At 47.0% G+C, this 115,343-nt stretch carries 107 protein-coding genes and 1 tRNA gene (1 of these 108 running past the window's edge); 73 read left to right on the top strand and 35 right to left on the bottom strand.

The genetic code is table 11. The annotated features are described in order from the left end of the window. Window positions 1-402 precede the first annotated feature (402 nt). The gene (gene ctlX, locus EOO49_RS11775) at window positions 403-1,341 is read left to right on the top strand and encodes a citrulline utilization hydrolase CtlX (RefSeq protein ID WP_290845868.1); all 939 of its coding nucleotides are present in this window, start codon (window positions 403-405) and stop codon (window positions 1,339-1,341) included. 1,240 nt (window positions 1,342-2,581) lie between these two features. Here the strand turns inward: ctlX and EOO49_RS11780 are convergent. Beyond that, on the bottom strand, window positions 2,582-3,655 hold the full coding sequence (locus tag EOO49_RS11780) for an OmpA family protein (protein WP_290845870.1): 1,074 nt from the start codon (window positions 3,653-3,655) through the stop codon (window positions 2,582-2,584). 115 nt (window positions 3,656-3,770) lie between these two features. After that, complete coding sequence (locus tag EOO49_RS11785; RefSeq protein ID WP_290845872.1) at window positions 3,771-4,673, bottom strand: DUF6607 family protein; 903 nt, start codon at window positions 4,671-4,673, stop codon at window positions 3,771-3,773. Between the two features lie 151 nt (window positions 4,674-4,824). Here EOO49_RS11785 and EOO49_RS11790 point away from each other — a divergent pair, with 151 nt between their 5' ends. From EOO49_RS11790 to EOO49_RS11800, 3 genes are all read left to right on the top strand, one after another. Further along, a complete protein-coding gene (locus tag EOO49_RS11790) occupies window positions 4,825-6,948 on the top strand; it encodes a TonB-dependent receptor plug domain-containing protein (protein ID WP_290845874.1) in 2,124 nt (707 codons plus the stop codon). After that, window positions 6,945-8,375 (top strand): HmuY family protein, encoded by a 1,431-nt coding sequence (locus EOO49_RS11795; protein WP_290845876.1) that lies wholly within the window; start codon window positions 6,945-6,947, stop codon window positions 8,373-8,375. Before EOO49_RS11790 ends, EOO49_RS11795 begins: the two co-directional genes overlap by 4 nt. A 205-nt stretch (window positions 8,376-8,580) precedes the next feature. Beyond that, on the top strand, window positions 8,581-9,825 hold the full coding sequence (locus EOO49_RS11800) for a T9SS type A sorting domain-containing protein (RefSeq protein ID WP_290845878.1): 1,245 nt from the start codon (window positions 8,581-8,583) through the stop codon (window positions 9,823-9,825). A 530-nt stretch (window positions 9,826-10,355) separates the two neighbouring features. Here the strand turns inward: EOO49_RS11800 and EOO49_RS11805 are convergent. Then, on the bottom strand, window positions 10,356-11,366 hold the full coding sequence (locus EOO49_RS11805; RefSeq protein WP_290845880.1) for a hypothetical protein: 1,011 nt from the start codon (window positions 11,364-11,366) through the stop codon (window positions 10,356-10,358). Beyond that, the gene (locus EOO49_RS11810) at window positions 11,366-11,995 is read right to left on the bottom strand and encodes a MarC family NAAT transporter (RefSeq protein ID WP_290845882.1); all 630 of its coding nucleotides are present in this window, start codon (window positions 11,993-11,995) and stop codon (window positions 11,366-11,368) included. Before EOO49_RS11810 ends, EOO49_RS11805 begins: the two co-directional genes overlap by 1 nt. A gap of 155 nt (window positions 11,996-12,150) precedes the next feature. Between EOO49_RS11810 and EOO49_RS11815 the strand changes: the two genes are divergently transcribed. Further along, window positions 12,151-12,516, top strand: coding sequence for a CoA-binding protein (locus tag EOO49_RS11815; RefSeq protein WP_290846174.1), 366 nt, complete (start codon window positions 12,151-12,153; stop codon window positions 12,514-12,516). A gap of 309 nt (window positions 12,517-12,825) precedes the next feature. Here the strand turns inward: EOO49_RS11815 and EOO49_RS11820 are convergent, their stop codons facing one another. The 3 genes from EOO49_RS11820 to EOO49_RS11830 all read right to left on the bottom strand — a co-directional run bounded on the left by EOO49_RS11820 (window position 12,826) and on the right by EOO49_RS11830 (window position 16,055). Then, window positions 12,826-13,854: a TlpA disulfide reductase family protein gene (locus tag EOO49_RS11820; RefSeq protein ID WP_290845884.1), complete on the bottom strand. Its 1,029-nt coding sequence runs from the start codon at window positions 13,852-13,854 to the stop codon at window positions 12,826-12,828. Next, window positions 13,854-15,359, bottom strand: coding sequence for a sodium:solute symporter (locus EOO49_RS11825; protein ID WP_290845886.1), 1,506 nt, complete (start codon window positions 15,357-15,359; stop codon window positions 13,854-13,856). The genes EOO49_RS11820 and EOO49_RS11825 overlap by 1 nt, the downstream gene beginning before the upstream one ends. Window positions 15,360-15,611: 252 nt before the next feature. Beyond that, a complete protein-coding gene (locus EOO49_RS11830) occupies window positions 15,612-16,055 on the bottom strand; it encodes a hypothetical protein (protein WP_290845888.1) in 444 nt (147 codons plus the stop codon). Window positions 16,056-16,277: 222 nt separating this feature from the next. Between EOO49_RS11830 and recR the strand changes: the two genes are divergently transcribed. The 29 genes from recR to EOO49_RS11975 all read left to right on the top strand — a co-directional run bounded on the left by recR (window position 16,278) and on the right by EOO49_RS11975 (window position 48,355). Further along, window positions 16,278-16,898, top strand: a complete 621-nt coding sequence (recR, locus tag EOO49_RS11835) for a recombination mediator RecR (RefSeq protein ID WP_290845890.1) — start codon at window positions 16,278-16,280, stop codon at window positions 16,896-16,898. A gap of 73 nt (window positions 16,899-16,971) precedes the next feature. Beyond that, entirely contained in the window at window positions 16,972-17,757 is a 786-nt protein-coding gene (locus tag EOO49_RS11840; RefSeq protein WP_290845892.1) for a polysaccharide biosynthesis/export family protein, read from the top strand. 9 nt (window positions 17,758-17,766) lie between these two features. Then, entirely contained in the window at window positions 17,767-20,277 is a 2,511-nt protein-coding gene (locus EOO49_RS11845) for an exopolysaccharide transport family protein (RefSeq protein WP_290845894.1), read from the top strand. Window positions 20,278-20,283: 6 nt separating this feature from the next. Then, the gene (locus EOO49_RS11850) at window positions 20,284-21,264 is read left to right on the top strand and encodes an SDR family oxidoreductase (protein WP_290845896.1); all 981 of its coding nucleotides are present in this window, start codon (window positions 20,284-20,286) and stop codon (window positions 21,262-21,264) included. 60 nt (window positions 21,265-21,324) lie between these two features. Beyond that, window positions 21,325-22,710 carry a UDP-glucose 6-dehydrogenase gene (locus tag EOO49_RS11855; RefSeq protein ID WP_290845898.1) on the top strand — a complete coding sequence of 462 codons (1,386 nt, stop codon included), beginning with the start codon at window positions 21,325-21,327 and terminating at the stop codon, window positions 22,708-22,710. Window position 22,711: 1 nt separating this feature from the next. Next, the gene (locus EOO49_RS11860; RefSeq protein ID WP_290845900.1) at window positions 22,712-23,989 is read left to right on the top strand and encodes a nucleotide sugar dehydrogenase; all 1,278 of its coding nucleotides are present in this window, start codon (window positions 22,712-22,714) and stop codon (window positions 23,987-23,989) included. A 73-nt stretch (window positions 23,990-24,062) separates the two neighbouring features. Next, complete coding sequence (gene rfbB / locus EOO49_RS11865) at window positions 24,063-25,109, top strand: dTDP-glucose 4,6-dehydratase (RefSeq protein ID WP_290845902.1); 1,047 nt, start codon at window positions 24,063-24,065, stop codon at window positions 25,107-25,109. 1 nt (window position 25,110) lies between these two features. Beyond that, a complete protein-coding gene (locus tag EOO49_RS11870; protein ID WP_290845904.1) occupies window positions 25,111-26,622 on the top strand; it encodes an oligosaccharide flippase family protein in 1,512 nt (503 codons plus the stop codon). Further along, window positions 26,615-27,901: a hypothetical protein gene (locus EOO49_RS11875; RefSeq protein WP_290845906.1), complete on the top strand. Its 1,287-nt coding sequence runs from the start codon at window positions 26,615-26,617 to the stop codon at window positions 27,899-27,901. Before EOO49_RS11870 ends, EOO49_RS11875 begins: the two co-directional genes overlap by 8 nt. Next, entirely contained in the window at window positions 27,898-28,899 is a 1,002-nt protein-coding gene (locus tag EOO49_RS11880; protein WP_290845908.1) for a polysaccharide pyruvyl transferase family protein, read from the top strand. Before EOO49_RS11875 ends, EOO49_RS11880 begins: the two co-directional genes overlap by 4 nt. Next, entirely contained in the window at window positions 28,896-29,441 is a 546-nt protein-coding gene (locus tag EOO49_RS11885) for an acyltransferase (RefSeq protein ID WP_290845910.1), read from the top strand. The genes EOO49_RS11880 and EOO49_RS11885 overlap by 4 nt, the downstream gene beginning before the upstream one ends. Window positions 29,442-29,443: 2 nt before the next feature. Continuing rightward, window positions 29,444-30,565: a non-hydrolyzing UDP-N-acetylglucosamine 2-epimerase gene (wecB, locus tag EOO49_RS11890; RefSeq protein ID WP_290845912.1), complete on the top strand. Its 1,122-nt coding sequence runs from the start codon at window positions 29,444-29,446 to the stop codon at window positions 30,563-30,565. Next, the gene (locus EOO49_RS11895) at window positions 30,562-31,287 is read left to right on the top strand and encodes a capsular polysaccharide synthesis protein (RefSeq protein WP_290845914.1); all 726 of its coding nucleotides are present in this window, start codon (window positions 30,562-30,564) and stop codon (window positions 31,285-31,287) included. The genes wecB and EOO49_RS11895 overlap by 4 nt, the downstream gene beginning before the upstream one ends. Beyond that, complete coding sequence (locus EOO49_RS11900) at window positions 31,284-32,417, top strand: glycosyltransferase family 4 protein (RefSeq protein ID WP_290845916.1); 1,134 nt, start codon at window positions 31,284-31,286, stop codon at window positions 32,415-32,417. The genes EOO49_RS11895 and EOO49_RS11900 overlap by 4 nt, the downstream gene beginning before the upstream one ends. 68 nt (window positions 32,418-32,485) lie before the next feature. After that, window positions 32,486-33,592: an EpsG family protein gene (locus tag EOO49_RS11905; protein ID WP_290845918.1), complete on the top strand. Its 1,107-nt coding sequence runs from the start codon at window positions 32,486-32,488 to the stop codon at window positions 33,590-33,592. Then, window positions 33,589-34,476 carry a glycosyltransferase family 2 protein gene (locus EOO49_RS11910; protein WP_290845944.1) on the top strand — a complete coding sequence of 296 codons (888 nt, stop codon included), beginning with the start codon at window positions 33,589-33,591 and terminating at the stop codon, window positions 34,474-34,476. The genes EOO49_RS11905 and EOO49_RS11910 overlap by 4 nt, the downstream gene beginning before the upstream one ends. Further along, window positions 34,473-35,558 (top strand): glycosyltransferase, encoded by a 1,086-nt coding sequence (locus tag EOO49_RS11915; protein ID WP_290845946.1) that lies wholly within the window; start codon window positions 34,473-34,475, stop codon window positions 35,556-35,558. Before EOO49_RS11910 ends, EOO49_RS11915 begins: the two co-directional genes overlap by 4 nt. Beyond that, complete coding sequence (locus EOO49_RS11920; RefSeq protein WP_290845949.1) at window positions 35,542-36,723, top strand: glycosyltransferase family 4 protein; 1,182 nt, start codon at window positions 35,542-35,544, stop codon at window positions 36,721-36,723. The genes EOO49_RS11915 and EOO49_RS11920 overlap by 17 nt, the downstream gene beginning before the upstream one ends. A 108-nt stretch (window positions 36,724-36,831) precedes the next feature. After that, entirely contained in the window at window positions 36,832-37,611 is a 780-nt protein-coding gene (locus tag EOO49_RS11925) for a TauD/TfdA family dioxygenase (protein WP_290845951.1), read from the top strand. 49 nt (window positions 37,612-37,660) lie between these two features. Continuing rightward, the gene (locus EOO49_RS11930; RefSeq protein ID WP_290845953.1) at window positions 37,661-38,362 is read left to right on the top strand and encodes a hypothetical protein; all 702 of its coding nucleotides are present in this window, start codon (window positions 37,661-37,663) and stop codon (window positions 38,360-38,362) included. After that, window positions 38,363-38,977 carry a sugar transferase gene (locus EOO49_RS11935; protein WP_290845954.1) on the top strand — a complete coding sequence of 205 codons (615 nt, stop codon included), beginning with the start codon at window positions 38,363-38,365 and terminating at the stop codon, window positions 38,975-38,977. Next, a complete protein-coding gene (locus tag EOO49_RS11940) occupies window positions 38,977-39,552 on the top strand; it encodes a sugar transferase (RefSeq protein WP_290845956.1) in 576 nt (191 codons plus the stop codon). Before EOO49_RS11935 ends, EOO49_RS11940 begins: the two co-directional genes overlap by 1 nt. After that, complete coding sequence (locus EOO49_RS11945; protein ID WP_290845958.1) at window positions 39,549-40,514, top strand: ATP-grasp domain-containing protein; 966 nt, start codon at window positions 39,549-39,551, stop codon at window positions 40,512-40,514. Before EOO49_RS11940 ends, EOO49_RS11945 begins: the two co-directional genes overlap by 4 nt. Further along, window positions 40,511-41,200 carry an HAD family hydrolase gene (locus EOO49_RS11950; protein WP_290845961.1) on the top strand — a complete coding sequence of 230 codons (690 nt, stop codon included), beginning with the start codon at window positions 40,511-40,513 and terminating at the stop codon, window positions 41,198-41,200. The genes EOO49_RS11945 and EOO49_RS11950 overlap by 4 nt, the downstream gene beginning before the upstream one ends. After that, window positions 41,163-41,960, top strand: a complete 798-nt coding sequence (locus EOO49_RS11955; protein WP_290845963.1) for an FkbM family methyltransferase — start codon at window positions 41,163-41,165, stop codon at window positions 41,958-41,960. The genes EOO49_RS11950 and EOO49_RS11955 overlap by 38 nt, the downstream gene beginning before the upstream one ends. Then, on the top strand, window positions 41,953-43,101 hold the full coding sequence (locus tag EOO49_RS11960) for a DegT/DnrJ/EryC1/StrS family aminotransferase (protein ID WP_290845965.1): 1,149 nt from the start codon (window positions 41,953-41,955) through the stop codon (window positions 43,099-43,101). Before EOO49_RS11955 ends, EOO49_RS11960 begins: the two co-directional genes overlap by 8 nt. Window positions 43,102-43,169: 68 nt before the next feature. After that, window positions 43,170-45,143, top strand: a complete 1,974-nt coding sequence (locus EOO49_RS11965) for a nucleoside-diphosphate sugar epimerase/dehydratase (protein WP_290845967.1) — start codon at window positions 43,170-43,172, stop codon at window positions 45,141-45,143. Between the two features lie 28 nt (window positions 45,144-45,171). Further along, window positions 45,172-45,939 (top strand): polysaccharide biosynthesis/export family protein, encoded by a 768-nt coding sequence (locus tag EOO49_RS11970; protein WP_290845969.1) that lies wholly within the window; start codon window positions 45,172-45,174, stop codon window positions 45,937-45,939. A gap of 1 nt (window position 45,940) precedes the next feature. Further along, window positions 45,941-48,355: a polysaccharide biosynthesis tyrosine autokinase gene (locus EOO49_RS11975; protein ID WP_290845971.1), complete on the top strand. Its 2,415-nt coding sequence runs from the start codon at window positions 45,941-45,943 to the stop codon at window positions 48,353-48,355. 5 nt (window positions 48,356-48,360) lie between these two features. On the opposite strand, the gene EOO49_RS11980 is transcribed toward EOO49_RS11975, so the two are convergent. Beyond that, the gene (locus EOO49_RS11980; protein ID WP_290845973.1) at window positions 48,361-49,101 is read right to left on the bottom strand and encodes a CpsB/CapC family capsule biosynthesis tyrosine phosphatase; all 741 of its coding nucleotides are present in this window, start codon (window positions 49,099-49,101) and stop codon (window positions 48,361-48,363) included. A gap of 113 nt (window positions 49,102-49,214) precedes the next feature. Here EOO49_RS11980 and EOO49_RS11985 point away from each other — a divergent pair, with 113 nt between their 5' ends. The 22 genes from EOO49_RS11985 (at window position 49,215) to EOO49_RS12090 (ending at window position 72,817) form a co-directional block, all read left to right on the top strand. Further along, window positions 49,215-50,084 carry an ABC transporter permease gene (locus EOO49_RS11985; RefSeq protein WP_290845975.1) on the top strand — a complete coding sequence of 290 codons (870 nt, stop codon included), beginning with the start codon at window positions 49,215-49,217 and terminating at the stop codon, window positions 50,082-50,084. Continuing rightward, window positions 50,081-51,352 carry an ABC transporter ATP-binding protein gene (locus EOO49_RS11990; RefSeq protein ID WP_290845977.1) on the top strand — a complete coding sequence of 424 codons (1,272 nt, stop codon included), beginning with the start codon at window positions 50,081-50,083 and terminating at the stop codon, window positions 51,350-51,352. The genes EOO49_RS11985 and EOO49_RS11990 overlap by 4 nt, the downstream gene beginning before the upstream one ends. Window positions 51,353-51,358: 6 nt before the next feature. Further along, window positions 51,359-52,090 carry a class I SAM-dependent methyltransferase gene (locus EOO49_RS11995; RefSeq protein WP_290845979.1) on the top strand — a complete coding sequence of 244 codons (732 nt, stop codon included), beginning with the start codon at window positions 51,359-51,361 and terminating at the stop codon, window positions 52,088-52,090. Between the two features lie 41 nt (window positions 52,091-52,131). Beyond that, window positions 52,132-52,950: a hypothetical protein gene (locus EOO49_RS12000; protein WP_290845981.1), complete on the top strand. Its 819-nt coding sequence runs from the start codon at window positions 52,132-52,134 to the stop codon at window positions 52,948-52,950. Next, on the top strand, window positions 52,951-53,874 hold the full coding sequence (locus EOO49_RS12005) for a glycosyltransferase family 2 protein (RefSeq protein ID WP_290845983.1): 924 nt from the start codon (window positions 52,951-52,953) through the stop codon (window positions 53,872-53,874). It abuts the gene before it with no gap. 104 nt (window positions 53,875-53,978) lie between these two features. After that, window positions 53,979-55,001: a glycosyltransferase gene (locus EOO49_RS12010; RefSeq protein ID WP_290845985.1), complete on the top strand. Its 1,023-nt coding sequence runs from the start codon at window positions 53,979-53,981 to the stop codon at window positions 54,999-55,001. Between the two features lie 35 nt (window positions 55,002-55,036). After that, the gene (locus tag EOO49_RS12015; protein WP_290845987.1) at window positions 55,037-56,128 is read left to right on the top strand and encodes a glycosyltransferase family 4 protein; all 1,092 of its coding nucleotides are present in this window, start codon (window positions 55,037-55,039) and stop codon (window positions 56,126-56,128) included. A 10-nt stretch (window positions 56,129-56,138) separates the two neighbouring features. After that, window positions 56,139-56,948, top strand: coding sequence for a hypothetical protein (locus tag EOO49_RS12020; protein WP_290845989.1), 810 nt, complete (start codon window positions 56,139-56,141; stop codon window positions 56,946-56,948). A 1-nt stretch (window position 56,949) separates the two neighbouring features. Beyond that, on the top strand, window positions 56,950-57,858 hold the full coding sequence (locus EOO49_RS12025) for a glycosyltransferase (RefSeq protein WP_290845991.1): 909 nt from the start codon (window positions 56,950-56,952) through the stop codon (window positions 57,856-57,858). Between the two features lie 23 nt (window positions 57,859-57,881). Continuing rightward, window positions 57,882-58,901 carry an N-acetylneuraminate synthase family protein gene (locus EOO49_RS12030; protein WP_290845994.1) on the top strand — a complete coding sequence of 340 codons (1,020 nt, stop codon included), beginning with the start codon at window positions 57,882-57,884 and terminating at the stop codon, window positions 58,899-58,901. Next, the gene (gene neuC / locus EOO49_RS12035; protein ID WP_290845996.1) at window positions 58,898-60,058 is read left to right on the top strand and encodes a UDP-N-acetylglucosamine 2-epimerase; all 1,161 of its coding nucleotides are present in this window, start codon (window positions 58,898-58,900) and stop codon (window positions 60,056-60,058) included. The genes EOO49_RS12030 and neuC overlap by 4 nt, the downstream gene beginning before the upstream one ends. Next, the gene (locus tag EOO49_RS12040) at window positions 60,058-60,753 is read left to right on the top strand and encodes an acylneuraminate cytidylyltransferase family protein (protein ID WP_290845998.1); all 696 of its coding nucleotides are present in this window, start codon (window positions 60,058-60,060) and stop codon (window positions 60,751-60,753) included. Before neuC ends, EOO49_RS12040 begins: the two co-directional genes overlap by 1 nt. A gap of 69 nt (window positions 60,754-60,822) precedes the next feature. Beyond that, window positions 60,823-62,223, top strand: coding sequence for a UDP-glycosyltransferase (locus tag EOO49_RS12045; protein ID WP_290846000.1), 1,401 nt, complete (start codon window positions 60,823-60,825; stop codon window positions 62,221-62,223). Further along, window positions 62,214-63,362 (top strand): glycosyltransferase family 4 protein, encoded by a 1,149-nt coding sequence (locus EOO49_RS12050; RefSeq protein ID WP_290846002.1) that lies wholly within the window; start codon window positions 62,214-62,216, stop codon window positions 63,360-63,362. Before EOO49_RS12045 ends, EOO49_RS12050 begins: the two co-directional genes overlap by 10 nt. Continuing rightward, window positions 63,359-64,885 (top strand): glycosyltransferase, encoded by a 1,527-nt coding sequence (locus EOO49_RS12055; protein ID WP_290846004.1) that lies wholly within the window; start codon window positions 63,359-63,361, stop codon window positions 64,883-64,885. The genes EOO49_RS12050 and EOO49_RS12055 overlap by 4 nt, the downstream gene beginning before the upstream one ends. Continuing rightward, window positions 64,885-65,895 (top strand): glycosyltransferase, encoded by a 1,011-nt coding sequence (locus EOO49_RS12060; RefSeq protein WP_366927240.1) that lies wholly within the window; start codon window positions 64,885-64,887, stop codon window positions 65,893-65,895. The genes EOO49_RS12055 and EOO49_RS12060 overlap by 1 nt, the downstream gene beginning before the upstream one ends. Next, a complete protein-coding gene (locus EOO49_RS12065; protein ID WP_290846005.1) occupies window positions 65,892-67,016 on the top strand; it encodes a glycosyltransferase family 4 protein in 1,125 nt (374 codons plus the stop codon). Before EOO49_RS12060 ends, EOO49_RS12065 begins: the two co-directional genes overlap by 4 nt. Beyond that, window positions 67,003-67,986 (top strand): hypothetical protein, encoded by a 984-nt coding sequence (locus EOO49_RS12070; RefSeq protein ID WP_290846006.1) that lies wholly within the window; start codon window positions 67,003-67,005, stop codon window positions 67,984-67,986. Before EOO49_RS12065 ends, EOO49_RS12070 begins: the two co-directional genes overlap by 14 nt. Then, on the top strand, window positions 67,983-69,050 hold the full coding sequence (locus EOO49_RS12075; RefSeq protein WP_290846008.1) for a glycosyltransferase: 1,068 nt from the start codon (window positions 67,983-67,985) through the stop codon (window positions 69,048-69,050). The genes EOO49_RS12070 and EOO49_RS12075 overlap by 4 nt, the downstream gene beginning before the upstream one ends. Continuing rightward, complete coding sequence (locus EOO49_RS12080; RefSeq protein ID WP_290846010.1) at window positions 69,047-70,393, top strand: O-antigen ligase; 1,347 nt, start codon at window positions 69,047-69,049, stop codon at window positions 70,391-70,393. The genes EOO49_RS12075 and EOO49_RS12080 overlap by 4 nt, the downstream gene beginning before the upstream one ends. Further along, window positions 70,359-71,375, top strand: a complete 1,017-nt coding sequence (locus tag EOO49_RS12085) for a glycosyltransferase family 4 protein (protein ID WP_290846012.1) — start codon at window positions 70,359-70,361, stop codon at window positions 71,373-71,375. Before EOO49_RS12080 ends, EOO49_RS12085 begins: the two co-directional genes overlap by 35 nt. A 53-nt stretch (window positions 71,376-71,428) precedes the next feature. Then, complete coding sequence (locus tag EOO49_RS12090; protein ID WP_290846014.1) at window positions 71,429-72,817, top strand: exopolysaccharide biosynthesis polyprenyl glycosylphosphotransferase; 1,389 nt, start codon at window positions 71,429-71,431, stop codon at window positions 72,815-72,817. 54 nt (window positions 72,818-72,871) lie between these two features. Here the strand turns inward: EOO49_RS12090 and EOO49_RS12095 are convergent, their stop codons facing one another. Genes EOO49_RS12095 through EOO49_RS12105 form a run of 3 tightly spaced genes read right to left on the bottom strand, consistent with a single transcriptional unit; the run spans window position 72,872 to window position 75,274 of the window. Beyond that, window positions 72,872-73,144 (bottom strand): hypothetical protein, encoded by a 273-nt coding sequence (locus EOO49_RS12095; protein WP_290846016.1) that lies wholly within the window; start codon window positions 73,142-73,144, stop codon window positions 72,872-72,874. Continuing rightward, window positions 73,141-74,262: a DUF4105 domain-containing protein gene (locus tag EOO49_RS12100; RefSeq protein ID WP_290846018.1), complete on the bottom strand. Its 1,122-nt coding sequence runs from the start codon at window positions 74,260-74,262 to the stop codon at window positions 73,141-73,143. The genes EOO49_RS12095 and EOO49_RS12100 overlap by 4 nt, the downstream gene beginning before the upstream one ends. 28 nt (window positions 74,263-74,290) lie before the next feature. Next, on the bottom strand, window positions 74,291-75,274 hold the full coding sequence (locus EOO49_RS12105) for a PorV/PorQ family protein (protein WP_366927241.1): 984 nt from the start codon (window positions 75,272-75,274) through the stop codon (window positions 74,291-74,293). A 236-nt stretch (window positions 75,275-75,510) separates the two neighbouring features. Here EOO49_RS12105 and EOO49_RS12110 point away from each other — a divergent pair, with 236 nt between their 5' ends. The 3 genes from EOO49_RS12110 to EOO49_RS12120 are packed head-to-tail and all read left to right on the top strand — an operon-like array spanning window position 75,511 to window position 78,018. Continuing rightward, entirely contained in the window at window positions 75,511-76,233 is a 723-nt protein-coding gene (locus tag EOO49_RS12110) for a CDP-alcohol phosphatidyltransferase family protein (RefSeq protein WP_290846021.1), read from the top strand. Continuing rightward, window positions 76,234-77,076: a GH25 family lysozyme gene (locus tag EOO49_RS12115; protein WP_290846023.1), complete on the top strand. Its 843-nt coding sequence runs from the start codon at window positions 76,234-76,236 to the stop codon at window positions 77,074-77,076. Further along, the gene (locus EOO49_RS12120) at window positions 77,077-78,018 is read left to right on the top strand and encodes a hypothetical protein (protein WP_290846024.1); all 942 of its coding nucleotides are present in this window, start codon (window positions 77,077-77,079) and stop codon (window positions 78,016-78,018) included. It begins immediately after the preceding gene. Window positions 78,019-78,487: 469 nt separating this feature from the next. Here the strand turns inward: EOO49_RS12120 and lptB are convergent, their stop codons facing one another. The 4 genes from lptB to EOO49_RS12140 form a co-directional block, all read right to left on the bottom strand. Continuing rightward, a complete protein-coding gene (gene lptB / locus EOO49_RS12125; RefSeq protein WP_290846026.1) occupies window positions 78,488-79,261 on the bottom strand; it encodes an LPS export ABC transporter ATP-binding protein in 774 nt (257 codons plus the stop codon). Window positions 79,262-79,356: 95 nt separating this feature from the next. After that, window positions 79,357-79,704: a carboxymuconolactone decarboxylase family protein gene (locus EOO49_RS12130; protein ID WP_290846028.1), complete on the bottom strand. Its 348-nt coding sequence runs from the start codon at window positions 79,702-79,704 to the stop codon at window positions 79,357-79,359. A 3-nt stretch (window positions 79,705-79,707) separates the two neighbouring features. Beyond that, window positions 79,708-80,511 (bottom strand): twin-arginine translocase subunit TatC, encoded by an 804-nt coding sequence (tatC, locus tag EOO49_RS12135; protein WP_290846178.1) that lies wholly within the window; start codon window positions 80,509-80,511, stop codon window positions 79,708-79,710. A gap of 32 nt (window positions 80,512-80,543) precedes the next feature. Further along, on the bottom strand, window positions 80,544-81,509 hold the full coding sequence (locus EOO49_RS12140; RefSeq protein ID WP_290846030.1) for a KpsF/GutQ family sugar-phosphate isomerase: 966 nt from the start codon (window positions 81,507-81,509) through the stop codon (window positions 80,544-80,546). Between the two features lie 91 nt (window positions 81,510-81,600). Here EOO49_RS12140 and recQ point away from each other — a divergent pair, with 91 nt between their 5' ends. Beyond that, a complete protein-coding gene (gene recQ, locus EOO49_RS12145; protein WP_290846032.1) occupies window positions 81,601-83,796 on the top strand; it encodes a DNA helicase RecQ in 2,196 nt (731 codons plus the stop codon). 503 nt (window positions 83,797-84,299) lie between these two features. On the opposite strand, the gene EOO49_RS12150 is transcribed toward recQ, so the two are convergent. Then, on the bottom strand, window positions 84,300-84,536 hold the full coding sequence (locus EOO49_RS12150; RefSeq protein ID WP_290846034.1) for a hypothetical protein: 237 nt from the start codon (window positions 84,534-84,536) through the stop codon (window positions 84,300-84,302). Between the two features lie 144 nt (window positions 84,537-84,680). Between EOO49_RS12150 and EOO49_RS12155 the strand changes: the two genes are divergently transcribed. Further along, the gene (locus tag EOO49_RS12155) at window positions 84,681-85,727 is read left to right on the top strand and encodes a DUF2891 domain-containing protein (RefSeq protein ID WP_290846036.1); all 1,047 of its coding nucleotides are present in this window, start codon (window positions 84,681-84,683) and stop codon (window positions 85,725-85,727) included. A gap of 84 nt (window positions 85,728-85,811) precedes the next feature. Beyond that, on the top strand, window positions 85,812-87,374 hold the full coding sequence (locus EOO49_RS12160; protein ID WP_290846038.1) for an NAD(P)/FAD-dependent oxidoreductase: 1,563 nt from the start codon (window positions 85,812-85,814) through the stop codon (window positions 87,372-87,374). 66 nt (window positions 87,375-87,440) lie between these two features. On the opposite strand, the gene EOO49_RS12165 is transcribed toward EOO49_RS12160, so the two are convergent. Further along, complete coding sequence (locus EOO49_RS12165) at window positions 87,441-88,424, bottom strand: hypothetical protein (protein WP_290846040.1); 984 nt, start codon at window positions 88,422-88,424, stop codon at window positions 87,441-87,443. 299 nt (window positions 88,425-88,723) lie between these two features. Here EOO49_RS12165 and idi point away from each other — a divergent pair, with 299 nt between their 5' ends. The 5 genes from idi (at window position 88,724) to EOO49_RS12190 (ending at window position 91,704) form a co-directional block, all read left to right on the top strand. After that, window positions 88,724-89,251: an isopentenyl-diphosphate Delta-isomerase gene (idi, locus tag EOO49_RS12170; RefSeq protein ID WP_290846042.1), complete on the top strand. Its 528-nt coding sequence runs from the start codon at window positions 88,724-88,726 to the stop codon at window positions 89,249-89,251. Window positions 89,252-89,308: 57 nt separating this feature from the next. Then, window positions 89,309-89,719, top strand: coding sequence for a 6-carboxytetrahydropterin synthase (locus EOO49_RS12175; protein ID WP_290846044.1), 411 nt, complete (start codon window positions 89,309-89,311; stop codon window positions 89,717-89,719). Window positions 89,720-90,283: 564 nt separating this feature from the next. After that, entirely contained in the window at window positions 90,284-91,246 is a 963-nt protein-coding gene (locus tag EOO49_RS12180; RefSeq protein ID WP_290846046.1) for a type I phosphomannose isomerase catalytic subunit, read from the top strand. A gap of 47 nt (window positions 91,247-91,293) precedes the next feature. After that, the gene (locus EOO49_RS12185) at window positions 91,294-91,560 is read left to right on the top strand and encodes a hypothetical protein (protein ID WP_290846048.1); all 267 of its coding nucleotides are present in this window, start codon (window positions 91,294-91,296) and stop codon (window positions 91,558-91,560) included. Between the two features lie 70 nt (window positions 91,561-91,630). After that, window positions 91,631-91,704: transfer RNA gene (locus tag EOO49_RS12190), tRNA-Thr, on the top strand. Between the two features lie 157 nt (window positions 91,705-91,861). Here the strand turns inward: EOO49_RS12190 and EOO49_RS12195 are convergent. The 16 genes from EOO49_RS12195 to EOO49_RS12270 form a co-directional block, all read right to left on the bottom strand. Further along, window positions 91,862-92,587 (bottom strand): DUF4369 domain-containing protein, encoded by a 726-nt coding sequence (locus EOO49_RS12195; RefSeq protein ID WP_290846050.1) that lies wholly within the window; start codon window positions 92,585-92,587, stop codon window positions 91,862-91,864. Between the two features lie 84 nt (window positions 92,588-92,671). Next, entirely contained in the window at window positions 92,672-94,513 is a 1,842-nt protein-coding gene (locus EOO49_RS12200) for a peptidase M61 (protein WP_290846052.1), read from the bottom strand. A gap of 55 nt (window positions 94,514-94,568) precedes the next feature. Continuing rightward, window positions 94,569-95,492 (bottom strand): alpha/beta fold hydrolase, encoded by a 924-nt coding sequence (locus tag EOO49_RS12205; RefSeq protein WP_290846053.1) that lies wholly within the window; start codon window positions 95,490-95,492, stop codon window positions 94,569-94,571. Window positions 95,493-95,558: 66 nt separating this feature from the next. Beyond that, window positions 95,559-95,834: a DUF2805 domain-containing protein gene (locus EOO49_RS12210; RefSeq protein ID WP_290846055.1), complete on the bottom strand. Its 276-nt coding sequence runs from the start codon at window positions 95,832-95,834 to the stop codon at window positions 95,559-95,561. Between the two features lie 91 nt (window positions 95,835-95,925). Next, a complete protein-coding gene (locus EOO49_RS12215; protein ID WP_290846057.1) occupies window positions 95,926-96,762 on the bottom strand; it encodes a sterol desaturase family protein in 837 nt (278 codons plus the stop codon). Between the two features lie 64 nt (window positions 96,763-96,826). Beyond that, a complete protein-coding gene (locus EOO49_RS12220; RefSeq protein ID WP_290846059.1) occupies window positions 96,827-97,684 on the bottom strand; it encodes a HAMP domain-containing sensor histidine kinase in 858 nt (285 codons plus the stop codon). Between the two features lie 27 nt (window positions 97,685-97,711). Beyond that, complete coding sequence (locus EOO49_RS12225; protein ID WP_290846061.1) at window positions 97,712-98,179, bottom strand: CHASE3 domain-containing protein; 468 nt, start codon at window positions 98,177-98,179, stop codon at window positions 97,712-97,714. A 272-nt stretch (window positions 98,180-98,451) separates the two neighbouring features. Continuing rightward, window positions 98,452-98,817 carry a DoxX family membrane protein gene (locus EOO49_RS12230; protein ID WP_290846063.1) on the bottom strand — a complete coding sequence of 122 codons (366 nt, stop codon included), beginning with the start codon at window positions 98,815-98,817 and terminating at the stop codon, window positions 98,452-98,454. Window positions 98,818-98,835: 18 nt separating this feature from the next. Further along, a complete protein-coding gene (locus EOO49_RS12235) occupies window positions 98,836-99,756 on the bottom strand; it encodes a DMT family transporter (RefSeq protein WP_290846065.1) in 921 nt (306 codons plus the stop codon). 57 nt (window positions 99,757-99,813) lie between these two features. Next, on the bottom strand, window positions 99,814-100,428 hold the full coding sequence (locus EOO49_RS12240) for a Zn-dependent protease (RefSeq protein ID WP_290846067.1): 615 nt from the start codon (window positions 100,426-100,428) through the stop codon (window positions 99,814-99,816). Next, the gene (locus tag EOO49_RS12245) at window positions 100,406-100,963 is read right to left on the bottom strand and encodes a pentapeptide repeat-containing protein (protein WP_290846069.1); all 558 of its coding nucleotides are present in this window, start codon (window positions 100,961-100,963) and stop codon (window positions 100,406-100,408) included. The genes EOO49_RS12240 and EOO49_RS12245 overlap by 23 nt, the downstream gene beginning before the upstream one ends. Before the next feature lie 65 nt (window positions 100,964-101,028). After that, complete coding sequence (locus tag EOO49_RS12250; protein ID WP_290846070.1) at window positions 101,029-102,030, bottom strand: LLM class flavin-dependent oxidoreductase; 1,002 nt, start codon at window positions 102,028-102,030, stop codon at window positions 101,029-101,031. Between the two features lie 80 nt (window positions 102,031-102,110). After that, on the bottom strand, window positions 102,111-102,557 hold the full coding sequence (locus tag EOO49_RS12255; RefSeq protein ID WP_290846073.1) for a GNAT family N-acetyltransferase: 447 nt from the start codon (window positions 102,555-102,557) through the stop codon (window positions 102,111-102,113). A 1-nt stretch (window position 102,558) separates the two neighbouring features. Then, window positions 102,559-102,717, bottom strand: coding sequence for a hypothetical protein (locus EOO49_RS12260; RefSeq protein ID WP_290846075.1), 159 nt, complete (start codon window positions 102,715-102,717; stop codon window positions 102,559-102,561). Between the two features lie 134 nt (window positions 102,718-102,851). Next, window positions 102,852-104,021: a DUF1501 domain-containing protein gene (locus EOO49_RS12265; protein WP_290846077.1), complete on the bottom strand. Its 1,170-nt coding sequence runs from the start codon at window positions 104,019-104,021 to the stop codon at window positions 102,852-102,854. 10 nt (window positions 104,022-104,031) lie between these two features. Beyond that, complete coding sequence (locus tag EOO49_RS12270) at window positions 104,032-105,426, bottom strand: DUF1800 domain-containing protein (RefSeq protein ID WP_290846079.1); 1,395 nt, start codon at window positions 105,424-105,426, stop codon at window positions 104,032-104,034. An 86-nt stretch (window positions 105,427-105,512) separates the two neighbouring features. Between EOO49_RS12270 and EOO49_RS12275 the strand changes: the two genes are divergently transcribed. Then, window positions 105,513-106,118 carry a murein L,D-transpeptidase catalytic domain-containing protein gene (locus tag EOO49_RS12275; protein ID WP_290846081.1) on the top strand — a complete coding sequence of 202 codons (606 nt, stop codon included), beginning with the start codon at window positions 105,513-105,515 and terminating at the stop codon, window positions 106,116-106,118. A 600-nt stretch (window positions 106,119-106,718) separates the two neighbouring features. Here the strand turns inward: EOO49_RS12275 and htpG are convergent. Then, window positions 106,719-108,599, bottom strand: coding sequence for a molecular chaperone HtpG (htpG, locus tag EOO49_RS12280; RefSeq protein WP_290846083.1), 1,881 nt, complete (start codon window positions 108,597-108,599; stop codon window positions 106,719-106,721). Between the two features lie 189 nt (window positions 108,600-108,788). Between htpG and EOO49_RS12285 the strand changes: the two genes are divergently transcribed. From EOO49_RS12285 to EOO49_RS12305, 5 genes are all read left to right on the top strand, one after another. After that, window positions 108,789-109,262, top strand: a complete 474-nt coding sequence (locus EOO49_RS12285; protein WP_290846085.1) for a lipocalin family protein — start codon at window positions 108,789-108,791, stop codon at window positions 109,260-109,262. Between the two features lie 16 nt (window positions 109,263-109,278). Further along, the gene (locus tag EOO49_RS12290; protein WP_290846087.1) at window positions 109,279-109,968 is read left to right on the top strand and encodes an OmpA family protein; all 690 of its coding nucleotides are present in this window, start codon (window positions 109,279-109,281) and stop codon (window positions 109,966-109,968) included. A gap of 144 nt (window positions 109,969-110,112) precedes the next feature. Then, complete coding sequence (locus EOO49_RS12295; protein ID WP_290846089.1) at window positions 110,113-110,775, top strand: TetR family transcriptional regulator C-terminal domain-containing protein; 663 nt, start codon at window positions 110,113-110,115, stop codon at window positions 110,773-110,775. A gap of 172 nt (window positions 110,776-110,947) precedes the next feature. Beyond that, window positions 110,948-112,270, top strand: coding sequence for an AarF/UbiB family protein (locus tag EOO49_RS12300; RefSeq protein WP_290846091.1), 1,323 nt, complete (start codon window positions 110,948-110,950; stop codon window positions 112,268-112,270). A gap of 341 nt (window positions 112,271-112,611) precedes the next feature. Continuing rightward, on the top strand, window positions 112,612-113,553 hold the full coding sequence (locus EOO49_RS12305) for an ABC transporter ATP-binding protein (RefSeq protein WP_290846093.1): 942 nt from the start codon (window positions 112,612-112,614) through the stop codon (window positions 113,551-113,553). Window positions 113,554-113,977: 424 nt separating this feature from the next. Here the strand turns inward: EOO49_RS12305 and EOO49_RS12310 are convergent, their stop codons facing one another. Further along, window positions 113,978-115,343, bottom strand: the 3' portion of a protein-coding gene (locus tag EOO49_RS12310; RefSeq protein WP_290846094.1) for a prolyl oligopeptidase family serine peptidase. Its footprint extends 1,067 nt past the window's final position; only the last 1,366 of its 2,433 coding nucleotides appear in the window; the start codon falls outside the window, past its right edge; its stop codon occupies window positions 113,978-113,980.

Consider the following 115,343-nt stretch of genomic DNA (forward strand, 5'->3'; position numbering starts at 1 on the left):
AATGACCACAACGAATCACCAAGTTTTTTTCGGCAAAACAATAGGAAGAAGTCCGAGAATCAAAGACAAAACCCGAATGTGAATCAGAATTCGAGCTGAAAAACCTTAATGACTTTAACGATCTTAATGGTTCAAAAAAATTAAGTGTGAATGGTATAATCCGTGGAAGCGACAATTTGAATGACCATAACGAATAACCAATTTTTTTTCGGCAAAACAATAGGACGAAGTCCGGGAATCAAAGACAAAACTCGAATATACAACTGAATTGAATTGAAAACCTTAATGACCTTAACGATCTTAATGGTTCAAAAAATTAAGTGTGAAAGGTATAATCCGCGGAAGCGAAAATTTTGAATAACGAATAACGAATAACGAATAACGAATGTTGAAGTTTTGATCATGAAACAAACCACCAACTCCATATTGATGATCCGTCCCGTCGCGTTCCGCATGAACGAACAAACGGCCGTAAACAATTATTATCAAAAAGTGCTCGACGGACTTTCGCCCGAAACCGCAAACGCCAAAGCGCAGGAAGAATTCGACGATTTCGCGCGAAAGCTAAAAATGGCCGGAGTGAACGTGATAGTGGTCGACGACACCAAAAAGCCCGATACGCCCGACTCGATTTTCCCGAACAACTGGATTTCGTTCCATGAGAATGGCGATGTGGTTTTGTATCCGATGTTCGCCGAAAACCGACGTGCCGAAAGACGCGAGGACGTTTTGGACATGCTCGAGGAGAAAGGTTTCCAGATCGAAAGTATAGTCGATTATACCGAAGCCGAAACCGACGACATTTTCCTCGAAGGAACGGGAAGTTTGCTGCTCGATCGCGCCAACGGCAAAGCCTATTGCGCGCTTTCACCTCGCGCGGACGAAGAACTGCTGATCGAATTTTGCGAAGACATGGACTTTGGCCCGATCATTTTCAGCGCTTACCAAACCGTGAACGGGAAACGCGAACTGATTTACCACACCAACGTGATGATGTGTCTGGGCGAGACTTTCGCCGTGATATGTGCCGATTGCATCGATGACAAACAGGAGAAAAAAGCGGTTCTCGACAGCCTGAAGCAAGACGGAAAAGAAATCATCCTGATCACCGAAGACCAAGTGAGCCAATTCGCGGGAAATATGCTGGAAGTGCGCGGAGCCGAAGACAAACGTTTTCTCGTAATGAGCGCGGCGGCTCGCGAAAGCCTGACGAAAGACCAAATCTCGAAACTTGAGAAACACGCGACGATTTTGAGTTCAAGCCTTGATACGATCGAAGCTTGCGGTGGTGGAAGTGCGCGTTGTATGATGGCAGAGATTTTTCTGCCAAAAACTTCCTGAAATCACAGTTTTTAAATCCCAAATCCCGGATTCTAAATTCCAATTTGGAACGGGAGAACTTGGCTTGAACCTTGTTTGACTCGGGTTTAAATATTTGAAAAAAACTCCGGACTTTTTTGGTTCGGAGTTTTTTTTTGGACGAATTTCAGCTTGTTTTCATAGCGACTTTGTGATTGGGATTTTGATTCCGATAATTATTTGGATGGGTTTTGGTTTTCGCCACGAGCCGAACCTACGTTTAACAAAAACTACAGATTTTCTGTACTGCCCGTATTCCGGGAAATCCGAACTTTGCTTCTATGGGGAGGGGCACGTGCATCCCTACGAAAAACGCCAATCATCTCATTACAGAAAATCTGTAAATTTTGTTAAATATTTTGTGTGTACTCCGTTTTGTGTTGGTTTCGACCTAGTAAAATCCCATAGGAAATAGGTTTTGGGAAAGTTCCAATTTTGAAATCAATTTCCGATTGCTGTTCAAGTTGCGATTTGTTCCGGTAGCTATCGGGATTGGTTTTCGCCACGAGCCGAACCTACGTTTAACAAAAACTACAGATTTTCTGTACTGCCCGTATTCCGGGAAATCCGAACTTTGCTTCTATGGGGAAAGGGCGCATGTATCCCTACGAAAAACGCATATCATTCCATTACAGAAAATATGTAAATTTTGTTAAATTTCATTTGCTATTTCGGCTTGGTTGTGGATTAGGCTAAGCGAATCTCACTTGATTGAAGTCTCGAAAAAGTTCCGAGTTCCAACTTTGAGACCGTTTTCCGAATGCTGTCAAGTTGGATTTTGGTCTCGATAGCTATCGGGTTGGAATTTGGGATTTTGGTTCCAATAGTTATCGCGATGAGGTTTAGGTTTTGAGAAAATTGGGTTTCGCCACGAGCCGAACCTACGTTTAACAAAAACTACAGATTTTCTGTAATGACCGTATTCCGGGAAATCCGAACTTTGCTTCTATGGGGAAAGGGCGCATGTATCCCTACGAAAAACGCAAATCATCCCATTACAGAAAATCTGTAAATTTTGTTAAATTTCCTTTGCTATTGCGGCTTGGTCGTGGATTCAGGATAAGTGAAATCTCGCTTGATAAAAGTCTCGAAAAAGTTCCGAGTTCCAACTTTGAGACCGTTTTCCGAATGCTGTCAAGTTGGATGTTGCTCCGGATAGCTATCGGGATGGGATTTGGGATTTGAATTTTGGGATTTGGGATTTGAAGTTTGAATCTGGAATTTACTGAAACAGCACAAACTCAACCCGACGATTCTTCGCGCGACCAACGTCGGTAGCATTATCGTCGATGGGTTGTGACTCACCAAATCCGAAAGTTTGAATGCGTTGCGATTCGACGTTTTTGGAAACGAGATAGTGCGCCACAGATTGCACGCGTTTCAACGAGATTTTCCGGTTGTAATCCTCGCTTCCGACGTTGTCCGTGTGGCCCGAAAGTCTCAGTTTTATGTCAGGATGAGACTCGAGATAAGCGATGATTTCCTCGAGTTTCGATTCGGCTTCCGGCGTTATTTTGGCGCTGTCGAACTCGAACGACACGGGCAAGGTGTAGCTTTTGTCGATCTCGAGTTTTTCTTTCGACGGAATTTCGAATGCCGTATCTTCGGTAAATGCAGTGATTTCGACCAGATCGATGTAGTAATAGCTTGTCAGATCGGTTTGTTTTTGGATCAATTTTTTCGTCGTTTCGGTATTCGTCCTGAAGTTTCCGATGCTGAAAAAACGTTCGCGTCCCGAAGCTTTGAAAGTCGCCTCGACCAAAGTCCAGTTTGATTTATCCGATAAGAAAGCACCGTTTCCGACGGCGACGATCTGCACGAATCCGGGATTGGCTTTTTTGACTTCGGACGGAGAAAGCACGCCGCCGCTTTTGAGCTTGATTTCGTTTTCGGAAAACAAAAACCCGAATCCGTCGACGGCATAATCCGAAATCTCCGAAAGACTTACCCAAAACGAAATCTTGTAAATTTTATCGGCTTCAAGCGAATGCTCGAGTTTTCCCTGAATGTATTCTCGCGCTCCAACCGACACATAGGCGTAAATTCCGGCATAATTCGCGCCCGATTTGGCTTCCTGAAATCCAAAGACGTTTTTCGGAACCAATGCTTCACCTTTTCCGCATTCGGAGAAAACATCGCTTGTACCCGAATTCGGAAGCGACCAATCGACAACGTTGTCCTTGAGTTGGCCGATGCCTTTGGGACAAAATTTGACGTTCTCGAAATCCGGATTCGACACGAGATTCTGTCCAAAGCAAATGAATGGAAAAAAAGCGAGTAGGTAGTTTTTTGTCATGGTTGAAAAGAGAACGTTTCCGACGGGAATTTAGTGTTATATCCAAAATCGGACACACAAAAAAAGCACCCAAAAAAGGTGCTTTCAATGAACTAACTTTTGTAATCAGATTGGTTTAGGATTTTTTCCAGTACTTCTCGATCAAAGCATCGGTTTCAGATTTTGGAGTCGTCGGTTTTTTGTCGAACAACGCCATGAAAAGCGATTGGCCTTCTACCTTCGGAAGCAATGTCAAATCTTTGTTCTCGGCGAAAATCGCAGCCCATTTCGAGCGCACGTTTTTCCACATGCCTTGATTGGCGACCCAATATTTACGGGCGCCGGCGCATTTCGAATCGTCAACTTTCTTGTAATGGTCGAATCCTTTTTCCTTGGCGACCAACTGATCTTGTCCGTCGGCACTTCTCTTGATTTTGACGTTGTCCTGATCGTGTATCCAACCGTCTTTCACGATTTCGTGCGTATTGGTGCGTTGCAGGATGTTGTAGTCATTTCTGATCGTGTGCTCACGGCGCGGAAGTGGCGCATCGGTAGTATTTTCCCAATAGTGGCGACCGTCGACGTGAACCCAAGTGGCCGTTCCTTCATAGCGAGGCGAATCGTCGACCTGGAAAACGCGTTGTGTCCATTGGCCTTTTACTTTGTCCTTGGCAAGCGTGACGTATTTCCACTTGTTTTCATTGTTGTATTCGTACAAACGCGTGTTCTCGAATTCCCAATCCTGTCTCCAGTGTTTGATGATCATCGTGTCGCTCACCTGAAGCAAATGCTGCATCACGATTTTATTCGGGCTGTCTTCTACGAGTTCGACCCATTCGAGGCCTTTTTCATATTTCGTCGGAGACGCTTTGTAGTCGTCGTTTTTGGCATACTTGAACGTTTCGGCGAAGTTGAATTCGACTTCATAACAGCCACACATCGATTTTATGGCCTTGATGTCTTCTTTCTTTTTTGCGTCTTGAGCGTTGATTCCCAGTGTGAATAGCAACGATAAAGAGAGTAGAATTTGAGATTTCATAAGGTTGTTTGATTTTTTAACAGTGCAAAAATAGTCTTTTTATTTAGAACAATTAAAAATAGCGTTTTATATTTGCAGCACAAAATTATTCATACTTGGTCTAAATAAAAAGATTTCAGACGGATTTTTTTGAACTACAAACGACAACCACATGCTTGCCAAAACTTTACGAGTCCTATTTTTTATTTGTTTCGGATTTTGCGCTTTCGGCCAGAACGACACCATCGTCAACGGCGACAAGCTCAAGGAAGTCGTGGTCACCGGACAATACAATCCGCAATCTGTCAAGAAAGCGGTTTATCAGGTCAAAGTGATTTCGCGCCAGGACATCGACAGGCAAGCCGGGAACAACTTGGCCGATCTGTTGAACCAGACGTTGAACATCACGGTCATGCCGAACGCATCCACAGGGAAATCAGGTGTTTCGCTTTTCGGACTGGATTCGCGTTATTTCAAGATTTTGGTCGACAACATTCCGCTTGTGAACGACGAAGGTTTGGGCGACAGAGCCGATCTGACCCAAATAAACCTCGACGACGTCCAACAGATCGAGATCGTCGAAGGCGCGATGGGCGTCGAATATGGAGCGAACGCCATTTCCGGAATCATCAACATCATCACCAAAAAAGGTTCGCGTTCCAAATGGGAAATCACGCCTTTCATACAGGAAGAAACGATCGGGAAAGAATACAACGGAATCGACAAAGGCCGACACATCCAATCGATTAGGATTGCACACAACATCAGCGACAAATGGCACGCCAATGCAACCTTCACGGCCAATGATTTCGACGGATTCCTGGACGGACAAAAAGGACGCGATTGGCTGGAAAACGACGGGCTGCGCGGCTACCAATGGCTTCCGAAGCGGCAATTGCACGCAAAAGCTTACCTCGGATTTTCGCCAAATACGAACCATCGATTTTTCTACAGATTCGAATATTTCGATGAGGAAACCAAGCGTTTCGCGTCCGTGGTCGATCCCAATTTCAATCCGGCGACCGAAACTACCGATCCGATCGCTTCGGACGATATTTTTTCCTCCGAACGATTTTTCCACCTGTTGAACGCATCTGGAAAATTCAATTCTGGACTTACTTATGACGTTTCGGCTTCTTATCAGCAGCAAAAGCGGAATGTCGAGCAATTCCAATACAGGATTCGTTCAGGCGAAAAGTTCGACATCGAGAATTTCGAGTACGAATCGCGAAAGGTTTTCTATTCGCGCGGCAGTTTGAGCAATTTCCTCGACAGCAAATACATTGATTTTCAACTCGGATATGAAGTCAACAACATCAAGGGTTTTGCATCGGCAGTGACCGGAATGTTCGACGGAAACAACGTGGAACGCGATCTTGGCAATTACGACGTTTACGCTTCGACGGAAATAAACGTGACGCCGAAATTTTCGGTTCGCCCCGGCGCACGAGCGATGTTTTCGTCCAAATTCGACACGCAAACCGCACTTTCGGTCAGCGCCAGATACGATCTGGGCAAAGGATACGAACTTCGCGGAATCGTCGGAACTTGTCCGCGCTTGCCTGATTTCGAGGAACTTTATACGTATTTCGTCGACGTCAACCACGATGTGCGAGGCAATCCGAATTTGACGCCGGAGCAAGGGTATTCGGCTTTTCTCCATCTGAACAAGAATTTCGTTTCGTCCGATAAACTCAACTTTGACACCAAATTTTCGGGTTGGTATATCGATGTTCGCGACCGCATTGAGCTCATCATCATCAATTCGACTCCGTTGCAATACCAATTTGGAAACATCGACCAATACCGCACTTTCGGAACGTCGCTCACTTCGAGCATGACTTACGGAAACCTTATGGCGAGCGGCGGCATCACGTTGAACGGCGTGTCGAAGATTCTCGACAGCAGCACGAACCAAAACGAGGACTTTCTTTATTCGCTCCAGATGAACGGAAATCTCGGTTACAACGTTCCGAAGTGGAAGACCTTGTTTTCGGCTTACATCAAGTATAACGGCCCGCAATATCTGTTCGTGCAACGTCAGGACGATGCCGGAAACACGATTCTGCAAAGAGGAAAACAGAACGATTTCGCGATGCTCGACGCGACGGTCCGCAAGAGTTTTGTCAACAACAATCTCGAGATCACGCTTGGAGCGAGAAACCTCACGAACCTTACGACAATTAACACGACGGCTACTGAAGGCGGCGCACACGACGCTCCGGCGACATCGCTTCTGCTAGGTTACGGCCGCTCTTATTTCCTTAAAATCCTATACAAATTCAACTTCGGATGATGAAAAAGCTACCTACGATTTTCAGATCATTTCCGTCCTTTCTGACGACTGCTTTCTGCATTTGTTTTCTGCTATTGGCTTGCGAATCAGAAGACCAAATGGACGCGCAACCTTTCGTTGTCGCGTTCGAAAAACCGTCGTACAACCACCGCGAGATCACGGGAACACAATTGATGCGACTGGTTTTTTCGGAAAAGCCACAAGCCGACGGTTTCGTGAAAATTAGGATCACGCCGGTGAACGCGGTTTACGGAGTCGATTTCGATACGTATCCGGCGGTAGAAGGCACAGATTTGCTGATTCCGTTCCACAAAGGAGAAACCGAGGCGACTTTCGAGTTCAACAACCTTATTTATCCGTTCAACGCTTTGGACAAAGAGGTTTTGTTCGAGATCGTCGAGATCGATTATCCGCATTTTTCGAACATCCAAGGCTACAAAACCACGAACATTTCGTTCTCGGCATCTTTGGGAGCAACGCTTGAGCCTGCAGTCGGCGGACCGAACCAAGGCAACCAGATTTTCATCGATTTGAGTCTCGAAAAGACGACATCGGTCTTGAGAGACAGTTGGGATCTTGGCTTTTACGGCGGAGAAGAATTTCGCGTAGCGATCAACGGTTCGATCTACATGGCGGCCAAAAAGCTCGATGCGACCAACATTGACGCGGTGACGGCGGCGAGTGTAGCCCAATATCAAGCTCAGGTTTCGGTGGGCACTTTCGATCCTGCGAACGCGGCTTACATCGACAATCCCAACGGACTTATCGGCGGGAATGCGATGGGTGAAGTATCTGAAATAGAGGCTGATAACCACGTTTATCTCGTCAATATGGGGTACACGGTCGGGACGACGACGCCGCTTCCCGGAAGTGTCGCCATCGCCGGAAATCCTCGCGGCTGGAAGAAAGTGAAAGTCATGCGCGAAGGAGATGGCTATCGCTTCCAATACGCCGATCTTACTTCGGCCACGCATCAGGAAGTCGTTGTCGGCAAGAATTCCGAATACAATTTCACGTTTTTCAGCTTCAACACGAATGCTGTCGTAAGCGTGGAACCGGAAAAAGACAAATGGGATTTGAGTTTCACCGTTTTCACCAACATAATCGACGGTGCGGGCTCTTACGGCTATTCTGATTTCGTGCTGAACAACCTCAAAGCCGGAGTGAAAGCTTACCGCGTGAACACTTCCACGGGCGCAAATTATGCGACTTACGCTCTTGCGGATGTGAACGAATCCAATCTTCAGGACGACCAGCGCGTGATCGGTGCCGATTGGCGCGACGTTTTCACGGGTTCGGCTTACGCGGACCGGTTTTACGTGCTCAAAGATTCCGATGGAAACTGGTACAAGATCAAAATGCTTGGCTTCTTGAACCAAAGCGGCGTTCGCGGTTATCCGAAGTTTGAGTATCGACTTCTTCAGTGAAGGCAGTTGCAGAAAGCAGTTGCAGTGGCAGATGCAGAAGCAGAAGCAGAAGCAGAAAGCAGAAGCAGAAGCAGTGGCAGTGGCAGAAAGCAGACGCAGAAGCAGTAGCAGTGGCGGAAAGCAGTTGCAGAGGCAGCAGTAGAAAGCAGAATCAGGAGCAAAATAATACGGCAAATAGTAAATAATAATCAAATAAATCTCTAAAATGAAAAGAACAATACTTCTTGCAGCAATGGCGATGTTCGGATTCGTTTCGAATGCGCAGACAGCTGGTTCGGTAGCCCAAGGTGCGGGTTACGCCAACCAGGTTTACTACAAATTTTCCTCGAACGCAAGCACGGCTTCGATTCCGGCGGCTTCCTGGGATATCGCTTTCCTTCGCACAAGCGCTTTCTCTATGGGAATTCGCGTTAACGATAGCCGCATCCAGACTTATGAAGTTGGAGCGACTTCGGTTTGGCCAACGGTCGATGTAACTCAGGAAGCGACATGGACAAGATTGTACAATAGCGATGTTGAGTGGGAAGTAGGATCGCTTGACAACGGAACAGCAACTTACGGATGGGGCGAATACAATCCAGTGACGCACCACGTCGTAGGATCGAAAGTTTTCGTCCTCAAAATCACGGCCGGAACGACATCGACTTACAAAAAAATCAAGATTGACGATTTCTTCGCCGGATACACTTTCACGTACTCAACTTGGGACGGATCGGCCTGGACTGCAGATACGACGCAAACAGTTGCGAACGCTGCATCGGCAAACCGTTTCTTCAACTATTTCAACCTGACGACAAACGCGACTGTAGAAGTTGAGCCGGTAAACACCGACTGGGATTTGCTTTTCACGCAATACGTAACCGATTATGCCGGCGGAGTCGACAACAAATACAAAGTGACTGGCGTTTTGAGCCATCCGGATGTACAAGTTGCGCAACACGAGCAACCAAGCGGACTTCCGGCGAACTTTTCACCAACTTACGGCGAGCAGATCAACGTAATCGGATTCGACTGGAAAGCCTTGAACTCGTCTTTCCAATACACGGTCGATTCGAACCAGGCGTTTTTCGTGAAACTTGCCAACGGGACGGTTTATAGATTGACTTTCAATACATTCGTCGGTTCGTCGACGGGCGTTACGACGTTCAACCAACAAGACGTGACTTCACAGCTGGACGCGGCCCAGTTCGAGAACAAAGTGTCTTTCAGCGTGTTCCCTAATCCATCGGTCGACAAAAAAATCACAGTGCTTTATGACGGAGCAAACGCATCGGCAAAAAATATGGTAAGTGTATTCAGTCTCACAGGAGCTAAAGTTTTCGAAAGAAATCTTGAGAGCAATGGTTTCGCGCAAAGCGACATCAACCTTTCGAACCTGAACGCGGGCGTTTACATCTTGAAATTCCAGTCGGGAGAGTACTCGACTACAAAGAAAATTGTGTTGCAATAAGCAGCTAAATTTGGTTTGTTTTTGAAGGCTTCGGGGATTTTTCCTCGGAGCCTTTTTTTTGAATTTTTGGATTTTCAGATTGGAAGATTTTCGGATTGAAAGATCAAAGGATTGAAACACGAAATATCTTAATGAACTTAATGCCCTGAATGGTTCAAAAAAAAGCAACAACCAATCTTAACAGTCTAAAATCGGGCAACACAAAAGGTCGGAACGACCTCTTAACTAATCTTAACTAATCTTAACTATCTTAATTGTCCAAAAAACAGTGCAAAGAAATCACCGTTTCAAAAGCCGTCCGAAAACCCGACTCAATAAAAATCCGATAGCAAAAACAAAAATCACATTGAAAAAGGTCGGTTCTGAATGATAACCCGAAGTGGAATCGTTGCTATAGAAAAGCCCGAACAACCAATTTTTGTCGTTGAATTCGCAGCTTGGGCAGAAGATTTTGTCGGCGAGATAGAAATCCAATGCAAATAGTGAGACTAGTGAAAGGATGAAAATAAGGATTTTGGCTGGGAGGTTTTTCAAAATCCATCACTTTTGAATGTCGGTCCTAGAATCTCAATTTCTTGATTTGCCGAAATGGCGATTTGCCCGGTTTCTTTATTGAAAGCGATTTGAGGTAATGGATTCAGATGATGAATTATGGAGGAATTTTGCTCGCCCGAATTGACGTCCTCGATTTTTCCGACGATTTCCCCGTTGTTCAGGGCGATGATTTTTGGATGATTGAAAGTGTCCCAAAAATAGCGGTCGTCAATCGCGAACAAATTTCCGATTCTTTCTTCAGGTTTCAGAACGTTCGCAATTACGTTAGTCCTGAAATTCCAAACAGCAAAATGGCCGGGCGGAATCGTTTGTGGCATGTCATCGTCGAACGGATCTTCGTCAGAAGCACAAACCAAAATGCGATCGCTGTCAATAAAACTCGCGGAACAGATTTCGGAAGCTACATTTGGAGAAATTCCGCCGTTATCGAGTAGACTCAAATCTTTAAAACATTTGGCTATATCAAATACACTGATTGCGTCGAACGGATGCCAGAACCAGCCTCTGCTCATCAAAAAAGTATCATCCGGGCTGACTTCCAATCTTGAATGAAAGAAATCCTGCGGTTCTCGAGCGCAATAATTTGTAGCTATTTCACCCGATTCCACGTCCTCGAAATCAAGGCGTTTGTAGGAAATCGGACAATGCGCGAGATAGGTCCTGGCCTCAAAAACAAAAAAAGCCGCAGGAAATTCATAAACGTCTGAATGATAATAGCTGCGATTGATCTCGCGCAAAATTTCCCCATTCTTGAGCAGCAAACCTTTTGTGCCAAGTCGCTGATAAAGGAAAACATAATTTCCGCAAGCCGATGTTATCGATCCGTCGCATTGAAAACCGAAATGATAGTGGTGAAGTTTACGTATCGAACCATCTAACGCGTAAGCAGTTCCGGCTGAGTTCCAGTCGACAATCATTCCCTGAAACCAATCGATCGTCTGCAAAAAATTAGCTGTTGCAGTTGTGCGCGTTATCCCGGAAATCATCACATCAAATATTCCTTGATAATACTGACAATAGCACTAACAATATACTGAATCCCGATCGCGACAACGATAAAACCGACAATGCGCGAGATCGCCACGATTCCGGAAGGTCCGAGAATTCGCGACAAATAATGCGCGCTTCTCAAAACCAAAAAAATCACTAAAGAAACCGACGCCATGGCCGCGACAGCAATCACCATTTCGAGCATTTCGTGGTGTTCCTGATAGAACGCGATCAAGAGCGACATCGAACCCGGACCGGCGAGCATCGGCATGGCCAAGGGCGTGAGCGCGATATCATTTCTTTGTTGTACTGCGCTTTCGACGCGTTTGTTGATGCCGCGTTTTTTGGACAGGCTTCCCGAAAGCAGGTTGAATCCGGAGTTCACGATTATCATTCCGCCCGCAATCCGCAAGGCTTCGAGGCTGATTCCAAAAAACGACAGCACATATTTCCCGATAAAATAGGCGATAAGCAAAATGATGAACACGTTGATTCCAACCCAAAGCGAAATTCTCGAGCGCTCGCGTTTCTCGTCGTCCTGCGTCAATCCAACAAAAATCGGTACGGTTCCGATCGGGTTCAGGACCGAAAACAAAGCAGCGAACAGGTAAATGAAAAGATCCATCGTTTTTTGTGCAAAATTAGCGTGTTGAACAGCATCTGAATGTAAATTCTGGGTCAAACCGAGGTTATGGTTTTGGGCAAAATTTATGTCGGCCTTAAGACAGGCATTGTGTTAAAGATAGTACTTTTATGAGACAACATCAGCAACACGACACCATGCAACAGAAAAAAACGCTCGTTCTCGGCGCCTCAGACAACCCCATGCGCTATTCCTATCTGGCCATCAACAGCTTGGTGCGCCGCGGCCATCCGGTAGTCGCCATCGGACTCAAGGAAACCGAAGTCGCCGGCGTGAAAGTGCTCACTACGCCAGCGCCATTTGCCGATGTCGATACGATAACGCTTTACCTGAATCCGATGCGCCAGGAACAGTATTACGACTACATTTTGTCGCTCAAACCAGATCGCGTCATCTTCAATCCGGGAACCGAAAATCCTGAATTGTACAAACTTCTCAAGCAAAATAATATCGAGATCGAGATCGCCTGTACTTTGGTGATGCTTTCCACGAGTCAGTTTTAGAAGCCGATTCCCGCTTTCCGCTATTAGCTTTTTTCAAAACGCCATTTTTGCAAGCTTTGCCAAGAGCTTCCTTCGGTCGCTTCGGCAAAACTGCAAAAAGAGGCGTTTTGCGCAAAAGGCTAACCACTGCAATCGGGGCTAGGTTTTGGTGTTCCGGGGATTTTGGCGGTGGCAGTGGCAGTAGCAGTGGCAGTGGCAGTGGCGGTAGCAGTGGCAGTGGCAGTAGCAGTGGCAGTGGCGGTAGCAGTAGCAGTGGCAGTAGCAGTAGCAGTAGCAGTAGTAGTAATAGCGGTACAGTCCGTCTTGCGTCTAAAGTCCCAAATACGCTTTCAGTTCGGCTTTGGTTGGATTTTTCGCCACGACAATGCCGTCCGGATTCACCAAATAAGTAACCGAAACGCCTCTGGTGATTGCGTAAATGGAAGTCACTTCACTTCCGCTTTCCAAATCCGACCTTACGTTTTTCCAAGGCGTTTTGAGCTTGTCACACAATTTTAGCCAAGCGGTTTTGTCCGAATCGATAGAAACCGCGACAATCTCGAAATTCGATTTCCTGTAAAATTCTCGCAACGCGGCAAATTCCTCGCGGCAGGGCGCACACCAACTCGCCCAAAAGTCGATCAGGATCCATTTTCCTGAAAGCGTTTCGGTATTGAAAAGCTTATCGTTTTGGTCGGGTAGCGAGAAATGTTTCATCCGGCGTTTTACGTCGACTACATTTCCGGGGAAAAGCCTGTCGTACATTTTTGCATAAGACTTTACTATTTCGGGAGAATTGTCAGGTTTGAGTCTGGTGAACAAACCTTGCAGGATCGTTTTGTCGGATTCGTAAAAATTGAGCACGAGCTTTTCCAGCACGTAAACACTCGACAAGTTTTCGGGGAAATTTTCGACGATGTCGACACCTTTGGCAAACAGGTTTTCTTTCGATAGCCTTCCTTTTTGGTACGACGTGTAATCGGCCAAAAAGTTTTCGTACCGCGTTTGCGAAATCCCGCCTTTTATCGAATTTGCCCGGAACGTCACGACTTCGTTGTCGTTTCCGTCTTTGGCTTTTCCAACTTTCACTTCCACCAAAATCGCGCCCGAATCCAGAAAAAAATCATCGGCCATCGGACTGTTCTCCAATTGCAAAACCGTGGTCACGGGCGATCTGGAAAGCTTGCCCTTGAACTGAAATTGCTTGTTCTTGACTTGGCAACTGTCGGTTTTGTCGTCGAAACTCAAATAAACCTTGCCTGAAAATTCACCATCGATCGAACCTTTTATCTCGAAATCATGTTGCGATCGGCAAATTCCGAAAATCAAAAGAAAGCAGGCTACGACTAAACTTCGCATCAGAACCGGGTCTCGGTCTGGGCCGGTTTGCCAATAACCAAAAGTCCGAGGAAAGTGATCAAGGCATTGATGATTATGAGCTCGTTGTCGAAAATGTATCCAAACCAGGTCAGCGAATTTTCGGCCAAAAAGAAGGTCAGAGCCGGAGACGCGACAACCACAAAAGGCACAAGTTTGTCGTGTACGGTTTTCGATTTGACAAAAAGCCCGAACGCGTACAAGCCTAAAAGCGGCCCATAAGTATAAGACGCGATCCTGAAAATCATGCTCACCACAGAACTGTCGTTGATGGCGTTGAAAACCACGATCACCAAAAACATCAAAAACGAGAATGCGACGTGAACGAAATGTCTTGTGCGCACTACTTTTGGCTCGTTTGGATTCGCTCCTTTGTCCATATTGAGAAAATCGACGCAAAACGAAGTCGTGAGCGCCGTCAAAGCCGAGTCTGTCGTGGCGAATGTCGCAGCTGTCAATCCTAGCAGGAAAACCACGGCCGGAATCGTCGTCAAATGTTTGAACGCGATTTCAGGGAACAAATAATCTGTTCTGGGTTTGCCCGAAATCAGGTCGGTGGGAACTTCGATTCCGTTTTTGCTTGCATAGATGTACAAGAGTGCTCCCACGCTAAGAAAAAACAGGTTGATGATGACGAAAATCCCGGTGAACGTAAACATGTTTTTTTGGGCTTCACCGATGTTTTTGCAACTCAGGTTTTTCTGCATCAAATCCTGGTCAAGTCCTACCATTGCTATCGTGACGAAAATTCCGCCCAAAATCTGCTTGACGAAATGGAACTTGCTCGAGAAGAAATCCTCAAAGAAGAAAATCTTCGAATAATTGCTTTGTTTGACTGTTTCGAATGCCTGGACAGCGTTCAGATCGAGGCTGTCGCAGATGAAATAGATCGTGAGGAAAACAGATGTCACTAGAAAAAACGTCTGCAAAGTATCAGTAATGATAATGGTTTTGAGTCCGCCTTTGTAGGTGTAGGCGAAAATCAGCGCCAGCGAGATCAAGACCGTGACCGCAAAAGGAATTCCGTAGTAATCGAACACGTAACGCTGCAAGACGATCACGACCAGATAAAGTCTGAAAGCCGAACCGATCGTGCGCGAAATCAGGAAAATCAACGCCGCAGTCTTGTACGAAATCGTGCCCAAACGCTTCTCTATATAGCCGTAAATCGACGTGAGATTCATGCGATAGTACAACGGTAAAAGCACCGAGGCGATGATCACGAAACCAATCGCATTGCCCAAAACGAACTGGAAATACTTGAATTCTTCTCCGTTTGGCGAACCGACTTCTCCGGGAACCGAAATAAAAGTCACGCCAGAAAGCGCCGTCCCGATCATCCCGAAAGCCACCAGATACCATTTCGAGTTCTTATTGGCTTTGAAAAACGCGTCGTTGCTGCTGTCTTTGCGGCTAACGACATAAGAAATCAGGAACAGAAGCCCGAAATAGACGAGCATTAGCGTGAGAATTGCGGCTGGAGTCATTTAACTTGAAACTTGATAAGCGGTGAAAATACGAAGAATTTGGTAGTGTCGCTTCCGGATTTTTTTGGAAGCCAAATCCGGCTGGCCCGCTTTTAGCTTTCTTGGAAACACCTGGTTTTGTAACGCGTGCCAAGAGCTTCCGCTGGTCGCTTTGGCGCACGAACAAAACCTGGCTGTTTCCTGCAAAAGGCTAACCGCTTGCATCCGGGCTAGGCGATTGTCGAAACCAAACCCAAAAATCGTATCCGAAAGCTAGGTTTCCACAACCTCATAATGGAAAGCTATCGACGAAAAAAGTTGGTCGACGACTTTCGAGAAGTCGATTTCTTCGGGCTTTTCCATTTCGGAATCCTGAAATTTGAAAGACATGTAATCGAACCAGGCCATGGCGGACAACTCGAACATGTCGCCATTTTTTTGCGTCGAAAGCAGGATGTCGTGCCTGTCAGAAGTCACCACAATCTCGATTTTCATGCGGCACGAGCCTTTTTCGTCCAGTTCCAGACAATCTTCGACGACGGTCGTTCCCACATTTTTCCCCGACTCCATACAAATCAGGTTGTCGTCAGGAATCTCGCCTTTTCTTGCAATTTGCCCCAAAAGATTTTTGAAAAACGTCAGGTTGATTTCGAGAAGTTTGTTTTGGCGCTCTAAAAACGCTGCGCGAGCCGCGACCACGTCATGGAAAGTTTTCATAGAAAGAGATTTTTGGTTGTTTTTTCGTCCGATCGATCGCCGTTGGAACGCTTTCGCAATTTCAAGAGATTTGTTTTTCGTCGATTACAGATTTTCTGTAAAAAATGTTAAAGTAAGGTGTTGGCCTTATCTCGGAGGCTCAGACCATTTTGCGCAAGGTCAAAATCGAAGACGCGCACAATCCGAAAGTGTAAAACGCCATCCAATCCTTACCTTTGCAAAATGGAATTCTCCTCAAAAATCCTCGAACGCGCGGTTAACGAAATCTCCCAACTTCCCGGAATCGGCAAGCGCACGGCTTTGCGTCTTGCTCTGCACCTGTTGCGTCAGCCCAAAGAACAGACCGATTTTCTGTCGGAAGCCTTGACTTCGATGCGCAACGACATCAAATTCTGCAAAAGCTGCCACAACATTTCCGACTCCGAAATTTGTGAAATCTGTGTGGATGCAAAACGCAATCGCGAGATAATTTGCGTGGTGGAAGACATCCGCGACGTGATGGCCATCGAAAACACCGGACAATTCAAAGGACTTTATCACGTGCTCGGCGGAAAGATTTCTCCCGTAGACGGCATCGGCCCAAGCCAGCTCAACATTGCAACGTTAGTCGAAAAAGTGAAATCTGGCAACGTGAACGAACTTATTTTTGCGTTGAGCCCAACAATGGAAGGCGATACGACGAATTTTTACATCTATCGGCAAATCAAGGATTGCGAGGTCACGACGTCGGCAATCGCGCGCGGAATCGCCGTTGGGGACGAACTCGAATATGCGGACGAAGTGACTTTGGGACGCAGTATCATCCAACGCGTGCCTTTCGAAAATTCCCTCAAGAACAATTAGAGCGGAAATCCCGCGTTTCTATGGGAGTTTAAAAATGAAAAACTATATTTGTCTGCTAAATTTCGCGAATCGAATGAAGAGGCTTTCGGCTTATCTGTTTCTGCTTATCGGACTGTTGTTCACATCCTGTATTCCTACAAAAGACCTGATTTATCTGCAAGGCGAACCCACTCAACCGGGACAGGCCGTGAATGCCGTGGTCGCAAAACCTTACAGGTTGCAAACCAACGACATCCTCAATATTTCCATCAAGGCCATCGATCCGAAATTCGTGGCACTTTTCCAGCCTTCCGCAAAGGGAGAAACTTCCCAGACCGAGCAAGGTTTGTATTTTGACGGATTCGCGATCGACGATCACGGGAATATCAGGATGCCAGTGCTCAACGAGGTCAATGTTTTGGGATACACGCTCGAGGAAGCCCGACAACTCATCGAAAAACGTCTGTTGGCGGAATATTTTACCAAAGATGCCAATTTATTCGTGAGCGTAAAGCTCGCAGGTTTCAGATACACTATAAATGGTGAAGTCGGAAATCCCGGCACCAAGACGCTTTTTCAGGAAAAAGTGAACCTTATGGAAGCCGTCGCAAACGCGGGCGACATAACGACAGTGGGCGATCGCAAAGCGGTGGCGGTGATACGCCAGACGCCTTCGGGAACGGAAATCCACACCGTAGACCTTACGCAGCGCGATGCCGTCAGTTCGCCATATTATTACCTTCAACCCAACGATTATGTTTACGTAAAACCGCTTTCACAAAAGACTTTGGGCACCGGTACCACGCTCGTGCAGTCGCTTACGACCATCGTTTCTGTGGCTTCATTACTCGTAACCGTAACCGTTTTGTTGGCAAGATAGATCGCACCCATGCTTGATAATAAAGATTTCTTGAATTTGGAAGGGCGTGAAAGCTTCGACTTTAAAGGCTTTCTCGTCAAAGTGCTCGGCTATTGGAAATGGTTCCTGCTGAGTCTGGCTGTGTGCTTTTTTATCGCGCATCAGGTAAATGTGCGAAAGGAGAAAGTCTACGGCTTGGAAACCACGGTCGCCATCAAGGAAGAAAACAACCAATTGTTTACCTCCAATACGAGTCTTGTTTTCAATTGGGGCGGTATTTCAGATGAGGTACAAGGCATTGCCTACGCCCTCAAGTCGAGAACGCACAACGAAAAGGTCGTCGATTCCCTTGACTTTTACATCGATTATCTGGAACAGAGCGAATACTACATGCAGGACGTTTACGGTGAGGTGCCGTTTGAAGTCGAGCTTGACAAGAAAAAAGGCCAGATTTTCAATACGTTGGTAAGCATCAAGTTTGTTTCTCCCACGACTTATGAGGTCTCGCTCGATTTTTCCGGAAATTCAGTTCCCGTTATCTATTATGGGGAAGAAGATCCCAAGACGGGCAAAATCCTCACATCGGTGACAATGGGATCGGTCAATGTTTCGCCGGAGCCTTTCAGGAAAAGATACAAAGTCGGACAGAAAGTCGATTTGCCGTTCCTGAACCTGAGGTTGAATCTCAAGGAAAACCCCGATGCAGTGCTCAACAAGGAGTTTTTCGTCAGGTTCAACAACTTCGACGCCGTTGTAGGTCGTTATCAAGGCATTCGCACGGAAATCGACGACAAGGCCGGCTCTGTGGTCAAACTCTCGCTCCAGGGCACGAACAAAAAGCGCTTGGTGAACTTTCTCAACGCGACGGTGAAAATCCTTATGGAGGACCAACTTCGCAGCAAAAACAAATTTGCGAGCAACACGCTTCGGTTTATCGACAGTACGTTGATAGCTATGGACACGGCGCTCCAAAAGAGCGAAGGCGCAATCAAGAAATTCTCGAGAGGCAAAAACCTTTCTGACATAGAAGGCGGTGGCGAACAATACACGTCGCAATTGCAGTCTTACGATTTACAGAAAGATGTGGCCGTGAGAAAAATACAATATCTGGCTTCGCTGAAGTCGTATTTGCTTAAAAGTGTCGATTTCTCGAAGCTTCCTGCTCCAACTGTTGCAGGAATCGATGATCCCAACATTACCGTGAACGTTTCCCTGCTCATCGCCAAATCGATCGAACGCTCGAACATGGCCTATGGCATCCACAACGAAAAGGCCTTTCGCGACCACGATCGGGAAATCGGGACATTGAAGAACGTATTGCTCGAAAACATCGTCGCGGCAAGGGCTGCAGCCGATTATGATTTGAATCTCGTACAGGCGAAAATCAACAAAATCCAAGGTACAATCGGTCAACTTCCGGAAGACAGCCAGGAATATTACAGATTGAAACGCGCTTTCGATCTGAGTGCCGGCGTCATCAACAATTTCATGTCGAAACGTCAGGAAGCCGCGATCATCATGGCCTCTAATATTTCCGATATCCATTTTATCGATTCGGCAAAAGACGTTGGCGGCGGTCTCGTAGGGCCGAACACGAGCGTGAATTACGTGCTTGCGTTTTTCCTGGGACTTATAATCCCGTTGGTTTTGGTGTTCGTGATTTTCTTCCTCGAAAACACGATCCTCAATACGGAAGACATTACAAAAAACACGAAAATCCCATTGATTGGAGTCGTCGGGATCAAGCACACGAAGTCGAATCTCGCGGTTTTCGATAAACCCAAATCGGCTTTGGCGGAGTCTTTCCGCGCCATCCGTTCGTCCTTGCAGTTCCTGTACAAGAAAAAAGGCGACATTTCCGAAAAAGGAAAAACGCTTATGTTGACCTCGTCGATTTCGGGCGAAGGAAAAACATTCTGTTCGATAAACATCGCAACGGTATTTGCGTTGAGCGAAAAGAAAACCGTGATCATCGGACTCGATTTGAGAAAGCCGAAGATTTTCGACGATTTCAAGGTCCGGAACGAAATAGGTGCGGTGAATTACCTTATCGGACAAAAGACTTTGGACGAAGTCATCCAACCGACGCACATTCCCTATCTCGACGTGATCACTTCGGGTCCGATTCCTCCGAATCCGTCCGAACTCATCATCAGCGACGCCATGCGCGAAATGCTGACCGAACTCAAGACGCGTTACGATTACGTGATTTTTGACACGCCGCCCATCGGTCTTGTTGCCGATGCGCTCGAACTTGCTCCATACGCCGATGTGACGCTTTACATCATGCGTCAGAATTACACCAAAAAGGAAATGGTTTTCTTGTTGAACAACCGTTTCAAAAGAGGCGAGTTGAACAACGTGAGCATCGTTTTCAACGGCTATCAGGACAAGGCCAAATACGGAAAAGGCTATGGTTATGGCTACGGTTATGGCTACGGTTACTCTTATGCCAATTATTCCGAAGGCTATCACGAGGACGACCGTCCGCCGACTTTGTTCCAACGCGTCAAGAAAATGTTCTCCCGCAAACAACAATAAGAGCAAATGCCTCAAACCGCTTCAAAAATCTTGATTACCGGAGGAGCCGGCTTTATCGGTTCGAACCTTTGCGAACACTTTCTGTCAAAAGGATACGAAGTTGTCTGTCTGGACAATTTCGCCACAGGACACAGGCGCAACATCGAACATTTGCTTTCCAACGACAACTTTTCCCTAATCGAAGGCGACATCCGAAACATCGAAGACTGCAAAAACGCGGTGCAAGGTTGCGATTATGTTTTGCATCAGGCGGCTTTGGGCTCGGTGCCGCGTTCGATAAACGATCCGGTTACGACCAACGAGGTCAATGTTTCGGGATTCCTGAACATGCTTGTGGCCGCGAGAGATGCGTCGGTGAAACGCTTTGTTTATGCCGCGAGTTCTTCGACTTATGGCGATTCCGAAAGTCTTCCGAAAGTCGAGGACAAAATCGGGAAACCGCTTTCTCCTTATGCCATCACCAAATATGTGAATGAATTGTATGCCGATATTTTCGCGAGAACTTACGGTTTGGAAACCATCGGCTTGCGTTATTTCAATGTCTTCGGACGAAAACAGGATCCGAACGGTGCTTATGCTGCGGTAATCCCAAAATTCGTGATGCAACTGATCGATGGCGAAAGTCCGGTAATAAACGGCAACGGAACGTATTCAAGAGATTTTACTTATATAGACAACGTCGTCCAGATGAATGAATTGGCGATGCTGACCCAAAATCCGGAGGCCGTAAATACCGTTTACAACGTGGCTTTCGGCGAAAGGACTTCTTTGAACGAACTCGTTACGCGGCTCAAGGAATTCCTTTCCGGATATGACAATAAGATTTCAGATGTGGAAATCGTTTACGGCCCGAACAGATCCGGAGACGTCCCGCATTCGCTGGCAAGCATAGACAAAGCGCGCGAACTTCTGGGCTACAAACCCGAATTCTCTTTCGCGCAAGGTCTCGAGCAAGCCGTTTCGTGGTATTGGGAAAACCTGCGATGACAAACGATAGGCGATTTGTCGAACGGCAATCGTATATTTGCAAACCGAAATTAACACCTGATGAACATTACAAAAATTTGCTGCATTGGAGCCGGATACGTCGGAGGTCCGACAATGGCCGTGATTGCACAAAACTGTCCAGATATACAAGTTACCGTCGTCGATCTGAACGAGGAAAGGATTGCCCAATGGAACGATCCCGACGTCGAAAAAATCCCAATCTACGAACCGGGTTTGAGTGAAATCGTGTCCAACACGAGAGGCAAAAACCTGTTTTTTTCAACAGAAGTCGACAAAGCCATAGACGAAGCCCAGATGATTTTTATCTCGGTAAACACGCCAACCAAAACTTACGGATCGGGCAAAGGCATGGCCGCCGACCTCAAATACATCGAGCTTTGCGCGCGCCAGATCGCCAGGGTCGCCAAAGACGACAAGATCGTCGTCGAAAAATCGACCTTGCCGGTAAGAACTGCCGAAGCCATAAAAAGCATTCTTGACCACACCGGAAACGGCGTGCAGTTCCAGATTCTTTCAAATCCTGAATTTTTGGCCGAAGGAACGGCAGTCCAGGATTTGCTCAATCCGGATCGCGTGCTTATCGGCGGAGATACTTCTGCGGAAGGCGAAGCCGCGATACAGTCGCTGGTCAACATTTACGCAAATTGGGTAAACAAAGACAAAATTCTTACCACGAACGTCTGGTCTTCCGAACTTTCGAAACTGACCGCGAACGCCTTTTTGGCACAACGCGTCTCTTCGATCAACGCCATTTCGGAATTGTGCGAAAAAACCGGTGCTGACGTAAGCGAAGTCGCCAAAGCAATAGGAATGGACAGCCGAATCGGGTCGAAATTCCTCAAATCGTCGGTGGGATTCGGAGGTTCTTGTTTCCAAAAAGACATCCTGAATCTCGTCTATATTTCCAAATCGTTCGGACTCCAGGAAGTCGCCGATTATTGGGAACAGGTCATCATCATGAACGACCACCAAAAACGCCGTTTCGCCAACAAGATCGTAGGAACTTTGTACAACACGGTCGCCGACAAGAAAATCGCGTTTTTGGGCTGGGCTTTCAAGAAAGACACGAACGACACCCGCGAATCTGCGGCGATTTACGTGGCTCGTGATCTGGTTTCGGAACAGGCGAATATCGCGGTTTTCGATCCGAAAGTCGAGTACGATCAGGTCATGGAAGATCTCGATCACCTCAATGTATCCGAAAGATCGAAAAAGCGCGTCACATCTTACGCAAGTCCTTATGAAGCCTGTGCTTCGGCTCATGCCATCGCGGTTTTGACCGAATGGGACGAATTCAGGGAATACGATTGGAACCTGATTTACGAGAACATGCAAAAACCGGCCTTCATCTTCGACGGACGCAATTTGCTCGACGGAAAGAAATTGGCCGAGATCGGTTTCGTATATAAATCCATAGGATCATAACATGGACAAAAAAATAGCTGTCATCGGTTTGGGTTATGTCGGATTGCCGCTTGCAAGGCTTTTTGCGACGAAATATCCCGTGGTCGGATTTGACATCAACAAAAATCGCATAGCTGAACTCAATTCGGGAAAAGACAGCACGCTTGAAGTCGAGGACGATCTGCTTCGTTCGGTGCTCGTGAAGTCGCCTTTGGATGGAAACGGACTTTATTGTTCGGACAACATCGACGATCTCAAGGATTGCAATTATTTCGTTGTCACGGTTCCGACTCCGGTCGACAAAAACAACCGTCCAGATTTGACGCCTTTGTACAAATCATCCGAAACGGTCGCGAAAGCCTTGAAGAAAGGCGACATCGTGATTTACGAATCGACGGTTTATCCGGGCGTGACCGAAGATGAATGTATTCCGGTTCTCGAAAAAGTCAGCGGACTCAAGTTCAACGAAGATTTCTTCGCCGGATATTCTCCCGAAAGGATCAATCCGGGCGACAAGGAACACACGGTCGAAAAAATCCTCAAGATCACATCGGGTTCCAACCCGGAAGCGGCCCAAAAAGTCGACGAACTTTATAAGTCGGTGATTTCTGCCGGAACGCATCTTGCGCCTTCGATCAAAGTGGCCGAAGCCGCGAAAGTCATAGAAAACTCACAGCGCGACATCAACATCGCTTTCGTGAACGAGCTTGCCAAGATTTTCAACATCATGGGAATCAATACCAAAGACGTGTTGCAGGCCGCGGGTACGAAGTGGAATTTCCTTCCTTTCAAACCCGGTTTGGTCGGCGGACATTGCATTGGCGTCGATCCTTACTATCTGGCGCAAAAAGCCCAGGAATTAGGTTATCATCCCGAAATTATTCTGGCCGGTCGCCGTCTCAACGATTCGATGGGCGAATACGTCGCGTCATCTGTCGTCAAATTGATGATCAAGAAGAATATCAAGGTCAACGCGGCCAAGGTTTTGCTGCTTGGATTCACATTCAAGGAAAATTGTCCAGATGTCAGGAATACCAAAATCGTCGATGTCGTCAAGGCGTTGCACGATTTCAGGTTGAACGTGACCATTTACGATCCTTGGGCGAATCCATCAGAGGTCAAACACGAATACGGACTGGAAACCACTACGGAATGTCCAACCGATAAATTCGACACCATCATTCTCGGCGTCGCCCACAACGAATTCCTGTCGCTCGATCTCAATCAGTTCAAAAAAGAGCTCGCGGTGGTTTATGACGTAAAAGGTGTGTTGCAAACAGAAGTCGACGGCTGTCTTTAATACCAAAAGTAGAGAGTTCATTCGCGAATTCGCGGTTAAAAAACAAATTGGTCGCTTTAAATGCGGTAGAAATATGAAAAAGATTCTAGTTACGGGCGGAGCAGGTTTTATCGGGTCACATGTCGTGAGACGATTTGTAAACAACTATCCGGATTATCAGATTTTCAACCTCGATGCGTTGACTTACGCGGGCAATCTCGAGAACATTTCGGACATCGACCAAAAGCCGAACTACACTTTCATAAAAGGCGATATTACCGATTCGAACTTTATGGACGCGCTTTTTGCCGAACACCAATTCGACGGCGTGTTGCATCTGGCTGCCGAATCTCACGTAGATCGCTCGATTACCGATCCGCTTGCGTTCGTGAAAACCAACATCTTCGGAACCGTGAATTTGCTCAACGCGGCAAAATCCATTTGGAAAGACAAGCAAGGAAAGCGTTTCTACCACATTTCAACCGATGAGGTTTACGGATCGCTTGGCGCCGAAGGATTTTTCACCGAAGAAACGGCCTACGACCCAAATTCTCCCTATTCGGCTTCAAAAGCCGGATCGGATCATTTCGTACGCGCTTACGGAGAAACTTACGGCTTGCCTTATGTGTTGACGAATTGCTCGAACAATTACGGCCCGAACCATTTTCCCGAGAAGCTCATTCCGCTTTTCATCCACAACATCATAAACAACAAGCCGCTTCCGGTTTACGGGGACGGAAAATATACACGTGACTGGCTTTTCGTAGAAGATCACGCTCGCGCCATCGACTTGGTTTTTCACGAAGGAAACAACCACGAAACTTACAACATCGGCGGTTTCAACGAATGGCAAAACATCGACCTCGTAAAACTTTTGTGCCAGTTGATGGACAAAAAACTGGGTAGGGAAGAAGGCGAATCCCAAAAACTGATCACTTACGTTAAAGATCGTCCGGGACACGATTTGCGCTATGCTATCGATGCCACGAAGATCAACAAGGAATTGGGTTGGAAGCCGTCGGTCACTTTCGAGCAAGGTCTCGAGATCACCATCGACTGGTATTTGGACAACCAGGAATGGCTCAACAACGTGACTTCGGGCGAATACGCCAACTACTACGAAAAGCAGTACAACCAATAAGATGAGCCAACTCAAGAAAGGAGCGGCGCTTTCGTACCTCACGATCATCCTGACCAACGTCGTCGGACTCGCGCTCACGCCTTTTATCATCCAGTATCTCGGCAACGACGAATACGGGCTTTACACGTTGATTGGCGCGCTTGTCGGCTATATTAGCGTTCTCGATTTCGGACTCAACAATACGATTGTTCGCTTCGTCGCAAAGTATCGGGCGAAAGAAGATAAAGTCGGCGAACAGAATTTCCTGGCGACAGTAATGATCATTTATGCCGCGATTTCAGTCTTGATCGTGCTGGCTGGAATCGGGATGTATCTCAACATCGAATCGGTTTTCGACACTTTGACGTCAAGCGAGTTGGAGAAAGCCAAAATCATGTTCCTGATCCTGATTTTCAATCTCGCGATCAGTTTGCCCGGCGGCGCTTTTACGGCGATCTGTTCGGCTTATGAACATTTCGTTTTTCCGCGTTCGGTATTGATTGCCAAGTATTTGATGCGGTCTGTAATGGTCGTTGCCTTGCTGATGTTTGGCGGACGCGCGATCTCGATAGTCGTACTCGACACGATTTTGAACGTCTTGGTCGTCGGACTCAATCTCTACTATGCCTTCGCGATTCTCAAAGTGCGGTTCAAACTCGTCTCGTTCGAGAAAAGTTTCGTGCTTGAGATATTCTCGTATTCGATCTGGATTTTCGTTTTCGCACTCGTCGGACAATTCCAATGGCAAAGTGGACAAGTGATTCTGGGAACGTTGACGCGTCCGGACGCAGTGGCGGTTTACGGCGTCGGAATTTTGCTGGGAACATCATACGGCGCATTTTCTACGGCGATTTCTGGGGTTTTTCTTCCGAGAGCGACCACGATGACCGTCAAGGAAGCTTCATCCGAAGAACTCACGTCAATGATGATCCGGATAGGAAGATTCTCACTTTTGGTATTGTTGATGATTTTGGGTGGATTTCTCGTCTTCGGACAGCAATTCATCGCGCTTTGGGTAGGAAACGACTACGCCGATTCGTGGACGATCGCATTGGTAATCATGGTTTCCTACACTTTGCCGCTCACGCAATCTTTCGCCAATTCGATTCTCGAGGCCCGAAGTCTCTTCGCGTTCAAAGCTTTGGTCTACATTTCGCTGATTGCGATCGGAACCGGAATAGGCGCGTTTTTGGTAACCGATTTCGGCACGCCTGGAATGGTTTTCGGAGCTGCCGGCGGATGGATTTTGGCCCAGATCGCAATGAACATTTACTACAATCGCGTCGTGAAACTGCAAATGCTGCGGTTTTTCAAGGAATTGCTTTCCGGAATTTTCCCTGTTTTCGTCTTACTTCTGGCTATCGGCTACGGAATTGACCAGATTCCGGGAAGTGGTTGGCTCAACCTCGCGATCAAATTGACGATTTTTGTCTCGGTTTATGCCGCGGCGATTTTCAAGTTCGGAATGAACCCTTACGAACGCCAGACTTTTTCCCATTTCATCCCGTTCCTAAACCGTTTCTCCAATGCTTGAACTCCACGGACTAAAATTTGAAAACGACGGAAAGCGAATCGTTTACGATTATTCTTATGACAGTTCGCTTTCGAAATATTTCAACAAAAAGGAAGCGTTTTTCGTAGAATATACGATCGATGTGAGCCAAATCCCGACGAGTCTCGCGGTCGTCCCATTTCTTGCGAATTTCGTCCCGATCTCGTGGTTTGCGGGTTTCGACGTTCACGTGGCTGAAGCCGATGCGACATTCGTGCACTCGCTTTCGGAACTCAAAAAAGAGTTTTCGATCCATTTCGCCCAACTCAGACAAGACACGAAACTCACGGCCGACACCATCGTCCCGAATGCGATAAACGCCAACGAAACGGCTTTGCTGTTCAGCGGCGGACTCGACGCGTTCGAAGCCTTGACGCGCAATATCGACCAAAACCCTTTTCTGGTCTCGGTTTGGGGCGCTGACATCGACTTGAGCGACACCAAGCGTTGGGACGAATTCCAACGTTATAATTCCGAAGAAGAAATCATCGACCAAAGCCGTGTCCAATATGTGAAAACGAACATTCGCGCTTTTTACACGCATCACGTCGACCTTTTGGCCGACATCAGTTGGTGGGGAAAAATCCAGCATGGAATGGCGTTGATAAGCGTAATTGCGCCATTGAGCCAAATTTTGGGAATCAAGACCGTGATGATCGCCTCGTCCAATACCGGCGAAGTCTCGTTCGGTTGGGGTTCGACATCGGAAACCGACGAAAAGGTCAGGTGGGCGAATATGCAAGTCATCCACGACGGATTCCTGTTCCGCCGCACGCAAAAGGTCGAAAATATCGTTTCGTTCGCCAGGAAAACCGGAATCCATCCGCAATTGCGCGTTTGTTATTCCGAACTGAGAACCGGCAGGAATTGCTGCCAATGTGCCAAATGCCAGCGCACGATGTTCGGATTCATGCTCGATGGCGCCAATCCGGACGAATTCGGTTTTAAGCTTCCGTCAAATTTCTATGAAGTGTTGTTCAGGAATTTCGAAGGCGCCGTGGCGATGACTACCGGTGTCGCTTATGAATGGCGTTGTTTGCAGGAAAAAGCGGCTTCGGCACAAAGTCCTTTTTTCATCGCCGATCCCGAATCTGAAAAAAATAATATCGCTACATTTGCGGCGCTGCCATTGGATACCATGGTCAACCACAATGTTGACGCCGAATTGCAGAAAAAGAAACTGAAGTTTATGCTCGTGCATAGATTTCCGACTTTATTCAAGTGGTATCTCAAAATAAGGCAAGCAATGGCCACCACATGAAATACGGACTGCTCAAATACGAAGAAAACAAGCGCTTCTACAACGTAGGCGACAATATTCAAAGCCTTGCCGCGAAACAGTTTTTGCCCCGCGTGGACGAACTTGTCAACCGCGAGAAACTTGGCGATTACCACAAAGGCGAAACCAAGATGATCCTCAACGGATGGTTTACGCACAACATCCACAATTGGGTTCCTAGCGAGGACATCAATCCGCTGTTCGTTTCCTTCCACATCAACAACACGGCCGCGCCTTATATGTTGAGCGAAAAAGGGATCGCTTATCTCAAGAAACACGAACCTATCGGATGCCGCGACCAATTTTCGGTAGACACTTTGAAGGCCAAAGGAATCGACGCTTATTTTACGGGCTGTCTCACCTTGACGCTCGATACTTATAAAGTCGACGATTCCGAACGAACTGACGAGATTTACATCGTTGATCCGCTTTACAGTTATCCGACCTGGGAAAAAGTGAACTACAACTGGAAAAGTTTGTTGCTTTCGTTCAAGAACGGAAAAATCTGGAAGCTCGGCCAAAGGAACAGACACATCGCGAATTTCATAGACGAAGAGTTGCTCAAAACTGCGAAATACGTCATTCAGGAACCGCCGGCCAATAAGCATTCTCACGAGCAAAAGTTCGAGATGGCCGAGGAAATCCTCAGGAAATACGCGCGCGCGAAACTCGTCATAACCTCGAGAATCCACTGCGCTTTGCCTTGTCTTGCCATGGGAACGCCCGTGATTTTCGTAAACGGATTCGACAGCTTCGTAGATTCTTGCCGATTCGACGGAATTCTCGACCTGTTCAACAGAGTGGACGTAGATGCGAAAACGGGCGAATTCACGACCAATTTCGGTCTTGAAGGAAAAATCAATCGCAGCACGACAGTCAAAAATCTCGAAAAACACCACGTTTTGGCCGAACCTTTGAAAGCAAAATGCCGCGAATTCATAGCCAAAAACGCCACCGTCCTAAAACCTGAAACCGTATGAAGAACTGGCTGCGCAGGATTTACTTCAGATTGCGATCGAACGTGACGACCGAAGATTTGGTCGGCCTTGGCATGAAAGTGGGAAAAAATTTCCGCCGCATGCACGACGTGATCCTCGATCCTTCGCATTGCTGGCACATCCAGATAGGCGATAATGTCACGATGGCACCGCGCGTGCACGTTTTGGCACACGACGCGAGTTTTCACCATCACACAGGTTATGGGAGAATCGGGAACGTCATCATAGGAAACAATGTTTTCATCGGTGCCGATACGGTAATTTTACCAAACGTGACGATAGGCGACAATTCGATAATTGGCGCTAACAGCACGGTTTCCAAAGACGTTCCGGCGAATTCGGTGGCTGCGGGAAGTCCGGCAAAAGTCATTTGCACGCTAGAAGAATATCTCGAAAAAAACAACGCGCTCATGCAGACGCGCCCGGTTTACGGGGAAGAATACACGCTCAGGAACGGCATCACCGACGAAATGAAGCGACAGATGTTCGAAGAACTCAAAAGCGGCGTCGGTTTCGTAAAATAATTATGGGGAAAAAAATACTCGTTTGTTTCGGGACGCGTCCGGAAGCGATCAAGATGGGCTCACTCGTCCACGAACTCAAGAAAACAGCTTTCGAAGTCAAGGTTTGCGTCACGGCCCAACACCGTCAGATGCTCGACCAAGTGCTCGATTTTTTTGAGATCGCGCCAGATTTTGATTTGGATCTGATGACCGATAACCAAACGCTGAACGGCTTGAGCAGTCGCATTTTTGCCGAAATGGACAAGGTTTTCACCGAATGGACGCCAGATCTGGTACTGGTTCACGGAGACACGACGACTTCGAGCATTTGCGCCTGGAGTGCGTTTCACCGCGGCATAAAAACGGGTCATGTCGAGGCCGGACTTCGCACTTATGACAAATACGCGCCTTTCCCTGAGGAAATAAACCGCCAGGTTACGGGAAGAATCGCCGATTTCCATTTCGCCCCGACCGAAACCTCGAAACAAAATCTGCTTTCGGAACACACACCTGAAAACGCGATTACCGTTACCGGAAACACAGTAATCGACTCGCTTTTGTGGACGGTCGGAAAGCTTGACAACGGTTTCTCTAACGAAAGGATTTCCGAGATCGAAAATTTGCTCGATCACACAAAAAAACTCATTTTGGTCACAGGTCACCGACGCGAGAATTTCGGGGAAGGTTTCCGGAATATCTGCAAGGCGTTGGCCGAAATCGCATCCGATCAAAACAATGAAATCCTGTTTCCCGTTCACCTGAATCCGAACGTGCAAAAACCGGTTCGCGAACTGCTTTCGAATTTGCCAAACGTGCATTTGGTCGAACCGCTCGATTATCCGTCGTTCGTTTGGGCGATGAAGAAAGCGACGTTGATCATTACCGATTCCGGCGGCGTCCAGGAAGAAGCGCCGTCGCTGGGGAAGCCCGTCTTGGTCATGAGAGAAACAACAGAACGGCCAGAAGCAGTCGAAGCCGGAACCGTGAAACTCGTCGGCACGGACGCGAAACTGATCGTCGAAACCGCAGTTGAACTTTTGCAAAATCCATCGGTTTACGAAAATATGTCCAAAGCCTACAATCCTTACGGCGACGGAAAAGCCAACGAAAGAATCGTCGAATTTCTCAAAAACAACTTCGCGTGATTCCAAAAACCATACACTACTGCTGGTTCGGACGCAATCCGCTTCCACCTTTGGCCGAAAAATGCATCGCTTCGTGGAAGAAATTCCTGCCCGAATACGAAATCGTCGAATGGAACGAGGACAATTTTCCGCTTGACGAATTCATCTTCGCCAAAGAAGCGCTCGAAAACCGCAAATTCGCGTTTGTTTCAGACGTTTGCCGATTGTATGCCATGGAAAAATTCGGAGGCATTTACATGGACACGGACGTGGAAACGCTAAAATCACTCGATGAATTTTTGCACCATTCGGCATTTTCGGGTTTCGAAAACGACGATTTTGTGCCCACCGGAATCATGGCGAGCGAGAAAAACGGCGTTTGGGTGCGCGAACTTTTGGCCTATTACGACAACAAACCGTTCGTGAATGCCGACGGTTCTATGGAGACGACCTCGAACACGTTCATAATCACGCAGATGATGAAGCAAAAAGGCTTCGGAATGACCAATACTTTCCAGGAAATTCCGGGTTATGTGGCTTTTTATCCGAACGATTATTTTTGTCCGAAAAGTTATAAGACCGGGAAAATCGAGCTCACGAAAAACTCGGCCTGCATCCATCATTTCGCCAAATCGTGGATTCCGAGAAGCGCGCGCTGGAGAAACATCGCCAAAATGAAAGTCATGAACTTGGTCGGCGACAGGCCAGTTCAATTCGTAATCGACCTAATCAAAAGAAGATGAGGTTGTTGTATTTGACAGATAATGTGTATTTGCACGGAGGTTTCGAGAAAATCCTGATCCAGAAAGTGAATTATTGGGCTGAAGTTTACGGCTACGACATCGTTTTGGGATTGACGAACCAAGAAGGAAAACCGCCGTTCGTGCCAATCAGCGAAAAGGTTCGCGTGCACGATTTCGGGTTGGAATATCCGGGAGAATCGGTTTTCAATCCGAAGAATTTTGGGTTGTTCAAACAACAGTACAAAAAACTCAAGGCGCTTATCGACGAATTCAAACCCGATGCGATCTTCGTGCTCACGCAACGCCTTTTTCACATCATAACGCCTTTCGCAGCCGGAAAAATCCCCACGTATTTCGAGTATCACACCTCATACTACGGATTCGAATTGGGCAACGCTCGCCTCAGTTTCCCGCAACGCGCCAAAAACAGCATCATCGATTTCGCCAAACAGCTGGCCGAAAACCGTTACACGAAAATCGTCTACCTGAACCAGGCGGAATTCGATCACTACAAACGCAAAAACTCGGTCATCATCCCGAATTTCTACAACGTAATCGAGAAACAGTCGGGTGAAAACCGCAAGAATATCGCCATTTCGCTCGGTCGTCTGAGTTTTCAGAAAGGTTACGACCTGCTTATCGAAACCTGGGCGAAACTCGACCAGAAAATCGAGAATTGGGAAATGCACGTTTACGGAAACGGCGAAAACCGCGAAGCTCTGGCCGAACAGTTGTCAAAACACGATTTCAAAAACCCGTTCCATTTTTTCGAGGCGACCGACGTGATTGACGAAAAGTTGTCCGAAGCGTCGATTTACGTGATGAGTTCGCGTTTCGAAACCTTTCCGATGGTTTTGCTCGAGGCCATGTCGCACGCACTTCCAATCGTTTCATTCGACTGTCCGACCGGGCCGGCGAGTATTTCTACGAACGGAAAAGACGGGATTTTGGTCAGGCCGGATGACGTTTCCGAACTCGCAAACGGTCTGCAAAAGCTCATCGAAAATCCAGATTTACGCCGCGAAATGGGAAGCGCCGGAGAAATTCTCGTAAAGCGTTTTTCCCCGCAAATCGTCATGAAACAATGGGACGACCTTATAAAAACACAGGTTTTTAAAGCAAAATCCTGAGCCGCGATTGCGAGCTTGTGCTTATCTTGCAGTCCTGACCAAACAGCCAAAACCTTAGTCGAAATCGCATGGAAGCCTTGATTCCACTTGAATATTACACGACAGTCTACTACTACATCTTGTTGGTGGTTTGTCTGTTCATGTATCTTTCGTCGGCTACGGTTGGTCTGGAGAACGACAACAATCTCAAGAACAAGAACATTTTAGGCGTCGCGATGGTGATTTTCACGATTGTCTACATAGGGCTTCGACCTGTGAGTGGTGCTTATTTCGGCGACATGCGAACGTATTCGGATGCTTTCGAAAGATACGCTGCCGGCGATATGGTAGACGTTTCGGCCGCAGCCAAGGATATGTACTTCGAATATTTCATGAAGGCGTGCTCGACCGTGATGTCGCAGGAAGCTTTCTTTTTCGTTTGCGCGGCGATTTACGTGATCCCACTTTACTTCGTTTGCCGAAAATTCTTCAGGCAATTCTGGTTCTACGGATTCGCCATGCTGATTTTCTCGTTCTCATTCTGGTCTTACGGCACGAACGGAATCCGCAACGGAATGGCGACTTCATTGTTTCTACTGGCGATTTCAAGGGAAAGCCGAATCTGGACATACGCGATTTTCGGACTTACCCTGATGATCCACAAATCGATGCTGATTCCAATTGGCGCTTTTACGGTCGCATCTTATTACACGAATACCCGAAATTACCTGATTGCGTGGGCTATTGCGATCCCGGTTTCTTTCGCTCTCGGTTCGGCACTCGAGAATTTCTTCCTCACGCTTGGCTTGTTCGACGATTCGCGATTGCAGGAATATCTGGGTGACGAAGATTCGGTCGAGGCGACTTTCAAAACGGGCTTTCGCTGGGATTTTCTTTTGTACAGCAGCGTCGGCATTTTCTGCGGATGGTATTTTCTCGTCAAAAAGAAACTTGAGGACACGTTCTACCGACATCTTTTTCACACCTATTTGATCGCCAACACGTTCTGGATTCTCGTGATCCGCGCGAACTTTTCGAACAGATTCGCCTATTTGTCGTGGTTCATGCTCGGTTTGGTCGTCATTTATCCGTTTCTCAAGAACAGGTTTTTCGACAATCAGCACATCATCGTCGGACGCATCGCATTCGCCTATTACGCCTTCACGTTTTTCATGGCCATTTACATTTATTCATGATCGATTCCAAGCCAATTACCGTTTTTACGCCAACGTTCAACCGCGCATTTTGCCTCGGGCAATTGTACGAAAGCCTTGTCGTGCAGACGAATCAGGATTTTGATTGGTTGATTGTGGACGATGGATCGACAGACGACACGAAGCAATTGGTCGAATCCTGGATTGCCACGAACAAGATTTCCATCCGATACATTTTCCAGCAGAATCAAGGCATGCACGGCGGACACAACACGGCTTACGATAACATCGAAACCGAACTCAACGTCTGTATCGATTCTGATGATTTCATGCCGCCAACCGCTATTGAGCGCATTCTGTTCCACTGGGAAAAAGTGCGCCACAAGCATCTTGCGGGTTTGATCGGACTTGACGCCTATAAAGACGGAAGCATCGTCGGAACCAAGATTCCCGAAGATGTGACCGAAGCCAATCTGTGGCAACTTTACCGCGAAAAAGGCGTCACGGGCGACAAAAAACTTGTGCTTAGAACAGCCATTGTCAAGAAATATCCAAAATATCCGTTGTTCGAGAACGAGCGTTTCGTGCCGCTTCACGCGCTTTACATGAGAATCGACCGCGATTACGATTATGCTTGCATAAACGAGGTTTTGTGTATCGTCGAGTACTTGCCAGACGGTTCTTCGCGAAACATCTACAAGCAATATCGCCGCCATCCGAACGGTTTCAGGTACTCCAGAATCCTTGAAATGCAACAACCCGCCGGACTCAAGTACCATTTTACGCGAGCGATGCACTTCGTCTCGTCCAGCCTTTTCGCCAAGCGTTTCACGATCAGCGATTCGCCCAGAAAAGGTCTCACATTTCTCGCAATCCCATTCGGACTCGCCTTACACGCCTTTTTGCTTTTCAAGACCCGAAAATGAAAGTGCTCCACCTCATAAATTCGCTCGATACGGGCGGTGCCGAAAAGCTTTTGCTCGACACTTTGCCGCTTTACCGCGAGAAAGGAATCGATGCCAATCTGTTGCTTTTGAACGGAACCGAACACCAATTCGTGCAACAATTGCAAAAGACGGATCAACCTTATTTCTCGCTTGGGAAAGGTTCGGTTTACAATCCTTTGCACGTTTTTCGCCTTGTCGGTTATCTCAAAAAATACGACATCGTGCACGTGCATTTGTTCCCGTCACAATATTGGGCGGTTTTTGCAAAAATCCTGTCGTTTTCCAAAACCAAATTGGTTTTCACCGAACACAACACGAGCAATCGCCGTCTCGAAAACCCGATTTTCCGGATCATCGACAAGATCGTTTATAGATTCTACGACAAAATCGTGTGCATTTCTCCGGAAATCCGCGATATGTTGGTAAAACACACTGGTTTGCCGCAAGAACGTTTCGTCGTGATCACAAACGGCGTCGACATAAGCGCGATCCAAAAAGCACAACCGATTTCAAAATCGGAAATCCATTCATCGCTTGTGAATTCCGATTTCATTTTGTTGCAAGTAGCGGCGTTTCGCGAACAAAAAGACCAGAAATCACTGATTCAGTCGATGCAGTTTTTGCCACAAAACACAAAATTGCTTCTGGTCGGAGACGGAAGTTTGAGAGCCGAATGCGAGATTTTGACTTCGGAACTGAAACTTGAAAATCGCATACTTTTCCTCGGGAAACGTCTCGATGTGGCGCAATTGCTGAAATCGTCCGATGCGATCGTGCTTTCGTCACATTACGAGGGCGTGTCGCTTTCGAGCATAGAAGGCATGGCGTCGGGGAAACCTTTTGTCGCGTCCGATGTTCCGGGATTGAAAGAAGTCGTGCAAGGCGCCGGAATTCTCGTGCATCCGAAAGATCCGAAAGCTTTGGCCGATGCGATCTCGAAACTCCAATCTGACGAAAAATATAGGAATTCGATTGCCGAAAGCTGTCAAAAACGCGCTTCGGAATTCGACATCAGCCATTTGATTTCCAGCCATATCACCTTGTATGAAAGCCTCGCCTAAACCAAAAATCATCCGCACAAGCACGATCCCGATCGCACTGGCCAATTTATTGCGCGGGCAATTGGCGTTTTTGAACGAGCATTTCGAAATCGTCGCCGTTTCGAGTCCGGGCGAGTATCTGGAAGTGGTTTCCGAACGCGAAAAAGTCAGGACGGAATCGGTTCAGATGTATCGGAACATCAAGCCTTTCCACGATTTGGTTTCGCTTTGGAAATTGTACCGATTGTTCAGACGCGAAAAACCGTTTCTCGTGCATTCCATCACGCCAAAAGCCGGATTGCTCTCGATGACGGCCGCTTGGATGGCGCGCGTTCCGGTCAGGGCGCATACTTTTACAGGTTTGATTTTTCCGTCAAAGTCAGGAGTGATGCGAACTTTGCTGATCGCGATGGACAAGATCCTGTGCAGCTTCGCCACCACAATTTATCCCGAAGGACAAGGCGTCAAACGCGATCTGGAGCAATTCGGGATCACAAAGAAACCTTTGAATGTAATCGGAAACGGAAACGTGAACGGCATCGACGTCGACTTTTTCTCGAACGCGCATTTTTCATCGGAAGAAAACCGGAATCTCAAAACATCGCTCGGTATTTCGGACGAAGATTTCGTGTTTGTGTTCGTCGGAAGGATCGTGCGCGACAAGGGAATCGAGGAACTGACGTCGGCTTTCGACAAATTGTCGGAACAAAACCCGAACGTGAAACTACTTTTGGTAGGCGATCGCGAACAGGATTTGGATCCGATAAGCGAACGATCTGAAAATAGCATCAGAAACAACCCGAACATAATTTCACTGGGTTGGCAAAACGATGTGCGACCGTTTTATGCCATTGCCGACGCGCTCGCGTTCCCGAGTTACCGCGAAGGTTTCCCGAACGTCGTCATGCAAGCCGGCGCGATGGATTTGCCGTCTATCGTAACGAATATCAACGGCTGCAACGAGATTGTCGAGCACGCAAATAACGGTTTGATAATTGAGCCGAAGGACGAAAAGGCATTGTTTGAAGCCATGAAAACGCTGTTGGAAAACGAGTCGGTTTTTTTGCGACTCAAGGCCAACGCAAGGCAGGCGATTGTTTCGAGATATGCCCAAAAAGCGTTGTGGGAGGCATTGCTTTTTGAGTACGAACGGCTTTCCGCTTCGCAAAAACGCGGGATTTCTTAACCAAAACGTAAAAAAATATCGGCGGTCGCGGCTTTGTCGCTAGCCATTAATCAATACATTTGTAAAGTGCGTCACCTCGACGTGCCTTAACCCGAAAAAATTAGGACGATGCTTAAAGAAATAAAGATTTCGGTAGACAATTTTGCCGCGTCGGCTCAGGAAATCAAAGAATCCTGGAACGATCCGAGCTTGAAAGTTTACGTGCTCAAAGCCGATAAAAATCCCGATAACGTACGCGATTTCTACGAAGAAAATTTCAAATACATAGGCAAACCCGTGGCTTTGGCCGAAGACGTCACACTTGGCGATCGCGACAACCAACGCAGCGGACAGATTTGGATGGAAGTGCGTTACGATCCTAGTTTTCAGGACGCTTACCGTCACTCGGCGAACGCGCAACCTTTGCACACTGACGGTTCGTACATCCCGGATTTTCCATCTTCGACGATTCTTATTTGCAAAGCCAATGCGGGTCAGGGAGGCGAAACGACTTTCATCGATTCACTCGATGTTCTCGAAGCCTTGCGAAGCGAACAACCGGAATTGCTTGATTTCCTTTTGACTACGAAAATTCCGCACGCGCGTTCGGGCGATTTCAGAAACGACGAAGTGATCCGTTTGGAAGGCAACGACGTTTTCGTGAACTGGAATTACTATTGCGTCGACAAGACGATTTCGGACGATCTTCGTGAAAAGGTTGAGAAATTCCAGGATTTCCTGTTGCATTCGCCACTTATCAAAGAAAAAACGATAGGAGTGAAGCTCGTTCCCGGAGATGCGGTTTACTGGAAGGACAATTACGTGCTTCACGGCCGTAATTCGTTCGTAGCCAATGAGACAAGCGAGCGTTTTATCTGGAAATGTGCCATTGATGTAGGCGTAGTTTAATTTGGAAACAAACAGCCGATTGGCACCTTCAAAAATCATATTTGGCTCAATGCGCATGCTGGAATACGACTATTCCAAGGCGTATTGGGTCAAACTTTTTTCAGATCTGCACGATCTGGGAATCCGCGTTTTCCACAGTTCGACCGAGTACGAAAGTTTCGGTTTTTACTGCGAAGTTTTGGACGAATTCTACAAAACCTTTCCCGAAAAGAAAATCGCGCACATGGTCAAATTGGCCGAGCCGCATTTCCACGTGAACGAATTCGATCCGAAATTATTCGAAGAGAAAATCGAGGAATATCTGGACAAACTTCAAACGGATTCGCTGTTTTGCGTGCAATGGATGTGGCGAGGCGATTTGTCCGATAACGAAAAGCGGAAGTCCTTGTTTCTGGACGCGTCCGATGCAATTTCCGAGGCCGTTTCCAAGTCGAAATCCAACGGAAAAATCGAGAATTTTCACTGTTTTCCGTATGATATGGCTTTCGCCGATGCGGCAATTTCCCAGGAATTCGTCGACGGATTGGCCGTGTACCGGAACGTGTTGGAAACCGAAGCCGATGAAGTCCTGAAACGCGCTTCCGATCTCGGCAAGACCAATTTCATAATCCGGCCTTTATTCGGCGGAAAAGCTTTGGAATCAAACGCCAGAACGCCAAAAGAACTGGTGGCATTCGCGCTCGACTTCCCGAATCTGGGCGGCGCGGTTCTCAGCATTTCAGCCGTCGATAAAATCAAACAAATCCTGTAAATGTACGCTTCCATCAAACGCTTTCTCGACTTTGTTATCGTGATTCTGGCCGCGCCGTTCTGGCTTTCGGCTTATCTCGTCGTCTCGCTTTTGGTGTATTTCAAACTCGGCGGACCGGTTTTGTTTTCCCAGGACAGATGCGGCAAAGGCGGACATATTTTCCGGATCCACAAGTTCCGGACGATGACCGACGAACGCGACGTCGACGGAAACCTGTTGCCGGACAACATCCGCTTGACGGCATTCGGGAAGTTCCTGAGAAGTTCGAGCCTGGACGAATTGCCGAGTCTTTTCAACGTGTTGAAAGGCGAAATGGCGCTCGTCGGGCCGCGACCTTTCATCGCCAAATACAAGAATCTCTACAGCGATTTCCAGATGAGACGACACGAAGTTCGTCCCGGAATCACGGGTTGGGCGCAAGTCAACGGACGAAACGCGATCTCGTGGGAACAAAAATTCGAATACGACGTTTGGTATGTCGACAACATAACTTTGCTGCTTGATGTTAAGATCATTTTCCTCACGCTCAAAAAAGTCGTCGTGGCCGAAGGAATCAACGCTTCGGAAGAATCGACGATGGAGTTTTTCCAAGGAAACGCCAAAGACACGCGCTGATGTTCGCAAAACGGCTTTTCGACATATTCGTCTCGATCGCAGTGCTGTTTTTTTTCGGATGGACAATCGTTTTGTTTTGGATTTTGGCCGCGATAGACACGCGTTCGAACGGACTTTTCCTGCAAAAAAGAGTTGGGCGTTTTGCGAAGTTTTACACGATTTTCAAGCTTCGGTCGATGCGTTGGGAAAATGCAAAGCCGATCGTCTCGTCTTTCGGGAAATTCATCCGACGCTACAAAATAGACGAGTTGCCGCAATTTTTGAACGTCTTGATAGGCGATATGAGTTTGGTAGGGCCGCGTCCTGACATTGCGGGTTATTACGACAAGCTCGAAGGCGACGACAGAAAGATTCTCGAGTTGCGTCCGGGTTTGACGAGTTTGGCCGCGATCAAATATGCGAACGAGGACGCGATTCTCGAAAGTCAGCCGAATCCATTGCGATACAACGACGAGGTTTTGTTTCCCGACAAAGTCAAAATGAACCTCGACTATTACTACAACCGAAGTTTTTTTGGAGACATTCGGCTGTTGGTTCGCACATTTTTTAAATTTGCCTCGAATACCACGACATGAACAATATTCTCATCACTTCAGCCGGAAGACGCGTTTCTCTGGTGCGCTTTTTCCAAAAGGAATTGAAGCGTTTTTTTCCGGATGCCAAAGTTTTTACTACAGATCTGAATCCTGATTTCTCGGCTGCATGCGCGGTTTCGGACGAAGCTTTCGCGATTTCGAGAGTGACCGACGCAAAGTATATCGACCAATTGTTGGCGTTGGCCAAAGCGCAAAACGTGGGAATGATCGTTCCGACGATCGACACGGAATTGTTGGTTTTAGCACAAAATCGCGACTTGTTCAAACAACACGGAATCGAAGTCGTGGTTTCAGATGAAAATATGGTTTCGATCTTCCGCGACAAGCGAAAAACGCACAGTTTCTTCGACCAACACAATATCGGACGCGCCACTGAATTTTCAAAAACGGACTTCTCGCTTCCCATTTATATCAAGCCTTACGACGGAAGCCGAAGCGTCGACAACTACGTGATCCTGTCTGAAAATCAACTTACAGATTACCATTTCTCGAACGAAAAACTCATGTTTCTCGAATATCTCGAGCACGCGAGCCACACTGAATTCACGATCGATCTCTATTACGACAAAAATGGCGACCTCAAGTGTTTCATTCCGCGTCAGCGCATTGAAGTTCGCGACGGGGAAGTCAACAAAGCCGTGACGAAATTCACCGATTTTTGCGATTTGCTTTCGCAAAAACTCGCTTCTGTCAAAGGATTTCGCGGTTGTATCACGTTTCAGGTCTTCGTAAATAATTCCAATGGAAATCTTTATGGGATCGAGATCAATCCGAGATTTGGCGGCGGTTATCCTTTGAGTTATCTGTCGGGCGGAAATTTCCCGCAATGGCTTATCCGCGAGTATTTTCTGGACGAGCAAATCGACAATTGCGACACTTGGGAAAAAGACCTGATGATGTTGCGCTATGACGACGAAGTTTTGGTAAGAAACGCAAAATGAGCAAGCCAATCACCATAGTTTTCGACCTCGACGACACTTTGGTCAAGGAAATCGATTACCTCAAATCGGCATTTGGAGAAATCGCTTCTTTCGCCGATTCCCAAAAATCTGATCTTTTGGAAGAGATGCTGGATTGGCATTCGAACAAAGAAAATGTCTTTGGAAAACTCGAACAAAGCTATCCGCATGCGACGGTTTCCGAACTCAAAAAGCTTTACAGGAATCATTTACCCGATTTTTCCCACGTGTCCGAAGTGCGTGAGTTTTTGTCAGATTTAAAATCCGATGGACATTTCCTCGGCTTGATAACCGATGGATTCTCGGTCACGCAACGCAACAAGATCAACGCTTTGGGCATCGAAGACATTCTCGATCTGATCGTGATTTCAGAAGAATTCGGATCGGAAAAGCCGCACGAGAGCAATTATTCGGCTTTCCATAAATTCAATACTGAAAATTATCTTTACGTCGGTGACAACCTGAACAAGGATTTCGTCACGGCAAAAAAACTGGGTTGGACGACGATTTGCCTAATCGACGACGGACGCAACGTCCACGCCCAGGATTTCAACCGAAATGACCTATATTTGCCCGCTTTCACGATTCACTCGCTCGACGGATTGTCTGGCATCATAAAAAACTTGACCAATGGGATTACTGCGCAAGACAGCACTCAAAATTCTTAAAACGACGGCCTTCGATACGGCCATCACGCACCATTTCACGAAGCGCAAATTCTTCCTGAATTCCTACAACCACAAAGGGTATTGGTATTACGGGGCGAACCGCGAGGGCGACACGATCTCGATTTTCCAGAAATGGGTAAAACCGGGCGATTACGTGCTTGAGATTGGCGGACACATCGGGTATTTCACGACGTTCTATGCCAACATTGCCGGAAAAGCCGGAAAAGTCGACGTGTTCGAACCGAGCGAGAAAAACGCGAAATATCTCGTCAAAAACGTGGCGGCGCTTCCCGACGGAATCCGTGAAAACGTGACGCTTGTCGCAAAAGGCGCGGGCGATTCCAACACGGTTCTCGATTTTTACATCGATCCGATTTCGGGCCAGAACAACTCTTTCGTGAAAGATTTCGACGGATTTTTGTCGACGCGAGAGAATTCGGCCGAAGCGCAAGCCGAGACCAAGATCGAAAGCATTGAAGTGATCACGCTCGATTCGTATTTCGAAGGAAAAGACCGACTTCCGAATTTTGTCAAGATAGACGTGGAAGGTTTCGAATGGAACGTGCTCAAAGGTTTCGCGGAAACGATTGCCAAAGCCAAACCGAAAGTCATGGTCGAAATTCAGGCCAACGCCAAGGAAATCCTCGAGTTTTTTATCTCGAACGGCTACACGGTCTACAACGACAAACTGGAAAAAATCGCCGATTATTCCCAATACGCGACCAAAAGATCTCCAAACATTTTCTTCTCGCATGACTGAAAACAACGCTAAAATCTGGCTTTCGTCTCCACACATGGGCGGAAGCGAGCAAAAATTCGTACAGGAAGCTTTCGATACGAATTGGGTTGCGCCACTCGGTCCGAACGTAACAGGATTCGAAACGGATCTCGAAGCGTTTTTGGGCGAAGGAAATCACGTCGCGGCGTTGAGTTCGGGCACGGCAGCTTTGCATTTGGGCTTGGTGCAACTTGGCGTCGAGCAAGACGATGTGGTTATTTGCCAGAGTTTCACTTTTTCGGCTTCGGCCAACCCGATTTTGTATTTAGGCGCCAACCCGGTTTTTGTCGACAGCGAACTGGAGACCTGGAATATGTGTCCGATTCAACTTGAGAGAGCGATCGAAGACCAAATATCCAAAGGGAAAAAACCAAAAGCGATCATCGCGGTTCACTTGTACGGAATGCCGTTCAAAGCCGATGAATTGCGGAAAGTTGCCGATAGATTCCAGATTCCGATTCTCGAAGACAGTGCAGAAGCGCTGGGAAGTTCCTACAAAGGAAAGATGTGCGGAACATTCGGCGACATCGCGATATTGTCCTTCAACGGAAACAAGATCATCACGACTTCGGGCGGTGGCGCTTTGGTTTCGAAGCACAAATCGGTCAAGGAAAAAGCCGTTTTTCTGGCCACGCAAGCCCGCGACAATGCGCCACATTACCAACACAGCGAAATCGGATACAATTATAGGTTGTCGAACATTTGCGCCGGAATTGGCCGCGGACAAATGGAAGTTCTTGAAAAACACATCGGGTTTCGCCGCGAAATGCATACGTTCTACAAGCACTATTTTACCGAAATTTCATACGTAAACTTGTTCGAAGAGCCGAATTCGGACTACTTTTGCAATTATTGGCTTTCGGCGCTCACGATCGATCCCGAAACGTCAGGCGGGAAGACGCGGGAAGATTTGCGGCTTGCGCTCGAGGCGGCAAACATCGAAAGTCGTCCGTTGTGGAAACCCATGCATTTGCAGCCGGTTTTCGAAAAATACGCTTTTTACGGAAACGGCGTCAGCGAGAGGCTTTTCGAAAACGGGTTGTGTCTGCCGTCCGGATCGAATCTTTCCGAAGAAGACAGAAATCGTATCAAATCTGTATTTGATGTGTTTTTTAATAGTTAAAAGTTGGTTTTTCGATTGAAGATATAATATAACTGTTAAATTTGTCTTAACAGTTTAAGCGAAGGAGAATGAAGATCAGTGCTGTTTTTAGGGATATCGTCACTCAAGTATCCCAAAAGCGTTTTGCCAATATAGGATATCTGCCAAGGTGGATCATCTTCATGATTGACGTATTCATCGTTTTGGTAGCCAATATCATCACTTATGTGATCGTTTCGAGCCTTACCGAACTCCATCCGAATTACCAGACGATGAACATGCCGATTAGGTACGGACTCGTCATTTTGACCAACGCGGCATTTTTCCTTTTCTACCGCACCTATTCCGGAATCATCAGGCATTCCACTTTTATCGATGGTGTGAAATTGCTCGTTTCGGCTTCGTCTTCATTCATTTGTCTTTTGGTCATCAATTATTCCTGGGAATATCTCACCGACCAAAGACTTTACCTGAGCACGGGACTTTTTATAAGTTATGTGATCTCATTTCTTTTGCTGTTCCTTTTCAGGATTCTCGTCAAATATCTGTTCGAGAAGTACATGTCGATCGAAGACGATCGCAAGTTGCTCAAGGCCGTGATCTATGGTGCCGATGCGAATTCGATCGCCGTCGCGAACGCTTTGATGACCGAAACTCCCGGCCGTTTCAAGGTCGTCGGATTCATCAATAAGTTCAATCAGGACAAGACTTCCAAGAGTTTGCTGAATTTGCCGATGATAAGCCAGAACCGTGACGTCCACGTGATTTTGCGCGCCATGAAAGTCGATGCTTTGATCATTGCCGAAAAAAGTCTGTCGAAAGAAGAAACGGTCGCTTTGGTAGAGGAATGCCTCGAATACAATTTCAAGGTTTACACCGTGCCTTTGATCACTGACTGGCACGACGAACAACAAATTTCCAAAAAAGTCAAGACCTTCGAGATCGAGGATTTGTTGGGAAGAAAACCGATCGTACTCGATACCAATGCCATTTCGTCACAAATCGCGGGAAAAACGATTTTGATCACTGGCGCTGCCGGATCGATTGGCAGTGAAATTACACGCCAGGTCTTCGGATTCAAGCCTTCGCGCATCATCATGCTCGATCAGGCCGAAACACCTTTGCACAATCTGGCGCTCGAAATCGCCGACCTGAACATGGAAAACGTCGAGATCGTGAACGTGCTGGCCGACATTCGTCACCGCGATGCGATCGAAACCGTTTTTGCCAGGTACAAACCAGATGTCGTCTATCACGCCGCGGCTTACAAGCACGTACCTTTGATGGAAGACAATCCGCTTCAGGCGATCTATACGAATGTGATCGGATCGAAAAACCTGGCCGATCTTTCGCACAAATATCACGTCGACACTTTCGTGATGGTTTCTACAGACAAAGCCGTGAACCCAAGTTCGGTCATGGGCGCAAGCAAGCGAATTGCCGAAAAATATGTGCAATCGTTCCATTATCGTTCGGTCAGCAACAAAAAAGCGCATACGAAATTCATTACCACGAGATTTGGGAATGTGCTCGGTTCCAACGGATCGATCGTGCCGCTTTTCACCAGGCAAATCCAGGAAGGCGGGCCGCTCACGATCACGCATCCTGAAATCATCCGCTATTTCATGACGATTCCTGAAGCGTGTCAGCTCGTGCTCGAAGCCGGCGCAATGGGAAAAGGCGGCGAAATCTTCATCTTCGACATGGGCCAGCCCGTGAAGATTATCGACTTGGCGAAAAAAATGATACTACTCGCCGGATTCACTCCGGACAAAGACATAGAAATCAAGATCATAGGCTTGCGTCCGGGCGAAAAACTTTACGAGGAACTGCTCAACGACACTTCGAAAACGCTCACGACACATAATGAAAAAATCATGATTGCCGTAGACGTTTGCGACGATTATGAAACGCTGAGATCGGCAATCGAGGAACTTCAGACGCAAGGCAATTCTTTCACGAGCGAGGAAGTCGTTTTCCGCATGAAACGCATGGTTCCGGAGTTCAAAAGCATGAATTCGGTGTTTGAAACCTTGGATCTTCAAAAGAATATTCCGCTCTAAACCCTATATTTGCAGGCAACCTTACCATATGAGAATTTTTAGATTAGTTTGTCCGCTTTGGATTTTGGCCTTGGCAATGATGACTTCCTGTGCTTCCAAAAAAGATATTGCGTATTTGCAGAATGTGGGCATTTCAGGCGAAATGGAAAGCGGCGTTTACGAACCTACGCTCAAGCCGGACGATCTTTTGAGCGTAATCATTTCCGCCGAAACACCAGAAGCGACCGTGATGTTCAACATTCCCGCAATCCAAGGGAATTATCAGGTCGACAACAACCAAAACGGTATCAAGACCTATCTTATCGACAACGCCGGAAACATCGATTTCCCGGTTATCGGAAAACTGAAACTCGGCGGATTGACTCGCGCCGAAGCGGTCAATAAAATTTCGTCCTCGGTTTCGGAGTACATAAAAGATCCTATCGTAAACCTGAGAATCCTCAATTTCAAGATTTCGGTGCTTGGTGAAGTCGCCAAACCCAACACCTTCAGCATCCAAAGCGAGAGAATCACTTTGCTGGAAGCTTTGGGAATGGCCGGCGATCTTACGATTTACGGCAAACGCGACAACATTCTCGTGATCCGCGAAGCCGATGGGAAAAAGACGTTCACACGCGTCAACATCCTGAATAGTAACTTCATGAATTCGCCCTACTACTACTTGACGCAAAACGATGTCGTGGTAGTCGAGCCCAACAAAGCCAGAGTGAACGCTTCGGCCGTTGGACCAAATATTTCGCTGATCATTTCGGGAATTTCCGTCCTGGCCACGGTTCTTATCCTTTCAATACGTTAATATGCAGGAATATCCGCAACTGAAACCCGAAAAAACGACGGCAAAACCCGATGAAAGCCTAAACTTTCGCGACAAGTTCGAGGCTTATCTCGTGCACTGGAAATGGTTTGTCTTCGGCGTTTTCGTCTCGCTTGCACTGGCGTGGGTTTACCTGAGATATGCTGTTCCTCAATACATGGCGAGCATGACGATCATGGTTCGCGATGAGCGCAAGGGTGGAATGCAGTCGGAACTCAGTGCTTTCGCGGATCTGGGATTGGCAAGCGGCGTGAAAAACAACGTAGACAATGAAATCGAGGTCGTGCGTTCGCGGACCATCATCGAGAAAGCGGTGGATTCCCTAGGACTCAATGTTTCTTATTTTTCCGAAGGTCGCGTCAAAAGTCTTGAGCTTTACAAAGACACGCCAATCGAGATCGCGATTTTCCAGAAAACCGAAGATTTCAACAAGAAATACAAGTCGTTCACGATCGTTTCGGGCAACGACAAGACGTTCGCGATCCAAACGCCGGACGGCAAAAGAACGGGAGAATACGGCTACGGGAACATCGTCGATATGGGAACCTTCAAGATGATCGCGACCAAGAAAGCGCATCCGAAAGACGCTTCTGACGATTTTCTTCTCAAGGTCGAGATCAATCCTTTGAGAAGCGTCGCGACAGCTTACAGAAACCGGATTTCGGTGGCGGCCTTGAATAAAAACTCAAGTGTGGTCGAACTTAGTCTGTCAGATCCGATCAAGGAAAAAGCCGAAGACCTGCTGAATATGGTAATCGCGGTTTACAACGTCGAAGCCATTCGCGACAAGAACCAGGTTTCGCTCCAAACCGAAGAATTCATCAATCAAAGACTCAAAAATATCGAGGTGGAACTTGGTGACGTCGAAGGCGGAAAAGAGGCTTTCATGTCGAGAAACCGTCTTACGAACATCACATCGGATGCCGACGTTTTCGTCAAAAATTCATCGGATTTCGAAAAAAGCCTGATCATGACCGAAACCCAGATTCGCGTGGTAGAGGAAATGCAGCACTTTTTGGCCACCGATAAAACCGGACTGATTCCAAGCAATATCATTCCGGAAGATCTTACCGCGTCAGAATTGATTGCCGAACACAACAAACTCGTCATCGAACGCGACAGACTGGCGATCGGGGCGACAGAAAAAAACTCCACGCTAAGAAACTGGACTGCGAGAATCGTCGATTTGCGCGCCACGATCAAGGAAAGTCTCGACAGGCTTTACGCCGGACTCAAGATCAAACGCGCCGATCTGCAAAAACAGGTCGATATGGTCTCGAGCCGGATTTCAAAAATTCCGGGTCAGGCGAGAATCTCAAGAAACATCGAGCGCCAACAACAGATCAAAGAACAACTTTTCCTGTATTTGCTGCAGAAACGCGAGGAAATCGGGATTCAGCTTCAGGTCACGGCTCCGAATGCGAAAGTGATCGATTCGGCCATTTCTACGGTCGGGCCAGTTTCTCCAAAAAGCCGCAACATGTACTTTTTGGCCATCGCGTTAGGACTTGCTATTCCGGCGCTTATCGTATATCTGCGACAGCTTTTCGATACGAAGGTCAAGAGTGTCCGCGATATCGAAGGCCGAATTTCGGCACCTTTCATCGGAGACATCCCAAAATCGGAAACCGAAAACGAGATCATCAACGCCAGCAGTCGTTCGAGTTCTGCCGAAGCGATTCGGATCGTGCGCACGAACCTCGAATTCTTGCTGTCGAAAGTACCTGACGGACAAGCCAAAACCGTCGCGATCACCTCGACAATCCCGAAAGAAGGAAAGACCTTCGTGGCGATAAATCTTGCGAGTACGATCGCCTTGTCAGGCAAAAAAGTATTGCTCGTCGGGCTTGACATCAGAAATCCGAAAATCGACCAATATGTCAAATTGCCTTCGAAAGGACTTACGAATTACCTTGTGAAAGCCAACGAAGACATTTCCGACTATATCGTGAAAATTGACGGTTATGACGACTTTGACGTTTTGCCGTCGGGCGTGATTCCGCCAAATCCTGCCGATTTGTTGCTGAACGACAAGTTGGGCGTTTTGTTCGCTGAACTCAAATCGAAATACGATTACATAATAGTCGATACGGCTCCGGTGAGTTTGGTTACAGATACTTTGCTGATTGCCAAATACATGGATGCCTTCCTTTACGTGATGCGCGCCAATTATTTCGACAAACGCCTGATCAGGTTGGTCGAAGGTTTCCACACCGAAGGCAAATTGCCAAACATGGCGTTGTTGCTCAACGACACCGTTTGGGGCAAAACGTACGGCTACGGTTACGGATATGGCTACGGATATGGTTATGGTTACGGCTACGGCTACGGAGTGGAATCCGAGCGCAAGTCGTTCCTAAGTTCGATTTTTGGCAAACTTTTCTCTAAAGAAAAATAAGTCGGTCAAGGATTCCGGAACAGCTGATTGTTTGCGATCGCTTTCTCGAGTTGGGACGAACCCTCGACGATAAGTTTCTTGTCGAAAGCGGCGATGTGTCTTTCGTGATGCACGTCAGATCCAGCAAAATCTATCAAATCCTGTTTTAGCAAACGATCGGCGATTTTTGCGGCGTCTTTTCCGTAATAGCCCACAGTCGACAGCAGATTCACCTGAAATCGGCAGCCCGCGTTCCGCAATTTCTCATATTCCGAAAAACGTCCGTAGTAATAAGGATAACGCTCCGGATGCGCCAGAACGGGAATGTAGCCTTCGAGTTGCAATTCAAACAGGATGTCGTAAAGCTGGATTGGCGGATTCAGGTAAGAAAGCTCGACCAAGACGTAATTCTCGTGAATCGCAAGCAATTTTTCCTGCTTGAACCGTTTGAGGAAAAAGCTGTCCATCAAATACTCGGCGGCCGCCCGAATCGGGATGTCGACGTTGTTTTCGAGAAGTATTTTGCGCGTTTCTTCCAACTTTGACAGAATGCCTTCGGATGTGTTCTCCCAAACCGAATACATCACGTGTGGCGTGGCGATAAGTTGGTTGCAACCCATTTTTTGCAGTTCGGCAATCAGGTGGATTGAATCCGTTGGTGTTTTGGCTCCGTCGTCAATGCCGAAAAGTACGTGCGAATGGAAATCGACGTGGTTTTGCGGAATGAGTTCCTTAAGGGTCGGCTTTTGCTTGAGAAACGAAAACATTTTGTGGAATGAGTTACAAAAATACTCGAAAACAGGCGATTTCGGACGCGTTTATTTTAAAGTTTCATCACCTCAAATTGTTATCTTTGCGCGCAGTTTCGCTAAACAGACAAATGGATAAAACTAAAAATGAAGAGAATTGGGACCTTGTAATTGAAGGTCATTCTTCGCTCTTTGACCTAAAGTTCGCCGACGTATGGCGTTACCGCGATTTGCTTCTGATGTTCGTAAAGCGTGATTTCATCAGTTTCTACAAACAGACGATACTCGGTCCGCTTTGGTTCTTTATCCAACCGATTTTTACGACTTTAGTCTACACTTTCATCTTTGGGAATCTCGCCGGAATCAGGACTGACGGGCTTCCGCAGCCGCTATTCTACCTGTGCGGGATCACGGCCTGGAATTATTTTTCAGACTGTCTGACCAAGACCAGCACGGTTTTTCGCGACAACTCGAGTATTTTCGGCAAAGTCTACTTTCCGCGACTCATCATGCCCTTGAGCATTGTCGTGAGCAATTTGGTGCGATTTACCGTGCAATTGCTGCTTCTCGTGGTGATGATGATTTACTTCGCCGTGATCAAACCCGGCAGTTTCGAGATCACGCCGGCCTTGGCTTTGTTTCCTATATTGATGCTTCTCATGGCGGCACTCGGCTTGGGAACAGGTCTGATCATTACGGCAATGACGACAAAATATCGCGACTTGACGTTTTTGGTCACTTTTGGCGTGCAACTCCTAATGTACGGAACCACGGTGATTTATCCGTTGAGCGAAGCAAGGGCCAAATTCTCCGATTACGCGTGGATCATCGAAATGAATCCGATGACGGGAATCATAGAAGCCTTTCGCTATGCCTTTTTGGGACAAGGCGAATTTTCTGCCGCGAGTATTGGCTATTCGGCATTGGTGACCTTAGGTGTTCTTTTCGCCGGAATCGTCATCTTCAATAAAACAGAGCGAAATTTCGTCGATACGATATGAGTCAGAACATTGTCATAAAAGCCGAAAATATTTCGAAAGCCTACCAGATAGGACAAATCGGAACCGGCACAGTATCTCGCGACTTGGAACGTTTCGTGCGTACACGCGTGTTGCGGCAGGAAGACCCTTTTCTGAAAATCGGGGAAACCAACGACCGCAGCGTCAAAGGATCGAGCGATATCGTCTGGTCTTTGCGCGACATCAATTTTGAAATCGGCCAAGGCGATGCGGTAGGAATCATCGGAAAGAACGGAGCCGGAAAAAGCACATTGCTCAAACTGCTTTCACGCGTTACGAGCCCAACGACAGGCGATATAAAAGTAAAAGGCCGAATTGCGAGCCTTCTCGAGGTAGGAACAGGATTCCATCCCGAACTCACCGGACGCGAGAACATCTATCTGAACGGTGCCATTCTGGGCATGCGAAAAAAAGAGATTACGCGAAAGCTGGACGAGATCATTGATTTCTCTGGAGTTGAGCGCTATATAGATACGCCCGTAAAGCGCTACAGCAGCGGAATGTATGTGAGATTGGCCTTTGCCGTGGCCGCTCACCTCGAAAGCGAGATATTGGTAGTGGATGAGGTACTTGCCGTAGGTGATGCCGAATTCCAGAAGAAATGTCTCGGTAAGATGGGCGAGATCAGCAAAGGGCAAGGCCGTACCATTTTGTTCGTGAGCCACAATATGGCCGCCATACAAAATTTGTGTACTTCCGGAATCGTGCTCAAGAACGGAATGGTCAAATACGAAGGTTCGGTAGATGTTTCGGTTCAGGAATACCTCAAGGATACGGCTTCGGCAGTTTCACTGGCAGAATTGACCGATAGGCAGGGAAGCGGTATCGTGAAAGTCATATCTGCGAAAGCTTTCGGAACCAATCCGGACAATATGCCGCAAATAGGAAAACCGTTCAATCTTGAATTCACGCTCGAGAATAAAAACCGGTTGCCGTCTTCCCAAATCGTTTTCGACATGAGGATAGACGATCAAATGGGGCAACGCATCATCTGGATGAGCAACCGCGTCGTAAAGACACAAAGCAGCGATTGCGTAGAGAAAGTGACCTTTTCCATAGACAGGCTGAATCTCAACGAGGGTATTTATTACGTGACTACCTGGATCGCCGTCGACAATAAGGTGGCAGATTGGGTGCAAAACGCATTCTCATTCGAGGTCAGTCTCGGCGATTTCTACGGTTCGGGCCAAAAAGTGGCGCCGGGACAAAGTAGGATTCTCGTCGATTTCAATGTTGGATATAACAAATAGAACACTATGCTAAACAGGCTAAAGGCAAAGGTAAAGCAAAACGATACTCGTCTTGAAGATGCGCACGAGTTACAACAAGATCAGCTTGCGCTGACGCAACTTTACAAGATGTTTCCGGATGCTTTTTTCATGCCGCTCACGACTTGGTCGGTCAGTCCGAAGGAAATCGTGCACGTGTGCAATGACATCCTGGTAAACGACCGCAAGTGCATCGTGGAGTTTGGGTCTGGATTTTCGACCGTCTGTATTGCAAGGATGTTGAAACTTCACGACAAAAAAGTGTCTTTCTACACGGTCGAGGAAAGTACAGGATGGGCTTCGGAACTGCAACGCATACTGGAAAGCCAAGGTTTGTCTGACTACGTTACGGTCGTTCACGCACCGGCCAGCGAAATCAAATTGCCCATCTCAAAGAAGAATCAGACGAAATGGTACAACACCGATATCCTTTCGGAAGTGTTCGCCGACGTCAGGAACATCGATGTGATCGTGGTAGACGGCCCGACGGGAGCAATTTCTCCTCACGCCCGCTACTCGGCCATACCATTCCTCAAAGATAAGCTTGCTGAAGATTTTTCGATATTTGTGGACGATACCTTCCGCGAAGAGGAAAAGAGCATGGGATTGGATTGGCGCGATATACTGAAGTGCGAGTGGAAAAACTACAAACGATACATGCACTTGTTCTCGGTTCGCAAAAACGACGCGACTCCGTATGGCATCAAATTCAAAAAGTGATAGGAACATAACGAATCAGTCCTAGCCGAAAAATAAGGGTCATGAAACAAAAAGTCATCGCCGCGTTGGTAAATTACGGAGACGAGCAGCTCGAGTATCTTGAACAGGTGGTCACCGGGCTAAAGTCTTTCGTAAAATATGACGTCACTGTGATCGTCAATTCCAATATACCTTTGGCGATCGACGGAATCGACCAGGTAAATGTGGTAAAACTCGAAAACTACCAGCTTCTTCCGTTGACGTGCCGCAAGGTGCTTTGGGACGCAAAGGACGGATACGACATTTTCATCTATGGCGAAAACGACCATCTGTTTACCGAAAATCACATCGACAAGCATTTGGAATATGCCAAAATTCTGCCGGAAAACATGATTTCCGGTCTCATTCAATATGAGGAAAACGGTCAGGGGAAATTCTATCCCGGCTACCATTTCGATTTCGAATGGGATTTCAAGTCGGTACGTACATTCGCAGGCAAGAAATTCGCATCGTTCTCCAATTTGCATCAGGCGACGTTCATACTGACAAAAAAACAGTTGGAAAAGGCGGGCAAACATTTCGATTTTACGCAATTGGTAGACGATTTCGAGCCTTCTTTGGTCAAAAAAGCCGTCAATAAATTAAAACGGAAATTGAACTTTGCGGTCGACCGTACGAACAAATACAGCGTGAAATGCAAAGTGAATACCGATGTTTATCAATACGCGGGCATGAAAAAGGTCATCTGCGTTTCGGAATTTGACCAGAACATCATCCACCATTTGCCGAATCTGTATATCGAAGGCATCAAAGGACGCAGCAAATTGCGTTCTGATGACGAGAAGATGAATGCTTCCCTAAGTCGCTTAAATGCACAGTAGATGCTCGCGATCGTAATCCCATATTACAAAAAGGCTTTTTTTGCCGAGACACTCTCGTCACTTGCCGCCCAAACTGATAAGCGATTCAGGCTTTACATTGGCGACGACTCGAGTCCCGAAAATCCCGAATCGGAAATTGGGAAATACGAATCGGAAATTCCCATACACTTTAAAAAGTTTCATGAAAATGTGGGCGGAAAAAACCTGCCGTCGCAATGGAAACGTTGCCTGGATCTTCTGGCAGACGAAGATTGGGTGCTGGTTTTGGGAGATGACGATGTGCTCGATCCGAATGTAGTCGAAGCTTTTTACGACAAACTGGCAAAAAATCCCAAAGTGGACGTCATGCGTTTTGCGACCCAAAAGATTGACGCATCCTCGGTGGCGACTTCGCCGGTCTACCTGCATCCCGAACTAGAAACATCAAGAGACTTCCTTTTCCGCGAAAGCCGGAGTTCCTTGAGCGAATATGTTTTCAGGACCGAAAAATTGCTGGAAAACAATTTCCGTGAATTGCCGCTCGGCTGGTATTCTGATGTTTTGGCCGTTTTGGAAGTTTCCGGTTTTGGGAATGTCTTGACTATAAACGACGCTACAGTAAACGTGCGCATCAGCAGCCAAAGTATTTCCGGAAGCCCGGCTCACGGCAAGCAGAAACTCGAGGCCAGGGCAATTTATTACAAACTCCTTTGCGACAACTATCTTGAAAAATTTCTTCCTTGGCAACAAGTTCTTCTGTTTGAAAAACTCGACAAAACTTACTTGATCCGCAAGTCGAACTGGCGATTGCTGCTGCAGATAATAGCGCTATATTTGAGAAAAGGCCGTGTGAGGCAACTGTTCTCTTTTTTGTCAAAAGTCGTCAAAGCGGTAGTGAGAAACGTTTTGGGAATCAAAAATAAAGTGCACACGATATGTGTTTAGCGCACAATCCAATAAGCGGGAAAGTGAACAGATAGTCAGCATTTCGCCAGTTCCAAGTTTGTATCTTCCAAAGGAAATCACCAAATTCACGAAAAAACACTAAGATGAGGCAAGGCCATAATCCGCACAAAGACAAGCGAGAAGTCATTTCCGGTTTTTTCCACCAAGTCATCATTCCAGTCTACATTCCAGAACAAGGCGAGTATTTTCGCGACGGACCCGAGATTCTTTCGTATTGCCTCGAGTCGCTGTTCAAGACCGTTCACGAGCAAACTTTCATTACCGTAATCAACAACGGAAGCTCGGCCAGAGTAGCAAATTATCTCGACGGTTTGTTTGCAGACGGGAAAATCCATGAATTGATCCACAGTGCCAACATCGGCAAACTCAATGCGGTGCTCAAAGGTCTGATAGGCCACAAGTTCGATCTTGTCACGATTTCAGATGCTGATGTGCTTTTCCTTGACGGATGGCAAAAAGCCGCTAGCGAAGTCTTTTCCAATTTCGCCAAAGCCGGAGCCGTTTGCACCACTCCTTCGTCCAAATCGTTCCGGAACCACACGGCGAATATTTGGGCGAAATTCCTGTTTTCGAAGAAAATCGGTTTCTCTGCCGTGGAGAATCCGGATGCTTTGCAGGCATTCGCACACAGTATCGGCAACCCAAATTATTATTCAAAAGCCCAGCTCGATCGCTATCTCACGCTTTCGTCCAACGGAAAAAAAGCGGTTTTGGGCGCGGGACATTTCTGTGCAACCTACCGAGGCGATATTTTTGAGTCGTTGCAGAAGCGTTTCTCCGAATTCAAGCTCGGCGGAAAAAGCGAGAACGACATTCTCGACAAACCCGTGCAGCAAAACGGATTTTACAGGTTGTCCACAATTGACAATTTCACGTGTCACATGGGCAATGTGCGCGAAGATTGGATGCCGGAAACCTTGTCCGAAGTCGGGAAAACCAAACCTGTTGCCACGAAGGTCGTGCTATCTGCGGGAGCGAAACCCAACTTTTTCGAAAAAATCGTCGTCAGATGCTTCACGACGCTGCTCACACGCAAGAATTTGGCGGCCCGATTGCTTGTTTACAAAGGAATGTCGGCAGCCGACGCCCAAAAGTATGTATTGTAAAAATAGATGTGTATTTTAGCGGCAATTCCAGCGACATGCCAAAAGTAATCCTCGTTTCAACGTTTCCGTTGCCGTATCCCAAGATCGGAAGCTGGACGAACATGTACCGCAATTACTTCGAAAGCGGACAAAACCAAATCGATACCATCGTTTGTGAAGCGCCCGAAAATCGATTCGACGGCGTAAAATATGCTTTGGTGAAGAATACGTTTTGGTCGAAAATCCGAAAAAAGCTACAGTATTACCGCGTAAATTATGTCGATGCACTTCTGGGAGAAATCAAACCCAACGAGCGCTATGTGATACAATTTGTCGACAACTACGTGCTCGCGCGGCATTTTCACGAAAAGCTCGTTTTGAAAGGGCTTCGCCAAAACTGTCACGTGCAGTTTTTTTACCACGGATACGAACCTTTTGTTCCGGCCAGCGGTGCTTCGGGTTTCTTCAAGGAAGTGGACGAACTTATTTTGCTTACCAACGAAAGCTACAAAGCGCATTTGGCCTATTACACGGTTTTCCCGGTGCGCGTTTCCATACTTTACAACGGCATCGACACTTCGAAATTTTCCAAAGTCAATGCCGATGAAAAACATAAAATCCGTGAAGATCTTGGCCTGAAAGGCGACAAGGTCTTTGTTTGGTGTTCGCAGGATCGGCCCAAAAAAGGTCTCGCGATCGTTTTGGACGCCTGGAAATCGGTCAGTGCAAAATATCCGGGACATGAACTGTTGATCATCGGCACACACAAAAGAGGCGATTTCGACAATGTTCGTTTTGTCGGAAAAATTCCAAACGACGAACTTCCAAAATACTTCCAGGCCAGCGATTGCTATCTTTTCCCAACGCTTTGCCACGAAGGTTTCGGACTTACTTTGATAGAAGCGCTTAATTGCGGATGCCACTGTATTGCCTCAGAACAAGGCGGCGTGCCCGAAGTGTTGCAGTTCGGAAAGCTCGGGCGTCTGATCGAAAAACCGAATTTTGTGAGCGAATGGCAAACCGCGATGGAAGATTTCATAGAAGGCAAAGACAAGCCCATAGTCGTCGAAAATCCGGTTTATACATTGCAGGAATGGGTGAAGTCGATGAATGTCATAATAGCGAATGCCAAGAATAAATTAAGTTGAGGCCAAGACCATGAATTCCCAAAACAAAATAGATACTTCCAGGGTCGCGATCCTGAGCACTGTCATCAACTTCAACCTGTACGATAAAACCAGCAAGCTTTATCCGGATTACCGTCGGTTCGTGATTGACGGACGCGACAAGATGTATGCGATGAACAGCATCCGGTACATGTTGAGGAAACTCAGGAACGAGAAAATCGACTGGCTCATAATGGCCGATGAAGATGTCGTTTTTATCGCGCCCGACAAGATACAAGGTCTCATCGAGCACATGTCACAAAACGACTATATGTTTTGCGGCGTAAGAGACGGCGGAATGGTGAGGCACAGAACGTTCAGTCCGTATGCGATCAACACTTTTTTCTCGGTGATCAACTTTGCCAAATTGCAGCAAATCTGGAACGAGGAGGAATGTCTTGCCCAACAATTCACGGTTCCCGACGAATTCGATGACGACCTTTCGCAGCTGCGCTATCCGTATGACACCAATGTTTTGTACGAACCTTATTACTGCTTTTATTTTTGGATGCGACGCAAAGGCCTCAAACCGCTTTACCTCGATTCGAGAGACGTCAAGGACGATGCCGTGGCCAACGTCGTGTCAGATCACGCCGGAAACGAGATCGTCTGCCACACCTGGTACTCGCGCGCTTACGAAAAGGACGTCGCCCAGACCAATCGCATCAACGCCCTTATCGAGAGTTTCGGCCTTAGTCGCGCCAATACGAGAAACCACAAGATTTTCAAGGACGGATTGTTCAAATGGCGCAAAAAGATAAAGCTGTTTATAAAGCACAGGATTCTTCGCAAACACTCCTGATATGCACCAATTCGAGCTTCTGATTTCCACCAAAAACAGACGGGATGATTTGCTGTTCACGCTAGGACGCATTTCGGGATTGTTGTCGCAAAACGTCACTTGCCGCGTTTTTGACGATGGTTCGGACGACGGAACATCCGATGCCGTAAAAGCGAATTTCCCGCAAATCGGGTTGCTTCGGAACGATAAATCGAAAGGTTACCTGTTTTGCAGAAACCATCTTTTGAATACGACAACCGCCGATTTCGCGATTTCGCTTGACGACGATGCACATTTCCTGTCAGACGATCCAATTTCGCGTTTGTCGGATTTCTTCGATCAAAACCAAAACTGCGGACTCGTTGCCTTTAGGATTTTCTGGGGAAAAGACGCGCCCGAAACCACGTTTTCATCCGAAACATCGCATCCCGTAAAAAGCTTCGTCGGCTGCGGACACGCCTGGAGAATGTCGGCCTGGAAAACCATAAATCCATATCCGGAATGGTTCGAATTTTACGGAGAGGAAAATACGGCGTCTCTCGAACTTTTCAAGAAAGGCTGGCAGGTTTCGTATGTTCCCGAAGTGCTCGTGCACCATCGTGTCGACCAAAAATTGCGCCGCACGCAAAGCGATCGGGGTTTTCGCAAAAGACGTTCGCTTCGCGCCGGTTGGTATATGTATTTCCTGTATTTCCCGATTTCAAAAATTCCTGCGAAAATGGCTTATTCGGTTTGGAGCCAGTTCAGGAACCACGTTTTCAGAGGCGAATTCCAGGCACTCAAAATCCTGTTTTTGTGCACTTTTGACCTTGTTGTAAATCTCGGTCGTATTTCCAAAGAATCGAACAGATTGACCAAAATTGAATTCGCCGCGTTTTCGAAATTGCCCGAAGCCCGAATTTACTGGCATCCGAAAAAAGAAAACCGATAGCCCAAATTGACTAATTTTACCGCATGTCATTTCCAAACACCGATAAACCTTATCTGATCGCCGAAATCGCCCAGGCGCACGACGGAAGTCTCGGCATTCTGCATTCATATATCGATGCCGTGGCCAAAACCGGCGTTCAGGCAATCAAGTTCCAGCTGCACATAGCCGAAGCCGAAAGCAGCGCCAGCGAACCGTTCCGGATAAAATTCTCATATGAGGACGAAACGCGCTACGATTATTGGAAGCGGATGGGTTTCACTTTGGAACAATGGAAAGGCCTCAAAGCGCATTGCGACGAGGTAAATCTCGATTTCATCTGTTCGCCTTTCAGCAACATGGCCGTGAACTGGCTCGAGGAAATAGGAGTGAAGGCTTACAAGATAGGATCGGGCGAGGTCAGCAATCTTTTGCTTTTGGAACGCATCGCCAAAACCGGAAAGCCCGTGATTCTTTCGTCCGGAATGAGTGATTTGTCCGAATTGGACAGAACGGTGAATTTCCTAAAGACGAAAAGCGTCGACTTCTCGATTTTGCAATGCACGACGGCTTATCCTACGCAACCCGCACAATACGGACTCAATGTCATCAAACAACTGAAAGATCGCTATGACGTGAAAATCGGGTTTTCGGATCATTCGGCCAGAACCGCCGCCGGAATTGCCGCCGTCGCGCTCGGAGCCGAAATCCTCGAATTCCACGTGGTTTTCCACCGCGAACTTTTCGGGCCTGACGCCAAAGCATCATTGACGTTGGAAGAAACGACCCAATTGGTTCAGGACGTGAACGCCATTTCGGAATCGCTCAAAAATCCTATAAACAAAGACGACAATTCCGCTTACGCCGAACTCAAGTCAATTTTCGAGAAAACATTGGCAGTGAACAAAAACTTGCCAACCGGACATATGCTTACGATGGACGATCTCGAAGGCAAAAAACCCGCAAAAATGGGAATTCCGGCTTCTGATTTCGCATCGGCAATCGGAAAAAAAACAAACAAAGACCTGCGTCAGTGGGACTTTTTACAGCAAGAAGACCTTTCATGAACGAGAAGAGAAAAATCGCCGTAGTCATTACCGCACGCCCGTCTTACAGCCGCGTCAAGACCGTGCTTTCGGCCATTTTGGAACATCCGCAGCTCGAATTGCAACTCATTGTCGCCGCTTCGGCACTTTTGGATCGCTACGGAAGCGCGGTCAATTACATCAAAAAAGACGGGTTCGAGATCGCCGCAAGGGTTTTCAATGTGCTCGAAGGCGAAAACCTCACGGCCGCCGCCAAGACTACAGGAATCGGGATTCTCGAACTTTCTACCGTTTTCGACAACCTAAAACCTGACATTGTCGTGACTGTCGCCGACCGTTTCGAGACGATTGCCACGGCGATTTCGGCAGCTTACATGAACATTCCGCTGGCGCATGTGCAAGGTGGCGAAGTGACTGGAAACATTGACGAAAAGGTGAGGCACTCGATTACGAAACTGGCCGATTATCACTTTGTCGCTTCCCAAAACGCAGCCGATCGCGTAATAAAACTCGGAGAAAGTCCCGAAATGGTTTTCAACACGGGTTGTCCGTCTATCGATATTGCGCACAAAGTTGCCGAACACAAAGCATTGACTTTCGATCCGTACGAAAAATACGGAGGCGTGGGCAACAAACCCAATCTCGACAAAGGCTACATCGTGGTCATGCAACATCCGGTGACGACAGAGTACAAAGATTCGCGAAAGCACATCAATGCGACTTTGGAAGCCATTCGCGCGCTGAATTTGCCAACATTATTGTTTTGGCCCAATGTTGATGCGGGCGCCGACGGAACTTCTACGGGAATTCGATCGTTCCGCGAAAAATATGACATGGAAAACGTGCATTTCTTCAAGAATATGGAAGGTGACGATTTCCTGAATCTGCTGGACAACTCGCTTTGCCTTATCGGAAATTCGAGTGTCGGGATTCGCGAATGTTCGTCTTTGGGCGTTCCGGTGGTGAACATCGGCTCAAGACAAAACCGTCGCGATCGCGGCACGAACGTCATCGATGTCGATTACGATCAGAGCGCGATAGAAAATGCCGTGAAAGCGATCGTCGAAAATGGCGAAAGACCGAAATCTGACGTTTACGGTGGCGGAGACGCGGGCAAGAAAATCGCCGAATTGCTGCATTCACTTCCGTTGCAATTCCATAAAACGATAACCTACTGATGCGAATCCTCGGACTACTACCGGCGCGCGGCGGCTCGAAAGGCATTCCGGGAAAGAACGTGAAAGTGCTTTTCGGGAAGCCGCTTTTGGCTTACACTGCACTCGCTGCATCGGATTCCGAAAAATTGACGAAAACAATCCTTTCTTCAGACGATGACAAAATCATCGAAGTCGCGAAAAATCTCGGGCTTTCGGTTCCGTTCAAGCGTCCCGAAAATTTGGCCGAAGACGCCTCGCCAACGCTTGGTGTGATTTTGCACGCTTTGGAATTTCTTGAGCAATTAGGAGAAACTTTCGACGCGGTTTGTCTTTTGCAACCTACGACGCCTTTCCGAAAAAGCGGTTTCATCGACGAAGCGATTGCGAAATTCGAAGCTTCCGGAGCCGACAGTTTGGTCAGCGTGCTCGCCGTTCCTCACGAGTACAATCCGCATTGGGTTTTTGAGGAAAAGGACGGTTTGCTCAAAATTGCAACCGGAGACGAAAAGATAATCGGCCGCCGTCAGGATTTGCCAAAAGCCTGGCACCGCGACGGATCGATTTATATCACAAAGACTGAAGTGCTTAAAAGTGGCAGTTTGTACGGGAAATCTACCGCTTTCATAGAAAATGATCCCGAATGCCATGTCAATCTCGACAGTTTGAAAGATTGGGAAAAAGCCGAAGCTATCGCGTCGCGAATTTTCGGGATTTAAAGCGCCACATAGCGGTTTGGCCTTTTCGTTTTCGGTTTATTATAGCGATATTTGCCGCAAATCCAAACCATGTCACAACGTTCCATTTTGATTTTGCTTCCCGATGGCGTCGGTTTGCGGAATTTTGCATTCAGCAGATTTCCCGAAATCGCCAAATCGGAAGGCTTCAAGCTCAAGTTCTGGAACAATACGCCTTTCGACCTCAAGGCTTTGGGTTTGGATGAGATCAAGGTCGAGAAGGCGCGTCCGAGACCGAAAACAGATTTGCTCAAACGCGCCAGAAGCATCGTCGATCTCAATAGAAACGCAGCGAGGACGGGCGACAATGTTTACGATGCTTATCGTCAGAAACCGTCGAATGTCGGCTGGAAAAACAAGTTCAAGACTTTTTTGGTCAACAAATTTGCATCCCAACACGATTCTGAAAAAGGACTGACGCAACTTCGCGGCAAAATTGCCAAATCCGAACGCAAAGGCGCGTATTATCTACAATGTCTGGAAACGCTCAAACGCGAAAAGCCCGATCTCGTTTTTTGCACGAACCAGCGTCCGCTAACGGCAATCGCCCCGATTTTGGCTGCAAAAGACTTGGGAATCCCGACGGTCGCCTTTGTTTTTTCTTGGGACAATCTTCCCAAAGCAACCATGGTGATCGAAGCCGACCACTATATGGTTTGGAGCGACCACATGAAAAACGAGCTCGAATTTTACTATCCGTACATCCCAACGCAGAACACGATAGTGACCGGAACGCCTCAATTCGAATCGCATTTCGACGAGACGATCCTGCAGTCACGAGACGATTTTTTCAACGAACACAATCTCGATCTCTCCAAAAAATATATCTGCTATTCGGGTGATGATATCACGACTTCGCCCAACGATCCGCAGTATTTGGCCGATGTGTGTGATGCCGTTCGCGAGCTCAATGCCTCGGGCGAAAACCTCGGGATCGTTTTCCGTCGTTGCCCTGTCGATTTTTCCGACAGATTCGATTCGGTACTCGAAAAAAACAAGGATTTGATCGTTCCGATCGTTCCGGCATGGAAGAAAATGGGCGCGATGTGGAATACCGTTTTGCCCATGCGCGAAGATCTGGCGTTGCAATCGAACACGATCGCACACACCGAAATGGTCGTAAATCTAGGCTCGTCCATGGTTTTCGATTACGCTTGCCACGGCAAACCTTGCGCGTTCGTGAATTATGATCCGGTGAACAATGCGCGCGCGAATTGGTCGGTGAAAAAGATATACAATTACGTGCATTTTCGTTCGATGCCAGATGCGAAAGCCGTGGTTTGGCTCAATTCGCCAGACGAAATCGCATTCAGGATAAAATCGGCTTTGGACAATCCTTCGGAAAACGTAAAACACGCCAAAGATTGGTTCAAGGTCATTAACAAAACACCCGAAACGCTCGCGTCGAAGCGCATTTTTGAAGGAATCAAATCTATTTTGAAATGCACATAGGTTTTCTTGCATCGGAATTTCCGCATCCTGAAGTGGCGCGATCGGCCGGAATCGGAACGAGCATCTACAACCTTTCGAAAGGACTTTTGGCGCGCGGCCACAAAGTTTCGGTGATTCTGTATGCCCAGAAATCAGACAAGGCGATCGCTTTTGAAGGCATTGAGATCTACTTCGTGAAAAGCCCGAAACTCAAAGGTTTTTCGCGATTGCTTTTGCAGCGGAAATTGCAGCGTCTGATCAACAAACTCGTAAAAAACGAAAATCTCGATTTGATGGAAGCTCCGGACTGGATTGGGATGACTTCGAACATCAAACCCAAATGTCCGGTTGTGGTAAGACTTCACGGCAGCGACACTTATTTTTGCCACCTCGATCAACGTCCGGTCAAGCCGATAAACAGGCGTCGCGAGGAAAAAGCACTCAAAAACGCCGATGCGATCGTCTCGGTAAGCCAATTTACGGCCAACGTCACGCGGGAACTTTTCGGTTTGCAACCTGAAATCGCGGTCGTTCCCAACGGAATCGAAATCGCGAAATTCGAACCTTCGACGGCTTTGCCCAAAAAAGGTGTGATTTTGTACTTCGGAACGTTGATCCGCAAGAAAGGCTTGCTCGAGCTGGCACAGATTTTCAACCTCGTGGTGCAAAAACATCCGGAATCCGAATTGATACTTGTAGGAAAAGACTCCGCAGATATTCTTACAAAAACCGCATCGACCTGGAAATTGATGCAGGAATTGTTTACGCCCGAAGCGCTTTCGCGCGTGAATTACCGCGGAACCGTAAAATATTCCGAGGTGAGACAGCAAATCGACGAAGCCGAAGTATGTGTTTTTCCTACCTTTGCCGAAGCTTTGCCCGTTTCATGGATCGAGGCGATGGCGATGGAAAAACCCATTGTCGCCTCTAACATAGGCTGGGCAAGTGAAATGATCGCGAACCGGAACGAAGGTTTTCTCGTACATCCAAAAAGTCACCGGGAATTCGCCGACCGCATTTGCGAGTTGCTCGAAAATCCGGGACACGGAAAGAATATGGGTAAGAATGCCCGTGAAAAAGCGGTTGCCGTTTTCTCTGCAGAAAGCGTCGCCCTTAAGAACGAAGCGTTTTACCAAAAGGTTATTGGAAGCAGTAAATGATAGTTTTATACCACCAAAACGGGCGGGTCGTCGACACTCACGGCGCCCAAAGTCTAACAGGAAAAAAAATTACCGAAGCCTTCGTAGATGCGGCGCGGCTTTTTCCCGAGGCCATTTTGGTTTGGTGCGACCAACGCCTGAGAAACTTTTTGAACCTTTCGGAAATTCCAGACCTGTTGCACCACAAGCGCCTGATGTTCTCGTACAATTCGTCGAAGGAACAATATTTTGGGCCGACCGTAGGATTTTGTGAAGAAACGACGCCCTTCATAGCAGTCAGGTTCGACGTAAAATACCCGACTTGGCAAATGAGCGGGCAAGTTGGAGCGATGCACGCTGAAACCATCAACGTTTTCGCGCCTTATCTGCACGTCGAGGACAATTTTGACTATTTTCTGAATTCGTTCGCCAAACGCGCCATGCGGTCTGGTTTAATCTGTTATTCGGATCCGAATTTACTGAAAGCCGATTTCCCGTCCCTTGCAGAAAAAAAAGCGGGGATTTTCCCGATTTTCAAGTTCGTCCGACAACATTACAGAATGCGTTGGACGTCGTTGGTATTGCTCGACATGCTGCTTTACAAGCGACGTTTCCCGATCCTGCCTTATCTCTTTTCGGTTTTTTACAGGAAGAGGCAGAGTCTCGGCGAGGTAATTTCGACCGTTCCGATGCAATCGACGCGAAATATCATCAATTTGGGAACGTTGGACGTCGTAATTCCCACCATAGGAAGACGCGATCATTTCCACAACGTACTCAAGGATTTGGCATTACAGACTTATTTGCCAAAACGCGTGATCGTCGTGGAGCAAAATCCCGAACCGGGAAGCGTTTCCGACCTCGATTTCATCCGATCTGAAAAATGGCCTTTCGAGATCGACCACGTCTTTACCCATAGAACCGGAGCTTGTGCCGCGCGAAATGTCGCACTGATGCGAACCCAAAGCGAATTCGTTTTCATGGCAGATGACGATATCCGTTTCCAGGCGGGATTGATCGAACAGGTTTTCGAATATTTCCGGAAAACAGGCAACGAGATCATCCAGATTTCGGGTCCGCAATCCAATGAAAAAATCGAAGGTTCGACAATCGTACAACACACTGCCTTGGGTTCAGGATTGGTTTTCATGAAGACGAAATGTCTTGACGGCGTTTGGTTCAATCCCGGTTTTGAGTTCGGATACGGAGAAGACAAAGACTTCGGGATCCAACTGAGGCGAAAAGGTTTCGACATACTTCTGGTGCCGTTCATCCACGTTTTGCATCTCAAGGCGCCAATGGGCGGATTCCGTTCCAAGCCATCGCATCCTTGGGAAAGAGAAGAAATCCAGCCTAAACCTTCGCCAACGGTAATGTTGCACATGACCCGAAATATGACGCCTGAACAATTCGAAGGCTACAAAACGGTCTATTTTTTCAAAAACTGGCGCAAACGCGGTCGAAATCCGTTCAGGATTTATGCCAACTTCAAAAAATCGTGGCAACGCAGCCTTTTCTGGGCAAACGAACTCGGCAAACTATAATGATGCGATTCACGCTGATCATCTGTACATACATGAGGCCGATGCAGCTGCTCAAGTTGCTCGAATCGGTGCGCCTGCAAACGCTTTACCCCGATGAAATCCTTATCGTCGACGGATCGACGGATGATCTCACGCAACAAATGCTGTCGCAAAACACGTTCCGGAATCTTAAGTATTTCAAGGTCGACCCAAATGACAGAGGTTTGACGCGCCAAAGAAATTTTGGGATCGCAAATGCAGATGAATCCTCGCAGATCGTGTGTTTTCTGGACGACGATACGATTCTCGAAAGCGATTATTTCCAACAACTGATCTCGACCTACAACGATTATCCCAAAGCTTTGGCCGTTGGCGGATACATCGTGAACGAAGTCAGGTGGCAAAAGGTCGCGGCCGATTACAGACCCGCGATTTCGGAATTCGCTTACGACGGCTACAAGCGAAAAGACGGCAGCCGATTCGTGATAAGGAAGCGATTGGGATTGGATTCCGATCGCGCTCCGGCTTTGGCTCCCGAATTTTCGAACGGACGAAGCGTGGCGTTTTTGCCGCCGTCCGGAAAGGTTTACGAGGTCGAACAAGTCATGGGCGGCGTTTCGTCGTTCAAGACCGAAGTTTTCAAAACACTACAGTTCTCGACTTATTTTGAAGGTTACGGCTTATACGAAGATGCCGATTTTTCGTTCCGACTGCTTCGCCACGGCAAGCTTTACGTAAATACCGCCGCGCGACTCGAACACCATCACGCTTCGGGCGGACGACCGAACCAATTCGCTTACGGACGCATGGTCGTTCGCAACGGCTGGTACGTCTGGAGAATCAGGACGCCCAAACCATCGGCGAAAGCCAGCATAAAATGGCACTTAATTACACTTTTGTTGGCCTCGATACGACTCACAAACGCTATATTTGGCAAGGATAAAGCCAAGGCGTTTACCGAAAGTCTGGGACGTTTTTCAGCCTGGTTCGAGTTGTTTTTTTCCAAGCCGACAAACAAGACACGCGAATGAAGTTTGCGATCATCACCCACACGCCTCACAAAAAATACGAAGACCGCTATTTCGGTTACGGACCTTACGTGCGCGAGATGAACGTTTGGGGCGAATTCGTCGATGAGGTCGAGATTGTCGCGCCTTTGCGGCAAGCGGATCCAAATGCGATCGATCTTGCCTATTCCAGTAAAAATATCCGTTTTACAGCGATTCCGGGTATGGATTTGCTCAGTGCCAAATCGTTTTTCAAAGCTGTTTTGTCGCTTCCGATCGTCTTTTTCAGGATCGTTTCGGCCATGCGTCGCGCCGATCATATCCATTTGCGCTGTCCCGGAAATATAGGGCTTGTAGGATGCGTTGCCCAAATCTTTTTCCCTTCGAAGCCAAAGACTGCGAAATACGCCGGGAATTGGGATCCGAAAGCAGCACAACCTCGCAGTTATCGCGTCCAGAAATGGCTGTTGAACAATACTTTGCTGACCAAAAACATGCAAGTGCTGGTTTACGGAAAATGGGAAGGAAGTTCCAAAAACATCAAACCGTTTTTTACGGCGACGTATCGCGATGATGACAAACAGCCAATTGCGCCAAGGATTTTTTCAGACGGAATCCGGTTGCTTTTCGTGGGCTCGCTCGCTGCCGGAAAACGCCCTTCGTATGCAATCGAATTGACAAAAAGCCTTAGGGAGAAAGGCATAGACGCAACTTTGGATCTTTTTGGAGAAGGAAAAGAGCGTCCGGATCTCGAGAACTACATCAGCGACAATAAATTATCAGATTACATCCGTCTTCGCGGAAATCACGCCGAACCCGAAATTCGGGAAGCGTACAAAAATTCGCATTTCCTACTTTTGCCGTCCAAAAGCGAAGGTTGGCCAAAAGTCGTTGCCGAAGCCATGTTTTGGGCGAGTGTTCCGGTTTCCACGCGTATTTCTTGCGTTTCGTGGATGCTCGGTCAGGGCGAAAGAGGCGTGTTGCTCGATCTCGATCTGGACAAGGATGTCGAGAAAATCTCGGGTCTTGTCGGAAATCCCGAAAAATATGCAAAAATGGCCGCGAACGCACTAAATTGGTCGCGGGAATATACGTTGGATGAATTCCGTAACGCCATAAAAAAATTGGTTCATGAAGAAAAATAAACTCAGGATTTTGATTGCTTTGGCGCTTTTGTCGGTGGCAGTCGTTTTGTTCGTCAATTCGCGCACGCCGTTTTTCCTACAGCAAGGCGGTCCTTGGTCGGTTGGTTTCGGATTTTCGGAAACGTCGCTTCCAAAGGTCAAAACCGACAATCTGTTTACGCCCGAAATGCTTCAAAAAGACGAGAAAAATACCGAATTTCTGGCCGATCCGTTTTTCGTGAAACACCAGGATTCGTTCTACATTTTCTTCGAGCACAAACATTTCACGCCACACAAGGCCAACATTTCGGTGTTGAAATCGCCCGACGGCATCCATTACAAATACGGCGGAGTCGTGCTTGACGAGCCTTTTCATTTGTCGTATCCGCAAGTTTTCGAGAAAGGCGGAAAGACGTACATGGTGCCTGAAAGTGCGCACGCAGGAGCGATTTTGTTGTATGAATCCGACAAATTCCCCAGCGGATGGAAAGTTGTCGACACACTGGTGAAAGGCAATTTCAAAGATCCGAGTATCTACGTTTCAGACACCTTGAATATCATGGTGGCAAGCGACGACGCTTTGACGCTGCATTTTTTCAAAGCCGATTCACTTGGCGGACAATGGAAAAAAATGGGTTGGTTGCTCAAAGGATCGGAAGCCAGAGCTGGCGGACGAATTTTCGAGCACGACGGAAAGCTCATTTTGCCAGTCCAGGACGGCGCTCGCGGATACGGTTCGGCGCTCTCGCTCTACGAATTCCAGTTTGCCAAAGACGAAGTGCGACTCGAAAAAATCGCCGACGATTACCTGGAGGCACACCCCGAAATTCCTCAGCTTTCATTTGGAATGCACCAATTCGACATCCAAAAAGTAGGCAACGGCTATTATTATGTTTTCGACGGAAATCGCGTGAAGTCTTCGCGAAAGAAACTGTCGGTGTGGTATGCCGTCAAACAATCGATTTACGACTTCAAGAATCTGTTCCGATGAGAATCCTGCAACTTATCGATTCGCTTGACGCGGGCGGAGCCGAAAGGGTCGCCGTGAATTTCGCGAATTCGTTGGTTGGAAAAGTGGCGTTTTCGGCTTTGGCCACGACGCGAAAGGAAGGCGTTCTCAAGTCGGAAGTCGCTTCGGGCGTTGGTTATGTGTTTCTGGAAAAGTCGGGAAAACTCGGCCTCAAGGCTTGCAGACGACTCAAAAGGTACTGCGAGTCTGAAAAAATCACGCACATCCACGCTCACGGTACGTCGTTTTTCACCGCTCTCATGGTAAAACTGATGGCATCCGACATAAAACTCATTTGGCACAACCACAACGGACGATCTCAGGCCATAAAAGGTTTGCGCCTCCAATTGATGCGATTCGCCTCGAAGCGTTTTTCAGGGATTTTGTCGGTCAACGAAAAATTGGATCGGTGGGCAATCGACAATTTGTGTTGCAGGACGACGGCTTATCTGGCGAATTTTGTCGCGGAACCTCAGGAAACCCAAATTCCCAATGACCTGAACGGACAGGCCGGAAAGCGAATTTTATGCGTGGCCAATCTCAGGACTCCCAAAGGGCACATGACTTTGTTGCGCGCCATGGAAGAAATCGCCAGGCTCGGCTGGACTTTGCATTTGGTCGGGAAAGATAGTCAGGACGGATATTCCGAAGAAATCAAGGCGTTTATTGGCGAGCGAAACCTCGGCAATGTGATATATTTGTACGGAGCTCGACAGGATGCATCTGCCTTCGTTTCGGCTTGCGACATTTGCGTGCTGAGTTCGGATGCGGAAGGTTTGCCGCTTGCCTTGCTCGAATACGGAATCCGTTCGAAACCTGTCGTGGTTACGGCGGTTGGAGAAATCCCGAACATGATCCGGAATGGTGAAAACGGATTCGTGGTGCCGGCCGGAAATCCGAAGGAATTTGCACAAGCACTCCAAAAGTTGATTCAGGACGAAGAATTGCGTGCAACTTTTGGGAAAGCTTTCCAAAAGACCGTAATCGACAAATTTTCCGAGACCGTCGTGATTGACCGATATCTCAAATGGCTCAAAGATTTATGACCGCCGAAGACAAGAATTACTACAAACTCCTGATCATCCACGCCGGACTGGCCGTGGCAATGCTCGCGGGCGGTATCGCATCGAAGATCTACGCCGTAAGTTTTTTGGTGTATTGGACTTACGTCATCGTGAATTCCAGAAATCAGAACAACGAGGCACTTTACGCCGCGGGCTATATCGTCGGGGCTGAGGTTTTGCTTAGGATGACAGGCGGAAACCTTTTGTATGAGCTCGGGAAATACTCTGTGGTTTTCGTGCTTTTGATCGGAACGTATTACAAAGGATTTTCCAAGAATGGTTCGCCATACTGGATTTTCCTTTTGCTGCTGATTCCGGGAATAATCGTGGCAACCCAAACACTGGGACACGACGTGGAAATGCGAAAGACGATCGCGTTCAACATTTCCGGTCCGGTTTGCCTTGGCGTTTCCGCTTTGTATTGCTATATGCGGCCAATTACGCAAAAACAGATTTACGAGCTCCTCAAGTACATCGGTTTGCCGATACTTTCCATCACCATTTATCTGATATTCAAAACGCCCGACCTTCGCGAATCCATCACAAGTACGGGTTCGAACTACGCGACTTCAGGCGGTTTCGGACCCAATCAGGTTTCCACTATTCTGGGATTGGGCGTGTTCATCTTTTTTTCGAGAATCGTTTTTTGTTCGCCGGGCAAAATAATGCTGATCGTGAATCTTTTGATCACCGCCAATATCGCATTCCGTACTTTGATCACGTTTTCGCGAGGCGGAATGATCACCGGCATAGCGATGATTTGCGTGATGATGGCAATTGTCTACATGAGACTCAACTCGGCGGGGCGTTGGAAACTGAATTTCATGACGGTTTGCGCCGTCGGGATGGCGATCGGAATCTGGCTGTATTCGACCGATGTAACCGGAGGACTTATCGAAAAACGTTACCAGAACCAAGATGCGGCCGGACGCGTGAAAGAAAGCAATTTCAGCGGACGCGAAGAACTTGCCGCGACCGAGATCGAGGACTTTCTGGAAAATCCGATATTCGGGATTGGAGTGGCCAGAGGTGCCGAAATGCGGATATTGTCGGGAATGGGAGGACTTTCCCACAATGAGGTCACGAGAATGTTGGCCGAGCACGGCGCATTCGGAATCCTTGGACTGGCAATTCTCTTCATCACGCCGTTGATACTTTACCTCGACAACCGCCACCATTTTCTCATGTTCTCCTTCCTGATTTTCTGGTTCATGACAATCAACCACGCCGCCATGCGATTGGCCGCACCGGCATTTATTTACGGATTGGCCGTCCTCAAGATTATCCCCGATGCAAAAGAAACGAATTCTCTACATAGGCAATAAGCTTTCCAAACACGGAAATACGGCCACTTCGATAGAAACTTTGGGACCTTTGCTTGCGTCTGAAGGATTTGTGGTAAAATATGCTTCCTCGAAAAAGAACAAGATTTTCCGCATGATCGACATGTTGGCCGCGACGTTGCGCTATTCCCTTTCGACAGATTATGTGATTATCGACACTTACAGCACGGTCAATTTTTGGTACGCATTCGGCGTCAGCCAGATTTGCCGGATTTTCAACGTAAGCTATATTCCGGTGCTTAGAGGCGGGAATTTGCCCGAACGCCTCGCGAAAAGCCCAAAGCTTTGCAAGATGATTTTCGCGAATTCGTACAAGAACATAGCGCCATCGGGTTATCTGATGGACGCATTCGCGAAGGCCGGATTCGACAATCTGACCTACGTCCCGAATACGCTCGAAGTCGACAATTACGAGTTTTGGCCACGCACGAATTTGCGTCCGAAGTTGTTTTGGGTGCGTTCGTTTTCGCCAATCTACAATCCGAAAATGGCCATAGACGTTCTCAAGATCTTGAAGAGAGAATTTCCTGACGCCTCGCTTTGCATGGTCGGACCCGATAAAAATGGCTTTCAAAGCGAGATTGTCTCGTATGCGCGGCAAAACGATGTTGCGGTCGCATTCACTGGAAAATTGAGCAAGCCGCAATGGCACGAACTTTCGCGTGAGTACGATATTTTTATCAACACCACACATTACGACAACACGCCAGTAAGCGTGATCGAGGCCATGGCGCTGGGTTTGCCTGTCGTTTCCACAAATGTGGGCGGAATTCCATTTCTGCTCGAGCACGACAAGACGGCTTTGTTGGTAGAAGATTCAGATGTCGAGGCGATGGTTGCCAATATCGTCAAACTCGTGTCTGATCAGGATGTGTCGCAACGTCTTGCAAATCAGGCCAGAAGCCTCGTGGAAACCTTCGACTGGCACAAAATAAAATACAAATGGGTCGAAATTTTGAAATAGCCGATTTCTTGAGGAGGAATTCGTAAATTGCGGCCTCAATTTTCCCACACAACATGAACGGCAGAAAGATACATTTCGAGGTTTCGGAACGAAAAATCCTTCTGAGGGTTTTCGATATCCTGTCTGTTTTACTCGTCTTGTATTTGATGGGTAAAGTCTTTAATTTCAATTACTTCGATATTACAGACAGCAATTTTATCTGGACAATCGTGCTCGGGCTGTACATCACGATCATCGGAACGGTCTTCGAAATGTACAACCTTCAGGTTTCGAGCAACGAATTCCAGGTCACGAAAAGTATCGTGCTAACGGCCTCGGTGACGGTGCTTTGTTATTTGCTGACGCCGTTCTACTCGCCGACATTGCCAAACCGCATCCAGATTTTGTATTTCTACCTGGCCGTTCTTGTCGCGCTTTTCGTCTGGCGTTTCTTTTATGTGAAATTCCTCGCCTCAAAGCGTTTTCTCAAGAAAGTCGTGCTGGTTTGCGACCGCGATCAGGCCAGGGAACTCATCGTCGGGCTTGAAAGTTCAGATCCGCACTACAAGGTTTTGGGATACGTCAATACCGACAGCAATTCGGTGCACACCCAGGATTTCAATTTCGTCGAGCACATAGAATCGGACAAACTCGAGAAATTCGTCAACGACAACCGCATTTCAGAAGTCGTGATCGCCTCCCAAAAAACCGACGGGATTACGGTTTCCATCTACAACCAATTGATCCACTTGCTTGAATCGGGCTTTATCATCCGCGAATACACTCAGGTTTACGAAGCCATAACCCAAAGGATTCCGGTGCAATACGTGGCCCGCGATTTTTACCGCTATTTTCCGTTTAGCCGAAGCAACCAAAACCAATTGTATCTTGTGGCCGTGCGCCTTCTGGAAATCATTTTTTCGATTTGCGGAATTCTCGTCGGAATTTTGTTTCTACCGTTGATATTGGTCGGAAACTTGGTCGGGAATCGCGGAAAGTTGTTTTATACGCAGGACAGAGTCGGGAAAAATGGTGCCGTTTTCGAGATTCTCAAATTCCGGACGATGATCAAGAACGCCGAAAAGCACGGAGCGGTTTTCACGACCACGAACGACGCGAGGATCACGCCTTTCGGAAAATTTTTGCGCAAGACCCGAATCGACGAATTTCCTCAGTTCCTAAACATACTGAAAGGCGATATGGGCGTTATTGGGCCGCGTCCTGAAAGACCGGTTTTCGTCAAGGAAATTGCCGAAGTGATGCCGTTTTACGAAACGCGCCATGTCATAAAACCCGGACTTACGGGCTGGGCGCAGGTCAATTATTCTTACGGGGATTCGATCGATGACAGTTTGATGAAGCTGCAATACGACCTGTATTACATCAAGCATAGAAGTGTCTTTTTGGATATCAGTATTACCATTAAGACTTTGAGTACTGTTTTGTTTTATCGCGGGCAGTAGGCGCGAAGTTTTTAACTTCGCGGCGCGTGTGGGGAAGTCTGTGACTTCCGATGCTCAAAGCAATTTCTTGAAAAGCACGTAACCCAAATGGATTCCAAGCACGATCCCATTGCCCAGAATTCCGAAAATGATGTACAGGCTCAGGATCGGCAATCCGCATTTCGTATCGTCCGGACCGTATTCGGGTAGAAAAAATTCTGGTAAGACGAATAAGTTTACCAAAATCAAAACAGCGCAAATAAGCAATTTCCCGAATCTGAATTTCGGAAGAAACGCATAAGCGAGAACCTGCAGCGCGGCCATGCCAAAAAAGACGGGAAGAATCACGCGAACAACTTTTTGCGTCTCACCTTGAGCGCGAATTTCAAAAGCAAAATCGCGTGGGCGACAATCATAGGAAGCACGATCAGCAAATGAATCTTGTTGAGCATGTAGATCAGATACACGCCCAAGCAGCCCAAACACAGCAAAGATGTGATGTACAAACCGCTGGCTTTGCGCCTTCCGTATTGGATCACGACCAAAAGTAAAAGTGGATTTGTAAGCAAAACATTGTAATTCCATTGCACTTCCGTGTGAAACGAATACCATCCGGCCACGCAAAAGAAAAGCCCGAGAAGCGAAATCAACGTGAAGTAGACCAAAGTGAATTTGTCGTTGTTCACGAAAACGAGCAAAAGCAGAATCGCGATGTAAGTATAGACGTTGTTCCAAAGCGATCGAGGCGCGGGCTGATCTTCAAAAACCAGCCAGGATTTGTTTGACTTCAAAAGCGCAATATTGCCATTTTTCGCCATCGAAATACTTTGGTAAAGTTCTATCGGAAGAAACAATTGCGAAGCTTTCTCGTCGACTCTCGTCCCAAAAATCATGCTCGTTCCCCATTGTTCGTAAAAATGCCCGTCGAATTCGGGATAGATGATCTCGCGATAGGTGAGGTCAGTGTTCCCGACTTTTTTCGCCGTATTCGGACCGACGACCTCGTTGACCAGATCGGCAATTTTTGTCGTGCAGTTCCGGTCGATGAACTTGTAAGTGTAAAAGCGCTCTTGCGAAATAAGCACTTTGTTGAGTCGGTCGAACATTTGTTGTTTCTGGCTTTGCGTCAAATTCAGGACCTGCTCAAAAACCGACCGTTTTTCGTCGTCGTAATTGTAAACGAAATCATCGAAAGTGCTGGTGGAAACGAAATACTGCAAGTCGCCTTTTACGAATTTGAGTCCGAAGTTTGGCGTGGCGAAATCGAAAGTGCCGTAATTGTAGACTTTGTCGATCCCGTTGGCCGGATCGTGGATTCGCATGGCCGTGTGTCCGTAAAGCGAATACAATTCATTGCCTTTTCCGCAGGTCAAAACCGAAACTTCAGCCATGGGCGAAAGCGTCGTGAATTGTGCCGAAACTTGAAGCGATAAAAAGGCTAGGAGTAAAACGAAAATGTGACGCATCCGAAGGGAATTTAGCGCAAGTTACGAATTACCTGAAAATGCTCAGATCGACTTTAAGAGAAAAGATGTTCGAGTACAAAGCCGCACTTTGGTCGCCTAAATCAGTCAGTGCGTAATCGACCTGAATGCCTTTGTATTTAAAGCCGACGCCCACATTCGGTTGAAAACCAAGTCGGTCCGAACCGTCGAGTTGCGTGATATTCTGGAAATTTCCGACGCCTGCGCGGATAAAAGCCAGATCGATGTAACCCAACTCGAATCCCAAAGCCGGATCGATGCTCACTGCCGAAGAGGAAATGATGTCGTTCGTCTGCTCGAAACGGCAATTGAGGTTCACGGCCGTCAAAAGCGTCATTTCATTGTGGAATTCATATTTTTTGGAAACCCCGAGTTGCAATTTCGGAAGCGTAATCTCTGTACTTTCCGGCAATTCCTGATTTTGTCCTTCGACCGCATCCTGAACTTTCTCGAACTCGTCTTCGTCGATCGCCCAAATGTTGTAGGTCGTGGTGATATCGCGCGCCATCGCCCCGAATTTCCAGCCGTTTCTCTCGAACTGAATTCCAAGGTCGAATCCGAATCCCCAGGAATTCGCGAATTTCCCGATGATGCGACGAATGACTTTCGCGTTGGCGCCAATCGACAAACCTTCCACTTTCAAATGTCTGGCATAAGAAAACATGAAAGCATAATCGGCAGTCGAGAAAAGGCTGATGCGGTTGTAGTCGATATTTCCCTGGTCGTCGATAAGTTGCGTCGTGTTCATGATATCGTCCACGCCAAAACGGATGGCAGAAATGCCCCAGGCGCTTCGATCGTCAATCGGTTTTGCGTAGGCGAGATAGTCGTATTGGGCGATATTGGCGAAATAACTCGCGTGCATCGCGCCAACCTGTCCGTCCTCGAGATTAAGGATTCCGGCGGGATTCCAATAAACCGCATTTACGTCATTCGAAGAAGCCGTAACCGCGTTCGCCATACCAAGAGCCGCGGCATCGACTCCGATATTCATGAATTCGTTCGAATACTTCCTCACGACTTGCCCAAAGGCATTCACGCATCCGAAGACGAACAATAGCGACAGCAGTTTTCTCAAAGCGAAATTTTTTTCAAAAATAGTCTTTTTTCCAAGTAAAGACGCACAAATTCGAGGCGTGCGACGAGCGTTAAAAACTCTCTTAAAAACGCGTTCGGCGTGAAGTTATTGTACTACATTTGCGCTTATCCTGACAATAAAAAACACATTTGATGCGCCTTTTGCGACATTTGCCCAACCTGCTTACGCTTCTCAATCTGTTTTCGGGCTGCATCGCCCTGATTTTCGCCTTCGAGCACAATTATCTGTTGGCGTTTTTGTTCGTCGCTTTGGGCATTTTCTTCGATTTTTTTGACGGATTTTTCGCGCGAATGTTCAAGACTTCATCCGAATTGGGTTTGCAGTTGGATTCGTTGGCCGATATGGTCACAAGCGGAGTCGTTCCGGGATTGACTATGTTTTTTATGTTGGACGAAGCCGTTCAATTGAAAGAAATCTCACTGTCCGATCCCAAATTCTGGATTTGCCTTTGCGGATTCATCATCACTTTGGGTTCTTGCATGCGATTGGCCAAATTCAACATCGACACAAGACAAACCGACTCGTTCATCGGGCTTCCTACGCCTGCCAATACGTTGGTAATACTGAGTTTGCCGATAATCCGCGACAGGGAATCGTTCATCCTTTACGGCGTTTTCACCGAAGTTTTGGTGCTGCTCGCCATCACGGCCTTGAGCGCATTTATGCTGAACGCCGAAATCCCGCTGTTTTCGCTCAAGATCAAGAAATTCTCTTTCAAGGACAATTCGATACAATTCGTTTTCCTTGCCATCTGTGTTTTGCTGCTGGCTTTCTTCCAATTTGCGGGCGTTCCGCTCATAATCCTGACTTACATAGCGATGTCTGTCATCAACAACCGAATGAACAGAAAATAAATGGCGACGCGCAAACCTACATCGCGTTCGCGTTCCAGGTCGAAGAAATCGTCGGTGCAAAAAATCGTCGTTCGCTCGGTGATCGCGCTTTTCGTGCTCGGACTTTTCGTCGGGGTCGGATGGCATTACAGAAACGCGATCCTGTACTATTTCAGTTTCAAGACCGATAAAAAGATGACGGCCGAACAAAAGCGGTTGTCTGACGTGAGAAATGTCGAAGTCCTCACGCGTCACCACGGAAAATCCATCGGTTTTGACATTTCGGAATATCAGGGCGAGATCAATTGGGCGGAAATCGATTCGGTAGAGAATCTGTATCCGCTCGACTTTGTTTTCATCCGCTCGACGGCCGGAAAAAACCGCATCGACGCCTGTTTCAAACAAAACTGGGAAGCGGCCGGGAAGCGCGGACTCATTCGCGGCGCCTATCATTATTACCGTCCGAACGAGAATTCGCTCGAGCAAGCGGCGCATTTTATCCTCAACGTCAGACTCAGACCAGGCGATCTGCCACCGGTTCTCGACATCGAGAAAATTCCCGAAAACCAATCGATGGACAGCCTGATCGTCGGGCTTCACCGCTGGTGCAACGCAATCGAAAAACACTACAAAGTCGCTCCGATAATCTATTCGGGCGAAAGATATTACGACGATTTTCTCAAGGACGAATTCAAAGGTTACGTCTTTTGGATTGCCAACTACAATTTTTTCGTGGAGGAAATCGAGGACGAATGGATGTTTTGGCAATTCACCGAAAGTGCCGAAATTCCCGGGATTCCAACGCCGATCGACTTGAATATTTACAATGGGCCAAAATCCCAACTCCAGAATCTTCGCATATAGATGGGATTTTTCGATTCACTTTTCCAGAACAAGTCGTCTTTTGACGAAGACAAGACTTTTACCGATTTTTTCAACCGCGAGTTCGCGCGCTATTTCAGCATAGCCGATCCAGATTTTCAGGCCGATCTCGACAATAAATTCGGCGATCCGGTTTTGCCGCAGCAGGCTTTTCCGTCGGTTTACGAGGAACTCAAAAACGTTGAGAAACCTTGGGACAAACGCGCGATCCTGTTTGCTGCGCTCGATCAGCATTACTTGATGGTCGTCGAGAGATGGCAGGCAATCGAACGCTTCGTCGTGGATCGTTTTCCCGAAAAAGCGCTCAAGTTCATCAAGCAATTCGGTCAGCCCGAAGATTTCGACGACGCCGAATTCCTGGCTTCTTACGCGCGCTGCATGTTCGTGCTTTCGCGTTTGGACGAAGGTTTGAAATATGCCGAAAAAGCGGTTTCCATCGATTCGAGATCGCGTCGCGCCCAATTGGTCCTAGCCGATATTTTACATCTGAAAGGCAACCAATCGCGCGCTCACGAGATTTACAAAGCCGTGGTCGCAAGCAGCAAACTGGCCAAATCCGGATCACAGAATTTCGGACTTTACGACCTGGTCTGTTTCCGGAATGATATTGCGCATTCGTCGGTTTACGCCGTCGGTTTGCTCAAAAGTTCGGATGCGCCCGAAACGGAATGGGAAAAAGTGGCACCGGAATTCCATCATTGCCCGTATTTCCGGTCGCAATATGCTTTCTATCTGATAAAAAGCGGAAAAGGCCTGAAAGCTTTGAACAACTTGGTCACGGTCGCTAAAGAATTCCCGACCTACAAAGACGCGGTCGTAAACGCGCACAGCGTCATCAAACAATATCAGCAGCAAAGCAAACCTGACGCGATGCAACAGGACGAGCTGTATTTGAGAAGTCTGATGGAAAAGGAAAAATGGTGAATTCCTTGATTGGAAATTTTGTTCAATTGACTTTTTCGTAGGCGATTCCTTCGCAACTGTCGGGGTCACCGATCGTGACCAAAACGGCGATGTCAGAGTCTTTCTCGCCCAAGTCCTCGACCGTGATACCTTCCAATTCCATCTTACAATTGGATTTGCCATCGCAATACAGTCGCCAATTTCCTTGTTTTGACGGTTGCTTCGGATTGTTGAAAAATGTGTATTTGCCGGTTTGCGATAGATGAAGATATTTTGGCCACCTCGAAAAATCGAACTTGAGAAACTCCTGAGATTTTTGGCTTAGGACATACTTTCCTTCGACTTTTCCCGGAAGAGGTTTTTGAATGACGATATCGTAGTCTGCATTCCACCCGCATGGAACCAAGTGGCAAGAAGTGTTGCCAATCGCCAAAATCAAAAGAAATACTTTCAAGCGACTCACAAGTTTCATGTCAGGGAAATTTTCGGATCAATGCGAAGCGTCGGCGTCCTGGCTTTTTGGGGCGAAATCCAGCTTTTTCTTGCGAAGCTCGAAATTCTGACCCAAATAAACGCGGCGGACCATTTCGTCCTGAACCAATTCCTCCGGCGTTCCGGCCTTTAGGATTCCGCCTTCAAACATCAGGTAACTTTTCTCTGTGATCGCCAAAGTTTCCTGTACGTTGTGGTCGGTAATCAGAATTCCGATGTTCTTGTCCTTGAGTTGGGCGACGATTCGTTGTATGTCCTCGACCGCGACAGGATCGACTCCGGCAAACGGTTCGTCAAGCAGGATGAATTTGGGATCCGTTGCCAAGGCGCGCGCGATCTCGGTACGACGTCTTTCGCCACCTGACAAAAGGTCGCCTCTATTGGTGCGGATGTGTTGAAGCGAAAACTCGTCCAGCAAAGATTCCATCTTGGCTTCCTGTTCGTCCTTGGTAAGGTCTGTGAGCTGCAGCACGCTCATGATATTGTCTTCGATGCTGAGTTTCCTGAAAACCGACGCTTCCTGAGCCAGATATCCGATTCCGTTTTGGGCGCGTTTGTACATCGGGAAATCGGTAATGTCGGTCTGATCGAGGTAGATCGTGCCCGAATTCGGCTTGACCAAACCTACGATCATGTAGAAAGAAGTCGTTTTTCCGGCTCCGTTCGGCCCGAGCAAACCCACGATTTCTCCTTGGTTCACTTCAACCGAAATGCCTTTTACGACAGTTCTTTTCTTGTAGGTTTTTATCAGATTCTCAGCTCTTAGTTTCATGTGTAAGTCGAATGTCAAATGTCAGGATGTCGAACGATGCCGCGCGACAAATAAACGAATTAGCGCGCCAAAGGTGTTATGTCTTTAACAAACAATTATTTCGATTGCTCAAGCGCTTCCCAAAATTCATAAGCGCGTCTCAAATGCGGAATCACGATCGTGCCGCCAACCAAAGTCGCGATTCCCATGGCTTCCATCATTTCTTCTTTGGTCACGCCTTCTTTGTGGCTGGTTTCCAAATGGTATTTCACGCAATCGTCGCAGCGCAGAACCGTAGAGGCGACAAGTCCTAGCAATTCCTTGGTTTTCACGTCAAGAGCGCCTTCTGCGTAAGCGTTGGTGTCGAGATTGAAAATGCGCTTGATGACCTTGTTGTTGTCGGCCAAAAGCTTCTCGTTCATTTTGGAACGGTAATCGTTGAATTCCTGTACTGAGTCTGACATGATTTACGTGTTGGCGAGTTCTTCTGCTTTTTTCTTTTTTCCGACGAGTGCCGCAATCACGATACTTCCTTCGAAAATGATGATCATCGGGATGGAAACGATGACTTGGCTTACAACGTCCGGAGGCGTTACGATCGCTGCTACGACCAAAATCCCCACGATCGACCATCTGCGTGTTTTTCTCAGCAATTCGGCCGTGACCAATCCCAATCTCGCGAGGAAATAGATGATTACGGGAAGTTCGAAAAACAGTCCGCAAGCGATAAGCGAGGTTTTCAACATGCTCATATAGGAATCGAGATTGAACTGGTTCTTGACCAAATCGCTCACAGTAAAGGTCGCGAAAAAGTTCACGGACATCGGCGTGATCAGATAGTATCCGAAAAGCACTCCGATAAAGAACAAAAGCGAGGAAACGGTAATGAAAACTTTGGCGCCCTTGCGTTCCTTTTCATACAAAGCCGGACTGATGAACTTCCAGAATTCCCAAAGAATGTAAGGGAAACCGGCGATGAATCCGCCCACGATACACATCCAGACCAAAATGTTGACCTGGCCTTCCATATCGGTATTCTGAATGATGAAATTGAAGTCTTTCGCCGTTACACAAATGTCTGAAACGTTGAGTTGCTGGGCGAGATCGCAAAAGAAGCCGTAAGTCACGAATTCCGGTTTCAACGGCGCGAGCACGATTTCGTCGAAAAGGTAATCACTGACAAAGAAAATGATCATAGCCATGATCAGCACTACGATTGTACTGCGCACCAAAAGCCAACGCAATTCTTCAAGATGGTCCATGAACGTCATTTCGTTCATTGGTTTTTTAGGTTTTTTGGCCATTATACGACGCCTTCTTTTAAAATGTCGTGCAAGTGGATGACGCCTTTGTAAGCGCCTTCATCAACGACAATGAGTTGTGTGATCGAAAAATCTTCCATAGTATTCAGTGCATCCACGACCATACTTACGGAAGATACATATTTCGGGTTTTTGGTCATGATGTCTTTTGCGGTCAAGCCGACGAAAGAATCCTGGGTTTCAAGCATGCGGCGGATGTCTCCGTCGGTAATTATTCCGATGACGTGTCCGTTTTCCTCAACTGCCGTCACGCCAAGTCGTTTTTGTGAAATCTCGACAATGACGTTCTTGACCGACGAACCCGGACCAACGACGGGACGATGCGTCTGATCGAGCATATCGCCGACCCTGAGCAGCAGTTTTTTGCCAAGTGCGCCGCCCGGATGGTATTTGGCGAAAGCTTCGGGGCCGAAACCGCGCATCTCGATCAGGCAAACCGCAAGCGCGTCGCCCATGACGAGTTGAGCCGTCGTGGAATTCGTTGGCGCGAGATTGTTGGGATCGGCTTCGGCTGCGACCGTCGTATCGAGAACAAGGTCGGAACTTTTCGCGAGGAACGAAGTCACGTTTCCGGTCATTCCGATAAGCTTGTTTCCGAAGCGCTTCAAAATATCGACCAAAACCTTGATTTCGGGACTGTTTCCGCTTTTGGAAATGCAGATTACGACATCTTCGGGCTGCACCATTCCCAAATCGCCGTGAATGGCTTCGGAAGCGTGCAAAAACATAGCCGGCGTTCCCGTGGAATTCAGCGTCGCGACGATCTTTTGGGCGATGATCGCGCTCTTGCCGATACCCGTTACCACGACGCGTCCCGAGGCGCTGAAAATAACCTGCGCCGCGTTGACAAAATCGTCTGTAAGTAAATCGGAAAGTGTGGCAATCGCTTGGCTTTCAGCGAGGATGGTTCGCTTGGCGGATGCCAGTATTTTTTCGGTATTCATCAAAAGATTGTGATGCTAGAAAGTTTTGTATCCGTAAAAATAAATGTTATCTTTAGGGAAAGCAAATGTACGCAAATTACCCTTATCCCTTAGAATGAATCTACCCGAAATTGATATACATCAGCAGTTACGGAAGTATTTTGGTTTCAGCCAGTTCAAGGGCTTGCAGGAGCAAGTCATCAAAAGCATTTTAGCAAAACGCGACGTTTTCGTGATCATGCCAACGGGCGGCGGAAAGTCACTTTGCTATCAATTGCCTGCGCTGATCGAAGACGGAACGGCCATCGTCGTTTCTCCATTGATCGCGCTCATGAAAAACCAGGTTGACGCCATACGAGGAATTTCTGCCGAACCCGGCGTGGCCCACGTTTTGAACTCCTCGTTGACCAAGTCTGAAATCCAGACGGTCAAGAGCGACATTGCGGCCGGAAAGACGAAATTGTTATACGTCGCCCCGGAATCGCTGATAAAGGAAGAGTACGCTGATTTCCTCAAGACGCAAAAACTGTCGTTCGTCGCCATTGACGAAGCCCACTGTATTTCAGAATGGGGACACGATTTCCGTCCGGAATACCGCAATCTTCGCTCGATCATCAAGAATTTCGGAGATATCCCAATCATCGGCTTGACCGCGACCGCAACTCCGAAAGTCCAGGAAGACATCCTCAAAAATCTGGACATTCCGGACGCCGACGTTTACAAAGCTTCGTTCAACAGACCGAATTTGTATTACGAAGTACGTCCGAAAACGAAGAATATCGAAGCCGACATCATTCGCTTCATCAGGAATCACAAAGGAAAATCGGGCATCATTTATTGCCTGAGCCGCAAAAAAGTCGAAGCGATCGCGCAGGTTTTGCAAGTGAACGGAATTCAAGCGGTTCCGTATCACGCCGGACTTGACGCCAAAACGCGCGCCAAACACCAGGACATGTTCCTGATGGAAGACGTCGAGGTCGTCGTGGCCACGATCGCTTTCGGAATGGGAATCGACAAGCCTGACGTGCGTTTCGTGATTCATCACGACATCCCAAAGTCTCTCGAAAGCTATTATCAGGAAACCGGTCGCGCCGGACGCGATGGAGGCGAAGGTCATTGTTTGGCCTATTACTCGTACAAAGACGTTGAGAAGCTCGAGAAATTCCTGTCGGGAAAACCGGTCGCCGAACAGGAAATTGGGTTTGCGCTTTTGCAGGAAGTCGTGTCTTATGCCGAAACTTCGATGTCGAGACGGAAATTCCTGCTGCATTATTTCGGGGAAGAATTCGATCCGGAAACCGGGGACGGAGGCGACATGGATGACAACATGCGTAATCCGAAGAAGAAAAAAGAGGCGAAAGACGACGTGAAGTTGTTGCTCGAAGTCGTGCGCGATACCAAGCATCTTTACAAAGCCAAGGAAATCGTCTTTACGCTTATCGGAAAGGTAAATGCTGTCATAAAAGCCCATAGAACAGACACGCAGCCGTTTTTCGGAACGGGATCAGATCAGGAAGAAAGACATTGGATGGCGCTCATAAGACAAGTTTTGGTAGAAAATTACCTGTCCAAGGACATCGAAACTTACGGCATTCTAAAAGTCACCGAAAAAGGTTTGGGTTTTATCAAGAACCCTACGTCGTTCTTGATGACAGAAGATCACGAATACGAAGGTGGCGAAGACGACACGATCGTCACCCAGAGCAAATCGACCGGAGTCGCCGACGAAAATCTAATGGGAATGTTGCGCGATCTTCGCAAAAAAGTGTCCAAAAAGCTTGGAGTGCCGCCGTTTGTGGTGTTTCAGGATCCTTCGCTCGAAGACATGGCGCTCAAATATCCAATCTCGCTCGAAGAACTTTCGAATGTGCACGGAATAGGCGAGGGCAAGGCCAAGAAATACGGAAAGGATTTTGTCGAACTCATCGCCAAATACGTCGAGGATAACGACATCACGCGTCCGGACGATCTCGTGGTGAAATCTACGGGAGCCAATTCGGCCAACAAACTGTTCATCATCCAAAGCGTCGACCGCAAACTTTCGCTCGACGACATCGCCAAAGCAAAGGGAATGAATATGGATGCCTTGCTCAAGGAAATGGAGATCATCGTTTATTCGGGCACCAAACTCAACATCAAATACTGGATAGACGATCTTTTGGACGACGATCAACAAGAGGAAATCCTGGACTATTTCATGGGTTCGGAAACCGATAAGATCGAGGATGCGCTCAAGGAATTCGAAGGCGATTACGACATTGAGGAATTGAGGCTGATGCGGGTGAAGTTTATTTCCGAAGTCGCGAACTAAGGGTAAATTCCTAAAAAATTCCAAATCCCAAATCCCAAAACCCAAATTCCATCCCGAAGTCTATCGGGATCAAATTCCAACGGAGACAATTGACGTCTGCGAATGGCAGCAAACAGTTTTTGCCTCAGAAAACGAAGCAAGTTAGGAGCCAAAAACTGAAATTTACCAAAAAGCTAAGCTGAAAAACCTTAACTGCTTTTAACTATCTTAATTGTTCAAAAATTTAAAGGTTTCAATGTAAAATCCGCGAAAGCGAGAAATTGAATGTTGAACAACGAACAACGAACAACGAACAAGAAACAACGAACAACGAACAGCGAATGTTGATTTCCATGAGTAAAAGCCAATACTAAAATTTACCAAAAAGCTAAGCTGAAAGACCTTAATGCTCTTAACGATCTTAATGGTTCAAAATTTAAAGGTTTCAATGTAAAATCCGCGAAAGCGAGCAATTGAATGTTGAATAACGAACAACGAACAACGAATGTTGAACAACGAAGTTTTTATCCCTCGTAGAGCTCGCCGCGATGCGGTTTCAAAGCATCCCGAACCTGAATCATTTCGGCATCGGTGACAACGACATAAGCAATTGCATGCATTTCGTTCAAGATTTCAAATCCGGTGATTTCCAACGGAAGTTTTTCCATGGCAATGTATTCCTTGAGGTGAATTTCATGATGCTCAGCCGTTTTTGCCGCCGCCGGACCACGAAAATCCCATATCATTTTGATTTTTCTCATTGGGCAAAGATAATTTCCTATGTGTAAATCCACGAATTTCTTGGTTTTTTTCCCCATCGGATAAAAAAACAATACCTTATCTCAACCAGGGAATAGACGTAAAATTTTTTTTCGAAAAGCAGTAGTTTTGGAAAAACACGCGTTATGAAGTATTTCGTATTATTTCTCCTGATCTTCAAGTTTTCGTCGGCACAACAACTTACATCAGAGCAAGCCAGCCATCTCGCGACGCTTCCGCTCAAATGTCTGCAAAAGGAATACCCGAATATGTTGGGACAAACGCTCGCCGACAGCACGCAAATCAAGAATCCCAAACAAATCCATCCGGCTTTTTACGGCTGTTTCGATTGGCATTCGTCGGTTCACGGGCATTGGAGTTTGGTGTATTTGCTCAATCGGTTTCCCGAAATTTCAAGTCGGGATGAAATTATTTCAAAGCTCAAAACGAATCTGTCCAAGCAAAATATCGCGGTTGAAATGGCCTATCTCGACCGCCAATTCGAGAAAACTTTTGAACGCACTTACGGCTGGAACTGGATTTTTAAACTCCAACTCGAACTCGAGCAATCCAAAGAACCTTATGCTAAGGAATTGGTAGCCAACTTGCGGCCTTTGACCCAGATGTTTGGCGAGCGCTACAAGAAATATCTGCCCAAATTGCTTTATCCGATTCGTGTCGGAACCCATTCCAATACGGCTTTTGGGCTGACTTTCGTTTGGGATTACGCCGTCTGGAGCAAAGATGAAGCGCTCCAGAACACGATTCGCGACAATGCCGTGCGTTTCTTCAAAAAGGACAAAAAGTATCCGTATCACCTCGAGCCTTCGGGAACTGATTTCCTGTCGCCATGTCTTGAAGAAATCGGGATCATGCAGCGGGTTTTGCCCAAGGACGAATTCCTGAAATGGTTGCGTGCTTTTATGCTAGATTTATTTCGGACGAAATTTGATTGGGAAACGGGAAAAGTCGCCGATGCCCAAGATGGTTTGCTCGTGCACCTTTACGGACTCAACTTTTCGCGCGCGTGGAATTTTTATCGGCTTATCAAACAATACCCAAAAGAGTTCGGACACTTGAAAACGCTCGCCGACACGCACATGAACTATTCACTTCCGAAAGTCGTCGACGGCAATTACGAAGGCGAACACTGGCTGGCATCTTTCGCTTTTCACGCTTTTGAGGAAAGATAATCGAATGTCGGTACTCGTTTTTTGACCGATTCATGATCACTTCGGCATTCGGTCACATTCGCACTTTTTGACTATTTTTGCCGCATGCCAAAAGAGCTTCTCATTCAAGTTTCGCCAGAACAGGCGACCCAGAGCGCTTTCTTGAAGGAACACGCAGCCAAGTTGCTGCGAACGTCCGTCAACGAAATCCAGCACGTCAACATTCTCAAACGTTCGATCGATGCGCGCCAAAAAGCCATCAAGATCAATCTCAAACTCGAGATTTTCTTCTCGGGCGAAAAGATATCCGAACAAAAAATAGCGCTTCCCGATTACAAAAATGTGGCGAATGCTCAGGAAGTGATTGTCGTTGGAGCCGGTCCGGCCGGACTTTTCGCCGCTTTGCAACTCGTCGAACTAGGCTTGAAGCCGATCGTGGTCGAAAGAGGAAAAGACGTAAAAGGCCGTCGTCGCGACCTCAAAGCGATCAACCGCGACCACATCGTAAATCCGGATTCCAATTATTGTTTTGGAGAAGGCGGCGCTGGAACCTATTCGGACGGAAAACTCTACACACGCTCCAAAAAACGCGGTGATGTCGAAAGGATTCTCAAACTTTTGGTGGCCTTTGGCGCGACTCCCGAAATTCTCGTCGAGGCGCATCCGCACATCGGAACAAACAAACTTCCAAAGATCATCGAGGACATTCGCGAAAAGATAATCGAATGCGGCGGACAGGTTCTGTTCGACACAAGAGTGGACGACATTTTGATAAAATCGGGCGAAATACGAGGAATCGTGACCCAAAACGGCGATGTGATTTCGGCCAACAAACTCATTCTTGCCACCGGACATTCCGCTCGCGATATTTTCGAATTGCTCCATCGCAAAAAAGTAGCGATCGAGGCAAAACCTTTCGCTTTGGGCGTGCGTGCCGAACATCCGCAGGAATTGATTGACCAGATCCAGTACAGTTGCGATTACCGAGGCGAATTTCTTCCACCGGCGCCATATTCTGTCGTCAAACAAGTCAACGGCCGCGGCATGTATTCGTTTTGCATGTGTCCGGGCGGCGTGATCGCGCCTTGTGCCACGAGTCCGGGCGAGGTCGTGACAAACGGTTGGTCGCCTTCGAAACGCGATCAGATCACGGCGAATTCGGGAATCGTCGTCGAACTCAAACTTGAAGATTTCAAGCCTTTCGCCCAATTCGGGGCGCTCGCCGGGATGGAATTCCAAAAAAGCATCGAACAACGCGCGTTCCAACTGGCCGGACAAACCCAAAAAGTGCCGGCCCAAAGAATGGTCGATTTCTCGCAGTCGAAAGTTTCGGCAGACATTCCAAAAACATCTTACGTCCCGGGAACGGAATCGGTCGAATTGGGTCAGGTTTTTCCCGGCTTTTTGACGCAGATCATGAGAGAAGGTTTTATGGAATTTGGGAAATCGATGAAAGGTTACTTCACCAACGACGCGATTTTGCACGCGCCAGAGTCGAGAACTTCGTCTCCGGTACGCATTCCGAGACATCCTGAAACGCTTGAACACACACAAATAAAAGGACTTTATCCTTGCGGAGAAGGCGCGGGTTACGCCGGCGGAATCGTGTCTGCGGCAATCGATGGTGAAAAATGTGCGCTCAAGATCGCGGAAGCGCTAAAATTGTAGTTTTCAGATTTTTATCGGTCGGAACAAATCCACAAAAAAAATCCCGCCAAAATAGCGGGAAATGCGTTATTGCAAAAGCTTGTCGATGTGTTTCAGAATCGGATCGTAAAGTCGGCAATTGCGTTTTTCGATGATTGAATACAGCTGGAACAATTTGTCGTCCCGATTCACTTTTACCGCGTTATTGCTGCAAATATTCTTGCAAACCTTATCCAAAAGCACTTTCGAATCCAGATTTTTGTATGCCGTGATCGCGTTCTGGAAATCCTTGTTCTCGAAATCCTTGTCGACGTTCATCTGTAAGGTCGGATAAAAAGCGGCGTGCGGATAAACCGAATACGAGAGATAGGAAGCCTGCGCGTGTTTCGTGAGATATTGGATATCGGACGGATTCCTGAAATTGGCCAAAGTCGCCAAAATCTCGGCTGTCGGATACTTTTGTGCAAAAAATTTGACGCGCGAGTAATTCTTGTTCTTGAAATTACTCGTATAAAAAATCGTGTTGAGTGTTAAGGGCGCGACGTTGTTGTCTGCAAGCGCGATTGCCGTGAGTTTGGCCAGGCACGCATCGGTTTCGGCCTGCGTCCATTTGGTGTCGTAATCGCGTCCGAACATGCCTTTGAGTTCTTTCTGCAAACCTTTTGTGGTCGTTTTCTCGTAATATTTTTTTCGGTCGGCTTTTTCCTTCTGATGCGCCACGGCGACATACAATTCGCTTGCGGCGTTCGTCTGATACGAAATCACCCCAATTTTGCGCTCTGCCACATCGTCTTCGGTAAGCAGTTTGGTGAAAAGCTCGTAAACTTTGCCAGACTTGCGCTCCACGAGTTCTTCGGAAATCGCGATCTTGGTTTCGGCATTCGATTGGGAAATCGCTTGGAGCAGTTCGGCTTCGGTCAAGGTCTTGAGTTCCATTGCAGTCGATCCGCCTCTGGAACTTCTCGCCGATCTTCCGGGCTCGTTTTCGGCAACAAGATTGGTGTCGCCGGCCAATTGTGCATTCGAGGCTATCGCGCATAAAAGGCTCAGGCTCAACATAAATCGTTTCATAGAAATGGAGGCGTAGGTGTGACGTTGATTTGGCTCGCTATGTACTAAAGTAAAATTCAGCATGTTAGCAGATTTTTGGGAAACGTAAATTTAGCAGAAAAAGTATTACGCGAGCGAGTAACCTGTGGATTTTTGAATTTCCGCAAGATTTGAGGTTGATTTTTCTTACGGATGAGAAGTCGTTTCCCGATCCAATCCAGGTGTCGAAACACATCCGGAATACAGATTTTCCGTAAAAATTGTTAAACCCAAAAAATCCCAAAAAACCATTTCTCACAAATCCGTACTTTTGACCAAGCATGCAAGAAGAAAAAGTAATCCTGGTAAACGAGAATGACGAGCAAATCGGCCTTATGCCCAAGCTCGAGGCCCACGAGAAAGCCGTGTTGCACAGAGCGTTTTCGGTTTTTATCCTAAACGACAAAAACGAATTGATGCTGCAACAGCGCGCGGCCCAAAAATACCATTCGCCTTTGCTGTGGACGAACACTTGCTGCAGTCATCAACGCGAAGGTGAATCGAACCTCGAGGCCGGAACCAGAAGACTTCGCGAGGAAATGGGCTTCGAGACAGAACTGCGCGAACTCTTCCATTTCATCTACAAAGCGCCTTTTGACAACGGTTTGACAGAGCACGAACTCGACCATGTCATGATCGGATTCTACAAAGGCGAACCCAAGATCAACGAAGAAGAGGTCGAAGATTGGAAATGGATGGCGATCGACGACGTGAAACGCGACATGGAAAGACGTCCCGAACTTTACACGATCTGGACGCGCATCATTTTCGATGAATTTTATCACTATCTTGACGAGCACAAGGTTTAGAGTCGGCATAAAAGACGTCTCAGAACCCATTATTCATTATTAATTATCAATTATTAATTGAAAGCCACCGTTTCCAGAAAAGCACATTTTAACGCCGCGCACCGTTTGCACCGCCAGGATTGGTCGTTCGAGAAGAACGATTCGGTTTTTGGCAAGTGCAACAACGCGAATTTTCACGGACATAATTACGAGCTCATCGCAAGCGTGACAGGCGAAGTCGATCCTGAAACCGGATACGTGATAGACATCAAAACCCTGGCTGACATCATTTATGAAGAAGTTGAGGTGCCGTTCGACCACAAAAATCTCAACCTCGACGTGCCCGAATTCGCCCAATTGATCCCAACGGCCGAGCACATCGCCTACATCATCTGGCAAAAAATGCGTCCGCGCCTCGACGCCGGCCTTTCGCTCGAGATCACGCTTTACGAAACACCTCGAAATTTTGTAACCTACAAAGGCGGGTAAATTGGTAACTTGTCGAAGGTTTTTATTTTTAGGAGCAAAATCCTGCTGACCCGCTTTCAGCTTTCTTGAAAACAACCGTTTTTTCAGCCTTTGCAACGAGCTTCCTTCGGTCGCTGTCGCAAAAGCGAAAAATCTGGCCGTTTCCTGCAAAAGGCTGACCGCTTGCATCAGGGCTATTTCGGTGGCAGTAGAGTTGCAGTGGCAGAAGAAGCAGTGTCGAGACAAAGTCCCAGCATCAAGGGCAGAAATCAAAATTGGCCAAAATATAAAAACTCAAAAATCTTAATGTCCTTAATGATCTTAATGTTTCAAAATTTTGGTTCTCGCTGTAAATCCGCGGAAGCGAAGATCTTGATTTTTATCAACGAATAACGAATGTTAAACAACGAATAACGAATGTTGAACAACGGATAACGAATGTTGAACAACGAATAACGAATGTTGAACAACGAATAACGAATGTTGAACAACGAATAACGAATGTTGAACAACGAATAACGAATGTTGAACAACGAACAACGAATGTTGAACAACGAACAACGAATAACCAAACGATTTCCAATAATGAACTTATATCCCATTCAATTCCATCCGATACTAAAAGAAAGAATTTGGGGCGGAACCAAGCTAAAATCTGTCCTGAACAAAGAAATAACAAGCGACATCACCGGCGAAAGCTGGGAACTTTCTGGAGTGAAAGGCGACGTGAGCGTGGTTTCGAACGGAGAATACAAAGACAAATCGCTCAACGATCTTCTGGAACAATTCCCCAACGAACTCCTCGGAGCCAAAATCCACGACAAGTTCGGAAAAGAATTCCCGCTTTTGTTCAAATTCCTGGACGCGCGCGAGGATTTGTCCATTCAGGTGCATCCAAACGACGACTTGGCCCAAAAACGCCACAACTCGTTCGGAAAGACTGAAATGTGGTACGTCATGCAAGCCGATTTCGATGCCAAGATCATCGTCGGTTTCAAGAACAAATCGCGACGTGAGGAATATCTTTTCAACCTCGAACAAAACTCGCTTCTCGACATTCTCGACACGATTCCAACCAAAAAAGGCGATTCTTTTTTCCTTGAAACGGGAACGGTCCACGCGATTGGCGCCGGAAACCTGATCGCCGAAATCCAGCAAACATCTGACATAACTTATCGCCTTTACGACTTCGATAGAAAAGACGCCAACGGAAACAAGCGAGAACTGCATGTCGATCTGGCTTTGGACGCGATCAACTACGACCTGACCGATACCCAAAAATCGTACTCCGACCGCGAAGACCAAGCCAATACGATCGTGGATTGCCCGTATTTTCACACGAGCGTCATTCCGCTGAGACACGAGATGGAAGTTTCAAAAGACGGCGAAAGTTTTACGGTCTATATGTGTGTTGACGGTCACTTCGCGATTGAGTTGGGCGAAACCAAATACGAATATAAAGTTGGCGATACGGTCTTGATTCCGGCGGCTTTGAAGCACTTCAAAATCACGGGTTACGGAACGCTTCTCGAAGTTTTTGTCCCGTAACGAAAAGATTGTGTACTTTTGCACCGCAATTCAAAATAAAAAGAGAAATGGCAAACGTTAAGAACCTTAAGAAAGAAATCAATTACGTCGTTAGCGACATCATTGAAGCTGTTTACATCCACGAGATGACTTCATCAGGACAACCAACTTCAGAAAGCAACGCTGTGATCGACGAGGCAATCGCCACTTTCGATGCTTTGGTAGCAAAAATCAACGCAAAAGGTGTTGAGAACAAAAAAGCGCATTTTGCCGAAATCCGCAAGGAATTTGAAGCATCTGCAAACCAATTGGTTGCAAAAATTAATGCACTTTAAGCCAAAAAACAGGCAATATTTTTTTGCAGATATGAAATTGACTTCTATATTTGCACCGAAATAATGAGACGCCGGTGTAGCTCAGCTGGCTAGAGCAGCTGATTTGTAATCAGCAGGTCGTGGGTTCGAGTCCCTCTATCGGCTCATTAAAAAAACCACTCCAAATCGGGGTGGTTTTTTCGTTTAAGGCACTTTCCCATTTAAGCCAGTATTCTTTGCGACTGTAGATTTTCTATTCTAAAATTCCGTCAAAAGAAAAAGCCGTCCCAAATAGAACGGCTTTTGTATTTTCAGGTGTGAATCAATTCATCGCGACAGGCGTTTCGAGTTTGAGTCTTTCCTCATAAAGTTGCTTGAGGATTTTGCCGTATTTCGATGCGGCGATTTTTGGCGTTATGGCGTCGATTACCTGTTTCATGAAAGGCAATCCGAGGTTTGGCGTTTCGGCAATCACGATGTAGGGCGCGATTTCAGAATCCTTGTGGTTGATCGCAAAATTTGCCGTGTAGAGATAGCGGCGTTTCATTGCGCTTTCGTACTTGGCGATTTCGGTGTCCGGCAAAGTCTTGTTCTTGATTTGGGCTTCCATGTCCTTGACCTTGATCTCCAATTCCTGACCCACGAAACGCGACTTGATCTGGTTGTATTCCTCGAGTAGTTGTTGGTTTTTCGAACCTGTGATCTTGGCTTTGGCGTAATAAGTTTCCAAATCTGTATCGATCGTCATTTTGCCAGGTTCGGCGAAGAACGGCAAACTGTTGTCGATCGAGGCCGTTTCACCTCTGTCCAAAAACAGATAAAGCATTTCCGGTTCCTTGATGTCGACTGCGGTTTTGAAATCAGACTTTCCGTCGAAAACGATCGTATCGATGTTGACCAGAACCGTGTCCTGAATCTGCTTCAAATAGAGCGTTCCTTTTTTAAGGCCTTTGATCGTGCCCGAAATTTCGAGATTGCCTTTTTTTTCCTCTTTCGAACAAGAGGCGAGTATCGTGAATGCGAACAAAGCCGCCAGTGTCTTTTTCATGTGAAGTTCGTTGGTGCGCAAAAATAAAAAAATCCGCGACGCAGGAAACCCGTTCGCGGATGTATTTTAAAAACCGGATTCAGATTACTTTTTCAGCCAAGCTTTCCTGAGTTTGTCTTTGCTGTGATCTGTAACGGCATAACCTGTGGCGTCCTCATAAGGCAATTTCACCTTTCCTTTCGCAGTGGCAGATTTTCCGTCGCGCTTGTAAACGATCGTGATGTCGTCGCCTTCTTTCCAAGCCTGGCTTCCCATGACAAGGTCGTAGATATTGTCGAGGTTGTAAGCTTTTCCGTTTACTTCAGAAATCACGTCTCCGCCTTTAAGGCCAAGCGTTTTCCAGAAGTCGTTCAACTCGATTCCGGCAACGACACTGATCGCTTTGGAATCCGGATCAACCTGCACGTATGGCGTCTGACCTTTGATGAAGACATTTCCGGGAACTTTTTTGGTCTCTTTCGAAACACCGACTTTGGCAAAATACTCGTCATAGTTGATCGGAGTCGTGCCTTTGACGTATTTGTTGAGGAAATCGCCCACTTCAGGATAAGTCAACGAGACGATTTTCGGGAAAAGATCGGCGTCCTTGAACGATTTTTCCATTCCGTATTCTTTCGATAGTTTCTTCATCAAGTCGAGAATGCCGCGTTCTCCATTGCTTTTCTCACGGACGATGATGTCGATGCACATTCCGATTAGCGCACCTTTCTCGTAAACGTTCACATATTGCGCCTTGTAAGGATCGACCAGTACGTTCGAGCTCATTTCGGTAAACGACATCGTATCGTTCATTCTCGAAGCGTTCTGGATTTTTCCGGACATCCTCTCGAAGAATTCGTTTTCGTCGATCAAACCTTGGTTCACCTGGAAAAGGTTCGCGAAATATTCGGTTACGCCTTCGTACATCCAAAGGTGTTCTGACATTTTTGGAGCGGCATAATCAAAGAACTGGATTTGGTCGGCGTGGATCGTAAGCGGCGTCACGATGTGGAAGAACTCATGGGAAACCGTGTCGACCAACGCCGGAAGCAATTGTTCCTTTGGCATTTGCTCAGGGAAAACCACGGTCGTCGAAGTATTGTGTTCCAAAGCGCCAAATCCGTGCGCATCGGGTTTCGTCATATCTGACAGATACAAAATGATAGCATATTTCTTGGTAGAGTTGATCGGACCCAAAAACGCCTTTTGCGCCTTCATCATTTTCTCCATTTCGGGAGCGATGTCTTTCGCGTCAAAAGCGCCATTTGGAGAATAGATCGCCAAAACGATGTCCATATCGTCGACCTTGAAAGTCACCGAATTCGGCTTCGAATACATGATCGGATGATCGCCAACCTCGAAATAGCGGCTGTATTCAAAAATATCTTTTGTGTCCGAAGCGTCCGTATCGGTCAATGACGTCGCGCCCCAAAGATCGGCTGGATGCGTGATCGAAATCTGGTAAGGCAATTGGCCTTTGTCCTGGAAATAACCCACGAATCCGTGCATGTTCAGCATGAAGTTCTTTCCGGCTTCGATGTTCGTTCCGGCAGGAGAAAAAACCTTGTGCTTTTCTTCGATATCGTAAGTGTCGTTCACCCAATAGGAAACTTTCGCGAGTTTTTTCGCACCGGTGATTTCCCACGAATTGTCGTCGGTTTTGGCCACTACAAGCTCTTTTCCTTTTGCGTCGTAGGCTTTGAAATCATCGACGAATTTTCCGTAATCGTCCGTGGAATAAGTTCCCGGAACGGTTTTCGGGATGTGGTAAACGATTTTGTCCGATGAAATCGACGGAGCCGTGAGCGTCACGGGAACTTTGTCGTCCTTGACACCGTTGAGATCGATCGCGACCTTGATAGGATTCGCCTTTGATTTCGATTGGGCCGAAACTTCAAAACTCCACAAAGAAGCCACAAAAGCCAGCGCCAGCGCTATTTTTTTCATTTAAGTTGAGATTTATTTTAACGTTAGTGCGCGAAGGTAAAAAATAGTTACAGCGCTAGAGGGTTTTTATGAATGAATTAACGGCCGACACAAAAGCCTCGGAAATGGGCAATTCCGGTTTGTTGTAAGACTCGTAATTCTCGCTTTCGTCACCTTTTATCGTCTTGAAAATGTGGTTCATATCGGGCACGATCACGATTTTGGCGTCGGGTTTTGCGGCTTTGAGCAATTGCGCTTCCGATTCGCCAACCTGAATGTCCTTGCTTCCGTTGATGATCAACGTCGGAACTTTGATCTTCTTGATTTCGGCCACCGGATCATATTTCATCCACGAAATCATGTAAGGTTGCACGCTTTCGCGGAAAAGCATCGCCAGCGTTTGGTCTTCGAGCTTGAATGTTTCGCCTTTTTTGAGGATTCCGAAGTATTTCTCGATTTCAGGTTGCAGATTCGGAGCTTGTTTGGCGACTTGTTCGGTGATGATCTTGTCGATGCTTCGCCCCGGACCGGCAATCGAGATCAACGCGTCGGCATAACCTGTCGTAGCGAGGATTGCCACGAGCGAACCTTCGCTGTGCCCGCCAAGTACGATTTTGGAATATTTTTTCTGGTTCTTGAAAAACGTGATCACGTCTTTGGCATCCTTGACATAATCGTCGAAAGAGAGTTTTGTCTCGTCGATGTTGCCCGAGTTTATCATGGCGATGATACGCTTGTCGAAACTGTAAACCGCGATGCCTTGTTTGGCCGAAGCTTCGGCGAGCAATTTGAGGTTATCCGATTTCACTCCGGGTTGGTTGCCGTCGCGATCAGTCGGGCCAGATCCTGAAAAAAGGATCAGCAATGGTGTTTTTTTGGTGACGTCAGGCGTGTAAAGCGTTCCTTTTAGCGTTGCGTTCACGTCGACTTCAGCCGTTTTGAACGTGTTTTGTGCCGCCAATCCAATCGGAAGCAGCAAAATAAGCAGTAATTTCTTCATTTGTCGTTTGGTTGTTAAGAAGCGGGAATTTACGAAAAAACCCGCTTTTCGGGCGGGTTTCGTTTATCAGAATTTGTTTTTTATGTAATATTTGCCATCGAGATCTTCGTCGAAATCGTCAATTTTTGGAGCTTTCGGTTTTGGCTTCGCGGCAACGGCTTTTTTGCGCCAAACTTCGAAAGGATCGGGTTTGAGCAGCGTTTTCATGATTTCGATGATTTCCTGTTCAGAAAACCCGAATTCTTTTTTGATGGCCTCGAAGGGGTTGCGTTCTTCAAGCGCCAGTTTTTTTACGCGTGCGGTTTGCGCTGAGGAGATTTCAGGGCGTTTGCTCTTTCTCATTGGTAATCAGAAGAAAATTGTAATTGTGACCAGTTTTATTTTTCCAATATTAATAAAAATTCCAATCGGTTGACAAGGGTTTCAAAAATTTTTATTCCGATGGATTTCGCGTCGCCGGACGATATTTCCGAAAGGGGATTTTGAGCAGATTGCCAACCTCGTTATTGTCTTTCGGATCCATGTGCGTGTCGACGCCGTAGACGATTTCCTCGCGCTTGAGTTTCGAAAATGTCCCAAACAATCTGTCCCAAATCGAGAAAATGTTGCCGTAATTGGTATCGGTGTAAGGCAAGACATAATGGTGATGGACTTTGTGCATGTCGGGCGAAACGATTATGTAGCTTATCAAATTGTCCAAAGTCCGCGGAAGCGAAATATTGGCGTGATTGAACTGCGAAAAAACCACCGAAAGCGACTGATACAAAAAAACCAGCCACATCGGACTGCCCGAAACCAGCACCGCCAAAGCTGTAAACAAAAATCGGATCACGCTTTCGCCGGGATGATGCCGATTGGCCGAAGTCGTGTCAATCCAGGTATCGGTGTGGTGAATCAGGTGAAAACGCCACAAAACCCGGGTTTTATGCTGGACGAAATGCGCAAGCCAAGCTCCGATAAGATCCAGAATCAGCAATCCCAGAATCGCGTACAGCCAAATGTTCATTTCGGGCAACCAATTCAGGATTCCGAAGTTCTGCGAATGCACAAAATCGGCGGCTTTGAGCAAAACGAAAGCCAGCACGAAATTCACCACGACGGTCGTAAGCGTAAAGAAAATGTTGATCGACGCGTGGCGCCACTTTTTGTAGTCGAAGCGAAACAGCGGAAAAGCGTTCTCGACAATCCAGAAAATCGCGATGCCGCCAGCGAGAATGGCCGCGCGGTGAGCCGATGGAATCGTCGAAAAATAGTCGATTATGGTTTGCATAGCGAAAATAGGACTTTTACGAAAGTAACGAAATCGTATTCGCCAGCGTATTTTCGCGCAAATTTTAACGCCCGAACTTCACGATGAAAGTCGTTCCGGTTTTCCCGTCGCTTTCCACCGAGATCGTTCCTCCGAGGTTTTCAATCTGCGCTTTGGTGATGAAAAGCCCGATTCCCTTGGCTTCAGGATGTTTGTGGAACATTTGGTACATGCCAAAAACCTTGTTTCCGTGTTTTTCGAGATCGATCCCGAGTCCGTTGTCCTGAATGTGGAGCGCGATTTCGCCGTCAATATATTGTGTCCACGCCTTGATTTCGGGCAAACGTTCGGGCGATTTGTACTTCATCGCATTTCCGATAAGATTCTGCAACACACTTTCAAGATAGATTTTCGAGAACATCACGGTCTTTACCTGGGCGAAGTCAGAAGTGACCGATGCTTTGTGGTTCAGGATATCGCCCTGAAGCGTTCCGACGACCTTGTCGAAAACCTCGTCAAAAGAAACAGATTCCTTCTCCAAAGCCTTGTTCTTCTTGATCCGAAGAATTTCTATAAGATCATTCAAAGATTCGTGAAGGTTGTGCGCGACCTTTTTCATCATCGCGAAAATATTCTTGTATTCCTCGATCGAACTCTCTTCGTCCACAAGCGAAACCAGCGATTGCATATTGCTCGAAGACGAACGCAGATTGTGAGAAGTGATGTTGGCGAAGTCGTTCAATTGTTGGTTCTGGTAAGCCAATTCTTCGCCAAGCTTGCTCTGGATTTGCCCGTCGAGAATGATTTGTTTGGCGTTCAGTCTGATTCTCGAATAAGCGAAAACGACCAAGATCATCGTCGCGATCACGAACAAGACGAAGTTGATGTTGCGCGCTTTGACGTTTTCGTCCGTATCGGCCATTTTCTCATTGAGGATGTTCACCTGAAGTTCTTGGTAAGCCGCGATTTTCTAGCGGATCGAATCCATGATTTCCTTTCCTTTTTCAGAAGAAATCAAGTCGACGGCCGCATCCATGCCTTTTTCGCGTCGGGTTGCAATCGTCAGGATCGTAAATTCCTTTTTGTGTTCGATCAGGCTTTTGAGTTCGGCGATACGATCTACGTCTTCCTTGTGACTGCCTTGCATATCTTCGAGCGAATCGATCCAGTGGTCGACGTCTTTTTTGCCACTTTCGTAGATTGACAGGAAATTTTCTTTTCCGGTGATTGTGTAACCGCGGCCGCCCGTTTCGACGTCGGTCATGCTCGAAAGGATTTTTTCGAGAACGGTGTTGGAATTGTAGGTCCGGACAAGTGCCGCGCGATTTTGGGTAACCGAAGCAGCTCGGTTGTAAGTTGAATAGACCAGAATGCAGAACACGATCGCAACGGCCGCAAACGCGAGGTCTATCTTGTTTTTAAGCGATAAAGGTTTCATTGTGTTTGGATGGTTTCATCGGACTTTACTCCGATTGATAAGCGAATTTAGGGCAAAAAACATTTGGGTAAAAACCGATGTACGAGAGGAAAGCCCGTTTGGTTTTGCCTCAGAAATTTGAAACTGTAAGAAAATTTGTAATATGATTGACGAATTGCGAATTATCGGTTTAGAGATCAATGGAATGTTAGACGATTTTCGATTTTTTACCGATAATAAGTATGTGGAAAACTATTTGCTTTTTATCGGATAAATGCTAAAAACCGATAGGTTCAACCGACGAATATCGTGTATTGCCAAGCCCATGCAATAAGCAAAAGCTGTAAAGGAAGCCGCACGAGCCGAACCCATTTCGGAAGTCCCAAAGCGGCAGATTCATTGGTGAGCATATAAACGTTCGCGGGAAAAATCGCGATCAGCAGCACAATGATTCCAACTGCGGAATATCGTGAAACGGCAGGAATGCAAAGTCCTATGCCAAGCGAAATCTCGGCAATGCCACTCAAAATGTTCAGCAACTTCGGATTCGGCAAATAGTCCGGGATCATCCTGGCGTAAAGCCTCGGCTTGCGAAAATGGTTCAGACCCGCCAAAATGTACAAACCTGCCATCAGGTACAAATGCCACGCAAATTCCATAATCGGTTTTCTTGAAAGTTAAGTGTTTTTGCGTTTGCCCTTTCGGAAATTAACGTTCATGATCACGATGGCAAACAAAATCAGCGCAATCCCAAACCACTGCAATGCCGTCACTTTCTCGTGCAAAAGCAGCCAGGCCATCGTCACCGAAACCGGCAATTCGAGAGCAGAAACGATGCTTCCAAGCCCGATTCCCGTTTTCGGAAAACCCATATTGAGCAGAATAGGAGGAATGATCGTCCCGAAAATCGCCACGAACAATCCCCATTTGTAGAAAATGTCGTAGTTGAAAGGCGTGTGTTGCGTGGCCAAGGCAAAAAACAGGATTACGACCGCGCCGCCCAAAAGCATGTACAAACTTCGCAGCGAAGACGAAAGCGAAACGGCGATGCGGTTCGAGGTGAACATTGTCGTCGTGAACGAAGCCGCGGCGAGCAACCCCAAAACAAGTCCGCGCCAATCGAGTCCGGCTACGTTTTCGACCAGATTCGTCGCCAAAGCCGTTCCTATCAAAACCACGAAGACGGCCGCAATCTTGAGCGGAGACGGACGCTTTTTGTCAAGAAACATCTCCAGAAGCACGCCTATCCAAACCGTTTGCATCAAAAGCACGATACCGATCGAAACCGGAATGAACTTCACGGCCATATAATAGAAAATGCTAGTCAACCCCGTGGAAGTTCCGGCGAGCAGCAATTGTTTTATATCGGTTTTTGTCGCTTTTGGCTCATCGGTTTTTTTCTTGCGGAAAGCATTGATAAGCAACAAAGCCAGAATCCCGATAATGAATTGGGACGAAATCACTTCGGCAGGCGTGAAAGGCAATCCCGTGACGCCTTTGTCGTGGTAAGCGAGTTTCACGAAAGTGGCGAGCATGCCGTAACTCGTGGCACCAAGCCCGACTAGAAATACGCCTTTGAGAATGTTGTTGTTTGACATCGGAATTTTTAAAAAAGCCTGCAAAGATAGGCAATTCCGATTCACGAAAAATGCAGTTTATTTGAGATTCCAACCCGAAGCAACCAACTTCCGCTTACAGCCAAAACAAAATCCTGTCTCGAGATCTTTGGTGTTCTTGCCTTTCGCGTCTCGCATGAAACACGATTTTTCGGGGCAATGCGGCAAGCCTTCGGTGTGTCCGAGTTCGTGGATGGCGACTTTGTAAAGTTGCTCGGGTTTTTTGGTTTTGGACAGCCGAAAAGTCGAGGCAACGCAAGATTTTCCGGGGCAAAATCCCAAACCCATCACGCCCCAATCTTTGAACTTGCCTTTTGTCGTCGAAATGTCTTTGTTGGTGAGTCCGATGACGAGCTGGTTTCCCGGCGTGCGTCTTTCGAGAAAACGAATGATGGAATCGGCACGACGGCGCGTTTTGGATGCATTCCAGCTGTCTTTCGGAAAATCGATGCTGGGCAGGATTTTTACATCGGAGTAGATTTTTGAAATTTCCGTCCGGATTTTTTCCGCATCGGAACCTGAGAAATCGGAAAAAGGTTGAAGGAAAATCGTGCGTTTTTCGGCATCGGAACATCCGAAGACAAAAAATAGCACCACCAAAAAAGGCATCCGCGGAAGCGAAAATCCAAAACTAGATTTCGATGTCCAAGCCATATTTCTGAAGTAATCCGAGAGTGGCCGCAAGCTCAATTTTCATGCCGCGAACGGAGTTGTTCTCAGGATCGATCGTGAAATTTCGGGAAGACCGAAAATCGGCTTTTTCGAGATTCGTGTTGTCGAAAATCGCGCGCGAGAAATCGCAATCGGTAAAAACGGCTTGGTTCAGATCTGTTTCCGAAAAATCGACCTCTCGCAACGAACAGCCCAAAAAGTGTCGCCTGCGAAGTTTCATCCTGAAAAACGAGGCGAAATCGAGTTGACAATTCTCGAATTCGGCCGAGAAAATCATCGTGTTGCACTGGTCGAACCGAAAGCCCAAAAGTTTGCAACCGCGAAAAGTAACGTCGCGAAAACCCGTTTTGGAAACGCGCGACATGCTGAAATTGCAGTCCTGGAAAACACAGTCGACAAAGCTCGAATTCCCAAAATCGACGTTCGAAAAATCGACGTTTTCAAATGTACAATTGTCGTATTCGCCTTTTTTGAATTCGAAATTGCGATCCAATGTTTGGTCTGCGGTAAATGCCATTTCGCAAAAATAAGCATTCGGCAGCACGAAACTCGGTGTTTGGTTATTTTGGACGTGACGACGCGTCAGAGAAAAAGTCCGGCCATCAATTCGTAAGACCGTTTTCTGTCTTCCCAACTTTCGGTGGGCGTCGCGATCATGATCTCGTCGGTTTCGTACCTGTCGGCGATCTTGAGGAATTCCGACTTGATCTTTTCTGGCGTTCCGGCCACGAAACGTCCGCGGTTAAAGGCCATTCGCGCTTTTTGTTGCATCGAGAAATTCATTTTCTTGATTTCTTCCAGCGTTGGATAGTCGCCTTGTCCGCCCATTTCGATGTACAGGATCCGAAACTGGAAATCGGTGATCCAATCCTGCACTTTTTGTTCGTCTTCGGAACAGAAGCCAAAAATCCCTACGTTCACCTTTGGTGTCTTGAGTTCCTTCGATGGCTTGAAATTGTGCCGATAGAATTCTGCGGTATCCGGTCCGCCTTCGGGATTTATGAATTGGGCGAACGACAGTGCAAAACCGAAATGTGCAGCAAATTGGGCGCTTCCGCCGCTTGAGGTAAGCATCCACATTTCTGGCAATTCGTCAGGTTGCGGATACGATTTCACTTTTTCCTGAACCGAATCAGGTTCGCTATCGCCTCTGAAAAACGCCTGGAGATCGATCAATTGCTGATAAAAATCCTTTTCCGAAAACTGGTTCGAAGGATTCAGAAGATAAGCCGACAACCTGTCGCCGCCGGGCGCGCGTCCAATTCCCAAATCGATCCTGTTCGGGTAAAGAGTCTCGAGCAATCCGAAGTTCTCGGCAACTTTCAAAGTGCTGTGATTGGGCAACATGATTCCGCCCGAACCAACGCGGATCTTTGAAGTCTGGGAAGCCAGATATGGAATCAGGACTTCGGGCGCGGTTCCGGCCACAAGTTTGAAATTGTGGTGTTCGGAGACCCAAAAACGCGTGTAACCGAGCTGTTCTGCAAGGTGGGCGAGTTTGCCCGATTCCTCAAGTGCTTCGCGTGCGTTCGAGCCGCGTCTTATCTGGGATTGGTCGAGAACCGAAAGTTGGAGTTTTGTCATTCCGTAAAGGTAAATCACAAAAAAAGGCCGCGCTCCAGAATTAACAAAGCATTGAAGAAACTTGCTTTACTCGAGGAAAGTTATGTGATGTTTGTTCGGTTTTTCCAGTTTTCGGCTGTCATTTCAAACTTGATTTCACTTCCGTGGAAGCCATTTTTCGACCATCCGGAAAGCTCGTAGAATTTTTCGGCTCTCGTATTGGGCGAAGTGCCGAGCCAAACGTATTTTTTGTTTTGGGAAAAATACCAATCGAGCATGACATCGTGAAGTTGTCGGCCGATGCCTTTTTGGTCGTGGTCCGGATGCACGAAAAGCGCCCAGATGTTCTCGTCTTTGAGATCGGCGATCGAGAAGCCGACAATTCGTGAACCGATTTCGAAAATCCAGCCTTTTCCTCGTTCAAAAAGAAATTCGCGGCAATCGTCGTCCGAAACCAACGCCGGATTGGAAAGCGTATTCTCTTTTACGGCATTTCGTACGATTTGAATTTGTTCGATGTCTGCCAAAATGGCTTCGCGCAAACCCATTTTAGGCGGGAACCGAAATTTCGGTGGTAAAATCGTTGTTGTTCACCACGCGATCGTGCTTGGCCGAACAATTGAATATGAGCCCGAGATAAAGCAAACCTGCCGCGGCGACGGCGATTCCCAGGATCAGGAAGTTTGGCGTGTTGAAGATTCTTTTCATGATTAGGTTGATTGATGTTTCGGAGTAGACGAAAATCGTGCCGAAATGTTACAGAAATCATAAAGTTTTTTGGTGACGCGGAGTTTTTAACTCCGCGGACTGTGTGTCGGAGTTTGCAACTCCGGCTTTTAAATTCAGAAAAGTCCGGCCAATACTTGGTTTTCAATGCCGATTTTTTTGTAATCGAAACCCAGTTTTTGCTGCAACAAACTCGCGTAGACACTGCGAAAATCGATTTGGTGTTTCAAATCGCCATTGTCCAAATCGGAAAGGTTCGGGTTTTGGCCGATGACTTTGCCTTTGTTCTGTCCGCCAATCACGAACATCGGAGCGGCTGTTCCGTGGTCGGTGCCGCGGCCGTTGTCTTTCACGCGTCGCCCGAACTCCGAAAAAACGACGATTGTCACGTTTTGTAATTGATTCGATTTTTTTAAGTCGGAGTAAAAGCTGAAAACCGCATCATTGAGTTCACTCAGGCGATTTTTGTGCAAAGCCAGTTGGTTGTCGTGCGTATCGAATCCGTTCAAGGACGTGTAATAAACCTTGGAATTGAGATTGCCTTTGATGAGTTTTGAGATCCATTCGAGGTTTTTTCCAAGGTTGGTTTTCGGATACGAAACGTCTGACGCGGCGGCTTTCGACAAAGCATTCTGAATGTCGTCCGAACCTTCGACAACGGAACCCGCAATTTTGCGCACAAAATCCAACTGCGGATTGTCCGAAAGTTTCACACCCGAATTTTCCTTGTTCCGAACCACAAAACGCGACGGATCTTTGACCGTGATCGCATTCGGCTCATCGCCTTTGAGCGCCAGATTGTCAATGGAATCGATGTTCACGCCAGCCGTAAGTTCGTTATCCTTGCACTGCAAATCGAGGTAACGGCCGAGCCAGCCTTGCGTGAGATATTCGTTCGAAGCCGAAGCCGTCTGCCAGATTTCCTGACTGCGAAAATGCGAGCGAACAGGTTCTGGATACCCGACATTTTGCACGATCGACAAATTTCCGTCCTGTTGCAGCTGCGCAAAACCCGACAAAGCCGGATGAAAAGCCATGCCTTTGTGAGCGCTGATGACTTCGGAATTGTGCAATGCGATCGCCGGCCGAAGTTCCTGATACAAAACGTCGTCATAAGGAACGAAAGTGTTCAGCCCGTCGTTTCCACCGTTGAGTTGGACGAAAACCACGCTTTGTTCGCCAACGACCAAATTCGATTGGTTGCCGAAGGCGTAAAGGAAATCGGGAAGGAGCAAAGTGCCTCCGGTAAAAGTTCCGGTCAACGTCAAAAATTTTCTCCTGTTCATGGTTTTGCGTTTAGATGAGTTGGAATTCGGGCGTTTTGACCATATCGTTGAACAACCTCAAAACGGTATTTTCGGCTCCGGGCGATTTTGGGTCGAAGTCATATTTGAGCAATTTTTCGAAATCGTCCTGAAGATTCTTGTCGGTCGTGAATAGCAAACGGTCGGTCAAAGCCGAAATGATCTCGAGATTGTCGCCGTTCTTTGGAAAGTTAAGTTCGATGTCCAAACGCGTTTCTTTGTCGGGCGTCTCGTTTTCGTCCATCAATTCCTTGGGCTTTCCGCGGTTGATGTTTTTTCCGGCGCACAAAGCATCGGCTACGGTATTGCGTTGCAGGAAAATCTGCGAGGTGAGCCACGACCTGCCGCCATCCCAACCTTTCACATTTGGTTGGTTGAACAAATCCATGCCTTGCTGGCGCAGGAAAACCGCAACGGCATAAGATGGTTTGCGCTTGATTTTGAGTTCGTCCCACAACTGCAAAACGTAAGTCAGCGGATCCTTGATTTTCGAACCGGCGCTGTCTTTCGCAAATTCTTCGGTAAAGATCTTGGTCAGAAATGGCTTGAGTTCGAAGTTCGACTCACGCAGGAAATCGCCGTAATACTTGACGAGTTTTTCATCGGGATTGTCGTAAATGAACCATTTGAGGATTTTTCTCGTGATGTGGTAAGGCGCATTCGGCTGATCGAAAATGATGTCGACGAGATCGTCGGCCTTGAATTTCCCGGATTTTCCAAAGTAAACGATAACTTCGTTGTCTTCGAATTTAGGACGATAAACCGCGCTGTCGTTTCCAAGATGGAGTCCGGCGAGCGCTTTTGCCCCGTTCTTGATGTCGTCTTCCGAATAATTCCCGATTCCGATAGTAAAAAGTTCCAGTAATTCGCGACTCAGATTCTCGTTGATTTTCCCGACGCGATTGTCAGTATTGTCGAGATAACGCACCATCGCATTCGACTTGAGAATGGCTTTGGTCAAGGTCTTTAGATTGCCGAAAGCGTGCTGGCGCAAAATCGCGTTGTGCTGGTAAATCCACCAATTCATCTTGACTTTTTGGGCCGATGCAACAAAGTGATTGTGCCAGAAAACGGTCATTTTCTCACGAAGCGGAAACTCCGACGAGGTCATTTTGTCGAGCCACCAAACACGCAGTTCCAAAGCATTGCGAAGTTGTCTGCGAAGCGCTTTCTTGTTTTCTTCACTTGCCGAATCTTTTATCCTTTGCCGATATTGTTGAAATTCCGCCAAGGTTTTGGGATCGTCATCAAGACATTTCGGACCAGACTTGTCGTAAGAAGCCGAAAACGAATCAGACAGGAATTTTTCGAGGCCTTTCTTGCCGATGGCGTCAGAATGTTTGCCCGAAAATCCGAGGCGTAGCGACCAAAGCGTGTTGCGGTTCATGGCATCTTTTTTAGTAAGACCGGATTTTCCCGATCGGGTTTAAAATAAAACGTGAAATTTTGGAGTTATTTGAGAAACCTTCCAATATGAAACTCACGGTCTTCGTGGCGTTTATCGCTTTTGTGTGCTGTAATTCGGCCGATTCTGCCTTGGCGGATAAATTTCCGGAGAAAAATTATTCCTCTGAAAACGACGAGGCTTTGGCTTTCTGTAAGAAGAAAGGCTTCAACGAGGATTTTTATTTCCTGGTCGATCTGAGCATCCATTCGGGCAAAAACCGATTTTTCATTTACGATTTCAACCAGAAAAAGATCGTTGGGCAAAACCTTGTAACACACGGAACCTGCGACATTCCGACGGAACATCAGGACATGTGGGAAAAGGCGCGTTTCAGCAATACGAACGACAGTCATTGCTCGGCCTTTGGCAAATACAAGATTGGCGCGCGCGACAAAAGCGCTTGGGGAATCAAGGTCAAATATTGGCTGCAAGGTTTGGAAAAATCGAACGACAACGCCGAGAAACGCGTTATTGTATTGCATTCGTGGGAAGCCGTGGCAAACAAGGAAATCTATCCGGAATTCTCGCCTTTGAGTTGGGGTTGTCCGGCGGTTTCCGATTCATTTATGGAGCAATTGGATGTGCGTTTGCAAAAAACCAGGAAACCGGTTTTGCTTTGGATTTTGGGGTAATTATGTTCGTTGTTCAACATTCATTATTCGTTGTTCAACATTCGTTATTCGTTGTTCAACATTTCTTCAAATTCAAATTTCCCGCTTCTGCCGATTTTAACCTTGGTTTTTTTTGAACCATTAAGATCGTTAAGAACATTAAGGTTTTTCATACGATCATTTTGCCTTCGTCTTTTGTTGTTCAACATTCGTTATTCGTTATTCAACATTTCTTCAAATCAAATTTCCCGCTTCCGCAGATGCGAACCTTAAATTTTTTAACCATTAAGATCATTAAGATCATTGAGGTTTTTCAGACGATCATTTTGCCTTCGACCTATTTTGTTCAAAATTCGTTGTTCGTTATTCGTTGTTCAACATTTCTTCAAATTCAAATTCCCTGCTTCTGCCGATTTTAACCTTGATTTTTTTTGAACCATTAAGATCGTTAAGATCATTAAGGTTTTTCATACGATCATTTTGCCTTCGACCTTTTTCGTTCAACATTCGTTGTTCGTTATTCGTTGTTCAACATTTCTTCAAATTCAAATTTCCCGATCCCGCAGATTCAAAAAAAAAGCCCGCAGTTTTCCGCGAGCTCAATTTTGAAATTATGTTTTTTTATCGGATCAACCCGAAACTGCGTTTTACGAAAGCTGTCAGTTCTTCGCCTTTTAGCAGATTCTGCGAAAGTTTGGCCAAATCCAACGCCTGTTTTACCAAGTTTTCCTGAGCCGATTTATCGTCCGTACTCAAAATGGTCGATGCGAGTTCGGAATTCGAATTCACGATGAGATTGTACATTTCCGGAAAATTTCCCATTCCGAACATTCCGCCACCGCCAGATTGACTCATTTCCTTCATTCTTCTCATGAATTCGGGTTGCGTGATGATAAACGGAGCCGATTCGCTGTCAAGCGCTTCCAGCTGAACAGTGTAAGTCGCCGAAGGAACGATGCTTTGAACTGCCGTTTTGAGTTTTTCCTGCTCGTCGTCCGACAATTTCGAGATCGAAGTCTCGTCTTTTTTGATAAGATTGTCCACGTGATCAGAATCGACGCGAACGAAAGTCATGCTGTCGTTGTCGCTTTCCAGTTTTTGGATCAGATGCGAGGCGATCGGTGAATCCATAAGCAAAACCTCGTAGCCTTTCGTCTTTGCCGCATCGATGTACGAGTGTTGCGCATCTTTGTTTTGGGCATACAAAACGACGAGTTTTCCGCCATTGTCGGTTTGGTTTTCCTTGAGATTTTCCTTGAGTTCCTCGAGCGTGTAAAATTTGTCGTCAACCGTCGGATAAAGAACGAATGCGCCCGCTTTTTCGTAGAATTTGTCTTCGCTCAACATTCCGTATTCGAGCACGATCTTGATGTCATTCCATTTCTGCTCGAAATCTGCGCGGTTCTCGTTGAACAAAGATTTGAGTTTGTCGGCAACTTTTCTCGTGATGTAATTCGAGATTTTCTTGACATTCCCGTCGGCTTGCAGATACGAGCGAGACACGTTTAGCGGAATGTCCGGAGAATCGATCACGCCGCGAAGCATCGTAAGGAATTCAGGCACGATTCCTTCGACATTGTCGGTCACGAAAACCTGGTTCTGGTACAATTGGATCTTGTCCTTCTGAATCTGCAAATCCTTCGAGAGCTTAGGGAAATAAAGGATTCCCGTCAAATTGAAAGGATGGTCGACATTCAAATGGATGTGGAAAAGCGTGTCCTCGAACTGCATCGGATACAATTCGCGGTAAAAGTTCTGATAGTCGTCATTCGACAATTCCGAAGGCTGTTTCGTCCAAGCCGGATTCGGGTTGTTGATGATGTTGTCAACCTCGACATCTTCCATTTTTTCGTCCTCGCCAACGCCAAACGCTCGCTGTTCTGTCTTTGTCCCGAATTTGATCGGAACCGGCATGAACTTGTTGTATTTGGAAAGCAATCCCGAGATTTTGTGGTCTTCGAGGAATTCGAGCGAATCTTCGGCTACGTGAAGCACGATTTCGGTTCCGCGGTCGGTTTTGTCCGATGGTTCGAGTGTAAACTCAGGACTTCCGTCGCAAATCCAGTGCACCGCCGGTTCGTCCTTGAACGATTTGGTGATGATCTCGACTTTTTCGGCTACCATGAACGCAGAGTAGAATCCGAGTCCGAAATGTCCGATGATTCCTGAATCCTTAGCCGATTCTTTGTACTTCTCAAGAAATTCTTCCGCACCCGAAAAAGCGACCTGGTTGATGTACTTTTCAACTTCTTCGGCTGTCATGCCAAGACCTTGGTCGATAATGTGGATTTTCTTGTTTTCCTTGTCGATCCTGACCTCGATGACAGGATTGCCATATTCGACTTTCGCCTCGCCTATGCTTGTGAGGTGTTTCAGCTTCAAAGTCGCGTCGGTCGCGTTCGAAACCAATTCGCGAAGGAAGATTTCATGGTCGCTATAAAGGAATTTCTTGATTAACGGAAATATGTTTTCTACCGAAACATTGATTTTTCCTGTTGTCATATCTGTTTTGTTTAATTGGATTCGTATTCGGATTTGGGATTTTTCAAAAAAAATACCATTGGTTGCGCTTCTGACAAAATGTCTGTCATTGTTAATCTTTAATTAAATGTCGGACGAAAATTTAACAGAAATCGGCCACGCGACGTATCTTTAAATTAGCAAAATAACCTAAATCTAAAGCGTCACAAAATGAAACGATTACTATTTATTGGCCTTTTGGCGGTATTCGCCATCGGATGCAAATCCACTTCGGCCACGACGACAAAACTCGACAGATCGTCCCAATCGGACATCAAAGGCAACTGGACAATCGCCTCGGTTTCTTATCCCGGACAAAATTACATCACCGTGAATTCTTTCGGAATCGCTGACTCACAGTGTTTCGTGGGAAGCGCGTGGAAATTCGTGTCGAACAACAACAAAGGTACGATGGAATTGACCAAATCGGGTTGCACCTTCAGTTCTCCAATCACGTGGTTTGTCAACAAAGACGGACAATTCGTGCTTAAAGTGTTGAGTGCGGGCGAGAAAGCGAAACGAGTGCGCGACGGATACGTGCTGAATATCGCCAACCAATCCGAAACCTCGTTCCAATTGGTCGACAAAATCGATGTGGGCGGAAAAATGACCGATGTCGTGTACCAGTTCCAAAAAGTAAACTAAACTAAAATTGAACAAAATGAAAAAACTGACTATCATAGCCATGGCGATAATCACGACGGTATCGATGTCGATTACCGGATGTGAGGCCGTACAGAATACGAATCAAACCCAAAGAGGCGCCGCCGTTGGTGCCGTAAGTGGAGCCGTAATTGGCGGCGTTCTCGGAAACAACGTAGGAAAAGGCGGAAGAGGCGCGCTCGGAGCGATTGCCGGAGGAATCATCGGTGGTGTCGCGGGTGGCGTCATCGGGAACCGAATGGACAAACAGGCGCGTGAAATCGACAACGCCGTTCCCGGAGCCGAAGTGGAAAGAGTAGGCGAGGGAATCAAATTGACGCTCAAGGAAAATGCCGTGCGTTTCGACGTGAACAAATCGACTTTGACGCCAACGGCCAAGGCCAATCTCGACAAGCTGATTCCGGTTTTCAACAATTATCCAGATACGAACATCACGATTTTCGGATACACCGACAACACAGGAACGGTCGAGCACAACTTGACGCTTTCAGAGCAGCGCGCGGCTTCGGTAAGAAGTTATCTCTCCGGAAAAGGGTTGTCTTCAAGCCGATTCACGACAACAGGTTACGGAATCGCCGACCCGATCGCAACTAACGAAACCGCTGACGGACGCGCCCAAAACAGACGCGTGGAATTCGCGATCGTCGCCAACCAGAAAATGGTTCAGGACGCCCAAAACGGACAGTAAACCAAATCGCATAAAACATCAAAAGTCGCCTCGTGCGGCTTTTTTTGTGTCCCGATCTTTCATTTTTTTTGAACGAATATTAACAACGTTTTGCAAATCAGCCAACTCTGTCCTTTTTATCTTTGAACAACCAAAGAACACATCATGGCGACAGCAAACAAACCCAATCAGCAAAATCAATTCGTTACGGACGACAAGATTGTCGAACTTTATATGAATGACGTGCTGCAACACAATTCCGAACCTGGAAACGTTTATATTTTCTGCAAAAGAAACCACATAGAAGAAACCCAGTTTTACCAGTTTTTCAATTCGCTGGGCTCGATCAGACAAGAAATTTGGGTCAAGTTTTTCGAGAATGCCGAAGCGATAATGGCACAATCCCAAGATTATCAAGGGTATTCTGAAAAAGACAAATTGCTCACTTTGTACTACACGATTTTCGAGATCCTGACCTTGAACAGAACTTATGTTTCGTGGTCGTTGCGCGATAACAAACAAGGTCTCAAAAATCTCACTGACCTAAAACAATTCAGGAATCGCTTCAAGGAGTATGTCGAGGAATTGCTGAAAACGCAGAATCCCGAGAAATTCAGGAAAGTACGCGATTTGACAGAACCCGTTTTGAGCGAAGGCGCGTGGGTGCAATTCCTGTTCATCCTCAAATTCTGGCTCGACGACAATTCCAAAGGTTTTGAGAAAACCGATATCATCATCGAAAAATCGGTGAATACGGTCGTGAGTTTGCTTGACACCAAACCGCTTGAAAATTTGATCGACCTGGGGAAGTTTCTCTGGAAGAATTAGTTGCAGAAGCAGAAGCAGTGGCAGTTGCAGAAGCAGAAGCAGAAGCAGGCCACACGCTTTTGATCCGGCAGCTGCTTCTGGAAACCGCCGTCGCATCCGAAAAACAAAAATCCGACACAAGTATCGGAAAAACAGCTTATGGCCAATCGGTTACAAGCTTAAATTCCAAACTATGAAAACTTTAGATAAAATTCCCACCGGAAAAATCGGCCGTGCCAGCGAACTCGTCAAGACGGGATTCAAGGTTGGCGGCAATTATCTTGCTTATTACGGCGAGAAAATGGTGAATCCGAAACTGACCAAAGACAAACTCAACGAAAACAACGCCGAAGACATTTACGACGGACTCAAGAACCTCAAGGGAAGTGCGCTCAAGGTGGCGCAAATGCTTAGTATGGACAAGAGTATCATGCCGCAAGCCTATGTCGAGAAGTTCTCGCTTTCGCAGTTTTCGGTTCCGCCTTTGAGCGCGCCTTTGGTGAGAAAGACGTTCAAGAAATATTTCGGGAAATTCCCAGATGAACTTTTCGACAAATTCACGCCAGATTCCGTCAACGCCGCGAGTATCGGACAAGTGCACAAAGCAGAGAAAGACGAAAAACAACTCGCCGTGAAAATCCAGTATCCGGGTGTCGCCGAAAGCATTTCGAGCGATTTGGCGATCGTGAAACCGGTTGCGATAAGGATGTTCAACATCAAGGGAAAAGATTCCGAAAAATACTTCAAGGAAATCGAGGACAAGCTTTTCGAGGAAACAGACTATGTGAACGAATTGCGTCAAGGCAAGGAAATTGCCGAATCTTGCGCGTTGATCCCAAATTTGCGCTTTCCGGAATATTATCCGGATTGGTCAAACGACAAGATTTTGACGATGGATTGGATGCAGGGCGAGCACATATCGGAGTTCGCGTCCAAAAACTCAGATCAGGCCAAAGCCGATAAGTTGGGACAGGCGATGTGGGATTTTTACATGTTCCAGATGCACGGACTCAAAGCCGTTCACGCCGATCCGCATCCCGGGAATTTCCTTGTCGACAAAGACGCCAATCTGATCGCGATCGATTTTGGCTGCGTAAAGCAAGTGCCCGAAGATTTCTACGACCCTTATTTTGAGTTGGTCAGCCCCGAAATTTTCGACAATCCGATAGAGTTCGAGGCCAAATTGTTCGAGCTCGAGATTTTGCGCCACGACGACAAACCGTCCGAAAAGGCTTATCTGATAAAGCTTTTCAAGGAATTGCTCGACGTCTCGACAATGCCTTACAGAACTGACAACTTCGATTTTTCGAACGAGGAATTTTTCGGAAGACTGGCGGCAATGGGCGAAGAATTTTCCAAAGATTCACAACTCCGAAAAATGAACGGAAACCGCGGCTCGAAACACTTTTTGTATGTGAATCGTACGTTTTTCGGGCTTTACAGTTTGTTGCACGATTTGAAAGCGAAGGTCGATACGGTGCAATACAAAACCTATTTGAAGCAAGCAGGTTTTTGATTCGTACGGGTTTCCTTAGTTTTTGCTTCTGTTTTAAGCAATAGCGCTTTTGGACAATGTATTCGAAAACGTTTGAAATCTCAATATTTGGCAGATTTGGGCCAAAATGGAATCTGTTAATGAAAATTTTGCATTAAACTTAACAGATGTTTGAATTTCTTTTAGAAAAACGACCCTTATCTTTGTAGTGTGATTAGTGCATTGCACTTCTTTAAGTGTAACCTGGTCACAAGAACATTAGTTTGTTTATTTATTGGTTAGGTTGGCAAGAGCGTTTTCTCACGATGACGCTCTTGCTTTTTTTATGCGTTTCCCAAATGCCGAATGCGTATTTTTGCTACATGCTCGAAGTACGCGATATCTCATTTTCCTACGGAACCAACAAAACCATCGACAACGTAAATTTTTCGCTCGAAAAAGGCAAACAGTTGGCGCTTATAGGCGAAAGCGGTTGCGGAAAAAGTACGCTTCTCAAATTGCTTTACGGACAATACGACCTCGATTCGGGAGCGATTTTTTACGATGGGAATGCGATTTTGGGCCCGAAGTTCAACCTGATTCCGGGTGACGACAAATTCAAGTACCTCGCCCAGGATTTCGGTTTGATGCCTTTTACGACCGTGGCGGAAAACGTCGGGAATTATCTGTCGAACATCTATAAAGACAAGAAACAACAGCGCATTGCCGAACTTCTCGAAATGGTCGAAATGAGCGAATACACCAACGTAAAAGCCAAATTCCTGAGCGGCGGACAACAACAAAGAGTCGCACTTGCGAAAGCATTGGCAGTCGAACCCGAGCTGCTTTTGCTCGACGAACCATTCAGCCAGATCGATGCTTTTAGAGCAAGTACTTTGAAACGCAATTTGTTCCGATATTTTCGCGAGAAACAGATCTCATGCATCATTGCGACTCACGATGGAAACGATGTGCTGTCGTTTGCCGATGAGGTCATAATCATGAAACAAGGCAAAATCATAGAAACCGGACGTCCGAAGGCGATTTACGCGCATCCGGGAACGTTCTACATCGCGAGAATGTTCGGCGAAGTGAGCGAGATTCCGCTTCGTTTGCTGAAACCCGTCGTTTCGGATGAGACCCTTTTGGTTTACGCGCACCAACTCAAGATTTCAGGTTCCGGACTTCGCGCGATCGTAAAACAATCTTATTTCCTCGGAAGCCATTACCTGATCGAGGCAAGTTATGAAGGCGGGAAACTTTATTTTGAGAATCGCGTTCCGATTTTGGATGGGGAAGGCGTTTTTCTTTCTTTGAACCAGTGATTTTTTACCGGTAAGAAGTTGAGGTTATTTGCGGTCGAAACGGCAGATTTTTATTTTGAACCATTAAGAACATTAAGAACATTAATAACATTAAGAACATTAAGAACATTAAGAACATTAAGAACATTAAGAACATTAAGAACATTAAGAGCATTAAGAGCATTAAAATCGTCACAAACAATCCTTCCGATCCTTAAGTCAATACTAAAAAAGCTACGACTCGAGCGATGCAAACCTGCGCAAGCAATGCACGGAGAGATTCGTGAGTTGCTTCGCCAGTCCTTTGATTCGAGTCGCGGCTAAATTTGTCAGTCTAATCTTAACGAACTTAATGAACTTAATGCCCTTAATGGTTCAAAAAGAGTAGAGGCTAATGTTTAACGCTAACGACTAAAAACTAAAAGCTAAAGACTAAAAACTAAATTTAATTCTTGGCAGTAGCATCGTCTGTACCTTTCAGATATTTCTCCAAAAACCGATCCTGTTCCCAAAGCAAATGCAAAATGTTGACCTTCGCGGCATAACCGTGCGATTCCTTTGGCAGAATCACCATCCGCGCCGGTCCGCCGAGGCCTTTTATCGCTTGGAAATACCTTTCGGTCTGCAAAGTGAAAGTGCCCGGATTGTTGTCGGCTTCACCGTGAATGAGCAAAAGCGGCGTTTTCATCTTGTTGGCGTTCATGAACGGTGACATTTCGTCGTAAATGTTAGGCACTTCCCAGTAATTTCGTTGTTCCGACTGAAATCCGAAAGGCGTCAAAGTACGGTTGTAAGCGCCAGAACGCGCGATTCCGCAAGCGAAAAGATTCGAGTGCGTCAATAAATTCGCGGTCATGAAAGCGCCATAGGAATGTCCGCCGACAGCGACTTTTTTGCGGTCGATATAACCGAGTTTGTCCACAGCATCGATTGCCGCCGCCGCATCGTCGACCAATTGCGTGATGAAAGTGTCGTTCGGTTCGATTTCCCCTTCACCGATTATCGGAAACGACGCATCGTCCAAAACCGCATAACCTCGCGTTACCCAATACACGAACGATCCGTAGTATGGAAAAGTGAATTCGTTCGGGTTTTTGGAATTCTGTCCGGCGCTGGCCTTGTCCTTGAATTCTTCGGGATAAGCCCAAATCAAAAGTGGCAGTTTCTCTTTCTTTTTCATGTCGTAACCTTTCGGTAAATAAAGCGTGCCCGACAATGCAACTCCGTCTTTTCTGTTGTATTTGATGACTTCCTTGTGAACGTCTTTTATGCTCGCGAAAGGATTGGCGAACGAGGTCAATTGTGTCAGTTTCATCTTTTTGATGTCTCTCAGGTAATAATTCGGATACTCGGTTTTGGACTGCATCTGAACCAGAACGATCCCATTCCTGAAATCTTCCATCGAGAAAATATCCTCTTTCTTATCGGTATAAGCCGATTGGTAAAGGCGCTTTTTCTTGAGCGTTTTCACATTGAATGCGTCGATGAACGGAAACTGTCCTTTTTCGGTGAATCCATTTCCAAGCAGGAAAGCATTGCCGTTGTCGAGCGCCAGAACATAGCGCGCATATTGGTTTTTCACGGTCTCGAAATTCCCCGGATCGCTGTAAATGTCCTGAGAATTTCGGTCTTCGATCGTCACGGCGGCTTTCGCAGGATTCGACGGATCGATCAAAAACGTCTTCGTATTTCTCGTGTCATACCAATCTTCGGTCACGATCGCCGTGTGTTCGTCTCCCCAAATCAGGTTCGAGAAACGCTGTTTGGTCTTGAGCAAAGATTTTGCGTCAGATGAAAAGGGCGCGTCCCAA

This window comes from Flavobacterium sp. (assembly GCF_004295795.1).
Lineage (GTDB): Bacteria > Bacteroidota > Bacteroidia > Flavobacteriales > Flavobacteriaceae > Flavobacterium.

Excerpts from the sequence above, each read along its gene's own strand:
- EOO49_RS12020 (WP_290845989.1), top strand. The coding sequence starts at position 56,139 with ATGAATTCCCAAAACAAAATAGATACTTCCAGGGTCGCGATCCTGAGC.
- EOO49_RS12075 (WP_290846008.1), top strand. The coding sequence starts at position 67,983 with ATGAGAATCCTGCAACTTATCGATTCGCTTGACGCGGGCGGAGCCGAA.
- EOO49_RS12285 (WP_290846085.1), top strand. The coding sequence starts at position 108,789 with ATGAAACGATTACTATTTATTGGCCTTTTGGCGGTATTCGCCATCGGA.
- EOO49_RS11860 (WP_290845900.1), top strand. The coding sequence starts at position 22,712 with ATGGACAAAAAAATAGCTGTCATCGGTTTGGGTTATGTCGGATTGCCG.
- EOO49_RS12160 (WP_290846038.1), top strand. The coding sequence starts at position 85,812 with ATGCCAAAAGAGCTTCTCATTCAAGTTTCGCCAGAACAGGCGACCCAG.
- EOO49_RS12260 (WP_290846075.1), bottom strand. The coding sequence starts at position 102,717 with ATGAAAAGAATCTTCAACACGCCAAACTTCCTGATCCTGGGAATCGCC.
- EOO49_RS12055 (WP_290846004.1), top strand. The coding sequence starts at position 63,359 with ATGATAGTTTTATACCACCAAAACGGGCGGGTCGTCGACACTCACGGC.
- EOO49_RS12120 (WP_290846024.1), top strand. The coding sequence starts at position 77,077 with ATGGGATTTTTCGATTCACTTTTCCAGAACAAGTCGTCTTTTGACGAA.
- EOO49_RS12030 (WP_290845994.1), top strand. The coding sequence starts at position 57,882 with ATGTCATTTCCAAACACCGATAAACCTTATCTGATCGCCGAAATCGCC.
- EOO49_RS11955 (WP_290845963.1), top strand. The coding sequence starts at position 41,163 with ATGGGATTACTGCGCAAGACAGCACTCAAAATTCTTAAAACGACGGCC.
- EOO49_RS12225 (WP_290846061.1), bottom strand. The coding sequence starts at position 98,179 with ATGAAACCTTTATCGCTTAAAAACAAGATAGACCTCGCGTTTGCGGCC.
- EOO49_RS12050 (WP_290846002.1), top strand. The coding sequence starts at position 62,214 with ATGCACATAGGTTTTCTTGCATCGGAATTTCCGCATCCTGAAGTGGCG.
- EOO49_RS12150 (WP_290846034.1), bottom strand. The coding sequence starts at position 84,536 with ATGAGAAAAATCAAAATGATATGGGATTTTCGTGGTCCGGCGGCGGCA.
- EOO49_RS11830 (WP_290845888.1), bottom strand. The coding sequence starts at position 16,055 with ATGAAAACTTTCCATGACGTGGTCGCGGCTCGCGCAGCGTTTTTAGAG.
- EOO49_RS12025 (WP_290845991.1), top strand. The coding sequence starts at position 56,950 with ATGCACCAATTCGAGCTTCTGATTTCCACCAAAAACAGACGGGATGAT.
- EOO49_RS11920 (WP_290845949.1), top strand. The coding sequence starts at position 35,542 with ATGAAAGCCTCGCCTAAACCAAAAATCATCCGCACAAGCACGATCCCG.
- EOO49_RS12000 (WP_290845981.1), top strand. The coding sequence starts at position 52,132 with ATGAAACAAAAAGTCATCGCCGCGTTGGTAAATTACGGAGACGAGCAG.
- EOO49_RS11990 (WP_290845977.1), top strand. The coding sequence starts at position 50,081 with ATGAGTCAGAACATTGTCATAAAAGCCGAAAATATTTCGAAAGCCTAC.
- EOO49_RS11780 (WP_290845870.1), bottom strand. The coding sequence starts at position 3,655 with ATGACAAAAAACTACCTACTCGCTTTTTTTCCATTCATTTGCTTTGGA.
- EOO49_RS11985 (WP_290845975.1), top strand. The coding sequence starts at position 49,215 with ATGGATAAAACTAAAAATGAAGAGAATTGGGACCTTGTAATTGAAGGT.
- EOO49_RS11840 (WP_290845892.1), top strand. The coding sequence starts at position 16,972 with ATGAAGAGGCTTTCGGCTTATCTGTTTCTGCTTATCGGACTGTTGTTC.
- wecB (WP_290845912.1), top strand. The coding sequence starts at position 29,444 with ATGGGGAAAAAAATACTCGTTTGTTTCGGGACGCGTCCGGAAGCGATC.
- EOO49_RS11970 (WP_290845969.1), top strand. The coding sequence starts at position 45,172 with ATGAGAATTTTTAGATTAGTTTGTCCGCTTTGGATTTTGGCCTTGGCA.
- recR (WP_290845890.1), top strand. The coding sequence starts at position 16,278 with ATGGAATTCTCCTCAAAAATCCTCGAACGCGCGGTTAACGAAATCTCC.
- EOO49_RS11950 (WP_290845961.1), top strand. The coding sequence starts at position 40,511 with ATGAGCAAGCCAATCACCATAGTTTTCGACCTCGACGACACTTTGGTC.
- EOO49_RS12185 (WP_290846048.1), top strand. The coding sequence starts at position 91,294 with ATGGCAAACGTTAAGAACCTTAAGAAAGAAATCAATTACGTCGTTAGC.
- EOO49_RS11945 (WP_290845958.1), top strand. The coding sequence starts at position 39,549 with ATGAACAATATTCTCATCACTTCAGCCGGAAGACGCGTTTCTCTGGTG.
- EOO49_RS12240 (WP_290846067.1), bottom strand. The coding sequence starts at position 100,428 with ATGGCTTGGACATCGAAATCTAGTTTTGGATTTTCGCTTCCGCGGATG.
- EOO49_RS11995 (WP_290845979.1), top strand. The coding sequence starts at position 51,359 with ATGCTAAACAGGCTAAAGGCAAAGGTAAAGCAAAACGATACTCGTCTT.
- EOO49_RS12015 (WP_290845987.1), top strand. The coding sequence starts at position 55,037 with ATGCCAAAAGTAATCCTCGTTTCAACGTTTCCGTTGCCGTATCCCAAG.
- EOO49_RS12250 (WP_290846070.1), bottom strand. The coding sequence starts at position 102,030 with ATGACAAAACTCCAACTTTCGGTTCTCGACCAATCCCAGATAAGACGC.
- EOO49_RS12200 (WP_290846052.1), bottom strand. The coding sequence starts at position 94,513 with ATGAAAAAAATAGCGCTGGCGCTGGCTTTTGTGGCTTCTTTGTGGAGT.
- EOO49_RS11975 (WP_290845971.1), top strand. The coding sequence starts at position 45,941 with ATGCAGGAATATCCGCAACTGAAACCCGAAAAAACGACGGCAAAACCC.
- EOO49_RS11825 (WP_290845886.1), bottom strand. The coding sequence starts at position 15,359 with ATGACTCCAGCCGCAATTCTCACGCTAATGCTCGTCTATTTCGGGCTT.
- htpG (WP_290846083.1), bottom strand. The coding sequence starts at position 108,599 with ATGACAACAGGAAAAATCAATGTTTCGGTAGAAAACATATTTCCGTTA.
- EOO49_RS12085 (WP_290846012.1), top strand. The coding sequence starts at position 70,359 with ATGCAAAAGAAACGAATTCTCTACATAGGCAATAAGCTTTCCAAACAC.
- EOO49_RS11935 (WP_290845954.1), top strand. The coding sequence starts at position 38,363 with ATGTACGCTTCCATCAAACGCTTTCTCGACTTTGTTATCGTGATTCTG.
- EOO49_RS12270 (WP_290846079.1), bottom strand. The coding sequence starts at position 105,426 with ATGAACCGCAACACGCTTTGGTCGCTACGCCTCGGATTTTCGGGCAAA.
- EOO49_RS12215 (WP_290846057.1), bottom strand. The coding sequence starts at position 96,762 with ATGCAAACCATAATCGACTATTTTTCGACGATTCCATCGGCTCACCGC.
- EOO49_RS12290 (WP_290846087.1), top strand. The coding sequence starts at position 109,279 with ATGAAAAAACTGACTATCATAGCCATGGCGATAATCACGACGGTATCG.
- EOO49_RS12045 (WP_290846000.1), top strand. The coding sequence starts at position 60,823 with ATGTCACAACGTTCCATTTTGATTTTGCTTCCCGATGGCGTCGGTTTG.
- EOO49_RS12065 (WP_290846005.1), top strand. The coding sequence starts at position 65,892 with ATGAAGTTTGCGATCATCACCCACACGCCTCACAAAAAATACGAAGAC.
- EOO49_RS12205 (WP_290846053.1), bottom strand. The coding sequence starts at position 95,492 with ATGAAGAAATTACTGCTTATTTTGCTGCTTCCGATTGGATTGGCGGCA.
- EOO49_RS11885 (WP_290845910.1), top strand. The coding sequence starts at position 28,896 with ATGAAGAACTGGCTGCGCAGGATTTACTTCAGATTGCGATCGAACGTG.
- EOO49_RS12105 (WP_366927241.1), bottom strand. The coding sequence starts at position 75,274 with ATGAATATCGGAGTCGATGCCGCGGCTCTTGGTATGGCGAACGCGGTT.
- EOO49_RS11810 (WP_290845882.1), bottom strand. The coding sequence starts at position 11,995 with ATGGATCTTTTCATTTACCTGTTCGCTGCTTTGTTTTCGGTCCTGAAC.
- EOO49_RS11820 (WP_290845884.1), bottom strand. The coding sequence starts at position 13,854 with ATGCGAAGTTTAGTCGTAGCCTGCTTTCTTTTGATTTTCGGAATTTGC.
- EOO49_RS12180 (WP_290846046.1), top strand. The coding sequence starts at position 90,284 with ATGAACTTATATCCCATTCAATTCCATCCGATACTAAAAGAAAGAATT.
- EOO49_RS11880 (WP_290845908.1), top strand. The coding sequence starts at position 27,898 with ATGAAATACGGACTGCTCAAATACGAAGAAAACAAGCGCTTCTACAAC.
- EOO49_RS12010 (WP_290845985.1), top strand. The coding sequence starts at position 53,979 with ATGAGGCAAGGCCATAATCCGCACAAAGACAAGCGAGAAGTCATTTCC.
- EOO49_RS12210 (WP_290846055.1), bottom strand. The coding sequence starts at position 95,834 with ATGAGAAAGAGCAAACGCCCTGAAATCTCCTCAGCGCAAACCGCACGC.
- EOO49_RS11910 (WP_290845944.1), top strand. The coding sequence starts at position 33,589 with ATGATCGATTCCAAGCCAATTACCGTTTTTACGCCAACGTTCAACCGC.
- EOO49_RS12235 (WP_290846065.1), bottom strand. The coding sequence starts at position 99,756 with ATGTCAAACAACAACATTCTCAAAGGCGTATTTCTAGTCGGGCTTGGT.
- EOO49_RS11855 (WP_290845898.1), top strand. The coding sequence starts at position 21,325 with ATGAACATTACAAAAATTTGCTGCATTGGAGCCGGATACGTCGGAGGT.
- EOO49_RS11795 (WP_290845876.1), top strand. The coding sequence starts at position 6,945 with ATGATGAAAAAGCTACCTACGATTTTCAGATCATTTCCGTCCTTTCTG.
- EOO49_RS11875 (WP_290845906.1), top strand. The coding sequence starts at position 26,615 with ATGCTTGAACTCCACGGACTAAAATTTGAAAACGACGGAAAGCGAATC.
- EOO49_RS11930 (WP_290845953.1), top strand. The coding sequence starts at position 37,661 with ATGCGCATGCTGGAATACGACTATTCCAAGGCGTATTGGGTCAAACTT.
- EOO49_RS11940 (WP_290845956.1), top strand. The coding sequence starts at position 38,977 with ATGTTCGCAAAACGGCTTTTCGACATATTCGTCTCGATCGCAGTGCTG.
- EOO49_RS11815 (WP_290846174.1), top strand. The coding sequence starts at position 12,151 with ATGCAACAGAAAAAAACGCTCGTTCTCGGCGCCTCAGACAACCCCATG.
- neuC (WP_290845996.1), top strand. The coding sequence starts at position 58,898 with ATGAACGAGAAGAGAAAAATCGCCGTAGTCATTACCGCACGCCCGTCT.
- EOO49_RS11790 (WP_290845874.1), top strand. The coding sequence starts at position 4,825 with ATGCTTGCCAAAACTTTACGAGTCCTATTTTTTATTTGTTTCGGATTT.
- ctlX (WP_290845868.1), top strand. The coding sequence starts at position 403 with ATGAAACAAACCACCAACTCCATATTGATGATCCGTCCCGTCGCGTTC.
- tatC (WP_290846178.1), bottom strand. The coding sequence starts at position 80,511 with ATGACGTTCATGGACCATCTTGAAGAATTGCGTTGGCTTTTGGTGCGC.
- EOO49_RS12165 (WP_290846040.1), bottom strand. The coding sequence starts at position 88,424 with ATGAAACGATTTATGTTGAGCCTGAGCCTTTTATGCGCGATAGCCTCG.
- EOO49_RS12090 (WP_290846014.1), top strand. The coding sequence starts at position 71,429 with ATGAACGGCAGAAAGATACATTTCGAGGTTTCGGAACGAAAAATCCTT.
- EOO49_RS12040 (WP_290845998.1), top strand. The coding sequence starts at position 60,058 with ATGCGAATCCTCGGACTACTACCGGCGCGCGGCGGCTCGAAAGGCATT.
- EOO49_RS12130 (WP_290846028.1), bottom strand. The coding sequence starts at position 79,704 with ATGTCAGACTCAGTACAGGAATTCAACGATTACCGTTCCAAAATGAAC.
- EOO49_RS11980 (WP_290845973.1), bottom strand. The coding sequence starts at position 49,101 with ATGTTTTCGTTTCTCAAGCAAAAGCCGACCCTTAAGGAACTCATTCCG.
- EOO49_RS12060 (WP_366927240.1), top strand. The coding sequence starts at position 64,885 with ATGATGCGATTCACGCTGATCATCTGTACATACATGAGGCCGATGCAG.
- EOO49_RS12100 (WP_290846018.1), bottom strand. The coding sequence starts at position 74,262 with ATGCGTCACATTTTCGTTTTACTCCTAGCCTTTTTATCGCTTCAAGTT.
- EOO49_RS12245 (WP_290846069.1), bottom strand. The coding sequence starts at position 100,963 with ATGGCATTTACCGCAGACCAAACATTGGATCGCAATTTCGAATTCAAA.
- EOO49_RS12155 (WP_290846036.1), top strand. The coding sequence starts at position 84,681 with ATGAAGTATTTCGTATTATTTCTCCTGATCTTCAAGTTTTCGTCGGCA.
- EOO49_RS12295 (WP_290846089.1), top strand. The coding sequence starts at position 110,113 with ATGGCGACAGCAAACAAACCCAATCAGCAAAATCAATTCGTTACGGAC.
- EOO49_RS11925 (WP_290845951.1), top strand. The coding sequence starts at position 36,832 with ATGCTTAAAGAAATAAAGATTTCGGTAGACAATTTTGCCGCGTCGGCT.
- EOO49_RS11845 (WP_290845894.1), top strand. The coding sequence starts at position 17,767 with ATGCTTGATAATAAAGATTTCTTGAATTTGGAAGGGCGTGAAAGCTTC.
- EOO49_RS12255 (WP_290846073.1), bottom strand. The coding sequence starts at position 102,557 with ATGGGTTTGCGCGAAGCCATTTTGGCAGACATCGAACAAATTCAAATC.
- EOO49_RS11870 (WP_290845904.1), top strand. The coding sequence starts at position 25,111 with ATGAGCCAACTCAAGAAAGGAGCGGCGCTTTCGTACCTCACGATCATC.
- lptB (WP_290846026.1), bottom strand. The coding sequence starts at position 79,261 with ATGAAACTAAGAGCTGAGAATCTGATAAAAACCTACAAGAAAAGAACT.
- EOO49_RS11965 (WP_290845967.1), top strand. The coding sequence starts at position 43,170 with ATGAAGATCAGTGCTGTTTTTAGGGATATCGTCACTCAAGTATCCCAA.
- EOO49_RS11900 (WP_290845916.1), top strand. The coding sequence starts at position 31,284 with ATGAGGTTGTTGTATTTGACAGATAATGTGTATTTGCACGGAGGTTTC.
- EOO49_RS12115 (WP_290846023.1), top strand. The coding sequence starts at position 76,234 with ATGGCGACGCGCAAACCTACATCGCGTTCGCGTTCCAGGTCGAAGAAA.
- EOO49_RS12305 (WP_290846093.1), top strand. The coding sequence starts at position 112,612 with ATGCTCGAAGTACGCGATATCTCATTTTCCTACGGAACCAACAAAACC.
- idi (WP_290846042.1), top strand. The coding sequence starts at position 88,724 with ATGCAAGAAGAAAAAGTAATCCTGGTAAACGAGAATGACGAGCAAATC.
- EOO49_RS12275 (WP_290846081.1), top strand. The coding sequence starts at position 105,513 with ATGAAACTCACGGTCTTCGTGGCGTTTATCGCTTTTGTGTGCTGTAAT.
- EOO49_RS12300 (WP_290846091.1), top strand. The coding sequence starts at position 110,948 with ATGAAAACTTTAGATAAAATTCCCACCGGAAAAATCGGCCGTGCCAGC.
- EOO49_RS12070 (WP_290846006.1), top strand. The coding sequence starts at position 67,003 with ATGAAGAAAAATAAACTCAGGATTTTGATTGCTTTGGCGCTTTTGTCG.
- EOO49_RS11905 (WP_290845918.1), top strand. The coding sequence starts at position 32,486 with ATGGAAGCCTTGATTCCACTTGAATATTACACGACAGTCTACTACTAC.
- EOO49_RS12110 (WP_290846021.1), top strand. The coding sequence starts at position 75,511 with ATGCGCCTTTTGCGACATTTGCCCAACCTGCTTACGCTTCTCAATCTG.
- EOO49_RS12080 (WP_290846010.1), top strand. The coding sequence starts at position 69,047 with ATGACCGCCGAAGACAAGAATTACTACAAACTCCTGATCATCCACGCC.
- EOO49_RS11785 (WP_290845872.1), bottom strand. The coding sequence starts at position 4,673 with ATGAAATCTCAAATTCTACTCTCTTTATCGTTGCTATTCACACTGGGA.
- rfbB (WP_290845902.1), top strand. The coding sequence starts at position 24,063 with ATGAAAAAGATTCTAGTTACGGGCGGAGCAGGTTTTATCGGGTCACAT.
- EOO49_RS12230 (WP_290846063.1), bottom strand. The coding sequence starts at position 98,817 with ATGGAATTTGCGTGGCATTTGTACCTGATGGCAGGTTTGTACATTTTG.
- EOO49_RS11805 (WP_290845880.1), bottom strand. The coding sequence starts at position 11,366 with ATGATTTCCGGGATAACGCGCACAACTGCAACAGCTAATTTTTTGCAG.
- EOO49_RS12005 (WP_290845983.1), top strand. The coding sequence starts at position 52,951 with ATGCTCGCGATCGTAATCCCATATTACAAAAAGGCTTTTTTTGCCGAG.
- EOO49_RS11850 (WP_290845896.1), top strand. The coding sequence starts at position 20,284 with ATGCCTCAAACCGCTTCAAAAATCTTGATTACCGGAGGAGCCGGCTTT.
- EOO49_RS11800 (WP_290845878.1), top strand. The coding sequence starts at position 8,581 with ATGAAAAGAACAATACTTCTTGCAGCAATGGCGATGTTCGGATTCGTT.
- EOO49_RS12265 (WP_290846077.1), bottom strand. The coding sequence starts at position 104,021 with ATGAACAGGAGAAAATTTTTGACGTTGACCGGAACTTTTACCGGAGGC.
- recQ (WP_290846032.1), top strand. The coding sequence starts at position 81,601 with ATGAATCTACCCGAAATTGATATACATCAGCAGTTACGGAAGTATTTT.
- EOO49_RS11960 (WP_290845965.1), top strand. The coding sequence starts at position 41,953 with ATGACTGAAAACAACGCTAAAATCTGGCTTTCGTCTCCACACATGGGC.
- EOO49_RS12195 (WP_290846050.1), bottom strand. The coding sequence starts at position 92,587 with ATGAAAAAGACACTGGCGGCTTTGTTCGCATTCACGATACTCGCCTCT.
- EOO49_RS11915 (WP_290845946.1), top strand. The coding sequence starts at position 34,473 with ATGAAAGTGCTCCACCTCATAAATTCGCTCGATACGGGCGGTGCCGAA.